The sequence below is a fragment of the Riemerella anatipestifer genome, from assembly GCF_009932355.1.
In the GTDB taxonomy this organism is placed as follows: Bacteria; Bacteroidota; Bacteroidia; order Flavobacteriales; family Weeksellaceae; genus Riemerella; species Riemerella anatipestifer_E.
Map to the genome: position 1 here is coordinate 1 of NZ_LEKU01000023.1, position 91,952 is coordinate 91,952.

General features: G+C 34.2%; 80 protein-coding genes and 1 pseudogene. 31 read left to right on the forward strand and 50 right to left on the reverse strand.

What is annotated here, in order from left to right:
- Window positions 1-145, forward strand: a pseudogene (locus GXW81_RS10565) (IS256 family transposase); the annotation flags it as partial.
- A 5-nt stretch (window positions 146-150) separates the two neighbouring features.
- On the opposite strand, the gene GXW81_RS08600 reads toward GXW81_RS10565, so the two are convergent.
- Window positions 151-540, reverse strand: coding sequence for a hypothetical protein (locus tag GXW81_RS08600; protein WP_161531988.1), 390 nt, complete (start codon window positions 538-540; stop codon window positions 151-153).
- A gap of 926 nt (window positions 541-1,466) precedes the next feature.
- Here GXW81_RS08600 and GXW81_RS08610 point away from each other — a divergent pair.
- Window positions 1,467-3,605 (forward strand): M3 family metallopeptidase, encoded by a 2,139-nt coding sequence (locus tag GXW81_RS08610; protein WP_161531990.1) that lies wholly within the window; start codon window positions 1,467-1,469, stop codon window positions 3,603-3,605.
- 192 nt (window positions 3,606-3,797) lie between these two features.
- Here the strand turns inward: GXW81_RS08610 and GXW81_RS08615 are convergent, their stop codons facing one another.
- From GXW81_RS08615 to GXW81_RS08675, 13 genes are all read right to left on the reverse strand, one after another.
- On the reverse strand, window positions 3,798-4,484 hold the full coding sequence (locus GXW81_RS08615; RefSeq protein WP_161531991.1) for a GNAT family N-acetyltransferase: 687 nt from the start codon (window positions 4,482-4,484) through the stop codon (window positions 3,798-3,800).
- A gap of 5 nt (window positions 4,485-4,489) precedes the next feature.
- Window positions 4,490-5,185: a hypothetical protein gene (locus GXW81_RS08620; RefSeq protein ID WP_161531992.1), complete on the reverse strand. Its 696-nt coding sequence runs from the start codon at window positions 5,183-5,185 to the stop codon at window positions 4,490-4,492.
- Between the two features lie 534 nt (window positions 5,186-5,719).
- Window positions 5,720-7,084: a phospholipase D-like domain-containing protein gene (locus GXW81_RS08625; protein WP_161531993.1), complete on the reverse strand. Its 1,365-nt coding sequence runs from the start codon at window positions 7,082-7,084 to the stop codon at window positions 5,720-5,722.
- A 30-nt stretch (window positions 7,085-7,114) separates the two neighbouring features.
- The gene (locus GXW81_RS08630) at window positions 7,115-7,849 is read right to left on the reverse strand and encodes a tetratricopeptide repeat protein (RefSeq protein WP_161531994.1); all 735 of its coding nucleotides are present in this window, start codon (window positions 7,847-7,849) and stop codon (window positions 7,115-7,117) included.
- A gap of 51 nt (window positions 7,850-7,900) precedes the next feature.
- Window positions 7,901-8,581, reverse strand: a complete 681-nt coding sequence (locus tag GXW81_RS08635) for a metal-dependent hydrolase (protein WP_161531995.1) — start codon at window positions 8,579-8,581, stop codon at window positions 7,901-7,903.
- 29 nt (window positions 8,582-8,610) lie between these two features.
- A complete protein-coding gene (menA, locus tag GXW81_RS08640) occupies window positions 8,611-9,537 on the reverse strand; it encodes a 1,4-dihydroxy-2-naphthoate octaprenyltransferase (RefSeq protein WP_161531996.1) in 927 nt (308 codons plus the stop codon).
- A 33-nt stretch (window positions 9,538-9,570) separates the two neighbouring features.
- The gene (locus GXW81_RS08645) at window positions 9,571-10,407 is read right to left on the reverse strand and encodes a 1,4-dihydroxy-2-naphthoyl-CoA synthase (protein WP_013446760.1); all 837 of its coding nucleotides are present in this window, start codon (window positions 10,405-10,407) and stop codon (window positions 9,571-9,573) included.
- Window positions 10,408-10,536: 129 nt separating this feature from the next.
- Complete coding sequence (locus GXW81_RS08650; protein WP_038694115.1) at window positions 10,537-11,265, reverse strand: VIT family protein; 729 nt, start codon at window positions 11,263-11,265, stop codon at window positions 10,537-10,539.
- Between the two features lie 198 nt (window positions 11,266-11,463).
- Window positions 11,464-12,291 (reverse strand): sulfite exporter TauE/SafE family protein, encoded by an 828-nt coding sequence (locus GXW81_RS08655; protein ID WP_260393583.1) that lies wholly within the window; start codon window positions 12,289-12,291, stop codon window positions 11,464-11,466.
- A 21-nt stretch (window positions 12,292-12,312) separates the two neighbouring features.
- Entirely contained in the window at window positions 12,313-13,449 is a 1,137-nt protein-coding gene (locus GXW81_RS08660) for an efflux RND transporter periplasmic adaptor subunit (RefSeq protein ID WP_161531997.1), read from the reverse strand.
- A gap of 5 nt (window positions 13,450-13,454) precedes the next feature.
- Window positions 13,455-14,690 (reverse strand): TolC family protein, encoded by a 1,236-nt coding sequence (locus GXW81_RS08665; protein ID WP_161531998.1) that lies wholly within the window; start codon window positions 14,688-14,690, stop codon window positions 13,455-13,457.
- A gap of 35 nt (window positions 14,691-14,725) precedes the next feature.
- Entirely contained in the window at window positions 14,726-17,866 is a 3,141-nt protein-coding gene (locus GXW81_RS08670) for an efflux RND transporter permease subunit (protein WP_161531999.1), read from the reverse strand.
- Between the two features lie 102 nt (window positions 17,867-17,968).
- Window positions 17,969-18,379, reverse strand: coding sequence for a hypothetical protein (locus GXW81_RS08675; protein ID WP_260393584.1), 411 nt, complete (start codon window positions 18,377-18,379; stop codon window positions 17,969-17,971).
- Between the two features lie 121 nt (window positions 18,380-18,500).
- Here GXW81_RS08675 and GXW81_RS08680 point away from each other — a divergent pair, with 121 nt between their 5' ends.
- From GXW81_RS08680 to GXW81_RS08700, 5 genes are all read left to right on the forward strand, one after another.
- Window positions 18,501-18,701: a hypothetical protein gene (locus GXW81_RS08680; RefSeq protein ID WP_161532000.1), complete on the forward strand. Its 201-nt coding sequence runs from the start codon at window positions 18,501-18,503 to the stop codon at window positions 18,699-18,701.
- A gap of 5 nt (window positions 18,702-18,706) precedes the next feature.
- On the forward strand, window positions 18,707-19,087 hold the full coding sequence (locus GXW81_RS08685; protein ID WP_161532001.1) for a c-type cytochrome: 381 nt from the start codon (window positions 18,707-18,709) through the stop codon (window positions 19,085-19,087).
- An 82-nt stretch (window positions 19,088-19,169) separates the two neighbouring features.
- Entirely contained in the window at window positions 19,170-19,892 is a 723-nt protein-coding gene (gene lipB / locus GXW81_RS08690; protein ID WP_161532002.1) for a lipoyl(octanoyl) transferase LipB, read from the forward strand.
- Between the two features lie 34 nt (window positions 19,893-19,926).
- Window positions 19,927-20,778: a diacylglycerol kinase family protein gene (locus GXW81_RS08695; protein WP_161532003.1), complete on the forward strand. Its 852-nt coding sequence runs from the start codon at window positions 19,927-19,929 to the stop codon at window positions 20,776-20,778.
- A 24-nt stretch (window positions 20,779-20,802) separates the two neighbouring features.
- Window positions 20,803-21,999 (forward strand): aminopeptidase C, encoded by a 1,197-nt coding sequence (locus GXW81_RS08700; RefSeq protein ID WP_161532004.1) that lies wholly within the window; start codon window positions 20,803-20,805, stop codon window positions 21,997-21,999.
- A 257-nt stretch (window positions 22,000-22,256) separates the two neighbouring features.
- Here GXW81_RS08700 and rpsA read toward each other — a convergent pair whose 3' ends face one another.
- From rpsA to GXW81_RS10365, 5 genes are all read right to left on the reverse strand, one after another.
- Complete coding sequence (gene rpsA / locus GXW81_RS08705; RefSeq protein ID WP_154136920.1) at window positions 22,257-24,038, reverse strand: 30S ribosomal protein S1; 1,782 nt, start codon at window positions 24,036-24,038, stop codon at window positions 22,257-22,259.
- 218 nt (window positions 24,039-24,256) lie between these two features.
- Window positions 24,257-25,648, reverse strand: coding sequence for a tRNA uridine-5-carboxymethylaminomethyl(34) synthesis GTPase MnmE (gene mnmE / locus GXW81_RS08710; protein ID WP_161532005.1), 1,392 nt, complete (start codon window positions 25,646-25,648; stop codon window positions 24,257-24,259).
- 58 nt (window positions 25,649-25,706) lie between these two features.
- Window positions 25,707-26,291 (reverse strand): Crp/Fnr family transcriptional regulator, encoded by a 585-nt coding sequence (locus GXW81_RS08715; RefSeq protein ID WP_161532006.1) that lies wholly within the window; start codon window positions 26,289-26,291, stop codon window positions 25,707-25,709.
- 79 nt (window positions 26,292-26,370) lie between these two features.
- Entirely contained in the window at window positions 26,371-26,514 is a 144-nt protein-coding gene (locus tag GXW81_RS08720; protein ID WP_161532007.1) for a hypothetical protein, read from the reverse strand.
- 80 nt (window positions 26,515-26,594) lie between these two features.
- On the reverse strand, window positions 26,595-26,741 hold the full coding sequence (locus tag GXW81_RS10365; RefSeq protein ID WP_004919138.1) for a hypothetical protein: 147 nt from the start codon (window positions 26,739-26,741) through the stop codon (window positions 26,595-26,597).
- A 123-nt stretch (window positions 26,742-26,864) separates the two neighbouring features.
- On the opposite strand from GXW81_RS10365, the gene GXW81_RS08725 reads away from it, so the two are divergent.
- The 4 genes from GXW81_RS08725 (at window position 26,865) to GXW81_RS08740 (ending at window position 29,451) form a co-directional block, all read left to right on the forward strand.
- Window positions 26,865-28,061: a pyridoxal phosphate-dependent aminotransferase gene (locus tag GXW81_RS08725; RefSeq protein WP_161532008.1), complete on the forward strand. Its 1,197-nt coding sequence runs from the start codon at window positions 26,865-26,867 to the stop codon at window positions 28,059-28,061.
- Between the two features lie 117 nt (window positions 28,062-28,178).
- Entirely contained in the window at window positions 28,179-28,811 is a 633-nt protein-coding gene (locus GXW81_RS08730; RefSeq protein ID WP_014938863.1) for a peroxiredoxin, read from the forward strand.
- Window positions 28,812-28,890: 79 nt separating this feature from the next.
- On the forward strand, window positions 28,891-29,199 hold the full coding sequence (locus GXW81_RS08735) for a co-chaperone YbbN (RefSeq protein WP_014938864.1): 309 nt from the start codon (window positions 28,891-28,893) through the stop codon (window positions 29,197-29,199).
- A 3-nt stretch (window positions 29,200-29,202) separates the two neighbouring features.
- Window positions 29,203-29,451, forward strand: coding sequence for a DUF6952 family protein (locus GXW81_RS08740; RefSeq protein WP_014938865.1), 249 nt, complete (start codon window positions 29,203-29,205; stop codon window positions 29,449-29,451).
- A gap of 55 nt (window positions 29,452-29,506) precedes the next feature.
- On the opposite strand, the gene GXW81_RS08745 is transcribed toward GXW81_RS08740, so the two are convergent.
- The 6 genes from GXW81_RS08745 to gyrA form a co-directional block, all read right to left on the reverse strand.
- Window positions 29,507-31,171 carry a DEAD/DEAH box helicase gene (locus GXW81_RS08745; protein WP_161532009.1) on the reverse strand — a complete coding sequence of 555 codons (1,665 nt, stop codon included), beginning with the start codon at window positions 31,169-31,171 and terminating at the stop codon, window positions 29,507-29,509.
- A gap of 107 nt (window positions 31,172-31,278) precedes the next feature.
- On the reverse strand, window positions 31,279-31,785 hold the full coding sequence (locus GXW81_RS08750; protein WP_161532010.1) for a hypothetical protein: 507 nt from the start codon (window positions 31,783-31,785) through the stop codon (window positions 31,279-31,281).
- Window position 31,786: 1 nt separating this feature from the next.
- Complete coding sequence (locus GXW81_RS08755) at window positions 31,787-32,095, reverse strand: phage holin family protein (protein ID WP_154136779.1); 309 nt, start codon at window positions 32,093-32,095, stop codon at window positions 31,787-31,789.
- Window positions 32,096-32,166: 71 nt separating this feature from the next.
- A complete protein-coding gene (locus tag GXW81_RS08760) occupies window positions 32,167-32,514 on the reverse strand; it encodes a YtxH domain-containing protein (protein ID WP_161532011.1) in 348 nt (115 codons plus the stop codon).
- 79 nt (window positions 32,515-32,593) lie between these two features.
- Window positions 32,594-33,979 (reverse strand): tetratricopeptide repeat protein, encoded by a 1,386-nt coding sequence (locus GXW81_RS08765; protein WP_154136777.1) that lies wholly within the window; start codon window positions 33,977-33,979, stop codon window positions 32,594-32,596.
- 35 nt (window positions 33,980-34,014) lie between these two features.
- Window positions 34,015-36,540 carry a DNA gyrase subunit A gene (gene gyrA / locus GXW81_RS08770; protein ID WP_161532012.1) on the reverse strand — a complete coding sequence of 842 codons (2,526 nt, stop codon included), beginning with the start codon at window positions 36,538-36,540 and terminating at the stop codon, window positions 34,015-34,017.
- 125 nt (window positions 36,541-36,665) lie between these two features.
- On the opposite strand from gyrA, the gene GXW81_RS08775 reads away from it, so the two are divergent.
- Window positions 36,666-36,980 (forward strand): DUF4286 family protein, encoded by a 315-nt coding sequence (locus GXW81_RS08775; RefSeq protein WP_161532013.1) that lies wholly within the window; start codon window positions 36,666-36,668, stop codon window positions 36,978-36,980.
- A 126-nt stretch (window positions 36,981-37,106) separates the two neighbouring features.
- Window positions 37,107-39,041 carry a DNA topoisomerase (ATP-hydrolyzing) subunit B gene (gene gyrB, locus GXW81_RS08780; protein ID WP_161532014.1) on the forward strand — a complete coding sequence of 645 codons (1,935 nt, stop codon included), beginning with the start codon at window positions 37,107-37,109 and terminating at the stop codon, window positions 39,039-39,041.
- 78 nt (window positions 39,042-39,119) lie between these two features.
- Here gyrB and GXW81_RS08785 read toward each other — a convergent pair whose 3' ends face one another.
- Window positions 39,120-39,446: a single-stranded DNA-binding protein gene (locus GXW81_RS08785; protein WP_161532015.1), complete on the reverse strand. Its 327-nt coding sequence runs from the start codon at window positions 39,444-39,446 to the stop codon at window positions 39,120-39,122.
- A 229-nt stretch (window positions 39,447-39,675) separates the two neighbouring features.
- Here GXW81_RS08785 and GXW81_RS08790 point away from each other — a divergent pair, with 229 nt between their 5' ends.
- The 5 genes from GXW81_RS08790 to GXW81_RS08810 all read left to right on the forward strand — a co-directional run bounded on the left by GXW81_RS08790 (window position 39,676) and on the right by GXW81_RS08810 (window position 42,894).
- Window positions 39,676-40,221, forward strand: coding sequence for a DUF1599 domain-containing protein (locus GXW81_RS08790; protein WP_161532016.1), 546 nt, complete (start codon window positions 39,676-39,678; stop codon window positions 40,219-40,221).
- Window positions 40,214-41,287: a BT_3928 family protein gene (locus GXW81_RS08795; protein WP_161532017.1), complete on the forward strand. Its 1,074-nt coding sequence runs from the start codon at window positions 40,214-40,216 to the stop codon at window positions 41,285-41,287. The genes GXW81_RS08790 and GXW81_RS08795 overlap by 8 nt, the downstream gene beginning before the upstream one ends.
- 18 nt (window positions 41,288-41,305) lie before the next feature.
- On the forward strand, window positions 41,306-41,656 hold the full coding sequence (locus tag GXW81_RS08800; RefSeq protein WP_004918936.1) for a hypothetical protein: 351 nt from the start codon (window positions 41,306-41,308) through the stop codon (window positions 41,654-41,656).
- 18 nt (window positions 41,657-41,674) lie between these two features.
- Window positions 41,675-42,430 carry a triose-phosphate isomerase gene (tpiA, locus tag GXW81_RS08805; protein WP_161532018.1) on the forward strand — a complete coding sequence of 252 codons (756 nt, stop codon included), beginning with the start codon at window positions 41,675-41,677 and terminating at the stop codon, window positions 42,428-42,430.
- A gap of 164 nt (window positions 42,431-42,594) precedes the next feature.
- On the forward strand, window positions 42,595-42,894 hold the full coding sequence (locus GXW81_RS08810; RefSeq protein ID WP_161532019.1) for a hypothetical protein: 300 nt from the start codon (window positions 42,595-42,597) through the stop codon (window positions 42,892-42,894).
- A 92-nt stretch (window positions 42,895-42,986) separates the two neighbouring features.
- On the opposite strand, the gene GXW81_RS08815 is transcribed toward GXW81_RS08810, so the two are convergent.
- The 3 genes from GXW81_RS08815 to GXW81_RS08825 form a co-directional block, all read right to left on the reverse strand.
- Window positions 42,987-46,472, reverse strand: coding sequence for a protein O-mannosyl-transferase family (locus tag GXW81_RS08815; RefSeq protein WP_185153020.1), 3,486 nt, complete (start codon window positions 46,470-46,472; stop codon window positions 42,987-42,989).
- Window positions 46,473-46,597: 125 nt separating this feature from the next.
- Window positions 46,598-47,425 (reverse strand): twin-arginine translocase subunit TatC, encoded by an 828-nt coding sequence (locus GXW81_RS08820; RefSeq protein WP_051796855.1) that lies wholly within the window; start codon window positions 47,423-47,425, stop codon window positions 46,598-46,600.
- A gap of 20 nt (window positions 47,426-47,445) precedes the next feature.
- Window positions 47,446-48,405 carry an SIS domain-containing protein gene (locus tag GXW81_RS08825; protein WP_161532021.1) on the reverse strand — a complete coding sequence of 320 codons (960 nt, stop codon included), beginning with the start codon at window positions 48,403-48,405 and terminating at the stop codon, window positions 47,446-47,448.
- A gap of 144 nt (window positions 48,406-48,549) precedes the next feature.
- Between GXW81_RS08825 and recQ the strand changes: the two genes are divergently transcribed.
- Together recQ and GXW81_RS08835 are read left to right on the forward strand one after the other, a co-directional pair.
- Entirely contained in the window at window positions 48,550-50,754 is a 2,205-nt protein-coding gene (recQ, locus tag GXW81_RS08830) for a DNA helicase RecQ (protein WP_161532022.1), read from the forward strand.
- A 4-nt stretch (window positions 50,755-50,758) separates the two neighbouring features.
- Window positions 50,759-51,832, forward strand: coding sequence for a glycosyltransferase (locus tag GXW81_RS08835; protein ID WP_161532023.1), 1,074 nt, complete (start codon window positions 50,759-50,761; stop codon window positions 51,830-51,832).
- 8 nt (window positions 51,833-51,840) lie between these two features.
- On the opposite strand, the gene gldG is transcribed toward GXW81_RS08835, so the two are convergent.
- The 6 genes from gldG to porU all read right to left on the reverse strand — a co-directional run bounded on the left by gldG (window position 51,841) and on the right by porU (window position 60,806).
- Window positions 51,841-53,508 (reverse strand): gliding motility-associated ABC transporter substrate-binding protein GldG, encoded by a 1,668-nt coding sequence (gene gldG / locus GXW81_RS08840; RefSeq protein ID WP_161532024.1) that lies wholly within the window; start codon window positions 53,506-53,508, stop codon window positions 51,841-51,843.
- 2 nt (window positions 53,509-53,510) lie between these two features.
- Window positions 53,511-54,245, reverse strand: a complete 735-nt coding sequence (locus GXW81_RS08845) for an ABC transporter permease subunit (RefSeq protein ID WP_161532025.1) — start codon at window positions 54,243-54,245, stop codon at window positions 53,511-53,513.
- 14 nt (window positions 54,246-54,259) lie between these two features.
- Entirely contained in the window at window positions 54,260-54,805 is a 546-nt protein-coding gene (locus tag GXW81_RS08850; protein ID WP_161532026.1) for a CopD family protein, read from the reverse strand.
- A gap of 3 nt (window positions 54,806-54,808) precedes the next feature.
- Complete coding sequence (locus tag GXW81_RS08855; RefSeq protein WP_161532027.1) at window positions 54,809-55,642, reverse strand: S-adenosyl-l-methionine hydroxide adenosyltransferase family protein; 834 nt, start codon at window positions 55,640-55,642, stop codon at window positions 54,809-54,811.
- A gap of 135 nt (window positions 55,643-55,777) precedes the next feature.
- On the reverse strand, window positions 55,778-56,914 hold the full coding sequence (porV, locus tag GXW81_RS08860; protein ID WP_161532028.1) for a type IX secretion system outer membrane channel protein PorV: 1,137 nt from the start codon (window positions 56,912-56,914) through the stop codon (window positions 55,778-55,780).
- Window positions 56,915-56,918: 4 nt separating this feature from the next.
- Entirely contained in the window at window positions 56,919-60,806 is a 3,888-nt protein-coding gene (porU, locus tag GXW81_RS08865; RefSeq protein WP_161532029.1) for a type IX secretion system sortase PorU, read from the reverse strand.
- Between the two features lie 225 nt (window positions 60,807-61,031).
- Between porU and gldJ the strand changes: the two genes are divergently transcribed.
- Window positions 61,032-62,645: a gliding motility lipoprotein GldJ gene (gldJ, locus tag GXW81_RS08870; RefSeq protein WP_161532030.1), complete on the forward strand. Its 1,614-nt coding sequence runs from the start codon at window positions 61,032-61,034 to the stop codon at window positions 62,643-62,645.
- Window positions 62,646-62,706: 61 nt separating this feature from the next.
- Entirely contained in the window at window positions 62,707-63,981 is a 1,275-nt protein-coding gene (murF, locus tag GXW81_RS08875; protein WP_161532031.1) for a UDP-N-acetylmuramoyl-tripeptide--D-alanyl-D-alanine ligase, read from the forward strand.
- Here murF and GXW81_RS08880 read toward each other — a convergent pair.
- Complete coding sequence (locus tag GXW81_RS08880) at window positions 63,964-64,575, reverse strand: NUDIX hydrolase (RefSeq protein ID WP_161532032.1); 612 nt, start codon at window positions 64,573-64,575, stop codon at window positions 63,964-63,966. The two genes, murF and GXW81_RS08880, sit on opposite strands and share 18 nt — an antisense overlap.
- Before the next feature lie 34 nt (window positions 64,576-64,609).
- Here GXW81_RS08880 and GXW81_RS08885 point away from each other — a divergent pair, with 34 nt between their 5' ends.
- The gene (locus GXW81_RS08885) at window positions 64,610-64,999 is read left to right on the forward strand and encodes a hypothetical protein (protein WP_004919176.1); all 390 of its coding nucleotides are present in this window, start codon (window positions 64,610-64,612) and stop codon (window positions 64,997-64,999) included.
- A gap of 47 nt (window positions 65,000-65,046) precedes the next feature.
- Here GXW81_RS08885 and GXW81_RS08890 read toward each other — a convergent pair whose 3' ends face one another.
- The gene (locus GXW81_RS08890) at window positions 65,047-65,640 is read right to left on the reverse strand and encodes a hypothetical protein (RefSeq protein WP_052911163.1); all 594 of its coding nucleotides are present in this window, start codon (window positions 65,638-65,640) and stop codon (window positions 65,047-65,049) included.
- Window positions 65,641-65,658: 18 nt separating this feature from the next.
- Window positions 65,659-66,930 (reverse strand): hypothetical protein, encoded by a 1,272-nt coding sequence (locus tag GXW81_RS08895; RefSeq protein ID WP_161532033.1) that lies wholly within the window; start codon window positions 66,928-66,930, stop codon window positions 65,659-65,661.
- Between the two features lie 141 nt (window positions 66,931-67,071).
- Here GXW81_RS08895 and GXW81_RS08900 point away from each other — a divergent pair, with 141 nt between their 5' ends.
- A complete protein-coding gene (locus GXW81_RS08900) occupies window positions 67,072-68,193 on the forward strand; it encodes a DNA polymerase III subunit delta' (protein WP_161532034.1) in 1,122 nt (373 codons plus the stop codon).
- A 34-nt stretch (window positions 68,194-68,227) separates the two neighbouring features.
- On the opposite strand, the gene purN is transcribed toward GXW81_RS08900, so the two are convergent.
- The 3 genes from purN to GXW81_RS08915 all read right to left on the reverse strand — a co-directional run bounded on the left by purN (window position 68,228) and on the right by GXW81_RS08915 (window position 70,952).
- Window positions 68,228-68,788, reverse strand: a complete 561-nt coding sequence (gene purN, locus GXW81_RS08905) for a phosphoribosylglycinamide formyltransferase (RefSeq protein ID WP_161532035.1) — start codon at window positions 68,786-68,788, stop codon at window positions 68,228-68,230.
- A gap of 17 nt (window positions 68,789-68,805) precedes the next feature.
- Complete coding sequence (gene purM, locus GXW81_RS08910) at window positions 68,806-69,795, reverse strand: phosphoribosylformylglycinamidine cyclo-ligase (protein ID WP_161532036.1); 990 nt, start codon at window positions 69,793-69,795, stop codon at window positions 68,806-68,808.
- Between the two features lie 134 nt (window positions 69,796-69,929).
- Window positions 69,930-70,952 (reverse strand): 3-oxoacyl-ACP synthase III family protein, encoded by a 1,023-nt coding sequence (locus GXW81_RS08915; RefSeq protein WP_161532037.1) that lies wholly within the window; start codon window positions 70,950-70,952, stop codon window positions 69,930-69,932.
- 154 nt (window positions 70,953-71,106) lie between these two features.
- Between GXW81_RS08915 and pyrF the strand changes: the two genes are divergently transcribed.
- Both pyrF and GXW81_RS08925 read left to right on the forward strand, forming a co-directional pair.
- Window positions 71,107-72,465 (forward strand): orotidine-5'-phosphate decarboxylase, encoded by a 1,359-nt coding sequence (gene pyrF / locus GXW81_RS08920; protein WP_161532038.1) that lies wholly within the window; start codon window positions 71,107-71,109, stop codon window positions 72,463-72,465.
- Window positions 72,466-72,559: 94 nt separating this feature from the next.
- Window positions 72,560-75,361 (forward strand): M1 family metallopeptidase, encoded by a 2,802-nt coding sequence (locus GXW81_RS08925; RefSeq protein WP_161532039.1) that lies wholly within the window; start codon window positions 72,560-72,562, stop codon window positions 75,359-75,361.
- Between the two features lie 17 nt (window positions 75,362-75,378).
- Here the strand turns inward: GXW81_RS08925 and GXW81_RS08930 are convergent, their stop codons facing one another.
- The gene (locus GXW81_RS08930) at window positions 75,379-75,807 is read right to left on the reverse strand and encodes a copper resistance protein NlpE (RefSeq protein WP_161532040.1); all 429 of its coding nucleotides are present in this window, start codon (window positions 75,805-75,807) and stop codon (window positions 75,379-75,381) included.
- Between the two features lie 102 nt (window positions 75,808-75,909).
- On the opposite strand from GXW81_RS08930, the gene GXW81_RS08935 reads away from it, so the two are divergent.
- Both GXW81_RS08935 and map read left to right on the forward strand, forming a co-directional pair.
- The gene (locus GXW81_RS08935) at window positions 75,910-76,341 is read left to right on the forward strand and encodes a BT0820 family HAD-type phosphatase (protein ID WP_004918783.1); all 432 of its coding nucleotides are present in this window, start codon (window positions 75,910-75,912) and stop codon (window positions 76,339-76,341) included.
- 23 nt (window positions 76,342-76,364) lie between these two features.
- Window positions 76,365-77,174 carry a type I methionyl aminopeptidase gene (gene map, locus GXW81_RS08940; RefSeq protein WP_161532041.1) on the forward strand — a complete coding sequence of 270 codons (810 nt, stop codon included), beginning with the start codon at window positions 76,365-76,367 and terminating at the stop codon, window positions 77,172-77,174.
- Between the two features lie 65 nt (window positions 77,175-77,239).
- Here map and pheA read toward each other — a convergent pair whose 3' ends face one another.
- From pheA to hemN, 5 genes are all read right to left on the reverse strand, one after another.
- A complete protein-coding gene (pheA, locus tag GXW81_RS08945) occupies window positions 77,240-78,082 on the reverse strand; it encodes a prephenate dehydratase (RefSeq protein ID WP_161532042.1) in 843 nt (280 codons plus the stop codon).
- A gap of 17 nt (window positions 78,083-78,099) precedes the next feature.
- The gene (locus GXW81_RS08950; protein ID WP_161532043.1) at window positions 78,100-78,918 is read right to left on the reverse strand and encodes a universal stress protein; all 819 of its coding nucleotides are present in this window, start codon (window positions 78,916-78,918) and stop codon (window positions 78,100-78,102) included.
- A gap of 3 nt (window positions 78,919-78,921) precedes the next feature.
- Window positions 78,922-80,403, reverse strand: coding sequence for a potassium/proton antiporter (locus GXW81_RS08955; protein WP_161532044.1), 1,482 nt, complete (start codon window positions 80,401-80,403; stop codon window positions 78,922-78,924).
- Between the two features lie 167 nt (window positions 80,404-80,570).
- A complete protein-coding gene (gene secD, locus GXW81_RS08960) occupies window positions 80,571-83,447 on the reverse strand; it encodes a protein translocase subunit SecD (RefSeq protein ID WP_161532045.1) in 2,877 nt (958 codons plus the stop codon).
- A gap of 118 nt (window positions 83,448-83,565) precedes the next feature.
- Complete coding sequence (hemN, locus tag GXW81_RS08965) at window positions 83,566-84,921, reverse strand: oxygen-independent coproporphyrinogen III oxidase (protein ID WP_161532046.1); 1,356 nt, start codon at window positions 84,919-84,921, stop codon at window positions 83,566-83,568.
- Between the two features lie 169 nt (window positions 84,922-85,090).
- On the opposite strand from hemN, the gene GXW81_RS08970 reads away from it, so the two are divergent.
- From GXW81_RS08970 to GXW81_RS08980, 3 genes are read left to right on the forward strand one after another with little or no spacing between them, the layout of a single operon-like run.
- On the forward strand, window positions 85,091-86,542 hold the full coding sequence (locus GXW81_RS08970) for a sodium:solute symporter (protein WP_161532047.1): 1,452 nt from the start codon (window positions 85,091-85,093) through the stop codon (window positions 86,540-86,542).
- 18 nt (window positions 86,543-86,560) lie between these two features.
- A complete protein-coding gene (locus tag GXW81_RS08975; RefSeq protein WP_161532048.1) occupies window positions 86,561-87,412 on the forward strand; it encodes a transketolase in 852 nt (283 codons plus the stop codon).
- 18 nt (window positions 87,413-87,430) lie between these two features.
- Window positions 87,431-88,372 (forward strand): transketolase family protein, encoded by a 942-nt coding sequence (locus GXW81_RS08980; protein WP_161532049.1) that lies wholly within the window; start codon window positions 87,431-87,433, stop codon window positions 88,370-88,372.
- A 133-nt stretch (window positions 88,373-88,505) separates the two neighbouring features.
- Here the strand turns inward: GXW81_RS08980 and GXW81_RS08985 are convergent, their stop codons facing one another.
- The 3 genes from GXW81_RS08985 to GXW81_RS08995 form a co-directional block, all read right to left on the reverse strand.
- A complete protein-coding gene (locus GXW81_RS08985; RefSeq protein WP_161532050.1) occupies window positions 88,506-90,179 on the reverse strand; it encodes a hypothetical protein in 1,674 nt (557 codons plus the stop codon).
- Window positions 90,180-90,215: 36 nt separating this feature from the next.
- A complete protein-coding gene (locus GXW81_RS08990; RefSeq protein WP_161532051.1) occupies window positions 90,216-90,878 on the reverse strand; it encodes a hypothetical protein in 663 nt (220 codons plus the stop codon).
- 163 nt (window positions 90,879-91,041) lie between these two features.
- Entirely contained in the window at window positions 91,042-91,425 is a 384-nt protein-coding gene (locus tag GXW81_RS08995) for an HU family DNA-binding protein (RefSeq protein ID WP_161532052.1), read from the reverse strand.
- Window positions 91,426-91,952 lie beyond the last annotated feature (527 nt).

A 91,952-nucleotide genomic window follows, 5' to 3' on the forward strand; every position in this document is an offset into this window, starting at 1 on the left:
GTCTTTCCCTACAGATGAGGCGGTTATGAAATCAACTTTCTTGGCTTTAAGAGAAGCTACTAAGAAATGGTCGAAACCTATTCATAATTGGGGCTTGATTTTAAATCAATTTTTAACTATTTTTGAACAAAGGGTTCAACTTTAAAAAAGTTAAACCCTCGGTAATTTTAACTTACACACTTTACGAGATAGTGTCTGTTTCTTTTTTACCAAAAGAAGCCATTCTTCATCTAATGGCAGGTAGCCTTGGTCATAAACAAAAAAGTAGGTTTTGCCGTTTTGAGTATTGATGATAGAGGTGATTAAATCAAAATTAAATCCTTTGTTAGAAAGTTTTATTTTAGGAACTTTAGTTTTTTCCTCTATATTTAGTTCGGATAATATTCTGTAGTTTTTCCTTAGTTGATTATTTGTATTTCGCATAAGGTTGGTATGGTCCTTATTCATACGGTTGTTATAGGAATTTCGGCAACTATCAGAGCAAAATTTTTTATCTTCTCTACCTACTATTGTTTCGTTACATTCTAGACATTGTTTCATAGTGCTGATTGTTTGCAAGGGATAATCTTAATCATAACAAATACTTTTAAGAACTCCAAGTTAAGTAAATTTGTAGAAATAAAAGCGTTTTGCATTATAAATATTACTGAATTTTTCAAATTCTAATGTTAGAGCTAGTTTTCTATTCAATTTTATAAACATAATCATCTTTGAACTTTATGGATTTTATTTCTATGTCCTTTATATTATGCTTTTTCCCTTTAATTTCAATAAAATCCATTGACGACTTCCATCTAAAATTATGAGTTCTGTTAATTCTTACTGTAAAATGTTTTGGAATATCAATAATAATAACCGAATCTTTGACTTCAATTTTTTTTAGAGATTCTAGATTTGTACTTTTGTTAAAGTTTGATGGTTCCATGATTCTATTCTCGTAATCAAAACTAAATTTCTCAAAATTACCCTCTTGGATTTTATTAGAAATGTTATAGAGATATTTTATTCTTATAGTTTGATTCACATTTGTTAAATTCTGAATAAAAAAATCCGTTCTAATTGAACATCCAAGTAATGTAAAAAGTGATATAACGGAAACTATTGTATTAAGGTTTATAAACATTTTCATAATCTTTAACGCATTTCGTTTTCATAAAATTTTAGGTTGAAGATAAACATTTTGCGGATATTAAGTTTAACACAAAAGAAATTTAACCCCGCTTTTTGCAAAACTACTGTTATTAGCAATACTTTTATTTAACTTTTCCTAATTTAAGAATTGTTTTTGTGCTGTTAATATTTTTGCAATCAAGTTTTACAAATCCATACTTTTCGTTGAAATTTAAAGTAAAATAGTATACTATAAATATGTGTTATTTTGATATAAATTAGATTAGTAACACTTTTTATAAATCTTTTCTCATCTATTTTTATTACTTTTACGAGATAAATTTAAATTTTAATCAATGAAAAATATTGCATCAGTATTGCTTTACGGTTCGGCAGGACTATCGGCAGTCGCTTGTACAACTATGGAAAAAACGAAAACATCAGCGGATATTCCTGTGCCTGCAGGTAATCCTTTTTTAGAAAAATCAAAATTACAATATCAAGCTCCAGAATTTGATAAAATTAAAGATGAACATTTTAAACCAGCTTTTGATTATGGTCTAAAAGTACAGGAGCTAGAAGTACAGAAAATCAGTGATAATACAGAAGCTCCAACTTTTGAAAATACCGTATTAGCACTAGAAAATAGTGGGGAAGTACTCAAGAGAGCCCAATCTCTCTTTTATAACTTAACGGGGTCTAATACTAACGATAAGTTACAGGCTCTACAACAGGAGTACGCTCCAATTTTTTCGGCACATTCGGACAAAATTTATCTTAACTCTAAACTTTATGAGCGTATCAAAAAAGTGTACGAAAACAGAGGAGGACTTAATAGCGAAAGCCAAAAGTTAGTGGAATACTACAAACAAAACTTTGATATTGCAGGAGCTGGACTTTCTGACGCTAAAAAAGAAGAGCTTAAAAAAATTAACGGAGAATTAGCCTCTCTTTCAACACAGTTTTCTAATAAGTTATTAGACGCAAGAAAGAATGGAGCGTTAATTATAGACAGTGTTAAAGAACTAGATGGACTTTCATCTGATGAGATAGCTGCCGCTGCACAAGCAGCTAAGGAAGCAGGACACGAAGGGAAGTATCTTTTATCATTATTAAATACCACCCAACAACCGCTATTGCAGAATTTAAAAAACAGAGCAACGAGAGAAAAACTATTCAAGGCTTCTTGGTACAGAGCAGAAAAAGGTAATGCTGATGACACTCGTTCAATTATAGAAAAATTGGCAAGATTAAGACTGAAAAAAGCTCAAGTTTTGGGTAAAAAATCTTTTGCAGAGTGGAAACTTCAAGATCAAATGGCTCAAAAGCCAGAAGAAGCATTGAATCTTTTAGCTCAATTAGCGAAACCAGCAGTAGAAACAGCAAAAAGAGAAGCAGGTGAAATCCAGAAAATTATTGATGAACAAAAAGGTGGGTTTGAACTAGCACCTTGGGATTGGAATTTCTACGCAGAGCAAGTGAGAAAGGCAAAATACGATTTAGATGAAAACGAAATCAAACCTTATTTTGAGGTAACTACCGTTTTGGAGAAAGGGGTTTTCTATGCGGCTGAAAAATTCTACGGAATTACTTTCAAGGAAAGAAAAGATTTACCTGTTTACCACCCAGATGTAGTGGCTTACGAAGTGTTTGATAGAGATGGCAAATCTATGGCTCTTTATTATTTAGATTTCTATACTCGTAATAACAAAGGTGGTGGTGCTTGGATGAGCAATTTTGTAGATCAGTCTAAAACTTTGGGGCAAAAACCTGTTATTGTAAATGTATTTAATTACCAAAAACCAGCTCCAGGTAAGCCTTTGCTAATTAGCTATGATGATGTAACTACCATGTTCCACGAGTTTGGACACACTTTGCACGGTTTGTTTGCAGACCAAGATTATGTGAGCCTTTCAGGGACTAATGTGCCTAGAGATTTTGTAGAGTTTCCTTCTCAAATCAATGAGTTTTTTGCTTTAGAGCCAGAAATACTTAAAAACTATGCACTGCACTATCAGACTAAGCAGCCAATGCCACAGTCTTTAATTGATAAGATTAAAAAGGCATCTGCTTTTAATCAAGGTTATTCTACAACGGAGTTGGTAGCAGCAGCAACGCTGGATATGGCGTGGCATTCCGTAACTAGTGAGGAGCAGTTTAAGCCTGCTTTGGATTTTGAAAAAGAAGCTCTTAATAAATATGGATTATTGGTAGAGCAAGTTCCACCTAGATACCATTCGCCTTACTTTGCACATATTTGGGGAGGTGGTTATTCGGCTGGGTACTATGCTTATATGTGGAGTGATATGCTAAATTCTGATGCTTGGGATTGGATTAAAAATAACGGAGGAATGACTCGTGCTAATGGCGACCGTTTCAGAAAATATATTCTTTCTGTAGGAAATACCAAAGACCTTAATCAGGCTTACAAAGAGTTTACAGGTAGAACTCCTGACCTAAAACCTTTGTTAAAAGATAAAGGGTTTATTAAATAGATAGAATACTACAATCATTATAAAAAGGGTGGTCTTGTTTTCAAGACCACCCTTTTTTATAGGGAACTATTTAAAATTTTGTAAGTTATAAGAGATTAGTATTTTAGTGGTCATCACTTATTAGAGTGTAAGACTAATGATAGAGACTAAAATATTACTATCTGTTTAAAAAATTCCAACCTAGTTTGTTATTTATAAAATCATGGAGATTTTTCCTTCCATTTTATTATATCTCTCTTTTCCTTTTTTAAACAATCTGCAAGTGAAACCCACCGATTCATAAAATGGAATCAATTTATCAAAACTATCTTTGTCAACACTAGCTAAATCACCATATATTTTTTTTATTCCTCTCTTTTTAGCTTCCTTTATTAGAAAATTTAATAATGTTCTCCCGTATCCGTTACCTTCTTTGTTAGAAAGAAAATCATCAATTTTTATACCTTCAGAAGGATCAGTTTGATTTCTCAATTCTATTTTACAATCCCAAAAAGGGTGGTCTCCCATTTCTCCATCTAAATAAATGGTAGTAAAGATATTTTTTTCATTGTAAGTTATAACCACTAATTCATCATTTTTAGTCAATGTGATTTCGTTTCGATGATGGTCGTTTGTCTTTTTTCGCACAATAATCTTTAATCTTTCTATTCGGTTATTCAGATTGCTTTTTTCTTCTATAAGATTTTCTACCTCTCTTCTTAATTGACGGTTTCTATTCTGATAACCATGCAATTCTTCCCTTAAACTATTTAGTTCCTTTCTCAAAAACCATCTCATTATTGGTTTTAGAACTTCCACTTTAAAAAGAATGAAAGGGAATAATAGTAAGTGAAAAATCATTATTACTTTACCGTAAATATATAAAATTGCTTTTTTCATCTTTACTATCGTTTTACTACAAACCCCATAGCTTCCAGATGTTGCTCGTTGCTAAGGATAGCTTTAGCATAGGCAATGAGGTCGGCGTAATGAGGGTAGATGTCATCAAACGCTTGGTCGCGGGTTTCTGTGGCTTTTTGGGCTTCGGCGGTTTCTTTCTTCTGGCTTTCCTTTAGAGCAGCAGCCTCACTTAACAGGGTTTTTACTACCTCCAAATCCGCTTCCTTGAGGTTGATAGTCTTTACCTTTGTCAAGAACTCGGGCGTTTGCAATAGCTGGGTGTAAAAATTGGATACCTGCTGATACCACGCACTGTACGCCGTTTTGCGTGTGCCGCTAAGCTCCAATGCGGCGATGGCTTTCACCTCTTTTTTGAACAACACACGACACAGTGCTAGATGCGTTTTGTATTGCTCGTCGATGGCTTTGCGTTTTTCGTCCAATTTACGGGTTTCCTCGTACTGCTCGGCGTATTCCTTTTTTTGTTTTTGATTCAGGGCTTCCAAGGCGGATACTTGGCTCAAAAGCTCGTCCAACTTGGTTTCCGTATAGCCTAAAGTAGCTAATTGTGAATTGATTTCAGGCAATTTAGCGTTTGAAAAAGCCAATTTCATAAGGGCAATCCATTCTTCAAGGCTTACGCGTTGTCTTTTTTTGCTTTTTTCTTGTTCATTGTTTGATGTAATTAAATTTTTTTCCATAATAATAATTTTTGAGAGTGAAATTTTGGTTAAATACTATTCAAATTTAATTTTTTATTTTGATAAATAAAATTTTATCATTGTCTTTTTTGTAAATAGAGGGCATTATTCCTTTGTTACGATTAAAATACGATTTGTAACAGCCCATTATCCATTTGTTATGGTTAAGATATGATTTGTAATAGCTCTTTATTCCTTTATTACAGTTTATAATCTTGATGCATCGGTAGAAAAGGTAAAAAAACGAATGAAAATCGTTGAAGAAATAAAAAAGGCAGTACTAAAAGTTTTGATTATTTTGCTTCTTTCACCTATTTTAATATATGTTTTTTTTAATGATTATCTCTGCTTTAAGTACTTTAAGAAACGAAACAATGTAAAATAAAAAAAGCGAAGATAAATATAAGTCTTCGCTTTTTGGTCTGGGTATTGCCTAGGGTGGAGCTTCTTAGTACCAAAGTTGATTAGAATTCCTTCAGCTCCACTTTTGGTAATATCTTGTGATAAGCTGTTTTTCTTTCATTCGTCATAATATCAAACTTCAATTTCAAGTTGTAAATCTTCAAGCTCTCTCTGCAATTTCTCTTTTGTTTTTTGGAAATAGTCGTCCCAGTCTTCAATGCTGATTATTGTTTTAAATGTTTCACTTTCCTTTATTGAAATAATTTCTGTTTCAAGAACTTTAATTTGTCTTTTCAATTTAGCAATAGCCACTTTCAACAAATCTTTTTCTTGAACTGTTTCCGATTTTGTTTTGAAAAAACTCCCTTTTTCAAGCTCATTAAGTATTTCGGAAACCTTTTTCAAGTCATTTGTATCATAAGCTTCTTTCAAATCAATAAAAATTCTTTGAGCTGCGTCCTTAAACTCATCCGCTACTTTGTCTGGATGGCATAATACAGTCGCTTTCCTAAATTCCTTTTTCAATTCTAATTTTTGCTCGTCCGTTAGTTCAAAAATTTCTTTTTTCTTTTCGGTATCAATTTGTTCACGATATTGTCTTTCGTCATTCTCGGCTTCTTCAAACTTTGTTTTGTCTGATTTGAATTTTAGTTTACGCAGCTTCAAAATATCAAGAATAATTTCACCTAATTCAATTGTGTGGCGGTGTTGAAATTCAGAAAGTAATTTTTCAAGTTCTATCTTTTCATTGTCGTACCCGTTAAGCTGGTTTTCTAAATTCTTTATTTCAAGTTTTAGTGCTGCAATTTCGGGGTCTGTCCATATTGAAAGTTGATGATTTTTCGAAATGAAATTTTGAATTTTATTGATTGCTGAAGCAAATTCCTCATTCCTTACATCATCTATAATTTCCTGTAAATCGCAGTTAAAATCGTATTCCTTAAGTTTTGAACTTTCCTTGTTTAATTCTTCTATATCCTCAAGAAGTATATAGTTTTTGAGAATTTCTAACCGTTTAATGATTTTGTTTAATGGAAAAACAATTTCTTCATTTACTGTATCTGGATAATATTGTTTGCGAATATTATTAAACTCCGAAATGAACTGCTCTGCTAAAGTGGTGTCATTACTTGTGATGATTACATTCTCAAAATTGCTTTCTGCTTTATAACTCCAATTGTAGGAACCTGTAATAACAGTACTATAATCAATGACACAAAATTTATTATGCATTAAATCTGTGTCACCATTGCCGATTTTATATACTTTTGATTTGCCAGTTAGCAACTGCTCAAAATCAATTGATGAATTTAGGTTAATATTGTCGTTTGAAATAATGAGAGAAACCGTGCAACCGTTTCTTGCTTTATTTACCAATTCATTGAAAATATTTTTGTTGGTAAACCATGCCACTGCTATAAATATAGATTTCTGTGCCTTACCAATTTCTTGTTGAATTCGTTCCGCTATATTTTCAAATACTGCCTCTGTTTGCATTTTTTATTGTTTTTAATTAAAAAATCAATATTAAATACTCTTCGAACCATTTGTATCTATATTGTCTGCTTTTATAATATCTTCTATTAATCCATCTATACCATATCTATCTAACATGAGCTTTGCCTCACCTCTATCTCTATAAAAATTAGAATTACTAGGGTCAATTTCAATGGCTTTTGAATAATCTTCAATAGCTCCTTGATAGTCTTTTAAATATACCTTTACTTCTCCTCTATTACTGTATGCAAAAGCATTATTAGGTTCAATTTCAATGACTTTTGAGTAATCTTCAATAGCTCCTTGATAGTCTTTTAAATATACTTTTACTTTTCCTCTATTACTGTATGCAAAGGCATAATTAGGATCAATTTCAATAGCTTTTGAATAATCTTCAATGGCTTCAGAAGCATTTCCAAGTTTTACTTTACAAATAGCACGCATATCAATTGATAAAACATGTTTGGGTTTAATTTTTAACACATCAGTAAAAATCAATAATGCCTCTCTATAATCATCATCATTGGCTAGATACTTATATTTTTTATTTTTTCTATATACAGGATTGGTTTCTATTAAATATAAGTAATCTATATCAGTACTCAAGTTATGCATACTATTCATTTTACGAAAAGCTTCATTGAATAAATCAGAAATGCTACCATATAAAATCTTATTTAAGATACTAATTGAATTTTTAACTCTAACTAAGCCAGTAGAACCATTAGAAATTAATAAGTTTTCTTTTTTATTGTAGTCTATCATATGATGGTGGTTTTAAAATGGCTTATAACTATTTAGTAAGGTAATTTGGTTTTAGAAATCAAACTCTTGCCCTAAGCTAGGCAAAACGAGTTCTACATTTTTCTCTTTAAAATGGTTTTGTGCTTGGGCATGGTCTATACTAATAGGAGGGAAGGTATCAAAGTGGCAGCCAATAACCTTAGGGGTTTTAATGAGTTCTGAAGCTGCAAAACTTGCTTTTCTAGCACACATAGTATAATGCCCACCTATAGGCAAAATAGCTAAATCTATCGTTCCGTATAGAGGCGTTAGGAGTCCCATATCCGAAATCACACCTGTGTCTCCCGCGAGATAAATATTTTTATCATTAAATCTAAATACATATCCACAAGGTTCGCCGCCGTAGCTTCCGTCAGGGAAAGAGCTGGTATGAGAAGCGGTTACCATTGTGATTTTTAAATCTTCTATCTTGGCAGAACCACCTAAGTTGATATCAATATTATGTTGATGATTAAAGTAAGCACAAATTTCGGGCTGACCAATAATAGTGGCGTTGGGGTAGGTGTCTAGCACTTCTTGAACATCGGCAATATGGTCGCCGTGAGCGTGAGTGATGAGTAGATAGTCTATTTTTTCTTTGGTAATATCAAAACCCGATTTTTCTTTTTGATAATTATAGAAAGGGTCTGAAAGAATATTGATGCCCTTATAAGTAAATAGAAAACAGTTTTGTCCTAGAAATTTTATTTTCATTGTAGTATTGTTTTGAAATTTATTTTGGTTTAAAAATAATTAAGTCCTACTGCTAAAAGTATAGACATTACTAGAGTAATGATGCCTACTTGTTTTAAAAACGGGTCTAGCTCTTTGGGTTCGTTTACTTGCATAATTCTTCGCCTAAGTGCCATCATAGGGAAGAGCAAAATCATCACGATAAAAGCATAGTAATTCCCTCGTTCGTGTAGCTGGTTCAACATTAAAAAAGCAAGTACCAAAATGAGAGGAAGTTGCATCAGTATCATTTGATAAACCATGGCTTTTCTAAATCCTAGTTTTAGTGCTAGGGTATGTTTACCAGAGGTTTTATCACTTTCTATATCTCTCATATTATTTAAGTTGAGTACGCTTACACTCATCATTCCCACGGCAGTAGCAGGAAGAAAAATATCCCAATCCAAAGATTTAGTAAACAGAAAATAGCTACCAACCACAGAGACTAACCCAAAGAATATAAATACCATTATATCGCCTAGCCCCATATATCCGTAAGGTTTTTTGCCCACCGTGTAGCCAATAGCCGCAAGGATACACAATACACCTAGCCCGATAAAGAACCAAAATTCTTTAATATACTCTGGAAAAAATGCAATATATAGCAGGACTACACTTGCTAAAAAAGCAAGAACAGCCGTAATGAGTACCGCCATTTTCATTTGCTGGGCTGATATTTTTCCAGAGGCTACCGCTCTAGCTTCTGCTTGGGTGGAACGATGAGTATCTGTACCTTTTACGCCATCGCCGTAATCATTAGCAAAGTTGGATAAGATTTGGTAGAGTAGGGTTACTAAAAGGGCGAGGATTAAAATCCAAATATCCCAAGTACCTCCCGTTTCTTTAAGTTTCCATTTAGCCACAAAAGCTCCCGTAATAATTCCGCTTAATGATAACGGAAGTGTACGCAGTCTTGCGGCTTGTATCCAATGCTTCATTTTATTTTTATTGAAAAGTGATGTTTTTTTATGTTAAGAAATCCATTGATTTTCACCAAAGTCAGGTTTTCTTTTTTCTAAAAAGGCGTTTCGTCCTTCTTTGGCTTCGTCAGTCATATAGGCAAGTCTTGTTGCTTCTCCAGCAAATACTTGTTGTCCTACCATACCGTCGTCCGTAAGATTCATCGCAAACTTTAGCATACGGATAGATGTAGGCGATTTCGCTAATATCTCTTGAGCCCATTCGTAAGCCGTATCTTCTAACTCTTCGTGAGGTACTACTTTGTTTACCATTCCCATCTCAAAGGCTTCTTGTGCAGAGTAATTTCTGCCTAAAAAGAAAATTTCTCTTGCTTTTTTCTGCCCTACCATTTTAGCTAAGTAGGCAGAGCCATAGCCTCCATCAAAACTAGTAACATCAGCATCTGTTTGTTTGAAAATAGCGTGTTCTTTACTGGCTAAAGTTAAATCACAAACCACATGTAGTGAATGTCCTCCACCAACTGCCCAACCTGGAACTACAGCAATTACTACTTTTGGCATAAATCTAATAAGCCTTTGTACTTCAAGGATATTAAGCCTGTGTCTACCATCTTCGCCTACATAACCTTGATGACCTCTTGCTTTTTGGTCGCCACCGCTACAGAATGCCCAGCCGCCATCTTTAGGGCTAGGACCTTCGCCTGATAATAATACCACTCCAATAGATGGGTCTTCGTAAGCGTCATAAAAGGCATCGTAAAGTTCTGATGTTGTTTTTGGACGAAAGGCATTACGCACTTCGGGTCTGTTAAAAGCAATTCTAGCAACGCCGTTGCATTTTTTGTAAGTAATGTCTTCGTATTCTTTGGCTGTTTTCCAGTTTATCATTTTCTAAAATTTTCGTAAAGATAATTATTTTAATATTAAATTTTTAAATCCCTAAGTAGGAAAATACTCTAACTAAAAATAGACTGCCTAAAAGACAGTCTATTAAATATAATTTTTAATGGAACTTACTTATACATTAACCCCAAATAAATAACCTACTAATGCCGATAATCCCATAGCTAAAGTTCCCCAAAGTGTGATTCTTAATACGGCTCTTACTACATTAGCACCACCTGTTTTTGCAGAAATAGTTCCTAATATAACAAGGAAAATAATGGTAAATCCGTAAAGGAAGTACTCCATATTTTCTACAGGAGTAAATAAAGTTACTAGAAGGGGCAATACACCTCCTACGGTAAATGCAGCTCCTGAAGCTAATGCCGCCTGTGTAGGGTTAGCTTGGCTAATCTCATTGATGCCCAGCTCGTCTCTTATGTGTGCCGCCAAAGCATCAGCTTCTGTTAATTCCTTAGCAACTTGTAAAGCAGTATCTTTTTTCAGACCTCTTTTTTCATAAATCTGAGCTAAAATTTGAAGTTCTAATTCAGGGTTTTCTTCTAATTCCTTAATTTCTCTAGCAATGTCAGCCTTTTCGGTATCCGTTTGAGAACTTACAGAAACATATTCTCCCGCTGCCATAGAAAGAGCTCCCGCTACCAGACCTGCCACTGTGGCAAGAACGATAGGTTCTCTCGTAGTACTTGCAGCTGCAACCCCTATCGCCAAACTGGAAATAGAGATTATACCATCATTAGCACCCAATACGGCTGCTCTTAGCCAGTTACTTCTGTGTATGTAATGGCTGTCTAAATAGTTTTCAATAGTTGTCATATTTTTGTTTGTATTATTCTTGTTCATTTAATTTATATTTTTTTAGTTCATTTCCTTTATAGCAGTAAAATTCGTAGCTTGGTTTTTTGTTAAATTTAAAAACTTTTTCCAAATCTATATAATCGTAAGATTTTGATAATCTTTGATATTCTTTAAATAAGTTAGGAGGAAGTTCATCAGGTGATATAGGGCGTTCTATTTCTAAATCTCCATCTATAGCGTACTCTAGTGTAAAAGCACTTTCTCGCCATTTGAAATGAATTTCACTTTTATTGTCATAATTATTTTTTGAGAGTTTAATGTTATCTTGAGCAATGATTTTTTGAGAGGTAGTAAAACAAAACCAGATAAAACCATAGCTCCATAACCTATTTTCTTAAAAATAAATTCACTTAAATAGGGAAGTACAAATTTAACAGTGTAGGAAGAGATGATAGCCGAAATAGCGATTACCACACCCAACCAAATTGCTGTACTAGAATATAACCCTAATAGAATATAGATGATGATTTTAATAAGATGTAAAAAAATTTCATTTGCTGCTCTAGTTGCTACAATTTCCTCTTTACTTAATCCGTATTTTAGATAAAAACGATTAAATAACAGTCCTATAGCTCCTGTAATACCAGATACAAAACCTGCTAAAAAACCTATAATGCCTAGTATGTATTTAGGGTAAGGTTTTTCGTCTTGTTTTTGCTGTTTTCCTGATTTGAATAGCTGGGGTAGGTTTGCTATAAGAAACAAAGCTACCACCAGTTGTAAATAAACAGGATTGATATACTTTATGAAAAATGCCCCCAAAAAGACAGCAGGAATAGAAAAGGGTACAAACCAAAAAAATATTTTCCAACTAATATGTTTTTTGAATACCACAATCCTAGAAGCAGAGCTGGTAAAAGTTCCTATCGTTAATGAAAAAGGAACTACAGATGAAGGTAATAGCAAATTGAGTATCGGGATAAGTATAAGGCTAGCCCCGCCACCACAAATCGCACTAACCCAAAATGCTAATATAGTTCCTATAAACAGTAATGAAATTTTTAGTAACATTTATTTTCCTACTATTCTTTTTTATTCTTCTACATTTTTAAGTCCCATAAGGAGGTTATAAGCTCCTTTAGTAACAAATTTCTTATTCATAAGTTTGGTTAAATCTCCTGAAATTTCGGTATAACCATTTTCTGAATTTCCTATAGTAACAGGTACCATTCTAAATGTCTTTGGCTTTATTTCTTCAAAGATATACTGCTTTCCTTCCCAAGTAAGCACGACATCATCTGGTACAGATAAACTGTTTTGAGCATTAGCTTCTACATCAGCATTCATGAAAGAACCTGGAACCAAATCTGGCTGTCCACCAACAAAATGGCAATGAACAGGAACGCTTCTATCCGAATCAAAATTTTTACCAATTAAAATAATAGAGGCAGTGTATTTTTTATCTGGGTTTTGATTGGCGTATGCATACACTTTCTGACCTATTTTAAGGTGCGATAAATCCTTCTCAAAAGCTTTTAATATAAGATGAGTATCCTGAGTGTTTACTATTTCAAATAATTTATCCACAGGAGAAACATACTGTCCTATATTTACATTTACCCTTGTGATGTATCCTGATATTGGTGCTCTTAATGCCACACTTCTTTGGATAGATTGAGGTGTGATTTTATCAGGGTTTACTCCTAAAATTCTAAGTCTTTCTGCTAAAGCGTTGATAGAAATATTTTGATTTTTAGCTTCTGTGTGAGCCATTTGCATCGCCTTATCACTACTTGCTTGGCTTTGGTTAAGGTCTTTTTGACGCTGATAGTCTTTCTCCGCATACCCAAAATTAGATTTTGCCAATAAATAATCCTGCTGAAGCTGAACTAAATTAGGGTCTTCTAATATCGCTAAAACGTCACCTTTATTTACAAAATTCCCAGGCATAAACTTCGCAGACTTTACATAACCTCCACTAGGTGAAGATACGCTAGCCATACCTTGTGGCGGAACATCTATATTACCATTAAGGGTAATTTTAGAAGAAATTTCCTGTTCTGATAATAAAGTGGTTTGTATCCCAACGCTTTTCATCTGTGCATCGGTAAGGGTAATTTCGTTCTGATTGGCAGAAACCTCAAATGCAGGTTCTTCCGTAGTGTTTTCTTTTTTAGAGCAAGATAAAACGATGCTCCCTATGCTAAGTATTATTATAATTTTTTTCATGAGATTTAATATTGAGAGTTATCTAATAAGGCATTGATTTCTATAGCTCTATCATTAATTTCCTTTAACTTATCTATATACATATTTTGTATATCTAATGCTTGATTCATTAACAAACTCCACTCTAGGTAGTTAATCTGCCCTTCATATAATTGGCGATTAGCTGTTTTAATGATAGTTTCAGAATTTTCTAGCCCTTTAGATTGGTAGTAGTTAATTTCGTCTTTTAACTTATTGTAAGCGTTACTTAGTTCTACATACTGTCTTTTTAGATTGTTAAGACCTAGTTTCCATTGGTTTTCTGCTATTTCCTGATTGATTTTTTGTCCAGAAATAATAGATTTTTGAGCCGAATTAAAAATAGGGATAGACACCCCAACTACCACCGAGTGGAAGCGAGTAGAGTGGTCATAAAGCAAGTTATCAGCACCCATACCATACATCGTCATAGTATTGTAACCAATATTGAAAGAGGGAAGGAGTTTAGACTTTTCTGTAGCAAGTCTAGCCATTTCCACATTTTTTTGTTGGTTCATAATTTCCAAAACTCTATTGTTTTGTAGTTGGGGTTCTTCTGATAAGTTGGCAACACTCATCATAGATAGAGTTTGAGAATCATTAGTATATACTTGCCCATCATTGATTAAAAAACTTAGCTGTTTTTGAGCTATTTCTCTATCTCTTTTTATGTTGTTTACTTGTATTTCCGCTTGTGCCTTAAAGTTTTCCGCTGTGGTTTTTTCTAAAATATTAGATTCTCCTTTCTGTAACCTTAGATTAGCTCTGCTAAAATACTGTTGATAAATCTGTTCTATCTTTTTCAGTAGAGCTTCTTTTTCATCTAAATAGCACAACTGGTTATAGATTAGACTGATTTCTCTTTTTAACTGCCACTTTTCTAATGAAGAAAGCATTACGCTGGTTTTCCATTCTTCTAGTAGAAGTTGTTTTTGTTTTTGATAAACCCCAGGAAGTCTAAATCCTTGAGAGATAGAAAATCTATTATCCTTATACGATGAGTTGATTTGCCCATATTCTCCTGATACATTCAAAGGGTCTATTGTCAAAAAAGACTTCTTTATTTTTTCTTGATATTTTGATTTTAACTCTGCATTTTTGAGAGTCAAGTTGTGCTCTAAAGCTTTTTGGTAAGCTTCGTCTAAGCTAATCTTAACTTGTGCATTGGCAATACCACCAAAAAACACAGAAGATAACAATACGAATTTTATATTTAGTTTCATTGTTCTCTGTTTATTATAAAGTTAATACAGTTGGGTTAGGCTTTGGCTTTTTTAATTTTTAATCCTTTTTTGCTTTCAAACCAAATGTAAAGTATTGGTAGAAGGTAAAGCGTTAAAAATGTAGCTAATAAAAGCCCTCCAATAACCACTGTTGCTAACGGACGCTGTACTTCAGCACCTTCTCCTGTACTTGTTGCCATAGGTAAGAATCCTAACGAAGCCACGAAAGCAGTCATTAGTACAGGGCGAAGTCTATTTTTACCACCAGCTCTCACGGCATCTTTTAAAGAGGTCTGTAGAGCTTTTTGTCTGTTAAATTCGGCAATGAGTACAATACCATTCAATACGGCTACACCAAATAGAGCGATAAACCCTACACCAGCAGAGATGCTGAAATTCATTCCTCTAAGCCAAAGAGCCAAAATTCCTCCAATAGCAGATAGCGGAATTGCCGTAAAAATGAGCATACCATATTTAATAGAGCGAAACGCAAAATAAAGCATTAAGAAAATCATAAGTAAACTTGCAGGAACGGCTATTGATAGCCTTGCTTTAGCTTGTTGAAGATTTTCAAAAGTACCTCCGTATTTAATGAAGTAGCCTGGTGGCAGTTTTAGTTTTTGTTCTACTTGAGCTTGCAAGTCTGCTACTGTAGTTTGTATGTCTCGGTTTCTAACATTGAAGCCTACAATAATTCTTCGTTGAGCGTTCTCTCTTTGGATTTGGTTAACACTCTCCTTTAATTCTACATCAGCGATGGCGCTTAATGGGATTTCAGTGCCTGTAGGAGTGCTTATCAGTAGATTTCTAACATCATCTATATTCTTTCTTTGCTCTCCACTAAGTCTTACCACGAGGTCAAATCTTTTTTCACCTTCATAAACGGAGCCTGTGGACTGTCCAGCAAATGCGGTATTTACAATGCGGTTGATTTCGCTGATATTCACGCCATACTGTGCTATCTTAGCTCTATTGTATGAAATTACAATCTGTGGAATACCAGAAATAGGCTCTACATAGATATTTTGAGCTCCTCTAATACTTTTAGATATTTCTCCTAGTTTTTCAGAATAAACCTTTAAAGTATCTAAATTTTCACCAAATATTTTACAAACCACATCTTGTCTAGCTCCCGTCATAAGTTCATTAAAACGCATATTAACAGGATATTGGAAAGAGTAGGTTACGCCTAGCATATTCTTTTTAAGTTCGGCAGACATTTTTTCTGATAGCTCTTCATAGGTTTTAGCAGAAGTCCATTCTTCACGAGGCTTTAGAATTACCATCATATCACTCGCATCGATAGGCATTGGGTCGGTAGGGATTTCGCTACTACCTGTTTTACCTACAATTTTCTCTATCTCAGGGAATTTTTTTAGTAAAATTTGAGATGACTTTTGTACAGCATCTGTAGATGTTTTAAGATTACTCCCTGTAAGCACTCTGGTATCTACCGCAAAATCTCCTTCTGGGAGACTTGGGATAAACTCTCCACCCAAACGCGTAAGAATAAATACCGAGAATACAAACAATGCCAAAATGGCAATAACGACTACTTTTGAACGATTGAGGATTTTGGCTAAAGTTTTCTCATAGAAGGCTTCTACTTTCTCCATCATCTTGTCAGAGAAATTCTTTTTGAAGTTTACTTTTTTACTCAATACCAAACTACTCATCATAGGCACATAAGTTAAGGAGAGAATAAACGCACCTAAAAGTGCAAACGCTACCGTCTGTGCCATAGGTTTAAACATTTTACCTTCAATCCCTTGTAGTGTAAGTATTGGTAAATAAACTATTAAGATGATGATTTGTCCGAAAACAGCAGAATTCATCATCTTTCCAGCAGAAGATTCTACTTCATCATTCATTTCTTGTTGAGAAAGTTCAGATTTATCAGATTTCTTTAACTCGTGGAGTTTATGCAATACAGCCTCCACAATAATTACGGCTCCATCTACAATTAAACCAAAATCCAATGCACCTAAACTCATTAAGTTACCACTTACGCCAAAGATATTCATCATTATAATAGCGAATAACATAGAAAGCGGGATAACTGAAGCTACCAAAAATCCTGCACGAAAATTTCCTAAGAATAAAACCAATACAAAAATTACAATCAAAGCTCCTTCCATAAGGTTCTTTTGTACTGTTCCTATGGCGTTGTTTACCATTTTTGTACGGTCTAAGAAAGGCTCTATCTTTACACCTTCTGGTAGTGTTTTTTGAATTTCATCAATGCGTTCTTTTACATTTTTGATGACTTGGTTAGAGTTAGCTCCCTTCATCATCATTACCACCGCACCAGCCACTTCGCCTTTACCATTGTAGGTCATAGCACCATATCTAGTGGCACTTCCATAATCTACCTTGCCTATATTTTTTACTAAGATAGGAGTTCCATCAGGAAGTGTTTTTACTACGGTGTTTTCTATATCCTCAATTTTACCTACCAAACCTTCTGTTCGGATAAATAATACTGTAGGACCTTTTTCTATGTAAGCTCCACCTGTATTTTGGTTGTTACTTTGTAAAGCGTTAAAAACCTCTTGCATTGTAACACCCATCGCCTTTAGTTGAGAAGGGTTAACGGCTATTTCATATTGTTTAAGATAACCACCGAAACTAGCAACATCGGCCACACCTTCTATTCCAAGTAACTGTCTTCTTACCACCCAATCTTGTATGGTACGAAGCTTCATTGCATCATAACGGTGCTCGTAGCCTTTTTTAGGGCGAACCACATATTGGTAAATTTCACCTAATCCAGTAGTAATGGGTGCCATTGTAGGCACACCTAATTCAGCTGGAATATCCTTAGATACCTGTTGTAGTCTTTCTGATACTTGCTGACGAGCCAAGTGTATATCTACATCATCTTTAAAAACAATGGTAATTACAGACAAACCAAAGCGAGAAAAACTTCGGATTTGTTTAATTCCTTGTATGTTATTATTTGCCTGTTCTAATGGGAAAGTGATGAATCTTTCCACATCAGGAGCTCCTAAACTAGGAGATACAGTGATGATTTGAACCTGATTATCAGTAATATCAGGTACAGCATCTATGGGGAGTTTTCTAACCTCAAAAATACCGTAGATAATAAGTGCTAAAGTAAATAGACCAATTATTAGTTTATTTTTGATAGAAAACGCTATGATTTTATTTAACATATTCTATTAAGAGTTATTAATTTATAAATAAAGTAGTTGGTTAAAAGCAATTTAACCAAATGAATCACCTTTAAAGAAAGAATAAAGGGTTTAAGTATAAAACTAAATAAACCTAGGAGGGCGAAATACAGAAACACTACTTCCCATAGTAAAACCTTCGGAGTAGCCAAAATTTTGTGATTTTTCTTTGTGTATTTTTGACGATTTTATTTTAAAATCAAAACTGGTAGGAGGTATGGCTAATAGCATGACCGCAATAGTTTGATTTTGAGATTTAAACGGAAGTTTCATGTCCTCGTTATAATCGTCATCGTGTACATCTCCACTGAGGTAGTGGAGTGTAATAAATTGTCCAAAAGACATTTCTGGATTACTGCTTCTATGTTCTATAAAATGTTCTATCAATACAGGCAATTTCAAAACTTCTCTCACCTCTGAAAAAGAAATGAGATAGCATGTAATAAAACCGTATATAATAAACTTTCTGAACATATCTTGCACAAAGGTAAGCATTAAAACAATAGATTTTCTATTAGGTATAAATTTAGAATGAGTTTAATTTAATGTAGCTGAGATTTAATATTTATCAAAAATTATTACTTTTGTAGAAATAATGTAAATAATATTTAGCCTTATGAAAAAAATATTTGTGATAGCCTTAGTTTTAGGTTTAACTTCAGTAGCGTGTTCTAAAAAAGAAAATGCAAATGCAGAGAGTAATATTATGCTTCCAGAACCTGAGGTTGCTGTAGCTGTTGATACTACTAAGACTACAGTAAGCACACCTGCTGCTGGAACAACAACTCCTGCAACTGATTCTACAGCTACAAAATAAACCGTATGAAGTATACTTATTTTGGAATATTAACTTTGGTTCTATTTTCTTGTACTCAGAAAGAGACCTCTCAAGTAGAGACAGTGGAGGAGAAGCCACAAGTGGTATCAGAAATGACTGTAGAGCCTAACCTAGAGCATCAAGGATATCAGTTAATAAAAGGGTCAGACTGTTTGAGTTGTCATAGTATTGATAAGAAAATGGCGGGTCCTTCTTTTAAAGAAATTGCAGATAGATATACCCAAGAAGATTTAGGAACGCTATCGAAAAATATTATTGAGGGCGGTAGTGGTAATTGGGGCGAAATACCGATGCAACCACATCCTCAACTATCTAAGGAAGAGTCAGATAAAATGGTGGAATTCATCATGAGTCTTAAAAAATAGATAGCATTTTAATACAAATAAGAAGACCTTACTATAAAAGAGGTCTTCTTTTGTTTTTTAATTTAGTTTATAAAAGAAATTCATGGATAAAAAATATAATAAACAGCTAAAGTTTAGAGATTTAGGTTTGATGGATTATCCTGATGCGTTTGAGTATCAAGAAAATCTTATGAAAGAAATTATAGAGCTAAAACTCAAAAATAGAGATAGGGTAGATGGAGTACATGAATTAACGCCAAATTATTTTTTATTTGTGGAGCATCCTCATGTATACACTTTAGGAAAAAGTGGAAATGAAAACAATATGTTGGCAAATACAGATAAGTTAAAAGAAATTAATGCCACATTTATAAAAACCAATAGAGGGGGAGATATTACTTATCACGGCTTTGGGCAGATTGTGGGTTATCCTATTTTAGATTTGGATAATTTTAAAACAGATATACACGCTTATATGCGTAGCTTAGAGGAAGTTATCATAAGAGTAATTGCAGAGTATGGCTTAAAAGGGGAGCGTTCCGAAGGGGAAACAGGAGTTTGGTTAGATGTAGGTAAACCTTATGCTAGAAAGATATGTGCTATGGGTGTTAAAACTTCTAAATGGGTTACTATGCATGGTTTTGCACTTAATGTAAATACAGATTTAAGGTATTTTGAATATATTATTCCGTGTGGAATAAAAGATAAATCCGTAACCTCTATGGAGCGAGAACTAGAACGAAAATTTACTGATGAAGAAATAGCAGATTTAAAGGAAAAAATAAAAAAACACTTTACACAAATATTTGGTTCAGAATTTATATAGAAACTAAAGGTAAAAGTGTTATATTTGTTAGGTTATGCAGAATTTAGCGTTTATCATCAATCCTTTTTCAGCAAAGGGGAAATATCAATCTTTTCTAGAAAAAATGGAAAAGGAGTTTCCTCAGGCATTGTACTATATTTCAGATTCGGTAAAAGGGACGGAGGTTTTTATAGAAAATAATTTTTCAAAAGCAGATATTTTTATTGCCGTAGGAGGCGATGGTACTATTTCTAGTATCGCTAAAAAACTGATAGGCACGGATAAAATTTTAGGAATTTATCCAGCGGGGTCAGGTAATGGTTTTGCTTACGAAATGGATTTTACTAAGGATATTAGTTCTTTAATTAATAAAATGAAAAATCCTAAAAGTAGAGAGGTTGATACTTTTACAGTGAATGGTCAGCTTTCCATCAATGTTTCAGGTATTGGTTTTGATGGTGCCGTTACCAAAGCATTCGAAAATACAAATAGAGGGTTTGCCAATTATATTAAAACGAGTATTAAAACTTTTTTTAAATATCGTCCTATTCAGATTAACTTTAAAGAAGAAGAACTGAAAAAATATAATGGTAAATATTTGATGTTCAATATTGCAAATACTAGACAGTTTGGAAATCACGCTTACATAGCTCCGAAGGCATCGGCTAACGATGGACTTTTGGATTTAGTTTTGGTTAAAAAATTTCCACTTTGGTATGCTTCAATATTTGCAATGAGAATGTTTAAAAAACAACTGAAAAATGACCAATTTGTAACCTTTTTGAAAAAAGAGAGTTTCTCTTTTGAAGCGAGTACTAAAGATTGGCATCTAGATGGTGAATATCACGAAATATCTTCACCCATATCGGTAAAGGTTTCAACTGAAAAACTAAAAATTTTATACTAAAATTAACCTTTTATACTATATATTATGATAAAAACGAAACTAACAGCTTTAGTAATGGTATCTTGTGCAACTTTTGCGTTTGCTCAAGATGGCTTAGTGAATAGCCTGAAAAACAATCAATCCGAAAATCCTGATTTTAAATTTACGGTAATTAAAGAGAATGGTGCTACGCCTGTAAAAGACCAAGGTTCTTCAGGAACTTGTTGGAGCTACTCAGGAAACTCTTTCTTAGAATCTGAAATGATAAGAATGGGGAAAACTCCTGTTGATTTAGCAGAAATATTTACTGCTAGAAATTCTTATCACGATAAAGCCAAACTTTATGTACTTAATGGTGGAGCTATTTCTTGGGGAGATGGTGGCGAATTACACGATGTTATCAATATGTATCGCAAATATGGTGCAGTTCCTCAAGAAGTGTATTCTGGTTTAAAGGAAGGGCAAACGAGAAACAATTTCTCTGAAATGCAAGCAATTATAAAATCAATGCTAGATGCTTATGTTAAAAATCCATCAGGGAAATTATCGTCTAACTGGTTGTCTAATATAGATGCTATTTTGGATAGTTATTTAGGTAAGTATCCAACTCAGTTTACTTATAAAGGTAAACAATACACGCCTCAAACCTTTGCTAAAGAGGTAGTTGGGATTGTTCCTGAAGATTATGTAGGTATATCATCATATAAAGATTATGCTTATTATGAAAGATTTGTAGTGCCTATTCCAGACAACTGGAGCCACGAAACTATGTGGAATGTCCCAATGGAAGATCTTACAACAATCATAGATTACGCTATAAATAATGGACACACCGTAGGTTGGGCAACAGATGTATCTGAACCTTATTTCTCGTACAAAAATGGCGTGGCTTATGTACCAGATTTAGATTTGGATAATCTTAATGCAGCTACTAAAAAAGATTTATTTAAAGGTCCAAAACCTGATAAAAAAATTACGGAAGAAATGCGCCAGGAAGCTCTTAACAATCTTACAACAACAGACGACCACGGTATGCACATTGTAGGTATTGCTAAGGACCAAACAGGTAAAGAATATTATATGGTGAAAAACTCTTGGGGAACAACCAACGATTATGAAGGTTATCTTTATGTAACTAAGCCGTATGTATTATATAAAACAACAGGTATTTTACTTCATAAAGATGGTATTCCTAAGAATATAACTAAGAAGTTTAAAATAAACACTAATATAGGTTTATAAAATACTCGAAGAGACCGAATAATATCGGTCTCTTTTTTTAGTTCAGAATTTTCCTATAATTTATATTATGTTAAATAAATATTTATTGTATAGTCAAATCTAAATAAAATGACATATACATATAGAAAGTTCTTTATATATTAAAACTTCATTTTTTATATACTCATTTCTTTTATTTTGGCATCAAAATAAAAACCGCCTCAATTCTGAGACGGTTTAAAGATATTTTAGAAAAGTATCTAATCTAATTATTTAGATTATTTACCTTCTTCCATTTTCTTTTTAAGTTCTGCAAGAGCATCAATATCTCCTAAAGTTGTTTTTTCTTCAGATGCAGAGCTTTTAGCAGCAGCTTCTTTTACATTTTTCTTTTCTTCTTCACGGAAAAGACCTGTGTGAGATACTACCACTCTCTTGAATTCTTTATTGAATTCGATTACTTTGAATTCAGCTTCATCTCCTTTCTTGATTTTAGAACCATCTTCTTTTTCAAGTAATCTAGCAGGACAGAAAGCTTCTACCTCTACATCTTCGAATTTAACTTGCGCTCCTTTATCAAAAACATCAGATGCTACTCCTGTATGTACAGTGCCTTCAGCATATTTAGTTTCGAATTTATCCCAAGGATTTTCTGTAAGTTGCTTATGACCTAAAGAAAGTCTTCTAGCATCTACATCTAGTTCTAGAACTACAACATCTAACTTATCTCCTACGCTGCAGAATTCAGATGGATGTTTGATTTTCTTAGTCCAAGAAAGGTCAGAAATATAGATAAGTCCATCAATTCCTTCTTCTAATTCTAAGAACACACCAAAGTTAGTAAAGTTTCTTACAGTACCAGAGTGCTTAGAACCTAATGGATATTTATCTTGGATATTAGCCCATGGATCTTCAGAAAGTTGTTTCATACCTAAAGATATTTTTCTTTCTTCTTTATCCAAAGTAAGTACTTGAGCCTCTACCTCGTCTCCTACTTTTACGAAGTCTCCAGCACTTCTAAGGTGTGTGCTCCAAGACATTTCAGAAACGTGGATAAGACCTTCTACACCTGGAGCTACTTCCACGAAAGCACCATAGTCAGCCAATACCACTACTTTACCTTTTACTTTATCTCCTACTTTTAGGTTTTCATCAAGAGCATCCCAAGGATGAGCTTCTAACTGCTTCATACCTAGTTGGATTCTTGTTTTATCCTCATCAAAGTCAAGGATAACCACTTTCACAGTTTGTCCATCTTCTAAGATTTCTGTTGGGTGGTTTACTCTAGACCAAGAAAGGTCTGTAATGTGTACTAGACCATCAACGCCACCTAGGTCAATAAACACACCGTAAGAAGTGATGTTCTTAACTGTTCCTTCAAGAACTTGACCTTTTTCAAGCTGAGCGATGATTTCTTTTTTCTGATCTTCGATATCAGCCTCGATAAGAGCTTTGTGAGATACCACCACATTTTTGAATTCAGGGTTAATTTTAACCACTTTGAACTCCATAGTTTTACCTACATATTGGTCGTAATCTTTGATAGGCTTAACATCTATCTGAGAACCAGGTAAGAATGCTTCGATACCGAATACATCTACAATCATACCTCCTTTTGTTCTAGACTTAACGAAACCGTTTACTACCTCACCACTTTCGTGATATTGGTTTACTTTATCCCAAGCCTTAAGCGTTCTTGCTTTTTTATGAGAAAGTTGTAATTGTCCTGTTTTGTCTTCTCTTCTATCCACCATTACTTCTACCTCGTCACCTACTTTTAGGTTAGGGTTGTAACGGAATTCGTTAAGAGAAATAACACCTTCTGATTTGAAATCAATGTCAACGATAGCTTCTTTGTCTGTAAGTCTTACTACTTTACCTACGATAACATCATCTTCTGCTAAATCGCTTAAAGAACCTTTGTAGATTTCTTCAAGTTCTTTTTTCTCGTTTCTGTCCTCAGCATTAAGACCAGATTCAAAAGAATCCCAATCGAAATTTTCAGGTGCTACATTTTGGTTCATAAGAACCTCTTCTTGTTGTTTTGTCTGTTCTGACATAATAAAATAATTTGTATCCAAAACTACCATTCTTTGAGCTAAAACGGATAAATGGGCTTTGAAGTTGGTTAAATATTACAGTTTTTTACTTTTCGCTCAAAAAAGTCCGTAAAAAGTGGTGCAAATATATGTAAAATTTATTATCTGACAATATGATTTTTAGACTTTTAAATCAAAATTATTATCAGGTATAATATTTAAAGTAAGTTTTATAAATTTTACTTTCCAATACAGAATTTTCCAAAGATATTGCCTAGCACTTCGTCATTGGTAAACTCTCCAGAAATTTCACCTAGATGCTCCATAGCAGCACGGAGTTCGTAGGCTAAAAGTTCAGTAGAAATTCTATTTGTGATGGCTTCCTCCACTTTTTGTACCGAAAGAAGCGATTTTTGTAATGCTTCTTGATGACGCTGATTGGTAATAATGGTGCTTTCAGAAGTTTTTAATTCCTCTATATAAGATACCAGTTCATTTTTTAAAATTTCTATATTCTTGCCTTCCTTAGCCGAAATTCCCAAAATGGTTTGAGTAAAATTAGGAACGAGAGCCTCTTTTAACTGTTTCCAAAAATCATTGATTTCTGCCTCGTTACTAGAGTCTATTTTGTTTTGGAGTAAAATAACCTTAAGGTCAGGACGCTCCAAAGAGGTAATAAAGTTTATAATTTCGTCAGGAGAACTGTCTTTTATATCAAATAAATACAATAGAATATCTGCTGTATTTATTTTTTCTTTAGCCTTTTCTACACCTATGCTCTCTACTCTATCGGCGGTATCTCTAATTCCTGCAGTATCTATAAATCTAAAAGCGTGTCCACCAATATGCAGTACTTCTTCTATGGTGTCTCTAGTAGTTCCTGCAATATCAGAAACGATGGCTCTTTCCTCTTTTAGTAAAGAGTTTAGCAAAGTAGATTTCCCTGCGTTAGGCTTACCAATGATAGCTACTTGAACTCCATTTTTAACGGCATTTCCGTATTGGAAACTTTCTAATAAGCCACCAAGTTTAGACTTTAGTTTTTGTAATAATTGAGTCAATTCAGTTCGGTCAGCAAATTCTACATCTTCTTCAGCAAAATCAAGCTCAAGTTCTATAAGAGAAGTGAAATTAAGTAAATCGTTCCGTAAAATAGAAATTTCATTAGAAATACCACCTTTTAATTGATTAAGAGCTACTTTTCTTGCTGCCTCACTTTCGGAGGCTATAAGGTCTGCTATAGACTCGGCTTGGGAAAGGTCTATCCTACCATTCATAAAGGCTCTCATACTGAATTCCCCAGCCTTAGCCATTCTGCAACCGTTGGCTATCAATAAATCTAAAATCCTTTTACCAATGAAAGGCGACCCATGAAACGAAATCTCTACGGAATCCTCTGTGGTAAAGCTTTTCGGAGCTTTAAAAACGCTTATCATGACTTCATCTATCACTTCCTCGCCTTGAACGATAAATCCGTAATGAAGCGTGTGAGAGTCAACTTTAGTTAAATCTTTCCCTTTAAAAATAGTATTTGTAATGTTAATAGAGTTATCTCCCGAAACTCTAATAATGCCTATAGCTCCTACTCCATTGGCTGTAGCTAGTGCACAAATGGTATCTTGCTGATTCATTCCGCAAATATAAGACTTAGAAAAATAATTCGGTTTTCTAAAGAAAGTTATCTTTAGATTAAAGTTTCCCTTTTTCTGCAATATTCTTTCTAACTCTGCTTAAACTTTCTGGGGTAATCCCTAAATAGGAAGCCACCATCCATTGTGGTACTCGTTGCAAAATATCGGGATACATTTTTATGAAATCTAAGTATCTTTCTTCGGCTGTTGCACCCAATAAAGAATTAACTCTGTTTTGTAAATTTCTGATGTGTTTTTGCAATAACATCTCTTGTGATGCGGCTGTTTGTGGAAACTTTTCTATTATTTGAGCAAAAAATGAAGGTTTTAGTAATAAGACTTGGCTATCTTCTACTGCCTCTATATAGAATTTAGATTTTTCATCAAAGAATAAACTGTTTCTATCCGAAAGCAACCATTTTTCTGGAGCAAACTGAATGATGTGTTCTTTACCTTGGGCATCTATGGAATACATTCTTAAAAGTCCGTTTTCTACGAAAACAGCCCATTTAGCCACCTCGCCTTCTCTTAATAAAAAGGTGTTTTTTTTAATATTTTTTATTTCGTATTCATTCTTACAAAAATCAAGACAAGTATCTGGTAAGTCTAAAATTTCTGACAAATGGTTTTCAAAGTTTATCATATTTGATATTTACAATAACGGGTAGTTAAATAATTTCAACTTTAAAACTATTCAACTGTCTTTTATTTCATTATGATTTTTATGGCTTTAAAATTTTACCGCCATCTTCCAAACCATTTTGAAATGCCGTTTTGCTTTCATTCCAATCGCAAACAGTTTCAACTATCAACATGGTTAAGATTCCTGCTATGAAAAACATAACTTCCCTTTTAGTAATTTTCATTTTATTTATGGTTTAGGTTTATTTCAAAATTCAAAGTTGTTTTGCAGTATAACTTAGTTTAAAGAAATCTTATACAGAATTTAATTATTCACACACCCCTTTAAAGCATCCGCACCGAAATAAAATACAGCTAACCAAACCAACCCCTTTGCGGTAAAGAAGATTAGTCCTCCCCAACCTACTCGTTTAAGCCATTTTTTAAATTTAGAATCAGAAGTGTTATTCATTGTGATGATATTTTTAGCAAAAATAACTATTTATTTTGATTTAATCTCGCTTTACATTTAAGCCATAAATATGATGAAATGTTTAATCAAAATCCGTAATTTTGTTGCTAATAAAAATATACTATGAGCAAATTATCTAAACGCGTTGAGAGACTGAGCTATTCCCAAACCTTTGTAATGTCTAATAAAGCCCGTGCTATGAAAGCGGAAGGTATAGATGTTATTAGTATGACTTTGGGTGAACCAGATTTTGATGTTCCTGAAAAAATAAAATTAGCTGCTAAGAAAGCTATTGACGATAATTATAGTCATTACTCTCCTATAACAGGATTTCTTGAACTTAGACAAGCTATTTGTAATAAGTTAAAAAGAGATAATAATTTGGACTACTCTCCAAGTCAAATTTGTGTTTCTACGGGAGCTAAACAGTCCATTTCTAATGTATTAGCAGCGCTTATAGACGACGAAGATGAAGTCATTTTGCCTTCGCCATATTGGGTAAGCTACGACGAAATGGTAAGAATGATGGGCGGAAATTCCGTTTTTATAGAAACTTCTATAGAAACTGATTTTAAGGTAACTCCTAAACAAATAGAAGCCGCTATTACCCCAAAGACTAAAGCGATTTTATTTAGTTCGCCTTGTAATCCTTCTGGAAGTTTTTATACCTATGAAGAATTGGAAGCTATCGCTAATACTTTAGCCAAATATCCAGAGGTTGTGATAATTTCTGACGAAATTTATGAGTTTTTAAATTACGAAGGTAAACATACTTCTATTGCCCAGTTTCCACAAGTGTTTAATCAGACGGTTGTCATCAATGGAGTTTCTAAGGCTTATGCTATGACAGGATGGAGAATAGGCTACTCTGCTGCTCCGCAGTGGTTGGCATCTGCTTGCGACAAAATACAAGGGCAAGTAACTTCTGGGGCTAATACCATTGCACAAATCGCTTCTATTACGGCATTAGAAATGCAGCCATCGGAATTGCAGCCGATGATAGATAAGTTTAAAGAAAGAAGAAATCTAGCTCATCAACTTATATCCGAAATACCAGGTTTTAAATGTAATCTGCCTAAAGGTGCATTCTATCTTTTCCCTGATGTTTCTCACTATTTTGGAAAAACCTTGGGAAATACCATCATTAACAACTCTGACGATTTTGCGATGTTTCTTTTAGAAAAAGCTCATGTGGCTACTGTTGGAGGTGTATCATTCGGAGATACCAATTGTATTCGCTTATCTTATGCCACTTCCGATGAACAGATAATTGAAGCGATGAAGCGTATCAAAGAAACTTTAGCTAAATATAATGTTTAACTCATAAATTCTTTTTAGTTGATAGATATTAACTATCAATAATAGTGTAATTCATTAACTGAATCTTTTTATCTTTGTAAAAGAAAATTTTAAATAACTCAAAAAAATATAAATAATATGTCATTAGTAGGAAGACCTTTCCCAAACATTACAGTAGATGCAATATCTGAAATGGGAGATAATCTAAGAATTAACGTTCTAGAAGAAGCAACAAAAAACCAACAAAAAGTATTGTTATTTTGGTATCCAAAGGATTTTACTTTTGTTTGTCCAACGGAATTACACGCTTTTCAAGAAGCTCTAGGCGAGTTTGAAAAGAGAAATACTAAAGTAATCGGTGCTTCTTGTGATACTAACGAAGTACACTTCGCTTGGTTAAACACACCTAAAGATAATGGTGGTATTGAGGGCGTTACTTACCCAATCTTAGCAGATACTCACAGACAGCTAGCTAATGCTTTAGGAATTGTAGATCAAGACTTTGATTATGATGAAGAAGGAAACGAAATTCTTTCAGGTTCAAATGTAACTTACAGAGCTACTTATCTGATAGATGAAACAGGAAAAATTTTCCACGAAGCAGTAAACGATATGCCTTTGGGTAGAAATGTAAAAGAGTTTTTAAGACTTATAGATGCCTACACTCATGTACAGAAGCACGGTGAAGTTTGCCCTGCTAACTGGGAAGAAGGTAAAGAGGCTATGCATGCTGATAGAAAATCAACCGCAGAATATTTAGCAAAACACTAAAAATAGTAATTTATAAAAAGAGGTTTGATTTTTTTCTCAGACCTCTTTTTTAATACTTTTAACTTAAAAATACAATACAATGTATCAAGAATTAACAGAAGATCAACTTCAACAAATAGTAAACGAGAATGAAAAAGTAATGGTACAATACGGTGCTTCATGGTGTGGTAACTGCCGTATAATGAAACCTAAGTTTAAAAAATTAGCTTCGGAAAATGAAGATATACCATTCTACTATGTAGATGCGGAGAAACTTCCTGAAAGCCGTAAACTTGCTAAAGTAGATAATCTACCTACTTTTGCCGCTTTTAAAAATGGAGCATTGGTAAACCAAGTGCAAACCAATCAAGCTGAAAGTCTTAACAATTTGTTTAACGAAATTAAATAAGCAATGAAATTACCAATTATAAGACAATTCTATCAAAATAATACTGCCGAAAATCTAGCAGCAACGCTAGAGGTTTTAGAATCTTATACCGAGTTTAGGGGCGTATCCGAAGAAGAAATGAACTTAATCGGCGAAATGATAACTAATATCTGTGGAGCTATGGAAGTACATCATAATGTACAAGAAGGAATGGCCGAAAAAGACGCCCTCAACAGCTTTGCACAAAAAGTAATGGGGTCTATAGATAGATAAAATTAAAAACATAAAAAAGGGACGCTCAAATGTGAGTATCCCTTTTTTATTTTTCCTAGTTAGCTACTTCGGCTCTCATTTCTTTACCTTTAAATTTCATAGAAGAAATGTTGTTAAGGATTTCATTCTTGAATGATTTCTCTACTTCAAAGAAAGTAAACTTATCCAAAATTTCAATATCCCCAATATCAGCTCTTTTTTTAGATTTTTTAGTTGATTTGTTAATAATATCCAACATATCTACTTTCTTTAATTGGTCTCTTTTGCCTAAATTAAAGAAAAATCTCACCATGTCAGAATTAGATTTTTTACTTTTCCTTCCTCCTCTGTCTCTACTTCTTTCTCCCTTATCTCGTCTTCCCTCTCTACGACTTTCCTTGATATCACCTTCTTTTTTTAGTTTTTGGTCTGATAAGTCGTTCCTATTTTTATAGTATAAAGCTAAATCTCTCAACTGAAATTGTAACAACTGATGCACCAATTCCTCTTTTGAAAACTGCGATAAATCAGGAATAAGACTATCATCAAAATCAAAATAAGTTTCATGTTCTGTAAACAAATGCTCAAATACTCCTGCTACTTGAGCTTTAATGATATCTTCTCCTTTAGGGATTGGTTTTTCTTTAAGTTCTATTTGTGTTTGAACTTTAATGTGCTTCAGCTTTCTTGTTTCTTCAGGCTTTATAAGAGCCATAGAAATACCATCTTTCCCTGCACGTCCTGTTCTACCACTTCTATGAACAAAAACTTCTGGGTCATCAGGTAAAGAGTAGTGAATCACATGAGTAAGTGAATCTACATCTAACCCTCTAGCCGCTACATCTGTAGCTACTAAAATATCAATATTTTTAAGTCTAAACTTAAGCATCACTGTATCTCTCTGTGCTTGTGATAAATCTCCATGTAAAGCATCAGCGGCATAGCCATTCTGCATTAGATAGTCAGCGACCTCTTTAGCTTCCATTCTAGTACGACAGAAAATAATGGAATATTGATTAGGATTAGCATCTATAAGGCGCTTAAGTGCTTCTTTCTTCTGTCTATAATTTACCACATAATATTCGTGGCTAATATTCTTCTTAACAGCATTGATAGAACCTACAGAAATACGGTGAGGGTTGGTAAGATAACTTTTAGAAATCCTTTCAACCTCTTTATTCATCGTAGCTGAAAAGAGTAAAGTTTGTTTAGTTTCTGGTGTTTCACTTAGAATGGTTTCTAAATCGTCTTTAAAGCCCATAGAAAGCATCTCATCCGCTTCATCTAATACCAACCAATGGATACTTGAAAAATCTAATGCCTTTCTGTTAATTAAGTCTATCACTCTACCTGGTGTTCCTACAATAATCTGAGGCTTATCTCTAAGGCTACGAATTTGGTCTGTAATACTACTACCACCGTAAACTGCTACAGATTTAATATTAGGTTGATATTTGGAGTAATTTTTTATGTCTTTTGCTATTTGTAAGCAAAGCTCTCTAGTAGGACAAAGTACCAAAAGTTGGATTTTTCTACTAGTGTCATCTATCATATCTAAGATAGGTAATGAAAACGCTGCTGTCTTCCCTGTTCCTGTTTGCGCTAGTGCTATCAGATCTCTAACATCTGATAAAATAAAAGGAATACTTTGTTTTTGGATCTCCGTAGGAGTTTCAAACCCCATTTCGCCAACTGCCTTAAGAATTTCAGGACTTAAATTGGACTCGCTAAATAAATTCATTAAATATTATAAAATTTCTGCAAAGATACGGATTTTTTATTTGATACTTAATTCTAATATTCAGTCTAAGTTTGAATAAATAAGACTTACCCTTCAATAAAAATAGATTATATCAATCTATTGATACTCTTAGCAGTTTGTTTTCGTTGGTAATCGTCTAGGAATGTTCTTAACTGCCTAATAACTAGCGGTGCTACATAAACAAGAAATAAACCTATAGCTCTCTTCTTCCAATTAGGGTTTTTAAGATTATTTTTAGCATAGTTGCTGACTGTACCTACTAAGCCAACTTTGAGAAAGCCATCTACTACACTCTCCCCTAATCCTTCATTTTTTAATGTTAAAAGTGAAGAGTCTGAGTTTCTATTAGATACTCTATTTTTAATTTCTTTGGTTACCTCTTTTACAATATTACCTGTATTTATAGAAATTTTGTTAGCGCCACTTTCATTACTTTTCTCCTCTATAAACTTATCAGTAAATCCTTTAGTTATTAAACTCAAAGAACTTTTAGGTTTTTTGAAGGTAATTACTTTTTCCATATCAGAAATTTCATTTTTCAACAAAGATTTTTGAGCCCTTAATTCGGAAAGACTTCTATATTTAGTACCCATATTATTTGTTTATAGATTTTATAATTATATTAGCAATCCCCTCTTTTATAGAATTTTTGAGTAGTAAAAGTAGAATTATTAAAAATAAGTAAATCCCAGAGATTATTAGAAAACCATAAGCCATATTTTGTATATAATAGCCTATTAGTATAGCCAATCCTATATTGAGAAATATAAATAAAAATAAGAAGAAAATACTTAAAATAACTAAGAAAGCTATATTACCTGCTTTAATAGACATTTTTTCGGTAGCTTCCATTTTTATTAAATCAAGCCTTTTTTGTGCGTAATTCTTAAAGAAGTTTATCATCAATCTTATTTTTGTCTAATTTTTATGAAAAAGGAACTGTATTTCAAGTTCCTTTTTTATTTGTGTATTTTTTACTTCAAGCCATCTAATTCTGACTCTACATCTTTAGCTACTTCATTAGCTTTATCTACTACTTGACCTTTGTATTTATCATAAGTTTCTTTAACATTAGAAACCACTTTATCTACATTAGATTTAGTTTTCTCTGATAAATCTTGATACTGGTCTTTTACTTTTTCATAGGCTTTTTTGTATTCTTTTTCTGCTTGATCCTTTAAATCCTCAGCCTTTCTTTTCAATTTTTTTCTAGTTGTCTTTCCCTCTTCTGGAGCATAAAGCATTCCTAAAGCAACACCTACAGCTGCTCCTGCTAAAAGACCTACTAATACACCTACTGAGTTATTTCCTCTTTTTGACATAATAATTTATTTTTTATGGTTAATAATTTAAGTTAAAAATGGTATGGTTATCATAACAATAATCATACCATTTTAGCTTTTATTTTTTAAGACTATCTTCTACAGCCTTCATTTCCTTTACTTTATCTTCTTTACGTAAAGTTTGATAAACTCCTTTTAATAAACTTACAATTTCAGGATTTTTAGGCTCTAAAGAATACCACTTTTCTAAATAAGGTAATCCCTTAGCAAATCTGTCTCTTCTATCTTGTAAGATTTTATTAAACTCGTCCATTTTTTTTGCTTTTCTAGCAGCTTCTGCTTTCTCTATAACTTTACCATCATCACCTAACATATAAACATTATAGAATATGCCCTGAATAGCAGGAACATAATCAGGGTCTATTTCTAAAGCTCTTTTAAATGCACCTTCTGCTTCATTTAATTTAGCTTCATCTTTACTTAAAAGAACCCCTAAATTATACCAACTTACTTTATCATTAGGATTAGAAGCAACTACATTTCTTAAGTTATTGATAAACTCGTTAGTTTTTCCTGACTTATAATAAGCTGTACCTTGTAACTCTGATAATTTACTACTTTTAGGGAATTTTTTAATACCCTTCTCCAATAAATTTAAAGCGTCTGTGTATCTTTCAGAATCAATAAGCAAGGCTGCATTAGTTTCATATAATTCTTGTTCGATACTAGGCGTTTGTTCTGTTCTAAAATCAGTATAATCCGAAGCAGAACCTAATCTCTTTAAAGTTTCAAAACCATTTTTATCTAGATTTTCATCTTGCCCTGTCTTTTTATTTTTAGCCTTATATATGGTTGTAACTCCTGTGTAACCGCTTTTAATTAAATCAGAGTACACCTCTATGGCTTTAGATTTATCATTTGCAAGTGCATAGTTTAGACCTGCATAGTACTGATATAATTTATCATCTGTACCAGCAGCCTTTAGAAGGTTATAAACCTCTAAATATTTAGCAGCAGCCTTTATATGATTTTTTGCTTGGTAAGCCTGATAAGCCTCATCTCCGGCTGTTTTTAACATAGGATTAATTAACTGCGGTAACTTATCTGATAATTTAGATACATAAGACTCCTCTTTAAGTCCTGCTATACCACTAGTGTCAGCAGCTTCTTTTCCTACAAAATAAACTTTATTTTTATCAGCATCTTTACCTGTATAGATTTTAGATTTACTTAAATCTCCTATTTTACCTAGCCAAGTAGCTCCTTCTGTAGTTTTACCAGACTTTATAAGAGCTACTCCTTTAGAGTAATAATATTGTTCTAATAAACTAGGCTCTACTAAATATGATTTGCTACCAATAAGAACTTCTGCTTTTGAAAGTTCTGCATTAGTAGCCGCGATATCACCTGACTCTATTGCTTTGAACGCGTTTTGAATTTCCTTTTTTTGTGAAAATGCTAGTGTTGTTGAAAACACAGCAATACTTAAAATAACTTTTTTCATACTATTTTAATATATTTATTATTTTATTTTGAATACTATTCCTCTGAATTTTCTTCAGATGGATTTACAGTCTCATCATTAGATTCTTCCATTTCTTCGTCCTCTACATCTTTCTCTGCCTCCACTTTTGCTACGGCTGCTATTTCATCATTATTTTTAAGATTAATCAGCCTTACACCTTGGGTATTTCTACCCATAACACGCATATTATCTACCGACATTCTTATTGCAACTCCTGATTTATTGATAATCATTAAATCGTTACCATCTACCACTGATTGTATCGCAATAAGCTGACCTGTTTTTTCAGTAATGTTGAGAGTAATAACCCCTTTACCTCCACGGTTAGTAACACGATAGTCTTCTACTGCAGTTCTCTTACCATAGCCCTTTTCAGAAACTACCAAAACAGTTTCATTCTCTATGTCATTTACAACTATCATACCAATTACCTCGTCGTTGTCTTCTAGAGAAATACCTCTTACCCCAATGGAAGTTCTACCTACCGCTCTTGCTTTCTCTTCTGGGAAACGGATACATTTACCATTTTTAGTAGCTATCATTATCTCGGAGTTACCGTTGGTAAGTTTTGCTCCTAGAAGCTGGTCGTCCTCTCTAATTTCTATGGCGTGGATACCATTGGTTCTAGGCCTAGAGTAAGCCTCTAACGAAGTTTTCTTGATAGTTCCGTTTTTGGTAATCATTACCACATACATCTGCTTAACATACTCAGAGTCCTTTAAATCATTGGTTCTAATGTAAGCCTTGATTTTATCATCAGGTTCTATATTGATTAAGTTCTGTATTGCTCTACCTTTAGCTGTTTTAGAACCTTCAGGAATTTCAAACACTCTCAACCAGTAGCACTTACCTTTTTCCGTAAAGAATAGCATATACTGGTGGTTGGTAGCAGAAACAATGTATTCTAAGAAATCTTCATCTCTTGTAGATGCCGCACGGTTCCCCACTCCGCCTCTACTCTGAGTTTTGTATTCTGAAAGGAGCGTTCTCTTGATGTATCCAGCGTGAGAAATAGTAAGTACCACCTCTTCGTTAGGAATGAAGTCTTCTATAGACATTTCCCCTCCAGAGTAATCTATTTCCGTTCTTCTTTCATCACCATATTTTTCTTTAACTTCTAGCAATTCATCTTTGATGATTTGGTAGCGTCTAACTTCGTTGGAAAGAATATCCTCTAAGTCGTTAATTAAATCCATAATGGCTTTGTATTCATCACGGATTTTATCTAGCTCCATACCTGTAAGCCTAGCTAATCTTAAATCCAAAATGGCTTGAGCTTGTATGTCCGAAAGTTCAAACTCTGCAATCAAACCTTCTTTAGCGGCTTGCGGCGTTGCTGAATGTCTAATGATAGAAATTGCCTTATCTAAAGTATCTTGAGTTGCAATAACTTTCATAAAACCTTCTAAGATATGAGCTCTTTCTCTCGCTTTTTTAAGCTCATACTGAGTTCTACGAATTACAATCTCGTGGCGATGCTCCACAAAGTGAACAATAATATCTTTTAAGTTAAGCTGTTGTGGTCTACCCTTTACTAAAGCAATATTATTAACACTGAACGAAGTTTGTAACGCCGTATATTTATACAATAGGTTAAGAACTACATTAGGTATTGCATCGTTTTTAAGTTCATAAACCACACGCATACCTCTCCTATCAGACTCGTCTCTAATTTCGTGAATACCCTGTATTTTATCCTCTTTTACCAACTCTGATGTTCTAGCTATCATTTCAGCTTTATTCACCAAATAAGGGATTTCGGTAACGATAATGGCATTACGGTTTCCAATCTCTTCAAAAGCGACTTTAGCTCTTAATACAATTCGCCCTCTTCCTGTATGGAACGCATCTCTAACTCCGTCGTAGCCGTAGATAATTCCTCCCGTAGGGAAGTCAGGAGCGATGATATATTTCATTAACTCATCTATTTCTATCTCCTTATTATCTATATAAGCACAGATAGCGTCTACCGATTCCGATAAGTTATGAGGCGCCATATTAGTTGCCATACCTACCGCAATACCAGATGTACCATTTACTAAAAGGTTAGGAATTTTAGTAGGCAACACTGTAGGCTCCTGTAAACTATCATCGAAGTTATTTTGAAAATCAACAGTTTCTTTATCTAAATCTGATAGAATTTCATCAGATATTTTTTTCAGTCTAGCTTCGGTATAACGCATAGCTGCTGGTGGGTCGCCGTCCATAGAACCAAAATTACCCTGACCATCTACTTGCGGATACCTTAAACTCCATGGTTGTGCCATACGCACCATAGCGTCATAAACAGATCTATCACCATGTGGATGATATTTACCCAAAACATCTCCTACAATTCTGGCAGATTTTAAATATTTTTTATTTGAAAAAACTCCCAATCCATACATACCATATAAAACCCTACGATGTACAGGCTTTAATCCGTCCCTTACATCTGGCAAGGCACGAGATACAATAACGGACATTGAGTAGTCAATATAAGAGGACTTCATTTCGTCCACAATATTGATAGGTATTAACCTTTCTCCTTCTTTATGCATAAGTCTTTTTTATTATACTAAATAAATTATTACTTCAATTTTACATTAAAATCAAAGGGCTAATTTACAAAAAAATACCGATTTTTGCAGGATATTTTACTAATTTATTTATAACACACTTAGAAATGAGTATATTAAGTTTAACATTCCATTGTGAACAAGGAAACATATCCGAATGGAAAACATACTTCAACGAAAGTATCATAAGCCATTATAGAGAAACCCCAAATTTAAAACATTATATTGCTTCCGAAGTAGAAACTGAAAGACTACAAGAAGGGACTAATTTTAATCTGTTACTTATTTTCGGAACCACCGAAGACAGAACGAACTTTATTACAAATGAGTTACCTAATATCACTGTGGAAGTAGAAAAAATATTTGGTGATAGAGTTTTGGTTTTTGCTACATTATTGAACCCAACAAATTCTAATCTTTAAAAGTTGCAGAATTTCAATAAATAAAGATTTCATCAAATAAACTTAACGAGGATTAGCAAGAATTTTATTTTTATCTCTTTTTTAAAATTTGTATATTTGTAATCTTTAAAAAAATCATAAAGAATAATGAGTAATAAACAATATACAGCTAGTAGTATCCAATCTTTAGAAGGGATTGAACATGTGAGGCTAAGACCCTCTATGTACATTGGAGATGTGGGAGTGAGAGGTTTGCACCATTTGGTATATGAGGTTGTAGATAACTCTATAGATGAGGCTTTAGCAGGATACTGCGATACCATTACAGTTACTATTCACGAGGGTAATTCTATTAGTGTAAAGGATAACGGACGAGGAATCCCTGTAGATTTTCACGAAAAAGAACAAAAATCTGCGCTAGAGGTAGTAATGACTAAAATAGGTGCTGGTGGTAAGTTTGATAAAGACTCTTACAAGGTTTCTGGTGGACTCCACGGTGTGGGGGTTTCGTGTGTTAATGCTTTATCCACGAGTACCATTGCTACGGTTTACAGAGAAGGAAAAATTTATCAACAAAGATATTCTAAAGGTAGAGCTTTAGAAGATGTTCAAGAAATAGGAACTACCGATTATAGAGGTACAGAGGTTTTCTTTCAACCAGATGAAAGTATTTTCAACGAATTAGTTTATAACTATGATACTCTTTCTGCTAGACTTAGAGAGTTAGCATTTTTGAATAAAGGTATCAATATCACTATTACAGACGAGAGAGTAAAAGACGAAAAAGGAGAATTCTTAACAGAAACTTTCTTATCCGAAGGTGGTCTTAAAGAGTTTGTAGAGTTCATAGATGGTAACAGAGAATCCATTATGGAGAATGTTATCTTTATGGAAGGAGAAAGAGATGATATTCCTGTGGAAGTTGCTATGAGATATAACACTTCTTTCACGGAAAACTTACACTCGTATGTCAATAATATAAATACCCACGAAGGAGGTACGCATCTTACAGGATTTAGGCGAGCTCTTACAAGAACTCTTAAAAAATATGCAGACGACCTAGGTATTCCTCAAAAAGAGAAAGTGGAAATTACGGGAGATGACTTCCGTGAAGGACTTACTGCCGTAATCTCTGTAAAAGTAATGGAGCCTCAGTTTGAAGGACAAACCAAAACAAAACTTGGTAATTCCGAGGTTTCTGGTGCGGTGGATAAAATAGTAGGCGAAATGCTTACCAACTTCCTAGAAGAAAATCCTACCGAAGCTAAACAGATTGTACAGAAAGTAGTTCTAGCAGCTAAGGCAAGACAGGCAGCTAAAAAAGCTAGAGAAATGGTACAGCGTAAATCTCCTATGGGAGGAGCAGGACTACCTGGTAAACTTTCGGATTGTTCATCAAAAGACCCAGCCGAATCAGAGATATTCCTTGTAGAGGGAGACTCTGCGGGAGGTACTGCAAAACAAGGAAGAGATAGACATTTTCAAGCTATTCTACCATTGAGAGGTAAAATTCTTAATGTAGAAAAATCTATGATACACAAAGTTTACGAAAACGAGGAAATCAAAAATATCTATACTGCTTTAGGTGTAAGCGTTGGTACAGAGGAAGATAGCAAGGCTCTTAATTTAAGTAAACTTCGTTATCATAAAATTGTAATTATGACCGATGCCGATATTGACGGTTCTCATATCTCTACACTTATACTTACCTTCTTCTTCCGTTATATGAAGGAACTTATTGAGCAAGGTTATGTTTATATTGCATCTCCACCTTTATATCTTCTTAAAAAAGGTAACAAAAAGGTATATGCTTGGAATGAGAAAGAGCGAGAAGAAAAAACCTTAGAAATGTCTGCCGATGGTAAAGGCATAGAAGTACAAAGATATAAAGGTCTTGGGGAAATGAACCCTGAGCAGCTTTGGGAAACTACACTTAACCCAGAAAACAGAATTCTAAAGCAAGTGAATATAGAAAATGCGGGTGAAGCAGATAGAATCTTCTCTATGCTTATGGGAGATGAAGTACCTCCAAGAAGAGAATTTATAGAGAAAAATGCAGTTTATGCAAAAATAGACGCATAATTAAAAACTGTTTTTCAAAGTAATAATAAAAAGCCAAGTTCAATTCTTGGCTTTTTTCATTTCTATATAACCTCCATTTTATTTAGCTCTTCCCAAAAGCAGGATATCGTTAGCTATAATTTCGGTAACATAGCGTTTATTTCCTTCTTTATCATCATAACTTCGGTAGGTTAGCTTCCCTTCAATAGCTATCTCTTTACCTTTGGTAACATACTTTTCTATAATTTCTGCTAGTCCTCCCCAAGCCACCACTTTATGCCATTCCGTCTGCTCTACCCTCTCTCCTTGTGCATTTTTGTAAATTTCGTTAGTAGCTATAGAAAGATGAGCTACTTTAGTATTATTAACCTCTTTAATTTCTGGCGTGTTACCCACATTACCAATAAGTTGAACCTTGTTTTTCATAATAGATTTATTTTTAAATTATACTTTAGCTTCTATGAATAAAAGTCTTTTACATTCACAAGGCAAAGATGAGCTATCGTCAGAATAATACTCGGTATAAAATTATTTACTTTCGACTAAAACCATTTGTAACCGATTGTTGTCGTATAGTTAGCAATGATATTTAGAGTTAAGCCCTATTCCTAATATGCTTTTTTTTCACTATCTTTGAAGAGTAATAACACAGTATATGCAGAATACTTCGAAACAATACGACAAAATTATAAACCTCTGTAAAGATTTATTTGAGAAGAAACTTCAAGATTACGGTGCAGCATGGCGAGTGCTACGCCCAAGTTCTATCACGGACCAAATTTTTATTAAAATCAATAGGATAAGAACGCTCCAAATGACCGAAAAAAGAATGGTGGAAGAATCGGAGGAAGCAGAGTTTATAGCGATAGTTAATTACGCTGTCATAGGTCTTATTCAATTAGAAAAAGGGTTATCAGAAAATTTAGATACTGATACTGAAGAAATTTTAAACTTGTATCAACATTACACCAACGAAGCTAAAGCGCTAATGCAGAGAAAAAACCACGACTATGGCGAAGCGTGGAGAAGTATGAGAATTTCCTCTATTACAGATTTAATCTATCAAAAGGTACTTCGTACTAAACAAATAGAAGATAATAATGGACACACTTTAGTTTCGGAAGGGCTAGATGCTAACTATTTTGATATGCTTAATTACGCTGTATTCTGTCTCATAAAAATGAACGAACAAAATGCTTAAACGCTTACTAAGAATCGTTGTCGCTCTTATTTTTATTGCTTCAGGTTTTGTTAAAGCAGTAGATGTTAAGGGGTTTTCATTCAAATTAGAAGAATATTTTTCTCCTCAAGTCTTTAATATTGAGATACTAGAGAGTTGGGCTCTTCCAATCGCTTTTTTTATAGTGATTTTGGAACTTATTTTAGGAATTTTATTACTATTAAAAATTTCAGTAAGAAAGGTTCTATTAGCGTTGATTGGGCTGTGTGTATTCTTTGCTTTTCTCACTTTCTATTCAGCTTATTTTAATGTGGTTACAGATTGTGGTTGTTTCGGAGATGCTATTAAATTTACACCTTGGCAAAGCTTCTGGAAAGACATTGTGCTTCTCGCCCTACTCCTTCTACTCTACTTTGCATATAGAGATAAGACACCTACTTCCTTCGTTAGAGCAAGAGGTTCTGTACTGTTTTTAGGAACAATAGTTTCTCTATGGATAATGCTTCACGGGATTAAACATGAGCCTATTATTGATTTTAGAGATTATAAAATAGGAACAGATTTAAAGTCTGAAAAGAAAAAGATTGAAGAAAATCCATCTGAATACAAGACTTTTTATACCCTTGAACATAAAAAAACTAAAGAGATTATAAAAGTTAATCAAGACGATTACATCAACCAAAACTATTGGCAAAATCCTGATTGGGTAATCCAAGAAGACAAAACCACTTCCGAGGTAGTGAAAGAAGGCTATGCGTCTGAAATTGTAAAATTTAAAATAGAAGACCTGCACGGTAATGATATTACAGATAGCCTTATGCAAGCTCCAAAAACGGTTTTGGTATTTAGCTATAAACCCACCGAGGTAGATGCTAATCTCTTAGAAGCGGTAGAAAATAAAGTTTCCAAGCACCGCAAAACAGTAGTTTATGGAGTTTCTACGGCACAAAACACATTTAAAACACTACCAAATGCAATGATGGACGGCACAGCTATCAAGACCATAGCTAGGAGCAATCCTTTCGTACTCGTTCTAGAAAATGGGAAAATTACTGATAAAAAAAGTGCAAAAGATTATATAAATTAACTATACAACAAAAATAAAATGCAAAAATCAAACAAATCTATAGCAGGTTATCATTTGTTAATGATTCTCTCTGCAGTGGACTACGAAGTACAGCCAGAGGAAGGCATCGTTATCCAAAAGTACCTTGCTGATGAGTTTCCGTTCAGAATCAATTTAGATAACGAGTTGGAAGTCATTGCAACGCTACAACCAGAAGCGTGGAAAGACCATTTTGAGTTTCATGCTCGTTGTTTCTTAGATGATTCTACCGAAGCCGAGAGAAAGAAATTTGCAAAGTTTGCAAAAACACTCATTAAAGCAGATAATGAGGTTACAGAAAGAGAACACCAGTTCTACAAACTAATGAAAACTATTTGGAAATTAGACTAATCTTAAAGCATTGATATTATGAGAAAAAACATTGTAGCAGGAAACTGGAAAATGAATAAAGATTTTTCAGAAGCTAAAGAGCTTATGCAACAGCTATCCAATTATACTAGCACACACACACCTAACTGCAAGGTAATGATAGCGCCACCAGCTCTTTATCTTACCACAGCTAAAGATATTTTTAAAAATAAAGAGGTAGAAGTATATGCTCAGGATATTTCCGAACACGAATCTGGAGCTTATACAGGAGAAATCTCTGCTGCTATGATAGCTTCTGTAAACTTAGATGGGAGCATTATTGCTCATTCTGAACGCAGACAATACCACGGAGAAACCGATAGCCATGCTAATAGAAAAGTAAAAACTTTATTAGATAAAGGGCTTACACCTATCTACTGTAATGGCGAAAATTTGGAAGAAAGAAAATCTGGTAAGTATTTAGAGGTTATCAAAAATCAAACACAAACGGCTTTGTTTACTCTAAGTGCCGAGGAAATAAAGAAAGTGGTTATAGCTTACGAGCCTGTATGGGCAATAGGTACTGGAGAAACTGCTACTGCAGAGCAGGCTCAAGAGGTACATGCTTTTATTAGAAATATGATAGCAGAAAAATATGGCAAGGAAGTGGCAGATGAAGTATCTATCCTTTATGGAGGTTCTGTAAAGCCAAGTAATGCTAAAGAAATTTTCTCTCAGCCTGATGTAGACGGTGGTCTTATAGGTGGTGCCGCTTTGAATATAGAAGATTTCTCAAAAATAATAGAGGCTTTCTAAAAGAAGCTAATATTTTTTTGACTTTAACAATAGAAAACTGAGAGCCATAAAAACTCTCAGTTTTTTTTTAATAAATTTCATTACTAAAATAAAGAAAGAAAAAGACGGTGAAATAGTTTTCAATTCTGAAATTTTGTTTAATTTAGTCGTAAACTTGCTTAATAATGAAAATTTTATCGTATCTTTTCATAATATCTGTGATATTATCCTGCCATACAGCTAAACAGTCTGAAGTTGTAGATTACTATCCTAGTCCCAGTATACCTAATTTAGAAAACAACTCAAAAAACATAGTATTTCTGTATAAAAAAAGAGAAATTTCATCTCAACAATTCTTTCGGTTGGCTAATAATAAAAAGAATTTATCTATCATTATTATCAAAGACCCCAATAGAATAAGAAGTATGAACTATAACCCTACGGTTATACATAATATAGTATTGGCAAAACCTGGTAGAAAATAAGTAATTTTTAATCTCACATAAAATAAATAAAAAATAGGCTACTCTTTTTATAGGGCAGCCTATTTTTCTATATTCTATAAGTTCTTATATAATTACTGTGTTGCTTTTATAACAGCATCGGTAATTTGATTTGTTTTTTCTGAAGTGTAGGTACTATCATAAGGTTTCATTACCTCAAAAAGATACTGATAGAAAGGTGTTATTTTCTGTACATTTTCGGATTCTTGGTATGCCTTTTCTTTCCCCATAGCTTTTAGCTGATTTATAAATGAATTAAATCTACTATCAATAGGTTTTATAGAACTTACTAAGTAATTATACGCCTTCTGTTCCTGTCCTATTTTCTTATAAGCATCAGATACAGAAGCTACTACCATAGAGTATAACAATGGTTGAATGCTCATTTCTCTTTTAACATACCTTTGATTTTCTGGTGTTAAAGTTAAATAATAATCATACTCTTTGAAAATAGATTTTTTAAGCTCTTCTGCTAATTCTAAACCTTTCTTCTCCTGCCCAGACACAATATAACCATAAACAATGGAATTAAGCGAACGAGGGTCATTATATTTAGATACAGGTATTTCCTTATTTACCAAATCTAATACCTCTTGAGCTTTTTTATTTTCTCCCTTCGTCATTAGAGCCTCCGCAGCTCTACTTGCAGAACTTCTATAACTGATAATATTAGAAGTACAAGTTTCATCAAAATGAACATTAACATCTTTAAAATTGCCCCATCTAAAGTTTTTAACTATTCTATAAAGGTCATCAGCATCTACTCTACCTAACTCTCCATCTTCTTTTTCAGGAGTTTTTATAGGTACAAGACGGTAGCTGAAACCATCATACTGTAAATAATCTTTCAAAAAGAAAATATTACTAGCATCATAAATACCTCCAACAGAGAAATTGATGGACCTCTTCCAATCAAAATTAGCTAAGATGTCTAGCATCATTAAATCATTTTTGAATAGTGTAGATTTTTTATAGTCTATCACAATATAATCCTCTGCTAAAGCTACATCTTGAGGTTTAATAATACCTGCCTTAACCGCATTTTGCTTATTAACAGGAAGTATGAATTTAGACACTGGTAAAACATTGTACTGTTCGTACTTTTCTTCACCGTAAATCATTTTTAGTACCATATCCTTTTCAGGAGACTTATTCTTTAAGAATGCCACAGCTTCTTTTAAAGTCATACTATCTTGCGTCATATACTTTTCAAAGCCTTTTAACACATTATCAGGAGCACCGCTTTCTTTCAGATTAGCAAATATATTTTTCCAATCTTCAGTGCTTAGAGTATAGATTTGTTCATTTATACCTTCTCTATACTCCTCATGTCTAAGTGCCGATGCTACAGGCATTGCGTTGTAGGTGCGTCTTTTTACTTGGTCTATATTCCAAGGGGTAGCTAAAAGGGTAAAGTTTACCACCTTTACATCATCTCTAAACTGTTCTGTCTCTTGTATTGCCCAAAGTGGATAAGTATCATTATCACCATATACGAAGAGAATGCCATCTTTAGGAAGTGATTTTAGTGTAGAATAAGCATAATCATAAGCGGCATATCTTCCACTTCTGTCGTGTGGATTGTAATTTTGGAAGCCCATCATCAGCGGAACTCCTAAAAGTAAAACTCCGACACCTAAAATTGCACTAGATTTTTTAACTTTTTGATTTAATAATTGTAAGATAAAAGCGGCTCCTAAACCTATCCAAATTGTAAAAGCATAGAAAGCTCCCACCATAGCATAATCTCTTTCTCTCGGTTCAAAAGGTTTTACACCTGTGTAGAAAATAATCCCAATACTTGTAAGAATAAATAAGGATAACAAAGCATAGAACCTCCCAAAATCTTTAGTATACTGGAAGAAAGCTCCCAATAAACCTAAAATAAGTGGTAAGAAAAAGAAATAAACTGTACTTTCATTTTTATACTTTTCAGGCATATCCGACTGGCTGCCGTACAGATAATTATCTATCGCAGGAATCCCTGATATCCAGTTTCCGTTGGTGTTTTCCATATGACCTTCCAAATCATTTTGACGACCAACAAAATTCCACATTAAATATCTTACAAAATAATGTCCATTTTGGAAAGTAATGAAGTAGTCTAAACTCTGTCCAAATGTAGGCTTTTTAAGATTGATTAAATGATACTGTTTTGCTTGTAGATAATCATCAACGGTAATAGTACCGTTATCATATTTTTTTCTAAGTTCATCAAAATACTTGTGAGCATCAGGATTATTTGCTATATCTTCATCAGCATAATTAAACTCAAAATCTGGAGCACCATACATAGAAATGTAATTGGACATTACATTCTTATCTTGCACAAACATTCTCGGCATAAAGCCTACATGTGCCTTGTTATAAACATAATTAGTCTTATCTCCTACTTTAATATAGCGTCCTGTGGTTTCGTCTTTTTCGTAAGTTTCGCCTGTTTTTATTGTTTTTAAACTTCCATCTTCATTCTTTTCCATTCCGTTCCAATCCAAGTGGGCAGTATAGTTTTGCCCATACAAAGTAGGCCAATCTCCATATTGTTCGCGATTGTAATAATCAAGCATACCAATGGCGTTATCAGGATTATTAAGGTTCATTGGTGGATTAGCATTGGCACGAATAGGTATCATCAACCAACAAGAAAAACCAATAATCATATAAACCATAGATAGCACCGCCATTTGTATCAATCTATTCCCTTTGGAACGAGCATAGTTAATAGCAAAGTACCCTAAGGCAATAAGTACTAAAAACGCAAAGATAGTCCCTGAATGGAAAGGCAATCCTAAACCATTAACGAAGAATATTTCTGACTTACCAAACATCGTCATCACAAAAGGGAAAATACCTTTAAATACAAGAGCGAGAACAAATAATGTAACTACATTAGCTATTGCAAAAGATTTCCAAGAGAAATCGTAATTTCTAGAGTAATAAATCAAACAAATAAATGGAACGACCAACATTACCATCATATGAACTCCCACGGAAAGCCCTATTAGGAAGAAGATAAGGATAATCCATCTCTCATTATCAGAGGATTGATATTCGTTCTCCCATTTGGTTATAAGCCAAGCGATTAACGCTATAAATAATGACGCCATAGAGTAAACCTCGCCTTCCACAGCAGAAAACCAAAAAGTATCCGAAAAAGTGAAACACAAAGCACCTATCAACCCTGAAAATAGAATAACCCATTTTTCGTTTTCGGTAACTTCCTCAAAATCTTTACGCAATAGACGTCTAACCAAATGAGTAATTGTCCAAAATAAAAATAAAATGGTAAAGGCACTAAACAAGGCAGACATTGCATTGATAACCAAAGAGTAATAAGCTCCATTACCAAAGGCTAGCATCGCAAACACTGCTCCCACCAGCTGGAACAATGCCGCTCCTGGAGCGTGTGTAACCTCTAATTTCACGGCAGAGGAAATATACTCGCCACAATCCCAAAAGCTAAAATTAGGTTCTATGGTAGATAAATAGGTTATTAAGGCTATCCCAAAAACTATCCACCCTAAAATGGTGTTCCATTTTTTAAAACTCCAGTGCTTCATCATATTTTTTAAAACTTTGGTGCGAAAATAATGTTTTTCATCTATTTATAAAAGAAAAAGACAAGGAGAGTTTGCTTTCATCCTTGTCTTTATATTACCTAGTATTACTTTATAAAATTCATTACTTACTTTGGTAATGGTAAACTAAGTGCTTCTTCCTTTTTAATTCTTCGGTAAACCAATGCCGACATCAAGATGCATATTTCATAGAGAACAACTAATGGAAATGCCGCTGCCAACATACTGATAATATCTGCAGGTGTAATAAAAGCCGCCACCACCATAATCACTACAATAGCATGTCTTCTATAAGTCCTTAAAAACATAGGAGTAAGTATGCCTATGGAAGTGAGTATATAAACAATCATCGGGAATAAAAATATCACAGCCATACCCAAAACAACTTGAAGTAAAATAGTAACATAGCTTGATAAATCTATATCTACCCTTACAAAATCCGAAATACTAAAAAAATAACCAAAATTGATAACAAAAGGCATTACCAAAAAGTATCCTGATAATGCTCCCATCACAAATAGCACCCAAGTCCCGTTGATGATGAAAATAGAGTTTTTTCTTTCGGATTCTTTAAGTGCTGGACTGATAAATTTCCAAAGTTCCCAAATAACATAAGGAAATGCGATGATAAGCCCTCCAACCACAGAAACCGCCATCATCATATTAAACTGTTCAAACAGTCGCCTTACTTGTATCGGAAACGAATGTGGCATCACAATAACATCTTCGCCCACAAACATTCTAGAGAAATAATTAACCACTCTAAAAGTGAGAAAATCTGGACGAGTAGGACCGAAGATAATATGATCCATAATCCAATTGATATTAAAGCCAATTAAAAATCCACCTACCACAATAGCTATTATAGAACGCACCAAATGCCCTCTAAGCTCTCCTATATGCCCTAAAAAGGACATTTCTTTTTCTTCACTCACTAGTTTTATTTTTTACAAAGTTACAAGATTCCTTCGTCTAACAAAGTATGCAAATCTATAATCCCAAAATAGTTACCTTTATCCGTTACAATCAGTTGCCCTATGTTATACTGTTTAAGTATTTTCATAGCTTCTTTTGCTAACGCTTCTTTATCTATTGTTTTGGGAGTTAAACTCATTATATCTTTAGCCTTAATTCCTTTAATGTCATCATTTCCCATCAGCATTCTCCTTAAATCTCCATCAGTAATAATACCTTTTATAGTTTCTCCTTCCGTAACTACTGTAACTCCGTGGGTAGACGCACTAATGGAAATTATCACTTCCTTAATGGAAGCCTCCTCTGAAACTTGAGGCTTTTGTGAAGATAAAAACTGACCTACCTTAGCCGTAAGATTCTTACCTAAACTTCCACCAGGGTGAAACTTTGCAAAATCGGTATCTTTAAAATGATTGATTTCCATAAGACACACAGCCAAAGCATCTCCCAACGCCATTTGCACTGTGGTAGAGCTTGTTGGAGCCAATTTATTAGGACACGCCTCTTTCTCTACAAAAGTGTTAAGCACAATATCCGAATGTTCTGCTAGTTTGGATTTTAAATTTCCTGTCATACCTATAAGCCCCGCCGAATATTGCTTAAGATATGGGGCGAGATTAACTATCTCTGGTGAATTACCAGAATTAGAAATACATAAAACAACATCATTTTTTTGAACCACTCCTAAATCTCCATGGATAGCCTCTGCTGCGTGCAGAAACTGTGCAGGTGTTCCCGTAGAATTAAGCGTTGCCACAATCTTATTCCCCACATGAGCAGACTTACCTATCCCTACCACAATTAACTTACCGCTTGATTTATTGATGAGTTCTACCGCATCTAAAAAACTATCATTCAGATTATCTCTTAGCCTTTCCAATTCTGCTATTTCTGTATCAATAGCCTTTTTAGCAATATCTATAAGAGCGGTAGATTTCATTATTTATTATTTTTTATTTATTTTCGTACCTCAGAACCTAACTTAGATTAGAAAACAAAGTTTTATTTTATTAACTAATTTAATTTAAAACCAAAAGTTTTTCTTACCTTTGGTAAGTTGCAAATTTAGTAAACTAAACTAAAAATGACTAAAAAAACATACAATTTAGCAGGAGAGCTCAAAAAATATTTTGGATTTTCCACCTTTAAAGGACAGCAAGAGGCTATTATCAGTACACTTCTTGGAGGTAAAGATGTATTTGTACTTATGCCTACTGGTGGAGGTAAATCTCTTTGTTATCAGCTCCCTGCACTTATTTCAGAAGGTACAGCTATTGTGGTATCTCCACTTATTGCTCTGATGAAAAACCAAGTAGATGCAGTTAATGGGCTTTCCTCTGAGGAAGGAGTGGCTCATGTACTTAATTCTTCTCTTAATAAAACGCAGATAAAGCAAGTTTTCAATGATATCAATAGCGGAAGAACCAAACTATTATATGTCGCTCCCGAATCATTGATAAAAGAAGATTATTTAGATTTTTTAAAACAAGCTAATATTTCTTTCGTAGCCATAGATGAAGCACATTGTATCTCTGAATGGGGACACGACTTCCGACCAGAATATCGAAATTTAAAAGGTATTATAGATAAAATAGCTAATGTTCCTGTTATTGCTCTCACAGCAACGGCTACACCTAAGGTACAAGATGATATTCAGAAGACATTGGGCATGTCTGATGCGGTGGTTTTTAAAGAAAGTTTTAACCGCCCTAATCTATTTTACGAAGTACGCCCAAAGGTAGATGTAGAAAAGGAAATTGTAAAATTCATCAATAAAAATAAAGGAAAATCAGGTATAGTTTACTGCCTTAGCCGTAAAAAAGTGGAAGAATTTGCACAGACTTTACAAGTTAATGGCATCAATGCTCTGCCCTATCACGCAGGGTTAGACCAAAAAACAAGAGTAGCTAATCAAGATAAATTCTTAATGGAAGAATGTGATGTCATTGTAGCTACTATCGCTTTTGGTATGGGGATAGATAAACCTGATGTTCGTTTTGTGATACATTATGATTTCCCTAAATCTCTAGAAAGTTATTACCAAGAAACAGGTAGAGCTGGTAGAGACGGTGGCGAAGGACATTGTTTAGCATTCTACGACCCTAAAGATATTGAAAAACTAGAGAAATTTTTAGCTCAAAAATCTGTTTCGGAGAAAGAAGTTGGCTTACAATTACTAAACGAAGTAGTAGGATATGCCGAAACTTCTATGAGTAGAAGACAGTATATACTCTACTACTTTGGTGAGGAATTTGACCCAATTAACGGTGCTGGTGCCAAAATGGACGACAACTCTGTAAATCCACCTAAGTTAAAAGATGTTACAAACGATTTTAAAACGGTACTAAACCTCATTAAAAGTTTAGAAGAAAAGTTCAAAACTAAAGATTTAATCGCCGTCCTTGTAGGCAAAGAAACACCAACTACCAAATCCTATAAGTTAGAAAAATCTGAGTTCTTTGGGATAGGTAAAGAAACTTCGGATAACTATTGGAAATCTATCATTAGACAGGCTACAGTAAGAGGCTATATTATTAAGGATATAGAGACCTATGGAGTACTTAGGGTGAGCAAGAAAGGACAGAATATTATTTCCGGAAAAGACAAAGAGCCTTTCTTAATTGCTGAAGATAGAGAGTACGATTTGGCTCAAACTAAAGCGGATTCAGACCAAGTACAACTCCAAAGTGGCGGTGGACTTGATAAAGTTCTATTTAATCAGCTTAAGGATTTAAGAAAAAAAATCGCTCAAAAACAAGGCATTCCTCCTTACACCGTGTTTATGGACCCAAGTTTAGAGGATATGACGGTGCAGTACCCTATTACTATAGAAGAAATTGCAAAAGTTTATGGTGTAGGCGAAGGTAAAGCTAAAAAATTTGGAAAAGAATTTGCCGAGTTCATCAAAAAATATGTTGAAGATAACAACATAGAACGCCCTGATGATATGGTGATAAAAAAGGTAGCTAACAAATCTAGTCACAAAGTTTTCATCATTCAGAATACAGATAAAAAGATAGATTTAGAAGATATTGCCAATGCTAAAAATCTTTCTATGGACGAGCTTATTTCCGAAATGGAAAGTATCGTTTACCAAGGCACAAAACTCAATATAGATTATTATATAGAGGAGAATTTTGATGAGGAAATGGTAGATGATTTCATGGAGTTTATGAAAGAATCTGAAAGCGATAGTATGAAAGTCCTTTTAGCAGAGTTTGGCGAAGAGTTGAGCGATGACGAAGTTCGCCTGCTTAGAATTAAGTTTATTAGCGATGTAGCCAACTAATTTTATGAGAAAAAAGGAGATTATTTTTATTCTTCCCAATATGGAAATGGGTGGTGCAGAACGAATTGTAACCACCATTGCTAATCATCTACCGAGAGAAAAATTTACTCCTAAAATAATGCTTCTTAGAAAAGAAGGCGGTTATTTAGATTTTCTAAAAAAGGATATAGAGATTATAGATTTAAAAACACCTAGAATACGCCACTCTCTAAAACCTATTTTGAGGGAAATATGGAGGAGAAAACCAGACATTGTATTCTCTGGATTTGGCGAGGTAAACGCCTATTTGTCCTTCTTTACACGACTTTTTCCTAAGGTGAAATTTATCGCTAGGGAGACCAATGTAGTTTCTAAACATGTTACAAGGAAGGAAATTAAGTTTTTCTATAAGTTTTATAATAACTTCCATACTATTATTGCTCAAAGTGATGATATGGCGGAAGATTTAATTAAAAACTTCAATATAAAACCTAACAAAATCACTAAGATTAACAATCCTGTTGATTTTGAGTTTATAGACCAACAGCTTTCTATTTCAAAAAGACCTGAGCTATACTCAAACGAGGCTAAAAATGTGGTTGCCATAGGTAATCTATCTGAAAGAAAGGGGTTTGATAATCTACTCAAAGTCTTTTCTTTTCTTAAAAATGAACCGATAAAACTCCATATTTTAGGCGATGGTAAGGACAAAGAGCTTCTCCACCAAATGAAAGAAGAGTTGGAGCTGTCTAATGTGATATTCCATGGAAAACAAAAGAACCCTTATCAATTTCTGAAATATGCCGACTTATTTATTCTGTCTTCAAGGTACGAGGGCTTCCCTAATGTATTACTAGAGGCTGGAGCGTGTGGCACTTATGCCCTTGCCAACAACTGCCCTGGAGGAATTAACGAAATTATAAAACACGGTGTAAACGGAGAAGTTTCAAACATAGAAAATCACAAAGAGTTTTCAGAAAAAATAAAAACCATATTATCTCAAGGAAACTCTCCTAAAGAAAATATAAGAGACCACATTTATTCTTTATTTTCTAAAGATGTGATTTTAGAGCAATATGTCAATCTATTAAGTGAATAGATATAGGTTTATTTTACATACTTCTGTTTCCTCCACCAATAAAACAAGGCACTCAATATAGCTATTAGAACTAAAGGAAATAGTAAATTAAACCATTGCCATTCGGTTCTCTCTTGTTCTATTCTTCTAGCATCTAAAAGTCGTGCTTCTATATTTCGGTTTCTAAGACTCATAAGGTTAGAATCGTCCAAAAGCCAATCTAAAGCATTTCTCAAAAACTGTTCGTTGCCGTATTTTTGGTTGGTCAGCAAATCTACACCTAGAGGCAAAGGTTCTCCTTTAAGAATTTGATTTCTACCTACATCTCCATCTGCGATTATGAGCATTTTATTTTCAGGACTTTGACTTTTAAAATTAGGAAAACTACTTCGCTCACTTCTATTAGCATAAGCCGACCTAAATTTACCTTCTAAACTTACTGCAAAAATCTTTGGAGTGCTTGGGCGTTCCATTGCTCCTAGAGAGTCCGTATTCACAATTTCGGAAAAGTCTACATAGTTAGGCACTGCCTTGCTAGAAGTTCTTTCGCTAGACTCAAACAAAACCTGTTTTTTTACACCTTCCCTAGAGAGTGTGTCTATTGCTGTAGGAAATTCAAGTTTTACAGGATTGATATTTTTAGTAATGACATGAGGCGTTTCTGATATACCTAACGGAAAATAAGGCCAAAGGAAATTTTTATATTGAGGGTTTCCTGCAATTTCTCCCGCTCTTAGCCTTATAAAGGCTGTTTTCTTAAAGTCTTTCACTAAAGCTGGCGTAATTCTTATTCCATAATTAAAGAAAAAATCGGTAAGATTGAGGTCTACAGGATATGCCATAATCTTCTTTGCTTGGAAAAGCGTATCCATTTCAGCATTTACTGCATCTAGCATCCATAGCATCTTTCCACCATTCATAATGTATTGGTCTAACACTACTTTTTCTTCGTCGGAGAAAGGTTTTCTAGGCTTAGCAACCACAAGAGCGTCCATCTTTTTAAGCTTAGGCATATCGGTAGCAGAAAGCCCTGTTTCCTTTTCGGGAATGATAGCTCCTATATTATAGTTTTCTAATGCCATATCAACAAATCCTTGAAATGCATCAGGCTTTAACTCGCTGTGATTAACGATGATACCGATGTTTTTTCTATGTTCGGTGGTCAGAGCTTTTATATTAGAAATAAGATTATATTCTAAATTTTCTATGGATTTATTAAGCTGAGTACTCGCATCTAATCCTACTTGGTCTATAATCAACGGAACGGAAGTCCCATAGTCTGCATAACGCATTACTGCATAGGGAAACAGCACAATTTCTGACACCTTACCATCTTTCATATCTGGAAGAACAGAAGGTTGCATTCCCATTGCCATTAGCGTGTCTTTTGACATTTTAGTCTTAATAGGGTCTATGAATTTATAGTCAATTTTAGGATTGATTTTCCTAAACTCTTCCAGTATAAATTTGGTTTCACTTTGGAGTTGTTTAAACGATGCAGGGAAATCTCCGTCCAAATAAACATCTATCACCAAAGGTTTCTTAACCGATTCTAAAGTCTTTATGGTAGCCTCATTAAGCGTATAGCGTTTTTCTTCTGTTAGGTCAAATCTTGTTTGAAATATACCCAAGACGCCTAACAGAGCTACCACTCCTACTACTATGACGGCAATGTTATTTTGAAGCCATTTTTTCATACTTAAATCTTCTTCTTTTTATCAATAAAAAATGTGGAAAGAGACAAACTAATCATTATTATCAATAGAAAATAAAATACATCTTTGGTATCTATCAATCCTCTCGTAAATGCCATAAAATGATGATAGAAGCCTAAATTTTGAAGCCAATAATCTGCTGCCCCCAATAGTTTATAACTTGCCAATTGCTCTATCCCAAAATACAATATAAAATTAACAAACACACCTAACAGATACGCCATAATTTGATTAGATGACAAGGTTGAAGCCAAAACACCCACACTAGAAAACGCAGCAATTAAAACCGATAATCCTATGTAGCCTCCTAGCGTCATTCCTAAATCCAAATTACCTTCTGCCATACCAAGAGTATAGACCGTATACATATAAAACAACGATGGCAACAAGCATAAAATTCCCACTAAAAAAACTGCTAAAAACTTTCCTCCTACAATTTCAAAAGTTTTTAAAGGTTGAGAAAATAGCCAATAGAGCGTGCCGTTTTGTTGCTCCTCTGCAAAGGATTTCATACTCAACGCTGGAATAATGAACATTAACAACCAAGGCGATAAAACAAAGTAGCTTTGCAAAGAGGCAGTCCCTATTTCTAAAATATTAAAACTATTATCAAAGAAAAACAGAAACAAAGCCCCAATAAGACTATACACAGCGATAATTAGCCACGCAGACCAACCGCCAAAATAGGCTTTAAAATCTTTTTTAAATAATGCTATCATCTTTATAGAAACGATTATTTTTTATTTTTATTGACTAGCTTTACTGTAAGCATAATTACCACTACAAGAACTATGAAGCCCACTATCAACTGCCACCAATAATCTATCACAAAAACTTTTAAAATTACTGTGAATACTACTAAAAATAGCAAAAAAGTAGCAATTTCATTTGCCTGTCTTAATTTAATATTAGGAGTAGAAAGTTCCGAAAAATTAAGGTTTTTCACCACTAAAATTTTCTTCCAACACCAATAATGATATACCGCTAAACCAATTAAAAAAGTCAGTTTTAGATGAAACCAAGGCATCTTCATCAGATAAGGGTTCATTATGATAAGAATGACTCCAAAAATAAGCATCAACACTCCAGCAGGAACGGTAATAATATTCCATAATCGCCTCATCATAAACAAATATTGCTCTCTAAGAATGGTTTGTTTTGGAGCATCAAAATCATCGGTATCTTTATAGTACACAAATAATCTTACCAAATAAAAAATCCCCGCAAAATAGCTTACCATAAATATAATGTGTAATGCCTTTATGATTAAATATGCCATAACTTATGATTTATTTTTATTAAACTCTACATACACTTTTTCGCCCACACTTACGCCTAATAGGGTTTTTGCTCCGTTATTTTTAGTTCCTTTATAAATACTAATTTCTAGTAAATCTGCATCATTAAATAAGACTAAAGGCTTACCATGATATTGTCTCTCGTTTTCCCAATCTTTTACAACATCTGTATACTGATTGTAAATTTTTGACAAAGCATAGCTCCTAAATTTTACAACAAATTCATCATAAGCTGCCGCTTTCTTTTCAAAAAACGCTTTACTAATGTTGGACACAGCATTACCAAAATTATCTACATACATAATTTGCCCCACAATGAGATTATCTGTTTCTATCGCCTTAGGGAAAGATATTTTTTTAGGCTCATTATAAACACGCCCTATCACTTCTGGCAAACCGCCATTATGAAGATGAACCGCTGCAGGAACTAAAACATCAGTAGCTGTGAAATTAACTTCGTCATCAAACCTATTATTCAAAGTAATTTCATAAACTTCCTCTGGATTGATATTGAAAAAAATTAAACTAAGAATACCATTATCTGCCGCTACAAAATAATGTCCATCTACCTTATAAACTACCGCCTTTCTATCTTTATGATAAAAACTATCCACTGCGATAAGATGCACCGTACCTTTAGGGAAATAAGCATAAGCATTCCTAACGATATACGCCGCCTGAAGAAGATTATAAGGTTCTACATCGTGGCTAAGATCTATAAGTCTAGCATCAGATTTTAGAGCCAAAATACTCCCTTTAATAGCACCAACCCTATGGTCTACAAGTCCGTAATCAGATGTAAGTGTTATCACTGGCATAGTGCAAAGATAAAGATTTTAGGGCAGTAGTCTATCTTATTTTTTAATTCTGAAATATGATTTTTTATATAAAAAATTAGGCTAACCTGTGATAAAGATTAGCCTAAAGAAATTGTATCTATTTTTTAACCTATGTTAGCGGTCAGCATTAGAAGTATCATCTCCTATGTTCCAAGTAAGCCCGAAGCGTAGTGTGTTATCTAAAGCCGTATTAACTTTGGAAGTATTGATAAGGTAAGAAACATCTAATCCGAAAGATTGATAATTAAAACCAATACCTACCGTAGCAAATTGTCTTCCTCCCTGAAGTTGACTTTCTCTAAAATAACCTGTTCTTACCGCAAAGGCATTGTCATAAGAATATTCTAACGCTCCACTTAGCATTAAACTCTGTGGATTGCTAAAAGACTTCCCTATCCCTTCCATTACACCAACATTAGGAATTTGAGGTGTGGTACTACCTGCAGGAATTTCAGAGCCTGGCACCAATAGTTTAGAAGCCTCTACACTAAGTCCTACTTTATTAACATCGTCTAAAAATACATCATAACCTCCACCAATTCTAAAAGTGGTTGGCAAGTAAGAACGAGAAGTATCATCTCCTGTATAGTCTAACTTAGGACCTAAATTTTGAATTGCAAAACCCGCTCTAGCTTGCCCTTCATAATCACCAAAACTCTGATGTTTAGGAGATTGATAAAAACCAGAAACATCTACCGCGAAACTATTAGCTGGCTTAAGAGTATTATCTGAATTAAAGCTTCCAAAATCTGAACGAATATAACGCCCTGTAACCGCCATAGAGTAAGTATCAGACAGTTTTAAACCATAGGATAAATCAATCGCAAATTCGTTTGGAGTTACAGTTCCCTCTTTTGTTACTTGGCTTCCGACTAATTTGGTTAAATCTACCTGCCCCATATTAAAGTAGTAGATACTAGCTCCTAATGTAGAACGCTCTTCTTCTCCTAAAAAGGTATGATACCCAGCATAAAGAAGGAAAACATCATTAGTTAACTTACTCATATAAGGCGTGTAACTTACACCTACGGACGAAGAAGTTTTACTAAAAGGATATTTTGCTGCATTCCAAAACTGCGAAAATGCATCTGAAGAAGTCGCCACCCCTTGGTCTCCCATACCTCCTGCTCTTGCATCTGGAGAAATTCTAAGAAAAGGAGCTCCTGTAAGTACTTGCCCTTTTTGCTGTGCTAATGCTAAGGTACTAGCCGTTACTCCCAGTCCTAAAAGTAGTTTTTTTGTAATTTTCATATTTTTATTTTAATATTATCATTTTTTCTATTTGAGTAGAAGAACCTTTGCAAGTCTCCTGATTGGTACTTTTTACAAAAACTTTGTAAATATAAGTACCTTTTCCCACATTTGCACCATAATCATCTGTTCCGTCCCATTCTATTTGTTGCCTTCCAGTCCTAAATCCTTCTCTAAAAGGCTCCGAACTTACCGTCTGACGTAGGATTTTAACAAGTTTCCCTGTGATTGTATAAATCTGAACGCCTACTTCTAAAACATCAGGACAGTTATGTTCAAACTGAATGTAAGTTTTGTTAGTAAATGGGTTAGGCCAATTTAATAATCTTTTCACTACCAAATTTTCCTCCGCCTGAGGTCTCACTACAAAATTTAACGATGTAGTTGATGAATTATTGTTAATATCCCAAACTTTAAATACCAACTGATGTTCTCCTGCCTTTAGATTCCTGAATGGATAACTCACACTACCCTTCTGATACTCTTTGAGGTTAGGATTTACACACCCATTTTCCTCCCCTGGAGTGTAAAAGTCATTAAGAACAATAGTATTGATAACTTCTCCATCTAGAGTAACTGTGATATCATGCCCTATACCAGCTCCTGTGGCGTTAATACCAGTATCATCTGTAACACAAGCTAAAAGCACAGGGTTTTCATTTGTGATACCACCATTAACAAAATTAGTATTATTCATGTATAATTTAACCTTAGGAGGTTCATTATCCCTAATACCATCAGGGTTAATACCTCCTATTTTAACTATTTCGGACTGGTAAACATCTATCTCTTTATTATCTGCATACAAGAGTAACCTCCCGTCGCCCAAGCTAAAATCAATATCTTTAGGCATATAAAACTCTATCTCAAAAACACCATTTTTAACCGTCCCTGAAGTTTTAACAATAGGATTTCCTTCCTCTTTATAATTGAGTATCGGAGTTAAGTCACCATCATTATTTCGTGTTTTTTTATCTTGTATTTTATCAAATATATTAGCTACTATTCTACCATTAAAGGTTTCATCTAAATTCCCTGAAATAGCATTAACATGACCTTTAATTTTCACAAAATCCAAAGCTCTTATACTTTCCTGAGTTGGCTTTTCTATTTGATCTATCACAATTCTAGGAGCTGGTCGGCTAAGCCTCATTGCAGGGTCTCCTAACATATTAACTTTTAAATGGTCTGGGTGAACCCCAAAGTTATTCTTCGCCATTAGAAAAGCATCTCCTAAAGTATAGAAGTGTTCTGTATTTTCCTTTTTAAGAATGGAGGCTAAAAATGTATTGGTAAATCTTCTTCCATAAGACACTCCTAACTCTCTACTAGAAGTAATCATCATGGCTGGACCTCCTGATTTTAATTTAAATAAAATTTCTCCTAGAGAAGGTGTATTTGGGTCGTCCCAAAGGGTAAATTCGCAAGTAATAGTAGAAACAAGTGGAAAACGACTATAAGTACTGCTGAAGTTATTAAACTGATTAACATCATTAAGTGTAAGCACTCTCTCTTGAGCCCAACCATTAACGCCACCATGCCCAAAATAGAACAAAAATAAACTATTCCCCATAGCTGTATTAATCCCCTGTGTAATTTGAGGAAATCTTTGCCCTCCTGCAGTAGCTTCTGGAGAGAATGAATCTAAGTAAAGTTTTCTAATATGATACTCCTTTTTATCTGAAGTGTTAGTTTCAAATAAATTAACTAAGGTCGAATTAATTTCATCGTGGAAAGGCACTCCACCGTCTCTATCGTCATCTACAACAAAATCCATATTCATTCGCCACTCTCCAAAAGGCGTAGATTGGTTAGGCAAAGCGTTGTAGTATGCTAAAGTTTTATCTATCCCTATTTTAGCTTCTGTTATATTTTTAGCAAGAATTCTCCCAATAGGTAAATCAGGTAAAACATTGCTCAAATAAGTACTTCTTTGTGGTGAAGTCATTACAAAATAATCATCAGTAACATAAGAATTACTAAAATCTAAGCTACTTTCACTTTCATAGGTAGGTGCAATATTAGAGTTACTCCCTGTACGATTTTTATAGTCGTAAGAGCCGTCTCCCAATAATAGGACATACTTTAATCTACCATTATTTTTAAGATGAGAAATAAAGTTCCTTATTGCAGTAATATCTTGACCACCTGAGCTATATTCGTTATATATTTTGCTAGGTTCTACAATAGCAGTTTTAAATCCATTTTTTTGAGTGTGATAATCCGCTAACCTTTTGGCTTCTGTTGCAAAATCAGAACTTGTGATAATAAGGTATTCTACATCTGTAAGAGCCTGCAAATTTTGATTTTCTATCCTACCCACAAAACTAGGCGTATAAGCTGCATCTAGCTTAAAGGCAACAAATTCATTATTAAAAGTATCACTATCAGCAAAATAAGCTAAAGTAAAAAGGTTATTCGCAGAATTAAGGTTCTTTTTATTCTTAACATTAGTTACATCAGACACATCCCAAACTCTATCAATAGCAGCTGCATTACTAATTTGAAATCCATAGTTTTGTCCCGAAGTTTCCGCTATCCCAAAATCTCTAAAACTCAATTGAGAACCATTGAATCTTAAAGGTTGCTTATACTCTATCTCTGCGTAATCTAGATAAAATACAGCATTAGGATTTGTACTTATATTGGGAGTATAATTAAGTGCTACTTTATTAGTATCTAATGCTATAGATGAGAGAAATAAAACAGAATTATATCCACTTTGTCCAGAAATACTTTGTTCAAAAGTATTACCTCCTATATTTAAAGTAATTTTAGTACTTTGAGCATCTTTAGCAATTAATCTTGTTCTAAATTTAACTCTAGAATCCGATGGAGCGTCCGTTAGATTAAAAGTAACTTCTTTTGCACTACTAAAAGCATCATCTACCCACAATCTACCTATCCCTCTAAGATTATTTTTATCTTCATTGATAAACTGATAGGCATCGTATTCCGTAATGAGGTCGGTTGTGGGGGTGGTATCTTGAGCTGTACTAATCCTCTTACCAGTCCCTATGTCAAAATTGATAAAATAATAAGCATTGTCTTCGTAGATATTTTTGTAGTGAGAAGGTCTATCTATTCGAGTATCAAACTTACGATTATTCCTATTGTAAAAGGCATAGCCGTCTGCACCTTGGGCATAAAAAAGAGCATAATCTCCTTCGTCCCATCGTCCATCTTCCTCTCCTACTACTTCTATCGCATTCTCTTGTAAAGTATTATAATATTTATCTAAATTATATTCAGGCAACATAAGCCCGCCATTACCATATATTCTGAAATTTTTAGGATTGATGGAAGACGGATTGATACCATTATCCCTCAAAAACTGACTAGTAATTTTAAATACACCTGATTTATCTACCTTTATTTTATAAAAAGTTCCTGAAGCTAACGGGTTAGTCACATAAGTAGATAAAATCTTGTTCGAATTGTTATTAGCTCTTAAAACCTTACCCTCTTTTTTTAAAGTGTATGAAACTAATTTTTTGAGCTCATTACCTTCCTTTTTTATAGCTTTAATCCTTAAATTCAGAAGAAAACCTTCTCCAAAGGAGTTTTTTTGCATGTTTACTTCCGCTTCCTCCTCTGATGTTATTAAAGAAGCATCTAAATCAAACTTCTGGTTATCTTGAAGTTTTTCCCACACCAAATTTATAACACTATAACTTTCATCTTGAGCTATCTTTGTGGTATTTTGAAGGTATATTTGATTATTATCAAATACTAATTCTTTATTGGTAAAACTAGGTAATTTAACCGATTTATTCGTGCCATAACTTAGTTCTGTACTACCTTGCCATTGTATCTGAGTGGTTTGAGCTCCAAAAAAATTACACACCAAAACTACTGCTAGTAGTATATTCTTATTAAGTAATAATTTCATAATGAATATTTCTAATATATTTAGAATAAATCTGTTTTCTTTGCAAAGTAAAAGTAAAAAATTAAAACAATAAAATCGAATTATATGCGTTTCGAGAAAAAAGGTTAAAATCTATTTTGTAAAGTAGAATAATTTAACTTTCTTTGTAAGTCGAAAATGTTTTGAGATTGACATCTTGTTAACCCTTATCATTATTGTTTAAATAAAAGAAAAATATTATATCGAATGAAAAAACTAAAGTTATTTTCATTATGTGTTTTAGGTTCATCTTTAACCTTAATTAGTTGTGGTAGTGGCAACACCAAAAAAGGTGGAGGTTCAGGTAAAACTACAAGCCTTACAGGCTGGAAGCAGAACGATCAAAAAGGTTGGTTCTTCTCTGGAAAAGAAGAGAAACAGAAAGGACAACCAGGAATGGTGTTCGTACAAGGCGGTACTTTTACTATGGGATTAGTGAAAGATGATGTGATGCACGACTGGAACAACACTCCTAGAAGAATGCAAGTAAGTTCTTTCTTCATTGGCGAAACTGAAGTTACCAATTACGATTACCGTAACTATGTAACTTGGTTAAAGTTTGTTTTCCCTTCTTCTGACCCTAGTTTCAAAGATATTTATAAAGGAGCTCTTCCTGACACTTTAGTTTGGAATAACGAACTATCTAGAAATGATTATTCAGAAACATATTTCCGTTCTCCAGCCTATAACAATTATCCTGTAGTTGGGGTATCTTGGTTACAAGCTAACAGGTATTGTGAATGGTTAACGGACAGAGTTGGAGAAAGAATACTAATGGACCAAGGAGTTATTTCTAAAGATTTATATACCAACGAAAGTAATAACCAAGGTCAATCCTCTTTTACATTAGATAAGTATAAAGCGAACGATCCTGAGATGCAGAGCTACATCAATGAGCAAAGACTTAAACAAAAGTCTGGCATAAAAACAACTAACTCTAGGATTTTAGCTGCCAATAGAGGTAATGGCTCTGCTGTAGTTACCAAATATCGTCTCCCTACTGAAGTAGAATGGGAATTTGCTGCTCTAGGTTTACAAAAAAATAGAGAGTATAATCTTTATACAGGGAAAACTCCAGAAATTGACAAACTAAGAGGCAACAAAGGAAGAAACAGAGGTATATTCCTTGAGAACTTTAAATATGGTCGAGGAGACTATTCGGGAACATCAGGTTGGAATAACGACGGCTCACCTACCACTGCTGATGTAAGACAGTATCCTTCTAACGACTTAGGTATTTATGGTATGTATGGTAATGTAGCTGAATGGACAGCCGATGTTTACAGACCAATTATAGACGATGAAGCTAGTGATTTTAACTATTACAGAGGTAATGTTTATAAGCAAGTAGTTAAAAATAGTGATGGTACTTTCTCTAAAGTTGATGGCAATAATATCAAATATGATACTTTAGCAGATGGTAGAAGAGTCTATAGAGGCTTACCAGGACAATATGAAAGAGAAATTGTTGATGATAAAAGAAACTTCCGTGATGGAGATTTCATGTCTTCTCTAGGTGCTGGAAACGGAAGAGAACTTGACAGTGCTGCATCTAAAGAATTTAATATGTATAACTCTTCTAAGAGAAGATTCTTTGTAGATGCTAAGGGGAAAGTTATCCTAGAGAAAGATAAGAAGTTTAGAACTTCTAATGTATCTAATAGCTCTAGAGTAGTTAAAGGTGGTTCGTGGAAAGACACCGCCTATTGGCTAGACCCAGGACAAAGAAGATACAGAGATGAAGCCAGAGCTTACGGTTGGATAGGCTTCCGAGTGGCACAAGATGCTAAAGATAATATGAACAAAAGAAGTAAAAGATAAACAACTTCCCAAAGTCAAAAAAAACCTTTCTTTATTGGAAAGGTTTTTTTATTTTTGGGCTATGAATGTAGAACAATTTTACCCAATATATTTAAAAAGCAATAAAGTTTCCATTGACAGTAGAACTATTGCTGAAGGTGATTTATTTTTTGCTTTTTCTGGCGAGAATTTCAATGCGGCAACATTAGCAGAAGATGCTATTAGTAAAGGAGCCTTAGCCGTAATAGTAGAACAAAAGGAGTACGAAAATATCGGTAAAAATATTTTTTATGTTCCTTCTACTTTAAAATTTTTACAAGAATTATCTATCTTTCATAGAAATAAACTTAACATTCCTATTATTGCTCTTACAGGAAGTAATGGAAAAACCACTTCTAAAGAGCTCATAGCTGCAGTATTATCTAAGAAATATAAGGTACAATTTACTAAAGGTAATCTTAATAACCATATAGGTGTTCCTCTTACTCTACTTTCTATAAAGCCAGAGCATGAAGTTGCAGTGATAGAAATGGGGGCTAATCATCAAAAAGAAGTCGAACTTTTATGTCAAATAGCTCAGCCCGACTATGGCTATGTTACCAATTTTGGAAAGGCTCACCTTGAAGGCTTTGGAGGTGTAGAAGGTGTTATCAAAGGAAAATCAGAGTTATATGATTATCTTAAAAAAGAAAATAAACAAATCTTAGTTAATGCCAACGATACCATACAGGTGGAAAAAACAAAAGACTACTCTAAAACCATTTGTTTTGGAACACCTCAATCTGATTATGATTTCCAGTTATTCTATGATAATCAAAGGGTAGGACTTATTTTTGGAGGCGAAGAAATGATTTCGCAACTTACAGGGGCTTATAACTTTACCAACATATCAGCAGCTGTAACTCTAGGACTACATTTTGGTATTGACAAAAATCTTATTAAAGAAGCCATACAAGAGTACACTCCTAACAATATGCGTTCTCAAATTATGCAAAAAGGAGATAAAACCTTAGTATTAGACACTTACAATGCTAATCCTAGTAGTATGGCAGTTTCTTTAGAGAATTTTGCTTTGTTTAATGGTAGTAAAACCGTAATCATTGGGGATATGTTAGAACTAGGCGATGCTTCCGAGGAAGAACACAAAACTATTCTTCAAAAAGCACAATCTCTCCATTTTGATGAAATCATTACTGTTGGAAAACATTTCTCTAGTGTGAACACACAAGATACAGCATTTCTTAACACTCAACAACTATCCGAATATCTTAAAAATCAACCCCTAACTACCAAAAATATTCTACTAAAAGGCTCAAGAGGTATTGCTTTAGAAAAAATATTAGACGATATTATTTAATCTAAAATAAAGGTTGATTAATAGCTGTATATTCTTAAATGTTTGAGGATAAATATACTCTTGAATTTCCTTATAAGACTTCCATTCTACTTTGATGATGCCTTCTTCTATCTGTGGAGAAGGCACTTCAGAGCCATTGTATTTCATCGTAAACCAATAAGTTTTCTTGAGTATTCTTTTCTTTTTTTCGGTATAGATGTGATAAGTTTCTTGTAAGAAATCTAGTAACTCTAAGTCTGTAATCCCCGTTTCTTCTTCTACCTCTCTTACAGCCGCTTCTTTTACACCTTCACCTTTCTCTAGCTTACCTTTAGGCAAATCCCACTTCCCTAGTCTATGTATAAATAAAATTTTGTCTTCTGTATTCGTTACCAAACCTCCTGCCGCTTCTACAATATGAAATAAAGATTTAAAACACTTCCATAATTCATCTATATTAGAGGCGTAAACACAAACCTCTCTTGTAGAAGTTTTTTCTAGTAGCTCTATCCCTTCTTCTATATTTTTCTCATCAGTAAATATTATGTTATGCTCCGTACTTTCGGGTTGATTACTGATGATTAATCTTTTTTCATTGATAAAAACTTTATACATTTGCGGAAGTTTAATAATTTAACAAAAATAAGAAATGAATTTAGAAGGAAGAAAAATTATCGTAAATAAATCGGCAAAACAGTTATCTGAAATGCTGAAACGCCCAGAAGATTACAAAGAACTAATGCCTGAGGGACTACAAAAGTTTGAAACCGTAGCTGATGGTTTTAAGTTCGGGCTTAAAGGTATGCCAGAAATTGCTCTTAAAATAGACGAGGTAAAAGAAGGCGAAAAAGTAGTATTAAAGTCTGCTAGTTCTAGCTTAGACTTTGGTCTTACAGGAATGATGAACGCTATCAACGAAAACCAAACAGAAGTTCAGCTTTTGTTTGAAGGAAAATTTAATCCTTTTATCAAAATGATGGTAGAGAAGCCACTTCAAAACTTCATCAATAACTTAACAGATAAGATAGAACAGTTATAATTCTATAATTTAATCCGTTTCAAAACACTAAATTGGGACGGATTTTTTTATTTCCCCATTTCAGGGATTGCCTTAGCACTAAAGTTTCCAGAGTTATTATACAAAACATATTCGGAGAAGTCGTCTTTGGCATTCATTCCTCCAGAAGCCACAAAGGTATTCCCGTCTTTATCGGTAATAAATACGGTATCTTTGGTGTACATTTTATTATTCTTTTTGTCCCAATAAATAGACTGCATTACAAATGTTTGCCCCTCGTTATTGATGACTTTTACATTACCCTTAGCTTCGTAGAAATCTTTTTTTTGTATTATTTTGGCATAGTTTGCCCATAGTTTACCTGGTACTTTAGGCTTCTTTTTATCATAAAATTCTAGGTAAAGCCCTTTCTTAATTTCTACATAAGGCGTGTCTATAAACTCATACTCTTCTAAAAGAGGAGCTTTAAACCTAATTTTTACCGCTCCAGAGTCTCTTTGCACAATATCTGCGTTATAGATAATCCTAGAGGCAAAGTTGGTCGGTTTGTTCTGATTGTACTTGGTAAGGTCTTCCTCACAAGAGGTTAAAACAAAAAATATAGCCCCCATAGATAGGGTAGCTATACTTTTAGTTAATATTTTAGCTATTGTTTGTTTCATTGATAGCCAACTCCAATATTAGTCGTACTGGCGTTTGTTAAACCATTTATCGGCAAAATTAAGCCCTATTTTAAAGTTGATAAATCTTTCAGAGATAAGATTATTACTCAAAGACCCTCTCTTACCTAAATCAATTCCTAAATCAATTCCGTTCATTCTCATTACATTAGAATTTTGGAACGGAAATGTACCTCCAAGGCTAATACCGTATTCGTTGATATTGGTATTATTGATGTTAAGATTGCCTTTCTCATAATAAGCCCCATAACGATAGATAACTCTAGAGAAATAGTTTCTAAAATCGTTATGGTTCGGTAGATACCACCCTCCTACTGCTACACGGTAAGCATCTTTAAATGTAGCAGGAGCTCCCGAAAACTTTACTGCTCCACCTTTGGTATAATCCATTTGAGCTGAAATAAACCACTTAGCATCATGCCCTAGACCAAGCCCTAATGAGGCTCTTTGTGGGATAATATCGTTCTCCTTATAGCTTTCCTTAGAAATCACCGTTTCGTCTACCTTTTCCTTACCATAGTAGTAATAGGTACTGTTAAGGTAAGAAGCATCTATAGTCCCTATATTACCAAAAGTGTAGGTAGCCCCTATCGTCATTTTTTTATCCTTAGGCAATTTCTTTTGATATACAGAGCCTAAGGTAAAGTTCCAGCTTTTTATCTTCCTAGAAGTCTCAAAACCGTTGATGAGTTCTGCTCCAGAGATAGCCACTTCTTCTCTATCTGTAATCTTCCCAAAGTAGAAATTACTTCTTAAACCTAAAGAGAAAGACGACGTAATCTGATAACCTATAGCTGATTGAATGGTATTGAGTGTACCTTCTCCTACAAAAGAATTAGCCTGTGTTACGCTTCCGTCCACTGTGGTTTGAGAAAGAATATCATAACGCTTAGAACTATAAGGCTGATAACCTAAACCAAACTTAACCTTCTCCGAAATTGGAAATGCTATAGAGATGTTAGATAAATAAGAAGAATGCTTAGTAACATCTAGATTGTTATAGTTAGACTTAAGGTACTGGTTATCATTATTCACCTGTATTTTAAAAGCCGTTAAACCAAAGTTAGTATTCGTGGCTGGGTTGCTAAAGTTAAAACTATTATTAAAGTCCCAAACATAGGCCGTAGAAATCCCTGCCATAGCACTTATTTCCGCAGTATTATCATATTTAGTATCTCCTATCCCAAAGGCAGCATAGGGCGAATTACCTATATTCTGTGCAGACAATAATCCTGCAAAAATGATGAACGATGCGTTAATGATTTTCTTCATTATCTATATAAATATCTTAATCAGAACGCAAATATCCTAATTATAAATGAAATGAGAAAATTTAAAAGGCGTTAAAGTTTGTTAAGGCGTTACAGAACCTAAAAAAATTGGAAAATAGAGAGATTTTAGTATCTTTGGAACATGAATTGGGAAGCGGTTATTGGTCAAAATAAAATTAAGCAAACTCTACTAGAAAGCATTGATAATAATAGAGTAAGCCATGCTCAATTATTTTTAGGAGGAAGTGGCTACGGAACTTTAGCTCTAGCTCTAGCTTATGCCCAAGAAATCTTAAAACGAGAAAACGAAAAAGCTGCTACCAAAGTGGAGCATCTTAATCATTTAGATGTTCATTTTAGTTTTCCTGTGTTTAGAGATGATAAGGGGAAATCTGTAAGTAGTTTCTTCTTTGATACTTGGCGAGAGATGATGCTTAAAAACCCTTACTCCGAGCATCACGACTGGATAAACCAACTAAATGCTGAAAACAAACAACTCTATATTTCTGTAGATGAAATTCTAGATAAAAGCGAAAAGTTTAGCCTTAAAAGTTTTGAAGGTGGCACCAAAATACTCATCATTTGGAATGCCGATAAAATGCGTGAAGACGCAGCAAATAAATTCCTTAAATTCCTAGAAGAACCGCCTGAAAAAACTATTATTATTCTTACAGCCAACTCTTCGGAGGTAATGCTCCAGACGATACTTTCTCGTTGCCAAATCATTCAGGTTCCTAGGATTGAAGAGAAAGATTTAGAAGAAGGCATTAGACACCTTACCTCTGACGAAGATAAAATTAAAGAGGTTCTACACCAAGCTCAAGGCAACTATAACACCGCCTTAAAACTCATTACCGCAGAAAATTCTGACGAGGAGTATGAGGATTGTTTTATACAATGGGTAAGATTAGCCTTCCAAGCGAAGAAAAATCCTAAAGTATTAAAGGACCTCATTATTTGGGCTAAAAACATTTCCGAGTGGAATAGAGAGAAACAAAAAAACTTCTTGGAATATTGTACCGAAATGTTTCGCTTGGCAATGTTACAGAATTATGGTGTCCAAAATTTAGTTTATAAAAGACTAATGAAAAACAATTTTAATTGGGAGGCTTTTTCTAACTTTATCCACGGTGCAAATATAGAAGATATCCTTTCTGAGATTTCTGATGCAGATTATCATCTTAGCAGGAATGCCAACGCCAAAATTCTATGGACGGATATGGGAATTAAACTAACAAGGTACATTCATAAAAGTAGTTCTTAAAAACTAAAAAAGGCGTTTTGTAACGCCTTTTTCATTATTTCAATAACATCTCTACTGCTTTTGGTAGGATTTTATATTCTATCTCGTGTACTTTTGCTGCTATACTTTCAGCGGTATCATTAGGAGCTATTTCAACTTTGTCTTGTAAGATAATATCTCCTTCGTCTATTCCAGAGGTTACAAAATGTACCGTAGCCCCCGTTTCTTTTTCTCCTGCTTCTAACACAGCTTCATGAACATTCATTCCCCACATACCTTTACCTCCGAATTTTGGTAATAATGAAGGATGTAAATTAATCATTCTGCCTTGGTATTCTTCAGTTAATGGCGATTTTATGATAGACAGAAAACCTGCTAGAACAACTAAATCAACATCATCAGGAAGTTGCTCTTTTAATTCAGAAGAAAAGTTTTGCCCTCTTTTAATCAGTAAAGTTTCTATTCCGTGGTTACGAGCTCGTTCTAAACCATAGCAATCTCTATCCGCAACTACCATACTTATTTGGGCGTTGCTAATCTCTTTGTTTTCTATTGCTTCTATCAGTCTTTGGAGGTTACTCCCCGAACCAGAAACTAGAACTACAATATTTTTCATATAAAAGAATAATAGGTCTAGTATAGTACAATTTTTTCTGAGTGTTCTTCTATAACTCCTATCTCATAAGCATCTTCAACAAGAGATAATACCTTATCTTTATCCGCTGAATCTACCACAACTACCATACCTACACCCATATTGAATGTGCCGAACATCTCCATTCTTTCCACACCGCCTCTTTTTTCTAATTCTAGCATAATTTCAGGGATTTTTATTCTTGAGGTATCTATTTTAGCACATAATCCATCAGGGATAATTCTAGGAACATTCTCGATAAGTCCTCCGCCTGTAATGTGTGCAATTCCTTTTAAATCTACCTCTTTCATTAGTTTATGAATAGGCTGATAGTATAACCTTGTAGGCTCTAAAAGAGTTTTATAAATAGGCTCTCCATTAAATTCTTCATAAAAATCAGGGAAGACTTTTCTTACTAAAGAAAAACCATTAGAATGGAAACCAGAACTTGGCAAAGCAATAATGGTCTGACCTTTTTCAATTTTAGAACCATCTATAATTTGGTTTTTCTCTACAATCCCCACACAAAAACCTGCCACATCGTAATCGCCTACTTGGTACATACCTGGCATTTCGGCAGTTTCACCACCAATTAACGCACAGTTGTTATCCTTACAAGCCTTTACCATTCCTAAAACTATTTCTGCGGCTACATCTGCATCTAACTTTCCGCAAGCCAAATAGTCTAAAAAGAACAAAGGCTGAGCACCATGACACAAAATATCATTGGCACACATCGCAAAACAATCTATCCCTATAGATGAATACTGTTTAGTATCTAAAGCGATTTTTAGCTTCGTCCCTACTCCATCTGTACCACTTACTAAAACAGGGTTTTTATAATTAGAAATTTCATAAAATGCACCAAAACTCCCTAAATTATTAAGTACATTTTTATTGTGAGTTTCAGCTACGGCAGATTTTATTTTATCTACGGTTTTGTACCCTTCTTCCTTATCTACACCAGCAGATTTGTAAGTATTGCTCATTTTTTACTTTTTATTTTTATTAGTCCACAAATATAATGAAAACCGAGAAATTATTTAGTAATGCACCAAATAAAAAAGGCTTGAAATGTATATCTATTTCAAGCCTTAATTTCAATGTATTAAAAAGTATCTGATTAATATTCAAATAAGACACTTCCCCAAGTGAATCCACTACCAAAAGCTGCAAGGCAAACCAAATCGCCTCTTTTTATTCTTCCTTCTTCTACAGCTTCGCAAAGAGCAATCGGAATAGAAGCCGCCGTTGTATTACCGTATTTCTGTATATTGATAAATACCTTATCTTCAGGCAATTTAAGTAATTGCTGAACATACTGTGCAATTCTAATATTAGCTTGGTGAGGTATCAACATATCTAAATCCTCTACTTTTTTCCCTGCTTTATCCAATGCCTCCAAAATACTTTCTGGGAAACGAGTAACGGCATGTTTAAACACAAAGTTACCATTCATATAAGGATATAGCTCTTGCTTAGTGATTGCCTCTGCATCGTTTAGTAAGCGGTCGCTCCAACCATATTTAGTACCTGGGAATTTCACTGCTAATTCCTCTGCATATTTTCCTTCGGAATGCATATTAACCGCCAAAACATTCCCTGATTCTTCAGAGTTGGCAGCTGATAACACCATTGCTCCTGCCCCATCTCCAAAAATAACTGAAACGCCTCTACCTTCATCAGAAAAATCTAATCCAAAAGAGTGTATTTCTGCACCTACTACTAATATATTTTTGTAAACATTCGCTTTTATAAAAGCATCAGCCACACTCATAGCATAAACAAAACCAGAACATTGGTTTCTAACATCTAATGCTCCTATTGTATTACAACCTAACATTTCTTGCAAAAGCACTCCACAACCAGGGAAATAATAATCAGGCGATAATGTAGCAAAAATGATATAGTCTATATCTTTAGCCTCCAGCCCTGCATTTTTAATGGCTTTTTCCGCAGCCTTAAAACCTAGATAAGCCGTGGTTTCTTCCGCGTCACATCTATTTTTACGATATCTTCTTTCTTTAATCCCCGTTCTCTCCGTTATCCACTCATCACTAGTGGTCATTAGTTTTGACAAATCATCATTAGTTACTACATTATCAGGAACATAATAACCCAATCCTCTTATAACACTTCTTTGCATAGTTCAATTTAAAGCGACAAAAATAATACTTTTGAAAGTAACTCTCAAAATGTTTAATTATTTAGTCTAAATACTAAAATAGATTATAATAAGGCGTTTATTGAAAATTTTTAGGTTTAGGTCTAAAATACTAAATTTGCAAAAACCTAATCTAATGAATCTAAAAAAAGACTTTTTCCTAGAGTGTTACCAACTAGGAATTATTAAATTTGGAAAGTTTACACTAAAAAGTGGTATAGAAAGTCCGTTTTATGTGGATTTGAGACCATTAACTTCCGACCCTAAAATTCTTAAAAAACTAGCTTCTTACCTTCTAAGTCTTACAGATACTAAAGATACAGAGTTGATATGTGGCGTACCTTATGCTGCTCTACCTATGGCAACGGCAATGTCTTTAGAGAGTGAAATACCGCTTATCATTAAAAGGAAAGAAGCTAAAGCCTATGGTACTAAAAAGCTGATAGAAGGAATCTATAAAGAAGGTCAAAAGTGCCTTTTAGTAGAAGATGTGATTACTAGTGGCAAATCTTTACTTGAAACTATCCCTGAAGTTGAAAAAGAAGGGATTAAAGTAACCGATATTGTAGTAGTGCTAGACAGAGAGCAAGGCGGAAAAGAACTGTTAGAAAAGCAAGGCTACCGTGTGCATACACTGTTCGGAATAAGAGAAGTGTGCGAAATGCTTTACCAAGAAAATTTATTGTCGGCAGAGGAAATAACGCAAATAAATCAGTTTTTAGACGGAAATCCTATTCAGTTTCAGGAGAAAAAGAGACTTTCTTATGAGTCTAAAATAGCTCACGCTAAACAGCCTGTTGCCAAAAAATTATTAGAAATAGCCTTAGAAAAACAATCTAACCTTATAGCTTCTGCCGATGTTATTACCACTAAGGAATTACTAGACTTTGCCGACAAGGTAGGACCTAATATCGTAGCTTTAAAAACGCACATTGACATCATCACCGATTTTGATTTTGACAATACCATACTTCCGCTCAAAGATTTAGCACAAAAGCATAATTTCTTATTGATGGAAGACCGAAAATTTGCGGATATTGGAAATACTCAAGAATTACAGTATTCTTATGGAGTGTATCGCATTTCGTCTTGGGCGGATTTAATTACTTCACAAGTGATTGGCGGCGCTTCTTCGTTAGATTATTTCTTAAATTCAGGTGTGATTGCCATTTTAGGAATGTCCTCCGAAGGTACACTTACAGATGCTAATTACCGTGAGAAAGCTATTAAAATTGCACAAACACACCCTAATGTTATAGGTGGGGTTTCTCAAGATGCTTTACCTGAAGAGATGCTTCTTTTCACGCCGGGTATCAATCTTGAAGACAAAGGTGATTCTAAAGGACAACAATACAACACTCCTGAACACGCCTTTAAAAAACTCCATACCGATTTTATAATCGTAGGAAGAGGTATTTACAAATCTGATGATGCAGAACAAGCCTCTCTAAAGTATAAAATAGAGGGTTGGAAGGCTTATCAAGAATCGTTATAATAATCGCAAAGAGCTATTTATAGAAATATCTATGATAGCTCTTTTTTTCTTTTTATATCATCTAAAAATGTATCTTTGGCAACATTTTTAAGTTGTGAGAAAAGCGTTACCATCTACTCTAATATTTTTATTTTTTGTTTTAAGTTGTGCTATAAAAGCTCAACAAGATAGTGTTTGGGTTAAAGTTTCATTTACCGAAAAGAAAGAAAATAGAGTTATTATCAATCAAAAAATCGTTCATTATCAAAACGGAAAATCGGATAACCTCCTTCAGCTTCTAAACTGGATAGCAGCTTATCAACCCAAAAACACCACCCTTGCTAAAAGAATGCTAGAGGCTCGAAAAACTGACCTCTATTTCTCCAAACCAAAAGACAGAGGCTATCTAAAAAGTTTAAGGATCAACGGTGAAAAATACACCAATCTTGACCAAGAAATTATTTCTGTACCATTAGAACATGCTAAAAGTAAAGATAATAAAATAGAACTGAATCTAACCTACGAACTACAACTTCCCCACTCCAAATACACAGGTATAGGCTGGAATTCAGAAAAAGAAAAAGCCTTACTAAAGTATTTCTTTCTAGTTCCTAATACCAGCAATGAGCCAAGATATTTCCAAAATTTAGACGAAAAACAATATATAGGTGTTTTTTGGGACGTACAATTAGATAACCCTCTACTTAAAGTAAGTAGCAATCTGCAAGAAGTTCAGCCAAACCACTTTACAGGAACTCTAAATACAGACCCTGAATTTGTAGTTTCATTAAAAAATAATGAGGAAAAATTCACAATAGTCCACAAAAATACTTTGGTAGAGTTTACCTATCCTATAAGTCAAGAAGAAAAGCAGTCGCTCTATTTTTATGTGCCGCTCCAACTCAATTTCATAGAAGAAAGTCTAGGTAAATTGCCTAAAAAAATACTCATAAGTGAAAGAACTAAAAACGAAAATAACTTTACAGGAATTGATGATTTTAAGCTCGGGAAGTTTAAGCTTAAAATGTTCAGTGATGCTCAAAAAACTGATCTTAATTATTTCTCTATTATTTCAAAAAAGTGTGTAGAACACCTTTTACAAACAGATAATCTCAATGCCCATTGGGTTGAAAACGGACTAAAAACTTATTTAGAAATAAGGTATTTAAAGACTGTTTATAATGATGAAAAACTCTTAGGACAATTACCTGATAAACTCACTCTTTTTAAAATAAGCCCTCTAAAATGGAGTAATGCTTCCAAACTTAAGCTTACAGAGCGGTATGGGATAACTTATCAATACATTACCAGCCAAAATATTGACCAACCTATAGACACACCACTCCAACTGATGAGTAACTTTAATACCACGGCAGTAAGCCAAATGGAAGTAGGAAGTTTGTTCAACTTTATTGCTGAAAAAATGGGTGTAAATCAGTTTAATAACTTTCTAAAAAGATATTTATCTGAACATAACGGAACGGTTATCAATAAAGAAGATTTCTTAAATCAACTCATTATTGAATCCAAATATTCTGCAAATTTTGCAGCTGATTTCATCAGGAAAAAAAATAGGTTAGATTTCAAAATTAAAAAGGTTGAAAAACAGGAAAATGGACTACTCGTTCATATTCACAAAAACACTGAGGAAAAAGTGCCGTTCCAGTTAAAGGTTACAAACTCTGATAACCAAGATAGTCTATATTGGTATGATTCTTCAAACAAAAAGAAAGAAATTTACCACATTCCACAAACCGATGTAGAAAAAATCGTAATAAACGATGACTATCTTCTCCCCGAATATAATGTTAGGAATAACTACCTCTATACCAAAGGAATATTCTATAACATGAAGAAACCAAGGCTAAAATTTTATACCGATATTCCAGACCCAGAATATGAGGAAATTTATATTTCACCTTGGTTAAATTATAATTTTTATGATAAAGTACTTATAGGAGCTCGTATAAGTAACAGTAATCTTTTAGACAAACCTTTCCTTTATTCTGTAATGCCTTACTATAGTACAGGAACTAATAAGCTTACTGGCTCAGCAGGAGTATCCTATAATATTTTACCTCCTAACAGCTTTTTTCAAAATTGGAGAATAGGAGCAAATGCCACCTATTTTCACTATAATAAAGACTTGGCTTTTAGAAGGCTAACAATTTTTTCTAATATCACTTTGCCTAAAGATGCTAGAAGCCAAATAGAGCAAAGATTTGGGGCTTCATTTCAGCATCTTACAAGAGATTTAAGCCCATTGATGCAAGAAATGAACGATTATGATAAGTATAGCCTATTCAATATAAATTATACCTATTCTGATAGAAAAGCTATACATGAAAAACTATTTTCAATCAATTTCCAAGCAGGTGGAGATTTTAGCAAAATTTCAGCAGAAGCTTTTTACAGATGGGAATATCAACAAAATAAAAAACTTAGTTTAAGATTTTTTGGAGGCTATTTTTTACAGAATCAAACAAGAAACTCTTACTTTGATTTTGGAATTTCTTACTTATCTAACTATGCCTTTACCTATAGTATCATTAGACAAACTAACAGCAACTACCTTGCACCTAGACAATTTATAATGGCAGAGGGAGCATTTAAATCTGCCATAAATGATACCGCAAACCAATGGATAAACAGTGTTAATATAGATTTACATTCGTTCCGTTTCTTTAGCGTATACGCAGATGTAGGATTGTATAAAAACAAAAACCAATCTCCACGCTTTATATGGGACACAGGTGCAAGTCTAAAAGTTATTCCTGATTTATTTGAAATCTACTTCCCTATCCAATCATCTTTAGGGTTTGAGCCTTCTTTTAAAGACTACTCTAAAAGGATTAGATTTATGTTTAATTTCAACCTAAATGCAGTAGTAAACCAACTTAGGAGAGGTTGGTTTTAAATGAAACTGTATTAAATTTACTTTTTTATAAGATGATAATCTTCTTTAATATCCTTAGAACCAACCTCTGGAACTAAGAAAAGACCTTTATCAGAAACATAGAATACTTGTTGTTCCTCAGCATCTTCTCCGTCGGTAAGTGTAATAAATTTTTTGGTAACATCCCATGTAAAAGTTCCGTTGTTTTCTAACTTTTCCTTACCCATATAATCTGAAGTCATGTGGTAAGACCAGTCTTTTTGGTTTAAAGTCAAAGTAACCTTAATCCCATCACAATCAGCACAAGGAAATACTCCTTCATAAGTTTCAGGAGCTTCATTTTTATCAGTAACGCTTTCTTGAACTACCTCTGATGAAGTATGATTTACAGAGTTTTTTTCATTTTCTTTTTTATTACAAGATACCAATGCTCCTAAAACCAAAATAGCAATACCAAAATTTTTCATTTTACTTCTAATTTTATTTACGTCCAAAAATAGACTAAAATATTCAAAAAATCTACATTTATAACTATATTTGTAGCTCATTAAGATTTTAATACCTAAGTTATGCTTAACAATAAAAAATTAGCCATAGATTTTGATGGCACTATCGTAGAAGACGCTTACCCAGGAATAGGAAAGCCTAAAGTTTTTGCATTTGAAACCTTAAAAAAACTCCAAATGGAAGGCTATAGACTAATACTATGGACTTACCGTAGTGGAAAAGCTCTAGACGAAGCCGTAGAATTCTGCAGAAAACATGGACTAGAATTTTATGCTATCAACTCAAGTTTTGAAGGAGAAGTTTTTGATAGTGCGACACAAAGTAGAAAGCTTGATGCAGATTTATTTATTGATGATAGAAACCTTGGTGGTTTCCCTGGTTGGGGCGAAGTTTATAATATTATTAAAGATAAAATAGAATTCAGAGTAGAAGGGAAAGAAGTTTTAGCCTATTCTAAACTAAAAAAAGAAAAGAAAAAAGGGCTTTTTTGGTAAAAAGTTCGTAAAAATAATCATTTATGATACAGCTTAAGACGATTGAGGAGCTAAGATTGATGAAGGAGAGTGCCCAATTGGTTTCTAAAACTTTGGGTATGTTGGCAAAGGAAATAAAACCAGGCGTTACCACCAATCATTTAGATACTCTAGCAGCGGAATACATCAAAGACCACGGCGGCGAACCTGCTTTCCTAGGAATGTATGGCTTCCCTAAAAATCTTTGTATTTCGCCAAATTCAGAGGTGGTACACGGTATTCCTAATGATACTCCTCTTAAAGAGGGCGATATACTTTCTGTAGATTGTGGAGTCTATATGAATGGATTTTACGGCGACCACGCTTACTCTTTTGAAGTAGGAGAAGTAGCTCCAGAAACAAAAAAATTATTAAAAGTAACCAAAGAATCTTTATACAAAGGGATAGAACAATGCGTAAGAGGAAAACGCGTTGGTGATATATCTCACGCTATACAAAGCCATTGCGAGGCTCATGGTTATGGTGTGGTGAGAGAACTTGTAGGGCATGGCTTAGGCAGAAAAATGCACGAAGACCCACAAGTACCTAACTACGGCAGAAAAGGAAGTGGAAAGGTATTAAAAGACGGCATTGCTCTAGCTATAGAACCTATGATTAACATGGGAACCCACGAAGTTGTTTTCCATAGTGATGGCTGGACGGTAACTACTAAAGATAACCTTCCTTCAGCACACTTTGAACATAATGTATGTATCATTGGAGGGAAACCTGTTTTACTCTCTACCTTTAAATATATTTATGAAGCTCTCGGTATCAATAGTTTAGAAGAAGAACCTTTTAATATAGATTTTTAAATAAAAAACAAAAAGCGGCTTGATTTTATTGTCAAACCGCTTTTTGTTTTTGTCATCAATTTTTCCTAGCCTTCTAGAAGATACTCGTTATAATCGCCTAGAAATTTAACTTTAACTCCTATAGACTCTAGTTCTTCCAATGCATTTTGATAAAGGATATTTCCCCAATCTCCTACAACATTGATAAAGAAGAAATAATTACCAAGTCCTGTTTTTAGAGTGCGGCTTTCTATTTTAGATAAATTCATCTTACGCCACGCAAATACCGATAAAATCTGATGTAACCCTCCAGCATAGTCCGTTGGTAAAGTAACCAATAAACTGGATTTTTGAGCTAAAGATTGGTAAGGTAGCTCCAACTTACTTCCTCCTTTCTTTGAAACCACCACAAAACGAGTGTGGTTTTGCTCAAAATCTTGTATGTTAGAATGTAATATTTTGAGGTTATAAAGTTTTGCTGCATAAGTATTCGCAACCGCCGCCCAAGGTTTATCTGGATTTTCCGAAACTAGTTTTGCCGCCGCTGCTGTAGAAGTATAATCTGTAGTCAAAACTTCTTTGAATTGCTTTCTTCTAAAATGAAAAGTTTGGGCTAATGCCTGTGGGTGAGAAATAATATTCTCTACCGAAGTATTATTAGGGTGTACCATTAAATGATGAGAAATAGGCATCACTACCTCTGTATTGATAGTAATATCTTTAAAATCGTATAAATAATCCAGAGTTACTGAAACGGTACCCTCTATGGAGTTTTCTAAAGGAACTACAATTTTATCTACTTTACCCTCGTCTAAGGCTATAAAACAGTCTAATATACTGGTTTGAGGTAATAACTCCTCATTCAAAAAAACCTGAGAGGCAGCCAACTGGGTAAAAGAAGCCTGTGGTCCTAGAAATGCTATTTTCATACTATGATTACTCTATTCTAAGGTAATACTACCAATGGAATATCACCTACATATACCAACTCATTAACTAAAAACTTTCTAAATATATGGTCTGTCACAAATCTATTCCCTTTCTGTAATACAAGAATTTCAGTTTCGTTATTATTGATGACTTTTTTTATTCCTTCAGAGGGAACATTAGACTCATATATAGCATAGTCTGCTTGATAATTGTCAGCGTAAAGTTCTACTAATTTCTCCAAATTCCTTTTGTGTTCTTCCACATTTTCTTCTGGCTTCGCTATATAGAAAAAAACAATTTCTGTTTCTTTTTCATTTACAAACTTCAAAAAATGGTTCAATTCTAGAATATTCAGCGGATACTTCTGCTTTACTGCTACAAATATTTTATTTACGGAGAAAGAATCAATTTCCCTTGGAAGCACAACAACACTATTTTTAATTTTATCAATTATATGTACTGCTTTACTTCCCAAAAATATTTTCTTTAAAATACCTGCATTTTTTGTCCCTAAAAGAATCATATTATGATATGGCTCAGTAAGTAACTTTTCTAATATTTCTTGCAAATCTAACTCCGAAGCGAAATAAGAAACCTCTAAAGAAGACGATATAATAGGTTTAGCAAAATCTCTAAGTTTATCAAAGACTTCCGTATTAGAATTTCTAATAATTTTGTTTCTATCCTGTATATCTGCCAATGCTGGTACTAACACACTGTTCTGATGAACTAACACCAGTTTTGCATCAACCTTGCTCCCCCAATCACTAGCATATTTCAGTAAGTTTTCAGAATACTCGGAAAAATCTACTAATACAATAATTCGTTTTTTCATATTCTATCCTGTATTTATTGGGTTACGCAAACATTGTTTTACTTCTTCCAAATCACTATTCTTATTTGCTAAAACAATAAGAGTATCGTTTTCTTTTATAGCGGTAGAACCTCCTGGGCGAAGATACTTCCCTTCCCTCTTTATCATCACTATAAACGCTGGCTTAGGAAAATGTAAATCTACTATTCGTTTTTCTTTAGCATAATAATCTGCCTCTATATTATATTCTTGCAAAAGAGATTTAGGGATGTTTGCCATCTCGCTTTCGTCTTCTTCCACTATATTTTTCTTTTCTTCCTCTGGTAGTGCAACATTAAGCCATTTAGCAAAAATGGAAAGCGTAGTTCCCTGAATAAGAACAGAGGTAACCGATATAAAGAATACAATATTAAAGATAATATGAGCTTTATCTATCCCTGCTAATAAAGGGTAAGTTGCAAATACGATAGGTACTGCTCCCCTAAGCCCTACCCATGATATATAAAGCCTTCTTCTCATTTTCATTTTGAAAAAGGCAAGACTTATAAGCACACTTGCTGGACGAGCTACTAATATTAAAAACAACGATATTACTAAGCCTATACCTATGTAAGGAACTATTTGAGTTGGATAGACCAAAAGCCCCAAAGTAAGGAACAGAACAATTTGCATAAGCCAAGCCAAACCATCGTACATTCCTAGAATAGTATTCTTGTGAATTAAATCTTGATTACCTAAGTACACCGCACATATATAAATAGCCAAGAACCCATTACCATCTATTGCATCTGTTGCAGAGAATACAATAAACATAATAGCTATCACTAAAACTGGATAAAGCCCCTCAAAACCTAGTTTAATATTATTTATAATAAACTTACTTAACTTCCCAAACAAAATCCCCGCAATACCACCTATTATCATTTGTCTAAAAAACAAAGGTATAATAGAAGTTATACTTTGGTCTTGATTGATAACCAAAGTTAAAAAAGCTATTGTGAGTACATACGCCATTGGGTCATTACTCCCACTTTCTAGCTCTAGAGTTGGTCTAAGATTGGTTCTTAATGCTAAATTCTTAGATCTAAGAATAGAAAATACCGCCGCTGCATCTGTAGAAGACACTATCGACCCTAAAAGCATACTTTCATAAATGGTAAAATCTGTAACATACCATACGAATAGACCCAAACATAATGCTGTAAGCAAAACGCCTACCGTAGATAACACCAAACCTTCTTTTATGACTGGTTTTATAGACTTCCAATTGGTATCTAAACCTCCTGAAAATAGTATAAAATTAAGAGAAACTATTCCTATAAATTGAGCTGTTTTAGAATTATCAAAATGGATTCCTCCAAAGCCATCAGACCCTGCCAACATTCCAATAGTCAAAAATAATAACAATGTGGGCACTCCAAATCTATATGATGTTTTTCCAACAACGATACTTACGAAAAGTAATATAGAACCTACAAGTAGTATATTTTCCGTCGCTAAAACCATTTATACTGCAAAAATTTACCTATCTGAGCAAAGATACAGAAATACGGCTAAAAAAACAACTATTACAATAATCAACACTTAAACAAAAGGTTATAACAATACATCACAAAAAAAGAAGCTATCTCAAATTGAAATAGCTTCTTTTTTTACAAACAAATTTATATCAATTAAACATTGATATCTTCCTGTTTTTTACCTTTTAGTAAATCATACGATATACCCGAAGCGATAAAGATAGAAGAGTAAGTACCAAAACCAATACCTAATAATAAGGCAAACATAAACCCTCTTAAACTATCACCTCCAAATATGAATATCGCTAAAATTACCATCAATACTGTAAACGAAGTATTAAAAGTCCTACCTAAAGTACTGCTGATAGAATCATTAAATAGCCCTTCCAAAGTAGTAGACTTTCTTTCTCTTAGATATTCACGGATACGGTCAAATACAATTACGGTATCATTGATAGAGTACCCTAGTACCGTAAGTATCGCTGCGATAAAGTCCTGATTAATCTCCATATTGAAAGGAGAAATTTTATAGAATAAAGAGTAAGCTCCTAAAATGATAATAGCGTCATGGAATAATGCTAACACAGCACCTAAAGAGAACTGCCATCTTCTAAAACGGAACAAGATATAAATAAATATTCCTAATAAAGAGGCTAGCACTGCAAAAGTACCACCTATCTTAATATCATCTGCTACAGATGGTCCTACTTTAGTAGATGAAACTATACCTAAATTATCTCCTTCCGCACTCTTAAATTTATCTAATGTATAACCAGCTGGATAATTAGACTTCAATCCTTCAAATAATTTAGCTTCGATCTCTTGGTCTGCCGCTAATGATTCATCATCAATCTTATAGTCAGTTGTGATTTTTAACTGATTAGAAGTACCAAATGTTTTTACATCTACTGAGTTATTCTTTCCATCCTTAGTTTGGAACAATTCTGATAAGCTAGCTTCCGCTTGAGCAGCATCTACAGTTTTATCAAACTTAACCACATAGTTTCTTCCTCCTTCAAAATCTACCCCTAGTTTAAAGCCGTTTACCGCTATAGAAACTATACATATTGCAGTAAGAATTCCTGAAAAAGTATAAGCAAACTTTCTCTTCTCTATGAAGGCTACCCATACATTTCTAAATACATTTTTCGTAGCTGATGTCCATACAGAAAGACCTTTACCTTTATTAAGTCTACTAAATATCATTACTCTAGAAAGTAGCACCGAAGTAAAGAACGTCATAATAAGACCTATAATAAGTGTTACCGCGAAACCTTGAATAGGTCCTGTACCAAATATATAAAGCACCACCGCTGTAAGCAATGTAGTAATGTGTCCGTCTACAATCGCTGAAAGTGCATGTTTGAAACCATCATGATAAGCCTCTCTAATATTTTTACCTGCAAAAAGCTCTTCTTTAGTTCTTTCATAGATAATTACATTGGTATCTACTGCCATCGCCATCGTTAGAACAATACCTGCAATACCTGGTAAAGTAAGCGTAGCATCCATAGAGTCCATAATACCAAAGATATAGAACAAGTTGATAATCATGGCAATTACAGCATAAACACCTGCACCTCCGTAGTAGAATATAATATAAACTACAATAAAGATAAATGCTATAATAAATGACCACATACCAGCATCAATAGAAGCCTGACCTAAAGATGGACCTACAACATCTGCCTGTACAATTTTAGCACTTGCTGGTAATTTACCTGTATTTAAAACATTTACTAAATCTTGAGCTTCATCTTGAGTAAAGTTACCCGAAATTTGTGTACGCCCATTAGGGATAGCATTTACAACATTAGGAGCTGTATATACTCTATCATCTAAAGTAACCGCCACAGGCTTACCTACATTCTTCTCTGTTAAAATCTTCCAATCTTTAGTCCCTTCGTTATCCATTTGCATATCTACCACTACTCTACCTATTTGGTCGTAGCTGATATTTGCTTTATCCACCGCACCATCTACTGGAGCTTTACCTGTAATATTAGAACGGATAGCGTATAATACCAAGTGGTCTGGGTCTGTAGATTCTGGCTTATAAGCCCATAAAAACTTAGTATATTTAATATTACTTGGTCTTGCATTTAAAGCTACTGAGCTATTAAGAATTTTGTTAATCGTAGCTGTGTCGCTTAACTTAATGTTACCAACGCCATTACTTCTAAGCGTATTTAGATTTAATAATGCTGGGAAATTAGTTGTTTTAGCAACGCCCATTGAATCTCCCTTAGCCAATACTAATTTAGAAAGTTGTTCAAAATAAGGAGCAACTTCTGGCACTTGCTGAACTTCCCAAAACTGAAGCTTAGCAGAAGTTTGAAGCATTTTCTTTACTCTATCAATATCCTTAATACCTGGCATCTCCACTAATATTCTACCAGTACCTGGTACTCTCTGAACATTAGGCTGAGTAACTCCCATTTTGTCTATACGAGTTCTAATAACTTCGTAAGCAGAACCTACCGCAGCATCTATTTTCTTTCTGATGATAGATTTAACCTCATCATCATTAGTGTTAAATTTAATTTCGCTACTTAATTTTTGAGTTCCAAATATTTCTGGACTCGCCAACTTTAAGTTAGCACCTTTACTTTTGTTCACATTATCAAACTGAACAAAGAAATCTTCTATATAAGATTTAGTAGAATTTCTCTGAGCGACATCTGTTTTATCTAGTGCCTCTATAAGTATTGGGTTAGATGAATAGTTAGTTAAATCCATCACCAAATCTCTTTGGTTAATCTCTAAAAGCACATTGATACCACCTTTTAAGTCTAGACCTAACTTCATTTCACGCTCTTTAGCAGCCGTGTAGTAAAGCTTAGTAAACCCTAAATTAAGCGTATCTTTAGACAGACGATCTATCTCTTTTTGATACTTTACCTGATTGTCTCCTGCTATTGCTCTAGCTTCTTTCTCTACCTTGCTCGCATAAAAAGTAGGGAGCATTTCGTTAAGACAAATAAGCCCTAGAACAATCGCAACAACTGTAATAAGTCCTTTTCCTTGCATTTTCAGTAATTTACAACATTAAAAATTATAGTCGGCAAATATAATGTTTTTCAGTATAATTATAAACTTTATTTGCCATTGTTTTCATTTTAAACAAATGAGAAATATCAACACTCTTCTAAACAGTCATAGAAAAAATTCTAGTTTCTGGAGCTTTTCTTAACATTCTCAAATCAAAAGTCATCGCTACATTTCGTGTGAATGCCTTACCAGCGTCTGTAATTCTGATTTTATTTTCTGATATTTCCACAAGACCGTCCGCTTCCATTTCTTTAAGTTTCTCTATGGTCGTTTCCAGCTCTGGAAAAGCCGTTGCATCCGTCCAAGAAGTTTCTAGTTGGCACATAATATTGAGTATATGGCGACGGATTTTCAAATCTTCATCAGTTAGTATATGCCCTCTAAACACAGGGATTTCCCCTTTCTCTACTCGCTGCTGATAGGCTTCTACCGTTTTTTCGTTTTGAGCGAAAGCATACCAAGAGTCAGAAATAGCACTCATACCCAATCCTACCATAAGTTGAGTTTTCCCCGAAGTATAACCCATAAAATTCCTATGGATTTTCTTGTTAAGCATCGATTGGTAAAGGTCATCGTGCTCTAGTGAGAAATGGTCCATTCCTATCTCTTTGTAGCCCAGCTCTTCCAAAAGTTGCTTCCCATTCTCGTAGAGTTTTCTTTTTTCTTCGCCTGACGGAAGGTCATTCTCATCAAAACCTCTCTGCCCTACGCCTTTAATCCAAGGCACATGGGCATAAGAATAAAACGCTAACCTATCGGGTTTCAAAGTCATTGTCTTTCTTATGGTGTATTCCATTTTCTCCCAAGTATGGAACGGAAGCCCAAAAACCAAATCGTGAGAAACACTTTCGTAGCCTATTTCTCTAGCCCATTGGGTTACTTTTTCTACATTTTCAAAAGGCTGAACTCTATTAATGGCTTTTTGTACTTTTTCATCATAATCTTGCACCCCAAAACTCACCCTTCTAAACCCTAAATCGTAAAGCACTTGCAAATGCTCTCTAGTGGTATTGTTAGGGTGTCCTTCAAAAGAAAATTCGGGCTTTTCTGCTATTGTTCCACCTGAAAGAATTTCCTCTATCAATATTTTCAAGTTTTCAGGCGAGAAAAAAGTAGGCGTGCCTCCACCTAAATGTAGTTCCTTAATTTTAGGTTTTTCATCAAAAAGAGCCAAGTACAGTTGCCACTCTTTAATCACCGACTGCAAATAAGGTGTTTCTACAGAATGTTGCTTTGTAATCCTTTTATGACAGGCACAAAAGGTACATAATTGCTCACAAAATGGCAAATGTATGTAGATAGAAATTCCTTCGTCTTTAGACTCCTTAAATGATTTTATTACCGTGTGTTCCCAAGATTGATGAGAAAAACACTCTTCTTCCCAGTAAGGTACTGTAGGATATGAAGTATATCTAGGACCTGGTATATTATATTTATCTATTAGTGAATTCATTTTGCAAAAATAGTGTTTTTTAAACTCATTATAAAATTCTAAACACAAGTATTCACCATTAACAAATAGGAGAATCAAAGTCGTATTTTTAAGAATTTTTTAGAAAGTCTATTTTTTTACCCCACAAGAAAAAGTTATCTTTGCGATGTTTATAGAAAATGATTTTCGTATGTCGCCAATTCTCTTACTAGGAATTATTATTGCCTATTTTGGCATTCTGCTATGGGTAGCTTATAGAACGGGTAAAGGAAGTAATAATGATAGTTTTTTTATAGGCAATAGGAGTAGTAATTGGGTTTTGGTAGCATTCGGTATGATAGGGACTTCGCTCTCTGGAGTTACCTTTGTAAGTGTACCTGGACAGGTGGGAAAAGACAGCTTCCATTACCTACAAGTTACCATAGGATACCTCATAGGATACATTGTAATTGCGTATGTCTTATTACCTCTTTATTACAGACTAAAACTAACCTCCATTTATGGATACCTTCAGCAGAGAATGGGAGCTTTATCTTATAAATCGGGAGCTTCTATTTTTATTGTATCTAGGTTGGTAGGTGCTACGGCGAGGCTTTATCTAGTGGTAAATATTTTACAAATGACCATTTTGGACAGCCTTGGCGTTCCTTTTATTGTAACTACTCTCATTATTTTGGTAATGATTATCCTCTACACCTACGAAGGCGGCGTAAAAACCATCGTATGGACGGATACTCTGCAAACCACGGGAATGCTGTTAGGACTTATTGTGTGTACCTTCTATATGCTTAATCATTTAGGACTGAATATCGCAGATAGTTTTACTGCAATGAGCGAACAAGGTTACACCAAAGTATTTGACACCAATGTTAATGATAAAGGGTTCTTTATTAAACAAATCTTAGCAGGAGCGTTCATTACCATTACAATGACTGGGATTGACCAAGAAATGATGCAAAAATCTATCTCGGTAACCAACCTAAAAGACAGTCAGAAAAATATGGTAACTCTAGGGTTTATATTGCTGGGTGTTATTTCATTATTCCTTTATATGGGTGGGCTATTACATCTTTATGGCATACAAGAGAATATTTCTAGCACAGGAGACCAACTATTCCCAGATGTGGCTCTTAATCATATGCCACCATTTATTTCTATTATTTTCATTATTGCTCTTATTTCTGCTCTATTCCCTAGTGCTGATGGAGCTATGACAGCACTGACTTCATCTCTTTGTATTGATATATTTGGACTAAAAGAAAAAAATATCTCCGTTTCCGAAAAAGAAAAATTCAGAAAGAGAGTACACCTTTGGGTAGCAGTATCATTTTTAATAATGGTACTTATTTTTAAATGGATTAACGATAATTCTATGATAGGGCTTATCCTTAAATTAGCAGGATTTACCTATGGACCACTACTTGGGCTTTTCGCTTTTGGGATTTTCACTAAAAGAACGGTTAGAGATAAGCTAGTGCCTTACATCTGTATCGCCGCTCCTATCCTCTCATTTTTAATAGATAAATATCAAAGTCTTGTTTTTGGGGATTTCCAAATCGGGTTAGAATTACTTATCATCAACGGATTGCTTACCTTTGTAGGACTTTGGTTTATCAGTAGTAAAAAACAATCATTTCAATAAAATTAAACCTATATTATAATGGCAAAATCAGTAGAAGAATTAAAACATCTCACCACACAAATCAGAAGAGATATTTTGAGAATGGTACACGCAGTAAACTCTGGACACCCAGGTGGCTCTTTGGGTTGTGTAGAATACTTTACAGCTCTTTACGGAAAGGTAATGAACTACTCGCTACCATTTAAAATGGAGGGCAAAAACGAAGATTTATTCTTCCTTTCTAATGGGCATATTTCTCCTGTGTATTACAGTACACTTGCTAGATTCAACTTCTTTCCAGTAGAAGAATTGGCTACTTTCAGAAAACTAGACACTAGATTACAAGGACACCCTACCACACACGAAGGTTTACCTGGAGTGAGAATTGCCTCTGGTTCTCTAGGACAAGGGCTTTCTGTAGCTGTGGGTGCAGCTCTAGGTAAAAAGCTAGACGGTGATAAAGGTATTGTATTCTCTCTACACGGCGATGGAGAACTACAAGAAGGGCAAATTTGGGAAGCTCTTATGTACGCTAGCCATAATAAAGTAGATAACCTAATTGCAACTATAGACTACAACAACCGACAGATAGACGGTGATGTATCTGATGTACTTTCTTTAGGAAATTTAAAAGCGAAATTAGAAGCCTTTGATTGGCAAGTATTGGAAGTTAAAGAAGGTAACAACCTAGAAGCTGTAATTACAACACTAGAAGAAGCTAAAGCACAAACAGGAAAAGGGAAACCTATCGCTATCATTATGCATACTGAAATGGGTAACGGGGTAGATTTCATGATGGGAACTCACGCTTGGCACGGTAAGGCTCCTAACGATGATCAACTAGAAAAAGCCCTCGCTCAACTTTCTACAGATAATTTAGCTGATTATTAAACCTCAAAAAAAGAAATAATGAAATATACTTATACCGAAAAAAAAGATACAAGAAGTGGCTTTGGTGCTGGACTAGCAGAACTTGCTGACAAAAACCCTAATGTAGTAGCACTTTGTGCCGACCTTATCGGCTCTCTAAAAATGGAAAAGTTTATAGAGAAAGCTCCAGAAAGATTTTTTCAAGTAGGCATCGCTGAAGCGAATATGATAGGCATCGCTGCGGGGCTTAGTATTAATGGTAAAATACCGTTTACAGGTACTTTTGCTAACTTTTCTACTTCTAGAGTTTACGACCAAATTCGCCAATCTGTAGCTTACTCTGGTAAAAATGTTAAAATATGTGCGTCTCACGCAGGGCTTACCTTAGGAGAAGACGGTGCAACTCACCAAGTGCTAGAAGATATTGGTATGATGAAAATGTTGCCAGGTATGGTAGTTATCAACCCGTGCGACTATAACCAAACTAAAGCGGCTACCATTGCTATTGCAGACTACAACGGTCCTGTATATTTAAGATTCGGAAGACCTGCTGTACCTGTATTTATACCAGAAGATATGCCTTTTGAAATTGGTAAAGGGATTTTGTTGCAAGAAGGTAAAGATGTAACCATTGTAGCAACAGGACATTTGGTTTGGGAGTCTCTAGTAGCTGCAGAAGAACTAGAGAAAGAAGGTATCTCTTGCGAAGTCATCAATATCCACACGATTAAACCTTTGGACGAAGAAATCATTTTAAAATCTGTAAAGAAAACAGGAAGGATTGTAACGGCAGAAGAACATAACTACCTTGGAGGACTTGGCGAGTCTGTAGCAGGACTACTTGCAAGAAAGCACCCTACAAGACAAGAATTTGTTGCCGTAAACGATACTTTCGGTGAGTCTGCTACACCAGCCGAACTAATGAAAAAATACGGAATAGATGCTGAAGCAGTGAAAAAGGCAGTGAAAAAGCTAATGTAGTAAACCTACACTTTTTTACTAGATTTACCTTATTGAAAATAGACTGCCCCAAAAGGCAGTCTATTTTTAGTTTTTATACCAAACCAAAGATCACCTCAAAAATAAGGTGGTCTTTTGGAATTAAAGCTAAAGGCTATTTTAATAGTTTTTCAATTTGCTCTAAACGAGTTTCTAGCTCCTCATTTTTAGCTTTTAGTGCCTTTACCTCTTTGTCTTTTTCTAATAAGTGTAAGTAAAGCTCCTCTATTTTCTCTACATTGGTAAGTTGGGTAGCCATAAGGTCTATATAACCTTGCTTTTTAATTTCTGCAGCGGACTTATACCCTGGCAAATGCCCATTGGTCTTTACAAAATCTTCTACTTGGCTTAGGGTTTTAAAGTTATAATCTGCCTTTAGTCTAGAAGTACCTGTATAATACTTTTGGAACACATAGTCTGGGAAGAGCGTAGCTCCGTTAGTTCCTGCAAAAGAGGTTGCTTTTACCCTACCTGCCACTTCTAGCTTTTCTGTAGGGGCATCTACACCTATCCCTACATTGTCCCCAAAACGAACAGTTCCTAAATTGGTGTAGATAGCATAGTTTTCACTCGCTCTATTTATATTATTCACATATAAACCATAGTGTTTACCTATCGTAGCCGTACCTTGCCCATTAAAGCCATCACAATAAAAACCATATGCACTTGTAATTGTTGGGTTCGCTCCTGTGTTTAATGCAGCTCCTGCGTATACACCTATTTGAGAATTAACTCTAGCTTGAGAATTTGAAACGTATGAATTTGAAACCGCAATCCCAGAGACATTAGATATGCTTTTTGCAGATGGATCAACTACTACATAACCATTAAAAGCCATTAATCTATTAACATTTTCAGCATTGTTATTAACTTGAGCTCGAGCCCCTACTATATATCCCGTAGAAGTACCATGTGAAATTGAAGCCCATGAAGAATTTCCTATAAGGTATGTAGCATCTCCATTTCCTTGATGATGAGCCGCACCAGATAAGCCTGTCATAAACCTATAATTTGCCATATTTTCTTTTTTTGTCTGTATTCCAAAAGATTTGTTGTTAACCAAAATATTACCCGAAAAAGGTTGTTCATCTACTAAAAACAATTCAGAACTACTAGTTTTCTGTTTCTGTCCATATTTATCAATAAATTCATCAATATTATCAGATCTTTTCCAATTATAAGAACGTCCTTTAATATTTGATAATTTAGTATCCCATTGACTAGTCTCTGTATCATAAGATTCGTAAGAATCAAAGTCTAAATTTTTCAATCCTCCATTTTCATCATAATACACTTTATTGGTGAAAGGAGCCGTGCCACTTCTTTTTAATTCTATTCTTTTGTTGGTAGGGTTATATACCCACTCTTGCCCGTCTTGGCTAACGCTATCACCTATCTTTACCCACTCTCCATTTGCTACGCTACCAGTAGGGAAAGTTTGGTTAGGGTTTTTAAAGTAGTAAAAACCTCTGGTTAAGTTCTTTCTAATCCCACCTTTGCTGGCTTCTGTAGTAGGTGTTCCCTCGCCAGTATTATAAACTATCATTCCATCAAAGTAGTTTTTAAACTTACCTGGGTTAATAGAATTTGTTTTAAACTCCCATGTTTTTAAATCCGTTGTTGGAAAATACAAGCCTTTTCCTACATTATTATCAAAGTTGTTAAATTTAGATGCATCTAAAAATGGGTTCTCATCACCTATTGTAGTTGATGGTGTATTTTGTAACTGTATTTGCCCGTAAGCTAAAGAACCTACTAATAGGCTTGCCAGTATTATTTTATTTTTCATTTGTATTCTTTTTTAGTTTTACTTTACTTTTTGTGATTAATAACTTCCTCCAATTACAAACCATGTGGGTTGATTATTATTTGTTGTATCTATTCCTGACATTAATATGTGTCCCTTACCAGATTCTAAATCTCCAATATTTTTAGGTTGATTTGTTCCCGAATACCCTACACTATTATTATACTGGTTATTTACTGAAATGATTTTGCCTACATAATTTTTAGGATCTGGTAATCCTATTTGAGTTCCGCCCGTTTGTACTAAAGCAAATGTATTAGGTTTTGCCCATTCAGTAGGGTTTATAGAAGTTACTATTCTAAGATCCCCAGTAATGGTATTTAAAGTAGCTCCATTAGAGTTTCCACCTACTTTTTGCCATTTACCATCGGTAAAATAGTAAAAGCCTTTGCCATTTACTTCAGAAATAGTAGTGCTGGCTTCAGCAGTGCCACTTTCTATATAAACCAAGGTAGATTCTGCTACACCTGCCCCCATAGCTTTAGCTCTTTCGGTGGTAACATTTGGAATTAAAATCCCTTCTTTGGTGGTTCCAGTTTTATTAGCATCGGATATTTGAATCTCCAAGGTGGCATTAGGAGTATTTGTATTGATACCCACTTTACCATCGTACTGTCCGTAGGCTACGAGACCTAAACCTAAAAAGGCTAATACACTTAATTTGGTTGTTGTTGTTTTCATAAAATTTAATTTTAAAATTGTTAAAGATCTTGTTTAATTTTTTCTTTGTTATTCTTTGGGTTAAAAATTCCCTAGCGTGGCGTTTAGAATTTCCTAACTAGGGAATTAAGATTTCCTAGCTTGAGAATTACCATTCCCTAGCTAGGAAATTTTTTGTGGGTGGCTAGGCTTTCTCAAACTTCAGCGTTTGTAGCATCTTTTTAAGGTCAGAACCTGGGGTAAACAGAACTTTTGTATTTCTAATCACTGTCGAAGTTACTTCTTCCTCTTTAGCTTTGCCCTCGCTGCTAAGGCTCACTCTCATACTACCGAGTTCGCCAAGTCTTACAATTCGTCCTTCTGAAAGTGAATTTTGCATCACATCTACGAGTGCATAAAGCACCGCTCTAATGTCTGCTCCACTTACGGTAGAAATCTTCTCGATGTCTTTGGTAAGACCTTCTAGAGTTTTCTCTCCTTGATACACAGGCGATGCATAGAATTTTTTGTCGCCTCCGCCCGCCACACCTGGTTGGGCTTTCTGAATGGTTTTGTACTTAATTGACATAATCTATAATATTTAAAGGTTTAGATGTTAGACTTAAGGATTGAATTGAGATAATACTAAGTTCTAATATTTCACCTCTTACTTTCAATCCATAAAAACGCCTTTCCCCTCTAAACACACACAAAACGAGAGGAAAGGCTAAAACAGAAAGAAAGCAAAAACTCCCTTTCTGAACACTAAAAGCACCCAACAAGAACGACCATGTTATGAGAAAAAATAATGATGCTTTTAATAGATATTGATGAAAACAAAATTTAGATTGAGCTAAACATGAAAAGCCACCAACGAAAGCTGGCGGAACGATGTTTTGTTGTAACGATAAAAGTTTAAATAATTTGACACATACCCACGAAACTACTTGTGTGTGTGTGTGTGTGTGTGTGTGTGTGTGTGTGTGTGTGTGTTTACACAATTATTTGGAACTACCAAATTTTTGTGTAAGTTTTTTTTACTTTTTTGTATGTTGTTGATATTGCGTTGCATAAAACTGGGACAAATGTAGGCTCTTTTTTTTAAATATACAAACT

Excerpts from the sequence above, each read along its gene's own strand:
- GXW81_RS08675 (WP_260393584.1), bottom strand. The coding sequence starts at position 18,379 with ATGCTTACCTTTGTGCAAGATATGTTCAGAAAGTTTATTATATACGGT.
- GXW81_RS08970 (WP_161532047.1), top strand. The coding sequence starts at position 85,091 with ATGTCGCCAATTCTCTTACTAGGAATTATTATTGCCTATTTTGGCATT.
- GXW81_RS08890 (WP_052911163.1), bottom strand. The coding sequence starts at position 65,640 with ATGAAACAAACAATAGCTAAAATATTAACTAAAAGTATAGCTACCCTA.
- GXW81_RS08615 (WP_161531991.1), bottom strand. The coding sequence starts at position 4,484 with ATGAAAAAAGCAATTTTATATATTTACGGTAAAGTAATAATGATTTTT.
- GXW81_RS08850 (WP_161532026.1), bottom strand. The coding sequence starts at position 54,805 with ATGGCATATTTAATCATAAAGGCATTACACATTATATTTATGGTAAGC.
- rpsA (WP_154136920.1), bottom strand. The coding sequence starts at position 24,038 with ATGTCAGAACAGACAAAACAACAAGAAGAGGTTCTTATGAACCAAAAT.
- GXW81_RS08855 (WP_161532027.1), bottom strand. The coding sequence starts at position 55,642 with ATGCCAGTGATAACACTTACATCTGATTACGGACTTGTAGACCATAGG.
- GXW81_RS08950 (WP_161532043.1), bottom strand. The coding sequence starts at position 78,918 with ATGAAAAAACGAATTATTGTATTAGTAGATTTTTCCGAGTATTCTGAA.
- GXW81_RS08700 (WP_161532004.1), top strand. The coding sequence starts at position 20,803 with ATGATAAAAACGAAACTAACAGCTTTAGTAATGGTATCTTGTGCAACT.
- GXW81_RS08835 (WP_161532023.1), top strand. The coding sequence starts at position 50,759 with ATGAGAAAAAAGGAGATTATTTTTATTCTTCCCAATATGGAAATGGGT.
- GXW81_RS08800 (WP_004918936.1), top strand. The coding sequence starts at position 41,306 with ATGCAAAAATCAAACAAATCTATAGCAGGTTATCATTTGTTAATGATT.
- GXW81_RS08795 (WP_161532017.1), top strand. The coding sequence starts at position 40,214 with ATGCTTAAACGCTTACTAAGAATCGTTGTCGCTCTTATTTTTATTGCT.
- GXW81_RS08740 (WP_014938865.1), top strand. The coding sequence starts at position 29,203 with ATGAAATTACCAATTATAAGACAATTCTATCAAAATAATACTGCCGAA.
- GXW81_RS08785 (WP_161532015.1), bottom strand. The coding sequence starts at position 39,446 with ATGAAAAACAAGGTTCAACTTATTGGTAATGTGGGTAACACGCCAGAA.
- GXW81_RS08650 (WP_038694115.1), bottom strand. The coding sequence starts at position 11,265 with ATGAACAAGAATAATACAAACAAAAATATGACAACTATTGAAAACTAT.
- GXW81_RS08955 (WP_161532044.1), bottom strand. The coding sequence starts at position 80,403 with ATGGTTTTAGCGACGGAAAATATACTACTTGTAGGTTCTATATTACTT.
- GXW81_RS08695 (WP_161532003.1), top strand. The coding sequence starts at position 19,927 with ATGCAGAATTTAGCGTTTATCATCAATCCTTTTTCAGCAAAGGGGAAA.
- map (WP_161532041.1), top strand. The coding sequence starts at position 76,365 with ATGATACAGCTTAAGACGATTGAGGAGCTAAGATTGATGAAGGAGAGT.
- GXW81_RS08935 (WP_004918783.1), top strand. The coding sequence starts at position 75,910 with ATGCTTAACAATAAAAAATTAGCCATAGATTTTGATGGCACTATCGTA.
- GXW81_RS08665 (WP_161531998.1), bottom strand. The coding sequence starts at position 14,690 with ATGAAACTAAATATAAAATTCGTATTGTTATCTTCTGTGTTTTTTGGT.
- GXW81_RS08790 (WP_161532016.1), top strand. The coding sequence starts at position 39,676 with ATGCAGAATACTTCGAAACAATACGACAAAATTATAAACCTCTGTAAA.
- GXW81_RS08600 (WP_161531988.1), bottom strand. The coding sequence starts at position 540 with ATGAAACAATGTCTAGAATGTAACGAAACAATAGTAGGTAGAGAAGAT.
- murF (WP_161532031.1), top strand. The coding sequence starts at position 62,707 with ATGAATGTAGAACAATTTTACCCAATATATTTAAAAAGCAATAAAGTT.
- tpiA (WP_161532018.1), top strand. The coding sequence starts at position 41,675 with ATGAGAAAAAACATTGTAGCAGGAAACTGGAAAATGAATAAAGATTTT.
- GXW81_RS08715 (WP_161532006.1), bottom strand. The coding sequence starts at position 26,291 with ATGATAAACTTTGAAAACCATTTGTCAGAAATTTTAGACTTACCAGAT.
- GXW81_RS08845 (WP_161532025.1), bottom strand. The coding sequence starts at position 54,245 with ATGATAGCATTATTTAAAAAAGATTTTAAAGCCTATTTTGGCGGTTGG.
- GXW81_RS08915 (WP_161532037.1), bottom strand. The coding sequence starts at position 70,952 with ATGCAAAGAAGTGTTATAAGAGGATTGGGTTATTATGTTCCTGATAAT.
- GXW81_RS08755 (WP_154136779.1), bottom strand. The coding sequence starts at position 32,095 with ATGATAAACTTCTTTAAGAATTACGCACAAAAAAGGCTTGATTTAATA.
- recQ (WP_161532022.1), top strand. The coding sequence starts at position 48,550 with ATGACTAAAAAAACATACAATTTAGCAGGAGAGCTCAAAAAATATTTT.
- hemN (WP_161532046.1), bottom strand. The coding sequence starts at position 84,921 with ATGAATTCACTAATAGATAAATATAATATACCAGGTCCTAGATATACT.
- GXW81_RS08685 (WP_161532001.1), top strand. The coding sequence starts at position 18,707 with ATGAAGTATACTTATTTTGGAATATTAACTTTGGTTCTATTTTCTTGT.
- GXW81_RS08885 (WP_004919176.1), top strand. The coding sequence starts at position 64,610 with ATGAATTTAGAAGGAAGAAAAATTATCGTAAATAAATCGGCAAAACAG.
- mnmE (WP_161532005.1), bottom strand. The coding sequence starts at position 25,648 with ATGAATCAGCAAGATACCATTTGTGCACTAGCTACAGCCAATGGAGTA.
- GXW81_RS08930 (WP_161532040.1), bottom strand. The coding sequence starts at position 75,807 with ATGAAAAATTTTGGTATTGCTATTTTGGTTTTAGGAGCATTGGTATCT.
- GXW81_RS08810 (WP_161532019.1), top strand. The coding sequence starts at position 42,595 with ATGAAAATTTTATCGTATCTTTTCATAATATCTGTGATATTATCCTGC.
- GXW81_RS08730 (WP_014938863.1), top strand. The coding sequence starts at position 28,179 with ATGTCATTAGTAGGAAGACCTTTCCCAAACATTACAGTAGATGCAATA.
- GXW81_RS08625 (WP_161531993.1), bottom strand. The coding sequence starts at position 7,084 with ATGCAAACAGAGGCAGTATTTGAAAATATAGCGGAACGAATTCAACAA.
- pyrF (WP_161532038.1), top strand. The coding sequence starts at position 71,107 with ATGAATCTAAAAAAAGACTTTTTCCTAGAGTGTTACCAACTAGGAATT.
- GXW81_RS08670 (WP_161531999.1), bottom strand. The coding sequence starts at position 17,866 with ATGTTAAATAAAATCATAGCGTTTTCTATCAAAAATAAACTAATAATT.
- GXW81_RS08880 (WP_161532032.1), bottom strand. The coding sequence starts at position 64,575 with ATGTATAAAGTTTTTATCAATGAAAAAAGATTAATCATCAGTAATCAA.
- gyrB (WP_161532014.1), top strand. The coding sequence starts at position 37,107 with ATGAGTAATAAACAATATACAGCTAGTAGTATCCAATCTTTAGAAGGG.
- gldJ (WP_161532030.1), top strand. The coding sequence starts at position 61,032 with ATGAAAAAACTAAAGTTATTTTCATTATGTGTTTTAGGTTCATCTTTA.
- GXW81_RS10365 (WP_004919138.1), bottom strand. The coding sequence starts at position 26,741 with ATGAATAACACTTCTGATTCTAAATTTAAAAAATGGCTTAAACGAGTA.
- menA (WP_161531996.1), bottom strand. The coding sequence starts at position 9,537 with ATGAAGCATTGGATACAAGCCGCAAGACTGCGTACACTTCCGTTATCA.
- GXW81_RS08635 (WP_161531995.1), bottom strand. The coding sequence starts at position 8,581 with ATGAAAATAAAATTTCTAGGACAAAACTGTTTTCTATTTACTTATAAG.
- GXW81_RS08680 (WP_161532000.1), top strand. The coding sequence starts at position 18,501 with ATGAAAAAAATATTTGTGATAGCCTTAGTTTTAGGTTTAACTTCAGTA.
- GXW81_RS08760 (WP_161532011.1), bottom strand. The coding sequence starts at position 32,514 with ATGTCAAAAAGAGGAAATAACTCAGTAGGTGTATTAGTAGGTCTTTTA.
- GXW81_RS08975 (WP_161532048.1), top strand. The coding sequence starts at position 86,561 with ATGGCAAAATCAGTAGAAGAATTAAAACATCTCACCACACAAATCAGA.
- GXW81_RS08815 (WP_185153020.1), bottom strand. The coding sequence starts at position 46,472 with ATGAAGCACTGGAGTTTTAAAAAATGGAACACCATTTTAGGGTGGATA.
- GXW81_RS08990 (WP_161532051.1), bottom strand. The coding sequence starts at position 90,878 with ATGAAAACAACAACAACCAAATTAAGTGTATTAGCCTTTTTAGGTTTA.
- lipB (WP_161532002.1), top strand. The coding sequence starts at position 19,170 with ATGGATAAAAAATATAATAAACAGCTAAAGTTTAGAGATTTAGGTTTG.
- GXW81_RS08630 (WP_161531994.1), bottom strand. The coding sequence starts at position 7,849 with ATGATAGACTACAATAAAAAAGAAAACTTATTAATTTCTAATGGTTCT.
- gldG (WP_161532024.1), bottom strand. The coding sequence starts at position 53,508 with ATGAAAAAATGGCTTCAAAATAACATTGCCGTCATAGTAGTAGGAGTG.
- GXW81_RS08980 (WP_161532049.1), top strand. The coding sequence starts at position 87,431 with ATGAAATATACTTATACCGAAAAAAAAGATACAAGAAGTGGCTTTGGT.
- GXW81_RS08895 (WP_161532033.1), bottom strand. The coding sequence starts at position 66,930 with ATGAAGAAAATCATTAACGCATCGTTCATCATTTTTGCAGGATTATTG.
- GXW81_RS08610 (WP_161531990.1), top strand. The coding sequence starts at position 1,467 with ATGAAAAATATTGCATCAGTATTGCTTTACGGTTCGGCAGGACTATCG.
- GXW81_RS08995 (WP_161532052.1), bottom strand. The coding sequence starts at position 91,425 with ATGTCAATTAAGTACAAAACCATTCAGAAAGCCCAACCAGGTGTGGCG.
- purN (WP_161532035.1), bottom strand. The coding sequence starts at position 68,788 with ATGAAAAATATTGTAGTTCTAGTTTCTGGTTCGGGGAGTAACCTCCAA.
- porV (WP_161532028.1), bottom strand. The coding sequence starts at position 56,914 with ATGAAAATTACAAAAAAACTACTTTTAGGACTGGGAGTAACGGCTAGT.
- GXW81_RS08620 (WP_161531992.1), bottom strand. The coding sequence starts at position 5,185 with ATGGAAAAAAATTTAATTACATCAAACAATGAACAAGAAAAAAGCAAA.
- GXW81_RS08745 (WP_161532009.1), bottom strand. The coding sequence starts at position 31,171 with ATGAATTTATTTAGCGAGTCCAATTTAAGTCCTGAAATTCTTAAGGCA.
- GXW81_RS08660 (WP_161531997.1), bottom strand. The coding sequence starts at position 13,449 with ATGAAAAAAATTATAATAATACTTAGCATAGGGAGCATCGTTTTATCT.
- purM (WP_161532036.1), bottom strand. The coding sequence starts at position 69,795 with ATGAGCAATACTTACAAATCTGCTGGTGTAGATAAGGAAGAAGGGTAC.
- GXW81_RS08725 (WP_161532008.1), top strand. The coding sequence starts at position 26,865 with ATGAGCAAATTATCTAAACGCGTTGAGAGACTGAGCTATTCCCAAACC.
- porU (WP_161532029.1), bottom strand. The coding sequence starts at position 60,806 with ATGAAATTATTACTTAATAAGAATATACTACTAGCAGTAGTTTTGGTG.
- GXW81_RS08825 (WP_161532021.1), bottom strand. The coding sequence starts at position 48,405 with ATGAAATCTACCGCTCTTATAGATATTGCTAAAAAGGCTATTGATACA.
- gyrA (WP_161532012.1), bottom strand. The coding sequence starts at position 36,540 with ATGCATAAAGAAGGAGAAAGGTTAATACCTATCAATATTGTGGACGAA.
- GXW81_RS08900 (WP_161532034.1), top strand. The coding sequence starts at position 67,072 with ATGAATTGGGAAGCGGTTATTGGTCAAAATAAAATTAAGCAAACTCTA.
- pheA (WP_161532042.1), bottom strand. The coding sequence starts at position 78,082 with ATGAAAATAGCATTTCTAGGACCACAGGCTTCTTTTACCCAGTTGGCT.
- GXW81_RS08765 (WP_154136777.1), bottom strand. The coding sequence starts at position 33,979 with ATGAAAAAAGTTATTTTAAGTATTGCTGTGTTTTCAACAACACTAGCA.
- GXW81_RS08985 (WP_161532050.1), bottom strand. The coding sequence starts at position 90,179 with ATGAAAAATAAAATAATACTGGCAAGCCTATTAGTAGGTTCTTTAGCT.
- GXW81_RS08645 (WP_013446760.1), bottom strand. The coding sequence starts at position 10,407 with ATGATAAACTGGAAAACAGCCAAAGAATACGAAGACATTACTTACAAA.
- GXW81_RS08750 (WP_161532010.1), bottom strand. The coding sequence starts at position 31,785 with ATGGGTACTAAATATAGAAGTCTTTCCGAATTAAGGGCTCAAAAATCT.
- GXW81_RS08775 (WP_161532013.1), top strand. The coding sequence starts at position 36,666 with ATGAGTATATTAAGTTTAACATTCCATTGTGAACAAGGAAACATATCC.
- secD (WP_161532045.1), bottom strand. The coding sequence starts at position 83,447 with ATGCAAGGAAAAGGACTTATTACAGTTGTTGCGATTGTTCTAGGGCTT.
- GXW81_RS08720 (WP_161532007.1), bottom strand. The coding sequence starts at position 26,514 with ATGAAAATTACTAAAAGGGAAGTTATGTTTTTCATAGCAGGAATCTTA.
- GXW81_RS08735 (WP_014938864.1), top strand. The coding sequence starts at position 28,891 with ATGTATCAAGAATTAACAGAAGATCAACTTCAACAAATAGTAAACGAG.
- GXW81_RS08655 (WP_260393583.1), bottom strand. The coding sequence starts at position 12,291 with ATGTTACTAAAAATTTCATTACTGTTTATAGGAACTATATTAGCATTT.